Genomic DNA, 115,343 nt, shown 5'->3' on the forward strand with positions numbered 1-115,343 from the left:
CTGAGGCTTTTTTGTGTTTAAATCTACCAGAGAAAGGAAAAAGGGATCAGAATGGCTCCCAAGGGCCAGTCTGATAGATTGAAAGCTTCAGTAGAAATACTCCTTAAGTGGGGAATATGAATGGAATTGCTTGAAGCTTGTCGTTTAAGATTTATCGCTTTACCAAAACAGAAGACAAGATCTTTGTCCCATTCTCCTTTGTGCCTTACCAAATCAATGAGACTTTACATAACGCTTTATCTCTTCCAGTGCGTTTTTATAGCCTTTGGTAAAGCTTTTGGGATCAGAAGGGTATTTACGTATGCTTTTTACACCGGCTGATAGCATTTTAACGGCTTTGTCAGCGTCATTGGTGTCAAAAAAGATTCTGTCATACCGATCAGAAGGGTAGGGGTTAATGCCGATGCCATTGTTGTAAAAACTGAAAGGGGAGTTAAGATGGCTTAGGGTAAAGGAAGAATATTTCTTTTCATCAATGAGCGAAAAATAGCCTATCATATAATCAAGCTGGCCAATAACCCTTTTTTTGATCTGCTCCTGATTTTCTCTGTTCTTTGGTCTTAGCCTCCATTTGTTTTCTTCCAGGCTTAAAAGGTCTCTTTTTCCGGATTTGTAATAGTCATCTATCACCAGGAACAACTTCATTTCGTGTTTCTTATCAGGAAATCCTGTCAGGGTTAATTGTTCAAATTCTCCGCGGTCATTTTGTTTTCTTGTGATGTCCAGAAACAGGTCTCCAAGCCCGTTGAGGTTGAGAATTAAAAGATCTTTCGTTTTAAACTGATATTTTCCATAAGAGAATATCCCGTTGGGAGATAACACCGTTACGGTATCATTATCATTAAATTTGATATGGGATTCACTCAGCAATGACTTATTCGAATGATCGAAATCCGTCGACAAAGCAGAATTGATATCACTCGTGATATCAACCCCGTTGACTTCTATTCTGACGATCTTAAAAGTGGTTACTGTTTTAGGTATTCCATTGCAACTGGCGAGACTAAGATAAACTAAAGCTAAGACGAACAGATTCCTCATTTATAATTGTTAATGATTTTCAGGCTAAAAAAATATCAGTATAGTACCAATTACAAATTTATAGTATTTTATGACAAAGGTTTAGCACTTGTCAGAATAATGAAGTTTCTTTTAACAGCTTCGCCCGTATTACTTTTTATGTCTTCAGTTTTTGTTTTTACATCTGCGATCAAAAATCCCGCATCTGAAAGCAGTCTTTCTGCATCGTTAATATCATATAAACGGAATCCGTATACCGTAAATGGGAGGGCCTTCATAAAATCTTTTTCGGCAAAGGTCAGATAAAATTTCCCCCCGGGTTTCAGGACACGTAAAATCTCATTGGCATAATCCGGGGGCTCTTCCCAGAAATAGAGAGTATTGACTGTGAAAATTTTATCATAGGTGCCGGATTCAAAGTCTAATATTTTGCCATTGCTGAGTTTAAAGTCTGCAAAGCCCGTATCGATAAAGTCTTTATTGATACGCCTGGCTTCAAGAATCATGGTTTCAGAGATGTCAATTCCTGTGTAATGTAAATCCGGGGTTTGTTTGACAATGGATTCGAGGTGGCTGCCGTTTCCCGGGCCTATTTCGAGTATTTGTTGGCCAGCACCGATGTTCATGGCATCTATAGTTGAATGAATCATGTTTGAATTGGTGAGATTCATGTTTTCACCTGTTTTGATACCATTCTCTCCTTCGGGGCAGCTAAGCTGTTGGGCCAGGCTTTTAAAATCTTCTTCTGTCATTGATATTTCCGGTTGCTGTGTTAAAATTACGACGGCTTTCAGGAAGAAATCCGGGGTTACTCCGGCACGGTTCAGGGCTTAGTGTTTTACACTTCTATATTTTCCCCGAATTGCAGGATATAGCCATTGTTGTCGTAGATCGCGAACTCTCTCATGCCGTAATCAAAATTCTCAAGTTCATACACCACTTTTACATCATCCCTGAGCTTGTTCCAGAGTTCGTCCACATTATCGGTACGAAAATAAAAAGAACCTGTAAAAACAGGTTCTTTAAAAGGTAAATGAGCATTGGGCAGAGAAAACATGATTTCAACCTCATCTTTAAAAAGAGAAGCCCATCCGTCTTCGACACTTTGTCCACCGGCTGTAAACCCTAGTTTTGAGGTATAAAATGCTACGGATTCTTCCAAATTGACTGTATAAAGCATCGGGCTGAGATTCAGTAATTTCATAGCATTTTTTGTTTGAATGTTATTTGAGTTTCTTTTTTTCGACCCCTTCAGTCGTGATTACAACAGGCTTTATCAAACCGTTTTCATCAAAATACATACGGTCTATACAGGTTTCTCTTGAATTACCGTCGGTTTCGTTCAATGGTCTTCTGTGGTAAACGATGTACCAAAGGTCGCCGTCAGGGTTATGAATCACAGAGTGATGTCCGGCACCGGTTGCTATCTTAGGGTTTTGCTGAAGAATCTTACCTTCTCTTTTAAACGGACCAAAAGGAGTATCGGCGATGGCATAGGCTACGCTGTAATTGGGGCCTGTCCAGCCGCCTTCTGACCACATAAAATAGTATTTACCGTTTCTTTTAAACATAAATGGTCCTTCTACATAGTTTTCGGGGGTGATTTCCTTGAATATTGTACCGTCTTCATAAGGGATGAAACCCGTGAAATCATTATTCAGCCTGGCAATGTTACAATGTTTCCATCCACCATAGATCAGATAATACTGGTCGCCGTCTTTATAAACAAACTGGTCGATGGGCTGAGCTCCGTTGTGGAATTTATCGACGAGCGGTTTTTTAAGGTGATCTTTAAACGGGCCGGCAGGGTTATCAGCCACAGCCACTCCGATTCCTCCGTATTCTTTATCACTCTGGATGTCGTTAGCTCCGAAAAACAGGAAGTACTTTTTATCTTTTTTTATGATAGAGGGAGCCCAGATGGCACGTTTGGCCCATTTGACAGCACTGGTGTCCAGAATTTTTTCATGTTTTGTCCAGTTGACAAGGTCCGGAGAAGAAAAAGCATCAAAGAAGACCTGTTTGCCGTAAGGGGCTGAAAAAGTAGGGTAAATCCAGTATTTTTTATCGAAAACTATGCCTTCCGGATCAGCGTACCACCCTGGAAAAACAGGATTGCCTGCCAGTTGTTTTTTGCTTTGTTTTTGTGCAGAAAGGTGAAGACTTAATAGGAATATGAGCAGAAATCCGGTTATTTTTTTCATTTAAAAGGCAAATGTTTTGATTGAATTTGAATAATAAGTCCAAAAATAACCTATAAAAGCGTTTCTCCATATTTTTATTCATAAAAAGCAATAAGCGGGTACTGTATTCCAAAGCACATCTGTAATTTTGGATAATGAGAAATGAAGAGAGCATACTGATTCCGACACCACCCCAGTTCAGTTTTGAGGAGTGTCTGTGGTTTCTTAACCGTAATTTTGATGATTGCATGCTGACAATCAGAGATCATTGTATTTATAAGGCATTGCAGCTGAACGGGGAGAGGGTGCTGATCAGGGTAAGTGAGGCAGAAGGAGCAATAAACGTTGATATTCTGCTGGGATCAATCGATAAAGGGGTACTGACAAGCTATATTTCAGAGTGGTTTGACCTGGAAAGAGATATTCAGCCGTTTTATACCTTACTGGCCGCAGAGCCGTCAATGGCCTATATGGCTGAAAAATATCAGGGTTTGAGGTTGGTAAGCATCACTGATATGTTTGAAGCGATCTGCTGGAGCATTATCGGGCAACAGATCAATTTAACTTTTGCATATAAACTAAAAAGAAGGCTGGTTGAGCTTTTCGGAAGCAAGATGGTGTATGAAGGAGAATCACATTATATTTTTCCGGAAGCAGAGGTCCTTGCTCAGATAGAGCCGGAAGAGCTTAAATCATTACAATTTTCACAAAGGAAAGCCGAGTATATCATCATTGTGGCCAGGGCATTTGCAGAAGGCATTGTCAGTAAACAAAAAGTAATGGAATTACCGGCTTTGCCGGAAAAACAAAAGCTGCTGACAGACCTGAAAGGAGTAGGCATCTGGACGGCCAATTATGTATTGATGAAATCCCTGAGGGAGCCTGCCAGCATTCCGCACGGAGATGTTGGCTTATTACAGGCCCTTCAGAACCACCGGGTCATAGAGAGAAGGGATGAAACGGAGCTTATTGCCCGGTTTTTTGAAAAATATCAGGGTTGGGAAAGTTACCTGGTGTTCTATTTATGGAGAAGCTTATCCGTCAAAGACACCTGAGTTATCTGATTATTCTGAACGTAAGGTTGATCCTGGGACCAGAGACTTTACTTGTTTTAGGGATGTGGTGTTCCCAGAAATGTTGGGTTGGCCCTTTCATCAGTAAAAAACTGCCGTGGGTTAGTTCTACAGAAACGACTTCTTTTTTGTCCCGGTAATTTCTCAGTTTGAAAATCCGGGTTGCCCCCAAACTGATCGAGCCGATCACAGGATTGCCTCCTAGTTCTTTCTCGTTGTCACGATGCCAGCCCATACTGTCTTGTCCGTTCCGGTACAGGTTAAGCAAAACACTGTTGAATGCAACTTGTGCCACACCTTCAATTTTCGTCTTTATGTTTTTCAGTTCGTCTGTCCATTGATGCGGATGCATGGTAATGCCCGAATAAGTGTACGGTTTGTCGCCATGCCATGAAGTGAGGCGGGGCTGCATTACCTCTTTGCCGAATATCTTTATAGGTTCCTGTTTCCATGGAATCGTTTCTGTGAGGGTATCGAGATAGAAATCACTTTCCTGCTTTTCAAAGAAAGCCGGGAAAAACAAGACCTCCCCGTCATGGGAAAGTATGTTGTGGTTATCAAACAGGTTTTGTTGCATCTTGCTTCCATAATTGGTATTCCTTTGGCATACAGTGGCCGCAGGGACGATATTGTAAAGATTCTGCTTCGTGGACAGAACTGAAAAATACACGGTTGGTTCTTTTCATGCGTTTGCCTGACTTACATTTTAAACGGCCATATATCTTTAATTGTTTGTTGCCGCCCAGTACTATCGTTTTGTTTCTGAGGCGATGTCTCAGTTCGCTGTCGCTGATGTGTTCATGATACCACATCAGCTTAATGCGTCATGGAAAATGATGCCCAACGTATGTCTTTCTCCTTCGTGGACTTCGCTCACACCATGCTTTATATTGACCCTGTAGTAGCCTTTTGTGCCTTTTACCGGTCTGAAACTGGTAGTGAACATAAGCATATCTCCCTTTTGAGGATGCAACACGATGGCTTTAGACTGGGCTCTCGGGGTTTGCTGTAAGAGAACAAATTCGCCTCCGGTATAATCTTCACCGGGCTCGTTCAGGAACAAAACCAGCTGGATGGGGAAGAATACATCACCATACAGATCCTGGTGTAAAGTATTATGACCACCTTTCCCGTATTTCAGGATCAGCACAGTCGGTTTATTCTGACCGTTGCTCTGACATAGAAGCTGAAGTTCAGGAAAAGTTTCCGGAAAACCGGTATTAATGCCCAGGACTTTCATCCATTGATTGGCTACAGGGGCAAGTTTCGGGTAGATAGAGGCCCTGATGCCCTGAATCAGATCAGGTAACGGATACCGGAAATATTTATATTCGCCCAGACCGAACCGGTACCGCTCCATGGTGATGGTTTTACGGTAATTTCCGGGGTCATGATAAGCTTTAATAAGGCTTTGGCATGATTCCTCCTGTAAAAACCGCGGCACAAGAGCAAATCCGTTTTGATGAAGCTGGCTGGTTGTCTGATCCCAATCAATGCTGTTGATTTTTTCTTTGATATCCATGGGATTTATGCGTTGAGCGTTTTTGCTGCTTCCCATCCTATCATAGCAGTTTTACGGGTACTTCCCCAATGGTATTGCCCGAAATTTCCGGTCGACTGAATGACCCTGTGGCACGGGATAATAAAGGCCACCGGATTATCGCCGATGGCTGATCCGACGGCCCTTGAGGCTTTAGGATTGCTGATAACCCGGGCAATTTCTCCGTAGGTAGATAGTTGTCCCATCGGTATTTTTAAAAGCGTTTGCCATACTTTTAACTGGAACTCTGTTCCTTTCAGATGCAGTTTTACCTGGCTGAGCTTATCCCAGTCATGGGTAAAAACATACAATGCATTCTGCTGGATAAAGTCTACTACCTGGGTGTAGCGGGCATTAGGGAAAGCCGCTTTTAATTCGCTGAATGCCTGTTCCCGGTTCTCTGCAAAAGCCATGTAGCAGATTCCCTTGGGTGTTGAGGCCACCAGGATGTCTCCGAAAGGGCTTTCGGCAAAGCTGTAGTTGATACCCAGGTTTTCTCCCCCGTTTTTAAATTCCCCCGGCGTCATACCTTCTATTTTGATAAAGAGGTCATGCAGCCGTCCTGTGCCGGATAGACCGGTTTCATAAGCTGCGTCCATTAAGGTGCTTTGCTTGTCTTTCAATATGTTTTTGGCGTGTTCAACGCTCAGATACTGCAAAAACTTTTTCGGGCTTACCCCGGCCCATTCTGTAAATAAACGCTGAAAATGAAAAGGGCTCAGGTTGATTTTTTCGGCTACTTCGTCGAGGTTAGGTTGGTCTTTAAAATGTGTTTTCAGGTAGTCAATTGCCCCGGCAATCCTGTTATAATTAAGCATGTCTTGTGTCATTGTCTTTTTGTTTAAATGATGATACAAAATTATAGCCGGAACGTGGGCCGGGAAACCCGGAAATTGCTGAGTTAATGTACCCTGTAATTCTAATAACGGACCATTGCAAAGCAACGGTTTTATCTGAATATATCCAATTCTGAATTGTTTCTGTTCCCAATATTTGACAGGTTTAAGCCGGTGTGTCCGGCTTTTTAAGATTGATATACAGCGGGTTATCTAACATTTTTAGCATTTAGAAATTTGCTAAAATAATAAGCATATTTATGCTAAAAAATTAACCATATTTGAAGTGTGAAAGAAAAAAGGAGAAATTTTTAGTTAAATCACCTGGCTTATGTATCTCAATTGTCATTCTTTTTATAGCCTTAAATACGGCACCCTTTCGTTGGACGACCTGGTAAAACAGGCTGTTAAGCGGGGTATCGAGTGCCTGGCATTGACAGATATCAATCTCACTTCCGGGGTTTTTGATTTTGTAAAGGCATGTAAGGAGGCGGAAATCAAACCCGTTATAGGCGTAGAGTTTCGGAATGGTGATGAATTTAAATATATATGCCTGGCCCGTAATACCTCGGGTTTTGCAGAGATCAATGCTTTCCTGTCCCGGCATCTGCTTGATGAAAAACCTTTTCCGTTACAACCGCCGCAATTTGAAGATGTTTTTGTGATTTATTCGCCTGAAATTCTGGATACTGCCGTTGAGTTGAAGGCGTACGAATACATTGGTATCAAGCACTGGGAGCAAAGTAATGTATTTTATCAATATAGAAACCGGCTGGATCTGAATAAATGCGTAGCATGGCAGCCTGTCACTTTTTTGCAAAAAAATCCGGGATATCATCTTCACCGTTTACTGAGGGCTATTGATCATAATGTGCTGATCACCAAGCTGCCTGCTGAGGCTCATGCGACGGCTTATGAAGAGTTTCCGGAGCCGGATTTGATAGATGAAAACTTTAAGACGTATCCTGACATTGTGAAGAATGCCGTTAAGTTACTGGATGCCTGCACATTCGAATTTGATACGGAATCTCCGAAGAATAAGAAAGTTTTTTCTTCGTCAGTGGAAGAAGACAGAAAGATGCTTCAGGAACTGGCTATTAAAGGAATGAAAAAACGCTATGGGGAGAATAATGAGGCGGCACGTGAGAGAATTGAAAGGGAACTTTATGTGATACAGGAAACCAACTTTGAGCCTTATTTCCTGATTGCCTGGGATATTATTGAATTTGCCAAATCCAGGGGATTCCATCATGTAGGCAGGGGCTCGGGAGCTAATTCGGTCGTGGCTTATTGTATTGGTATCACAGACGTGGATCCCATCAAGCTGGACTTATATTTTGAGCGGTTTATTAATCTTAGCCGTAAATCACCGCCTGATTTTGATATTGATTTTTCCTGGGACGAGCGGGATGTTATTTACAATTATATTTTTGATAAATACGGGGCAGATCATGTATGCCTGATGGCCACCTGCTCTGCTTTCAGAGGACGTTCGATTTATCGCGAACTGGGCAAGGTCTTTGGTTTGCCCAAATCCGAAATAGATGAGCTGGTCAATAATCCCGGAGGGGTTCATCGCAACGAGCATGTAAAGTATATTTTCAGGTTTGCAGAGTTGATGACTGATTTTCCTGAAAAACTCTCTATTCATGCCGGGGGAGTGCTGATCTCAGATCGACCGCTTTATCATTATACGGGTCTGCAACCTATGGCTAAGGGTTTTCCTATCTGCCAGTTTGATATGTATATGGCAGAAGAAATAGGTTTTGCCAAGTTTGATATTTTGTCACAAAGAGGCCTGGGTCACATCAAAAGTGCCGTGGACATTATCAGAGAAAACAGGGGTGTTGAAATTGATATCCATACGGTAGACCGGTTTATGGAAGACAAGGAAGTGATACGACATCTCAAAGAACATGAAACCATGGGGGCTTTTTATGTGGAGTCTCCGGCTATGCGTCAGTTGATGTGGAAGCTCGATTGCGATAATTACCTTACGTTAGTCGCAGCAAGTTCTATCATCCGGCCGGGTGTTTCGGCAAGCGGGATGATGCAGCAATACATAAAATGCCATCACGATAAGTCGGCCGTCAGGTATGCAGATGATGTCATGAAAGAATTGCTGCATGAAACTTACGGAATCATGATTTACCAGGAAGATGTTATTAAAGTGGCTCATCATTTCGCAGGTTTTGATCTTGAAGAAGCCGATATGCTGCGTCGTGCGATGTCGGGCAAATACCGGACGAGGATAAATTTTAGTACACTGATAGAAAAATGGTATACAAAGAGCAAAGCACTGGGCCGGGAAGATGCGGTCATCAGCGAAGTCTGGCGTCAGATTGAGAGTTTTTCCGGGTTTTCATTCAGTAAAGCCCACTCGGCTTCTTATGCTGTGGAGAGTTACCAGAGTTTGTTTTTGAAGGCTCATTATCCGCTGGAATTTATGGTAGCTGTGATCAATAATTTCGGGGGATTTTATTATGCTGAAATGTATATTCATGAAGCCCGGCGTTACGGAGCGGTGATTGAGGCTCCTGAAGTCAATCAAAGCCGTCATTTAACCCGTATCGAGGGAATAACCATCTGGTTGGGCTGGACACACGTGGAAGGGCTTGAAAGGAGGGTAATCAGTAAAATAGAACATTGCAGGGATGAGCGACCGTTTTATGATTTTGAGGATTTCGCAGACCGTGTCGACCCGGGACTGGAACAATTGATCATCCTGGTAAGAATAGGGGCTTTCAGGGGTATTAATGAATGTAAAAAAGAATTGTTGTGGCGGGCCAATATGCATTATCATCGTCAGTCTAAAGCTTACAAAGGAGTACCCTCTCTTTTTGGAAGTAACAGCGGGAAAAGACAGGCCCTTGCTTTGCCTGCATTTACGACGGATGATCTTGAAGAAGAATACGATCAGATGGAATACCTGGGTTTCCCGCTTTCTTCGGCGTTCAGGATGATTGCAGAACGGCCTCTCAGTAAAACTTCAGTGGCTGATCTGGCCGGTTTGCATGGCAAAATAGTAGAGATTTACGGTTATATGGTTATCACGAAGTCGATCAGGACCAAGTCAAATAAACACATGGCTTTTGGGTACTTTATAGATCATAAGGGAGAATACTTTGATACCACACATTTTCCGCAGACTATTGAAAAATATCCTTTCAAGGGTAAAGGCGTTTATTTTATGCGGGGAAAAGTTATCGTGGAATATGGATTTCCTTCTGTTGAGGTGTCTGAAATGAGGAAAGTAGAGCTTAAGCCGGATCCCAGAACGGTAACCGGATAACAGGGCATTGGATTATTTTCTCAATGTCCTGTTACGGATTTCGGCAACATCAGATTGTATGTTCAGCAGGGCATCATAAATGAGGTCTGTGATTTGTTTGTCTGAAGCATTAATACTGCATACAAAACTCCAGATCTCAAAAATTTCCTCCGGTTTGATCTGATAAGGTAAATAAGCTTTATTGTCGGAATGCAGGTGGATGTGGTTGTCAATGTCCAGTTTGTTATACAGTCTTTTATAGACCAGCCCGTCGTTCTGTGTCAGGATGATATACGTCTTACCGTCTTTGATGTCCCTGATGTTTTCTACAAACTGCCCGATGACATAGGCTCCGCTTTCGAGAGGAGGCATAGAGTCTCCGACAATAGGGAAGCCGCGGTATTTTCCGTTGAGGGTATAGGGCAGGGATATTCTCGGCAGGTTTTCGATGTAATTTTCATCACTGTAACCCTGAAGATACCCTGCAGAGGCTTTTACCGGGACGAGTTCAACCAGGTCGTTACCATCCTTGTCAACCATCACAGGAAACAGGATACGGTTGCCTCCTATTTGCAAAAGGTCACGGAGGTCATTGACTTTGGTGAGGTCGATTTTGATGAGAGAGTCTACCGAAACATTAAAATATTCGGATAGTTTTATGAGCATTTCAATGGGCGGATCAGCCCTGTGTTCTTCCCATGAGCTCAATCTTGAGCGTGTAATGTCCAGATCACTGGCCATGTGCTCCTGCGAAACACCCTTTATTTTGCGTAAATGGGCGATATTTTTGCTTATTTTCTTCATTGCTAAATATTATAGCGTAAATATGCTAAAAATTAGTGAATTGTCAAAATATTTAGATTAAAAAAAGAAGAGCATAAATGAGGACTTTGCGGTTGGTGACAGGTTCTGTTTTTTCTACAAAAATTAGCAATATTGTTTTGCTAAAAAAATGAGCGTGTTTGTGTTAAATAAATGTGCAATTTTGAATCGACTACTTATTTCGTGAATTATTTATAAAAGACATGGCAGAAAGGACTATTGCACATTTTGACCTGGATTCTTTTTTTGTGTCGGTGGAGAGGCTCAAGAACAGTAAACTGGTAGGTAAGCCTGTCATCGTAGGCGGGCAGTCAGACAGGGGAGTAGTGGCGGGCTGCAGTTATGAAGCCCGTAAGTTTGGTGTGAGCTCAGCTATGCCAACCAAGCTGGCCCGGAGGCTATGTCCGGACGCTCTTTTTATTAAAGGTGATTTTGAAAGCTATATGCAATATTCTGCCCTGGTAAGTGAAATTATGGAGGACAGGTTGCCCGTACTGGAAAAAGCTTCTATTGATGAGTTTTATGCGGATTTTACGGGAATGGATCGCTTTTTCGGCAACTTTAACTATGCTTTGGATCTGAAAAAAAGGGTGTTGAAGGAGACTGGATTGACGATTTCTTTCGGAATGTCTACCAGCAAGACGGTATCTAAAGTGGCTACCAATGAGTCAAAGCCTGACGCAAAAAGGAAAATAGATTCAGGCGATGAAAAGAAATTTTTAAGCCCTTTGCCTATTATAAGTATGCCCATGATTGGTAAAGTGAACGGGCAGCATCTCAGAAACATGGGAATCAAAACGATAGGGATGCTGAGTCAGATGCCTGTGGAGATGCTGGAGGCAGTAATGGGGAAGAACGGGGTCATGCTATGGGAGCGGGCCAACGGAATAGATGATGCTCCGGTGACGCCCTATCACGAGCGGAAATCTCATTCTAAAGAAATGACTTTTGACAAGGACACCATCGATGTGGATTTGCTGAAGTCTATTCTGGCTAAAATGATTGAAGAAATAACATTTGATTTAAGATCCAAAACCCAATGTGCGGGGCTGATTGCGGTGAAAGTGCGTTACTCGAATTTTGATACGCATACCCGGCAGGTCAATATACCGTACACTGCCAGTGATGAAACACTCCGCGAAAAAGCTCTGGAGATTTTTGATAAACTTTATGACCGCCGTTTGCTGATCCGGCTGGTAGGGGTGAGGTTCAGTAAGCTGGTGCCTGGTTATTCTCAAATTAATCTTTTTGACCGGTCGTCAGATATGGCGGGCTTATACCAGGCGATGGATAAAATAAGACTCCGGTATGGGGTAAAAGCTGTACAAACTGCTTTTGCAACGCGGCTTTATGAAAAGAAAAAAGAAGACAGGGAAGAAAGAAGAGCGGCTGAAACAGCTAGGGGATTGCCGCCGGAAAGATTACGGAATCATTATATGTCATTTTAATAAATTACCCTGTTAATCTGAAAAATGAAACAATAAATGCATCTATTGTGGGATAGATTAGTAATTTTGTCTGAGATACAGGCTTCCGTCTGTCATCGTAACTCTATAAAATCTATAATTCCAGCTTATCTTAATGCTTATATTTACAGATAAAACAGGCCAGTTAGGAAATCAGTTATTCGAATTTGGTACTTTCATTTCTAATTGCCGTTCTTCCGATACCAGGCTTATTAACCTGCATTTCAATTCATATAAACATTATTTTGAAGGACCTTCTGAAAATTACAATTCAGAGTTAAAACTCAGGGTTTCTTTTGGGCATAGACAGGCGGACAGAATAGCGAGGTTTCTGACGGTTTTTATATCGAAAAACCGGTGGATAAGATTAGGAGACTGGTTTAGAGTGTTGTATTCTGAAGGAGGGTCGGTTAATATTAATCTCGAAAGTTTTAAGAACAGGATAGTGTTTAAAAATGGGTCATGGTTTACGGACTATCCTCATTTTTATGAACATCAGGCTGCCATAAAACACTATTTCAGACCTTTGAAAGAACATCGCAACAACATCGCCGCGTTGATCTCTGATTGTCGTAAAGAAGTGGATATCCTGGTGGGGATACATATCAGAAGAGGGGACTATAAAGAATTTCTGAATGGTGTATATTATTTTGAAGACAGTGTATTTTATGAGAAGATGATTCAGATCCGGGATTTGAACAAAGATAAAAAAATAGGTTTTCTGATATGTTCCAATGAAAAAGTGGAGACTGACTTATTCAAAGATGTCAGGTTTTTCAGGGGTACGAATCACCTGGTTGAAGATATGTACTCATTTGCTGAATGCGATTACATTTTAGGTCCGCCGAGCACTTATACCATGTGGGCGTCATTTTACGGGAACAAGCCCCTGCTTAAACTACGGGATCGTCAGCAAATCATAAAAATGGAAGATTTTGAAATGGATTACGGGTATTGATTGATCAGGAGGAGGAATAAATAAGACTTTCTGAAATAGAATTCTGAGCCGGGTCATGAAGCAGATCCGGCTTTTATTTTTTTACGGACATTGTGTACAAATTCAGGAGAAGCATCCACAAGGCCGGCGATTTTTTCGTCAGTAAAGTCGGTTTGCATGATTAAGGACCTGGTAATTTCCAATCATCCTTCTATTAGCCCCTCTTTTTTTGCTCTTTCTAATACAAATTCATTGATACCCATCGTTTGTCTGTGTTCGTTTATTTGTTCAATAACCTCTTCAAAATTTATTATTATATTCCGGATTTTCAAAACGTAAATATAACCTTAGAAAAGTCATCAGGCCGTCGATTTTTTTCGGAGGAATTTTACCCCGGATCAGATTTCTTAAGAGGGAGTGTTTCAGTTCAAAGAGTTTCTCATCTCCTGATTTCTTACTTTTTAAGGTAATAAGTACTGTAAGAACGGCCATTGCAAAAGGGTTATTGCTGTTTTTAAGGTTGTTCTCATCCTGGTTTAATACTTTGTAAGTGTTAAACTCAAATAAAATGCTTGTCCCCGGGAAACTGTTTTCATAACCGGCAGGGTGGAAAGTTTCTGAAGCATCGGTAAAGATCGCAAAAGCCGTAACAGGCATCCGGTATTTGTCAGGAATGCGGTAATAGTAAGTAAACATGCGTAGCCCGGAGTGACGATCTTTCTGGCCCTGTACTTCAATATGAACGAGTATCCATTTGGGTTGGCCTGCTTTGGTATAAACCTTCACAAGTTTGTCAACATACTTTGGAGCCTTCCCCTCATGGTCCGGGAAAAGATCGGCCAGTTCTTTGTCGAGATAAGTAAAGCCTTTTTTCAAATCGAAAATTTCGTCGGCATTTTTGAAAAAGAACCCTAGGAAATCATCAAAAATGCTTTCAAGCAGCCCTTTCCATAGGGAGTCGTCGGTGTGGTACGTCAGGTTGTATTGATTTATGGGTGCCAAACTAGGAAAAATATAGAACAGAATAAAACTTATTGTTTTCTATTTTGAATGAATTAGTTTTGATGAATCATCAATTGACAAGGCATGTCGCAGTTTAAAATTTACAGTTCGTCAGCAGGCTCAGGGAAAACTTTTACCCTCACAAAGGAGTATCTGAAGCTGATTCTTCAGAAGAATGATCCGAAATCATTCCGGAATATCCTGGCGATCACTTTTACCAACGATGCCGCCAATGAAATGAAGCACCGGATTTTGTCTGCTTTGAAAGGTTTATCCGGAGATGACGCCGGGGCAGGGAAATACGCGGCAATGTTTGAAAAAATAAGCGAAGAGCTGCCGGATATTGAAATAACAGAACTGCAAAACAGAGCAAAGGCTGCTTTCCATGCTATTTTACACGATTATGCCGATTTTGGGGTAAAAACAATTGACAGCTTCATTAATCAGTTGGTCAGCTCGTTTACACTGGACCTTGAACTGCCATATAACTATGAAATTCAGTTGGATAAAGATATGGTCTTATTTGAGGCAGCAGAACGTTTGTTGTCTAAAGTAGGATTCAGTGAATTTGCTGATCTTTCGGACACACTCACGGAATTTGCACTTTCGAAAGTAGATGACGGAAAAAGCTGGAATAACCTGGTAGAAGACCTGGTAAAATTCAGTAATCCACTGCTTAATGATCAGAGCTTTTATCTGATCACCAAAAACGACGCACTGACTCCGAAAGATTATGCCCGGATAAAAAAGAGCATCAGAAATTATAAAAAAGACATTCTTGATCAGATAAAAGCAAAAGGACTGGATGGGGTAGACCTGATTTCTGTGAATGGCCTCACTGCAAAAGATTTTACACAGGGTGACAAGGGTATCTATGGATTTTATACAAAACTGTATCAAAACCCTGAGGTTTTATTTGAAGCGAAATTTCCCAATAAATACCACCTGGATGCCATAGGAGAGGATAAGTGGTATCCAAAGGCGGCTTCTGCCGGAGCAAAAGTGGCGATTGACAGTATTAAAAATGGATTGACTAAGATCGCTCAGGATGTTCTGGACCTGAAGTCTGGGCATTTATCCAAATACCTGCTTTTGAACGAAATTGAGAAGGTACTTTTTCAGCTTTCGCTTTTGCGGTTTATCAAGGAAGAATTTGACCTGGTGCTGGCTGAGAAAAACCAGGTTTTCTTATCGGAGTTCAACCGGAAGATATTAAAAATAGTCGTTTCGGAGCCTGTGCCCTTTATTTATGAGCGGCTGGGCGAGAAGTACGACCATATTCTGATTGACGAATTTCAGGATACTTCCGATCTTCAGTTTTTTAACTTATTGCCACTTATCGAAAACTCTCTTGCTAAAAACAATTTTAATATGATTGTGGGCGATCCCAAGCAATCAATTTACCGTTGGAGAGGAGGAAAGGTGGAGCTGATGATTCATCTGATCAAGAGCCAGACGGACAAGCTGAAAGAAAATGATATGATTTCAGAGATTCAGCATTTACAACTGGACAACCTGAATACTTTTATCAGTAAAGAGGCCCTGGTGATTAATTACCGGAGCAGAAAAGAAATCATATCATTCAATAATGCCATTTTTGAGGTTATTAAAGAAGAGAAAAAGGCTGATTATCCATTTATTGAAGATGTATTTGAAGATTATAAGCAGGAATTCCGACCTGATGCACCATCCGGAGGGCATGTGGAAATTGAGTTTCTGCCTTATGATCCTGCGGAAGACCGTGCCCTTGATCGCATTTTAACCATCATAGAAAAAGCGGTAAGCGAAGGATACGGATTAGGCGATATTGCCGTATTGTCACGGACAAACCGGCAGTCGGCAGAAGTGGCTAAATTTCTGGATGGTAAAGGCTACAAGATCGTATCGAAAGATTCATTGCTTCTGAGAAACTGCTTATCTGTTAACCTTTTAATTGCTTTCCTCGAACTGATCAATGAGCCGGGAAATGAACTGCACCGGTATGAGGCTGTTTTTCTGTTCTTTCTTCTTAAATTCGGTACCACGCCAACCACCGGGCAATACCAGGAAATGCAAACCTACATTCATGAGAAAGAAACAGACCAGTTTTTGAAACTATTCGAGCGTTTTGGTGTGGTTTTCAAAAGTGCCGACTTTGATTTTTTGAACCCTTATACTCTTACAGAAAGCCTTATCGAGGCTCTGTCGCTTTCAGAAAATAAAAAAGATATTCCTTACTTGTTTACATTTCTGGACCTGATCCTGACTTTCTATCAGCAGCAAAGCAGTCAGCTGCAGGATTTTATCAACCACTGGAAAGACATCAGGGATAAGTCCTCCATCCAGACCCAAAGTGGAGAGGATGCTGTTACCGTCACGACGATTCATAAATCGAAAGGGCTGGAGTATCCTGTCGTAATTATGCCTTATGCGGCCTGGGAATACAAACCTAAGGCGGGAACCTCGGTTTGGGTTGATCTGTCTGACAATTCTTATGAAGAACTTGCTGTAGATGGCAAACGACTTATGGCCGCTCCGTTTATTTTGAAGGATATTCTGAAAGAGACAGAAGTGAGCGGCATTTACAAAACCGAGCTTGAGATGACTTTTATCGAAAGTCTCAACATGCTTTACGTGGGTTTGACGCGTCCTACAGACAAGTTATACATTTTGTCGGATCTTAGCCATCACAATAATTTTAAAGGAGTGGGTGAGTTTCTGATGTCTTATCTTATGAAAACCGGAGTCTTTGAAGAAGGGAAATATCAGTATACCATATCTGAAGGCTCTTTTGTCCCTCAAAAAACGGAGACCCCTCAGTTATCAGGCGGTTTTCTGATCAGCAACCTGAGGACATCCACCCAGTTTAAAAAGCTGAAGATCAAATCGAATGCTTCGCAGTTGTTTGATATTGAGACTTTCGAAAAGCAAAAGGACCGGGGTAATAAAATACATGCCGGCTTTGCCCTTATTAAGTCCAAAAGTGATATCGACGATGCCATCCGGAGGCTGGTTATAGACGGGATGATTATCGAAACCGAGAAAGAAGAAATCAGGGCTTACCTTAAAGAAGTGATCAGCCATCCGAAAATCAGTTTCTTATTTGAAGAGGGCCTGGAAATTGAGAATGAAAGGGAAATATTGCTCCGGGATCATGAAATCCAAAGACCCGACAGGGTGGTTTTTATAGGTGATTCCATATTCATTGTGGATTACAAAACGGGCGATAAAAAAGAAACACATAAAAAACAGCTCCGGAATTATGGAAACCTGTTTGCCAAAATGGGTTACCGGAATCTGAATTTACTGCTGATATACCTCGATCCATTACATATTGAAGACGTTAGTTTGTAATTGACGGTTTGTTTTAACTGGTTTTCAGCCAGCCTGTTATGCTTTTTCTTTCACGGCTGGCCGGAAGCACTTCATGTTCCAGTTTGTCGCTCTCAAATACTACGATCCTGCCTCCGGCCGGTGTGATATCTGTCTGACCTTCAGTGGTATAGATGCGGAGCTGGCCACCGAGATCGTCCGTCCAGTTTTCATTTAAATAGAATACCACAGACAGTTTTCTGCGGGAGTCATTACTGAACCTGTCGAGGTGTCTTTTATAAAATGTACCTACCGGGTATTTTGCGAAATGAAACTCATAAGAAGACAGGCCCAGGTAACAGGTGAAATTCAGATAACGGATCAGGTACTCAATTTTTTCGAGGTATTTCATCTCTGCAGGAAATGCCTCGGTATTATCCAGCCAGAAAATTTCATCCCCTCTTATTTCTGCGGCTATTTCATTATTCTTGCTGATGCCTGCTTTTTTGAAAGCATTGGTTTCTGTTCTGATATTGAAGCTTTTATTTAAGTCGTCGACTTCAGAAGAGTCCAGGAAGTCATCCAGAATACCATAACTTTTTTCTAAAATCTGTTCAATCAGCCCTTCAAACTTTAAATCGGGTTCCATTTTATATTTTTTATTTACTCCATGCAAATATATGCTTAACTTTGCGGCTTATTATCAAAAGAATAAACCGGTTTAGCTAAATTTCAGGCTTTTCGTATTTCTGAAATCCGGTGTTTATCTGACAAAATCGTTTTACAGACCATAAGTATTAATGGAATTTCAAAAAGAATTAGAGAAAAGAAGAACATTTGCGATTATATCTCACCCGGATGCCGGTAAAACCACACTTACCGAGAAATTATTGCTCTTTGGTGGAGCTATCCAGATAGCCGGAGCTGTAAAATCCAATAAAATTAAAAAGACGGCTACTTCAGATTTCATGGAGATAGAGAAACAGAGAGGAATTTCTGTGGCTACCTCTGTTATGACTTTTGAGTATTCCGGAAAGAAAATAAATATCCTGGATACACCGGGTCACAAGGATTTTGCCGAAGATACTTACCGTACTCTGACGGCTGTTGACAGTGTTATTCTCGTGATTGACTGTGTGAAAGGGGTGGAGGAGCAAACTGAAAGACTGATGGAAGTTTGCCGAATGAGAGACACGCCTGTTATTGTTTTTATTAATAAACTGGACAGGGAAGGACAGGATCCTTTCGATCTGCTTGACGAACTGGAACAGAAGTTGTCTATCAGGGTAAGGCCGGTCACCTGGCCGGTCAACATGGGTTCTGACTTTAAGGGGGTATACCACTTGCTTGAACACCAGATGAATTTCTTTAAGGTGAATAAAACCAGGATAGAAGATGATGTGGTAAAGTTGTCGCTGGATTCGCCGGAGTTGGATAAGAGTGTGGGAGCGAAGGATGCAAAGCAACTCAGGGACGATATTGAACTGATCAACGGGGTTTACGATGAATTCAACGAGGAGAATTATCTTAAAGGAGAAGTAGCCCCTGTTTTCTTCGGGAGTGCTGTGAATAACTTTGGGATCAAAGAACTTCTGGATTCTTTCTGTGAAATCAGCCCGCTGCCTATTTCAAGAGAAACGAATGTAAGACGTGTGTTTCCTGACGAGAAGAAATTCAGTGGTTTTGTTTTTAAAATTCACGCCAATATTGACCCCAGGCACCGCGACAGGATCGCCTTTTTGAGGATTTGCTCAGGCAAATTTGAAAGAGGCAAGTTCTATAAACACGTGAGATCAGGCAAAGATGTAAGGTTTTCAAACCCATACATGTTTATGGCCGATTCCAAAAACGTGGTGGATGAAGGTTTTCCCGGAGATGTAGTTGGTTTGTATGATACCGGGAACTTTAAAATCGGAGATACGCTGACAGAAGGGGAGATTATGCAGTTCACAGGTATTCCGAGCTTCTCTCCGGAGTTGTTCCGTGAGGTCATCAATACGGATCCGTTGAAAACCAAGCAGCTTGAAAAAGGAGTTGAACAACTGTCTGAGGAGGGCGTGGCTCAATTATTTACCATGCAGCCGGGTAACAGGAAAATCATCGGGACAGTGGGAGAGCTTCAGTTTGAGGTAATCCAGCACAGGCTTCTGAACGAGTACGGGGCGAGTTGCCGTTTCGAAGGCAGGCCTTTTTCGAAAGCTTGCTGGCTGACCAGTAAAGACCAGGCTAAGCTGGACGAGTTTATCCGTCTCAAAGGACATTTTATCGCTTATGATAAAGATAAGAATCCTGTATTCTTAGCCGAAACCGACTGGATTCTGAGAATGAATAAGGAAAATAATCCGGATATAGAGTTCCATACCACTTCTGAGTTTAAAGTGGCAGGATCTTAAATTAAAACGGCACGTTTTCAGGTTAAATGAACAATTTAAGGCTAAGGTTTGTTAATAAATCTATTGGGAGTACATCAGAGAAAAATTATAATTAATGTTTCGTAGGTTCGTTTATTCAACGATTAAGATTAATATTATTCAATTTTAGTATAAAACCTGCATTTGTTGACATCGGTCATAGTTCTTCCGAAATTCCGACAGTAGTTTTGTATAAGAATTTCAACTATTTTTAATTTCTATTTAATGATCATCCTTCTGTTTTTTGTTACGCACTGGTATTTGTCGCTTTTTGCACAAACATTCTTCCTACACAGGTATGCTGCCCACAAAATGTTTACCATGAGCCCTTTTATGGAGAAATTTTTCTACTGGCTTACTTTTATATTCCAGGGTTCGTCATTTCTAAGCCCTTATGCTTATGGAGTTATGCACCGCTTGCACCATGCTCACGCTGATACCGAAGAAGATCCGCACTCTCCGAGTTTTTCGAAGAATTTGCTTGATATGATGTGGAAGACCAAAAATTATTATACCAATATCCTTAAAAAGCACGATAACATCGCCGCTAAGTTTAAGAAGAATGTGCCTCACTGGGCGTTTATGGAACGTCTGGGTGATTCATGGGTTTCTAGAATAGGATGGGGTGTGCTTTATACTTTGTTTTACATTCAGTTTGCAACGCACTGGTGGATGTTCCTGTTGCTGCCTATTCATTTCCTGATGGGGCCGGTTCACGGGGTTATTATCAACTGGTATGCTCATAAATACGGATACCGTAATTTTGAGGTGGACGATACGGCAAGAAACCTGTTGCCTGTGGATATATTGATGATGGGTGAATCTTATCATAATAACCACCATAAATTTGGCGGCAGGGCTAATTTCGGTATCAAATGGCACGAATTTGATCCTACCTACTCGATTATCAAGCTTTTGAATGCGGTGAAGCTGATCAAGCTCAAGCCTAACAATGATCTGAATTATATGTGATCTTTCACATAAGGATATAAACAAAAAACACGATCTGATTCAGATCGTGTTTTTTGTTTATAGTGTAATTCTGTATTGATCAGACTTTGTTTTTGGCAAAATGAGCATCAATAATCCACAATATGGTATTTGCATCTGTATCACCTTCGATCACGATATCTGCCATTTTGAAGAACCGCTCACGCTCGTTGTAGGTGTTGTTCAGTTTGTCAAGAAGATTTTCGCTCTCAAGGTTGTGCAGAGGTCTGTAATTCCTTTTTGAAGCCCTCATCCTCTCTTCAAGTTTTTCGGGGCTCACATCCAGAAATACGCTTATGCCGTTTTCTTTGATATACTTCATATTGTCATGAAAACAGGGCGTTCCACCACCTGTAGCAATGACAGCTTTCGTATTTTTATCAATCTTTTTTAACTGTTCAGACTCTACTTTTCTAAAATATTCCTCTCCTTCGAGGCTGAAAATTTCGCTGATTTTTTTTCCTTCCGAAACTTCAATTTTTTTATCCAGATCAATGAATTCGTAGTTGAGCTCTTTTGCCAATTGTCTTCCGAGTGTACTTTTACCTGATGAGGGCATTCCCAACATAAAAATATTAGTCGTCATCCTTTACTGTAAGTGCTGTTTTGGTTTGTAATTATTTTTTGGTCAATAAGTCTAAAACTTTTTCGCTGCTTGGAATATTATTAATACTCCATTTTTTGATCACTACGCCATTTTCTAACAAAATGAGGCATGGATTTGTTCGGGCCATAGTCTTGAGTACCTTTTCATCTGTCGCAAAATAAGGGAACGACAGTTTATGTTTTTTGTGGAATTTTTCAAAATCCTGAAACACGACCGAGGTAAGAATCATAGGCTCAATACCTTTTTTCGACACTTTTTTTGATGTCGTGATCATCCTCGATAATTCGTTTTCGTCGATACCATCGATATATTTGAATATAAGGAGCAGTTTTTTGCCTTCAAAAGCGGTTGTAGTCAGGTCATTACCTGCAGTGTCTGTAATGGCAAAGTCCGTAATTTTAGAACGCAGCAGTTCTTCATTCAGGATTTCTGAGCTCAGGTACTTATATTTTAAAGTATCCATGAGATACTCGGCACTTTCAATTTCTTCATTTTTAGACTTATCCAGGAATTTGTAATTCAGTTCAGGCTTGACTCCCGTCGGCTTCATCTGGTCAGGAATGCTTTTCCCGGCCGCATAAGGTAAGAAATCCAGGATAGGGAGATAGGTCAGACCATAAATACCGATACCAAAAGCAAGGATGGTGGCGATGAGGGTCATCGGCGTTCCTAAACTCGAGTCTTTGAAGTTCTTCCGGTAGGCAAAAATGATCAGGATCACAAAAAGGCTGATGATGTCTTTGGTAAATGAATCCCACGGTTTCAGTTTGAGGAAATCACCAAAACATCCGCAATCAGTCACTTTATTAAAGAATGCCGAATAGAAAGTAAGGAAAGTAAAGAAGACCATGAGGCCCAGTACAATCCAGATAACTTTGGAAACCTTGAAATTAAACAGTAAAGCTACTCCCAGGATCAGTTCAGAAGCACAAAAAACCAGTGAGAGCGTTTGTGACTGTGAAGCGAGGAATTCAAAAAGCTGAGAAAGAGCCGGAACGTCACCTGCAAAGACCTCAAAGTATTCCTGAAGTTTCAGTCCGGTTCCGTATGGATCAACAACTTTGACAAAACCCGAAAAGATAAATTCTATACCAACTAATATTCTCGCAATGTTTGCTATTATTTTCATGTCTTTTGTAAAACGGTTTGTGAATGAGTCATTTTATTAACGCTCATAAACTATTTTAATCTGGTGAGATTTATTGTTGCTGATTTTGAACCTGCTGAAGTTTTATAAGGCAAAAAACGGCATAATTCACAATATCCTGATATCCTGACTTTACGCCTTCCGATATAATAGTGACACCCTCGTTGTCTTCTATCTGTTTAATCCTGAATAATTTCATGAGAATGATGTCGGTCATTGAACTCACCCGCATATCTCTCCAGGCTTCACCGTAATCATGATTTTTGTTAAAAAGCAGTTCTTTTATTTCTTTTATCTGCTGCTGATAAGCCGACGAAATATCGGCATTCGAACTGTTGTCTTTTTTTGCTTCGTTCTGACTGATCTGAATCAGGGCCATTACGCAGTAATTAATGATACCGATAAATTCCGGTATTTGCCCCTCATCCACTCTTGAAAATCCATTGTCCTGAATGGTCCTTATTCTCTGGGCTTTGATAAAAATCTGGTCAGTGATAGAAGGTAAACGCAAAATTTTCCAGGAAGTACCATAATCCTGGTTCTTTTTGGTGAAAATGTCAAAGCAAAGTGAAATAATATGAGAATACTCCTGTTCAGTACTATTCATTAGTCGAAAAATAGAAACTTTTTTGTTTTTTTGCAAATCTATGAAAAAAAGCTTGAACATACAGGGAAGAATTCTCGATTTATCACATCCTGTGGTTATGGGCATTCTCAACATTACCCCGGATTCTTTCTTTGAGGGGAGCCGGTTTATGGATAATGAGAGTCTGTTTCTTGAAAAAGCTGCTGAGATGGTGAGGGCAGGGGCTGGCATTCTGGACATAGGAGGTTACTCTACCCGTCCGGGAGCTAAGGAGGTCAGTGCTACTGAAGAAAAAGCCAGGGTTGTTCCTGCGGTACGTCTTTTAAAAGCCCGGTTTCCGGATTTGCTGGTTTCCGTTGATACATTCAGGGCCGATGTGGCAGAGGCCTGTATTAAGGAAGGGGCTGATATTATTAATGATGTTTCCGGCGGAGATCTGGATGAGCGGATGTTCGATGTAATTTCAGAAAATAAAGTTCCGTATATATTAATGCATATGAGAGGAAAACCTTCAGAAATGCAGAACCACATTCAGTACAACAATTTCTTAACAGAGGTATGCCGGGAGTTGCAGTATAAAGTCAGCCGTCTCTATAAAATGGGGGTAAGCGATCTGATTATCGATCCGGGATTTGGTTTCTCGAAGACCCTGGATCAGAACTACAGTTTATTGAAACATTTAAGGTTATTTGAGATTTTCGACCTTCCGGTCCTGGCTGGTTTGTCCAGAAAATCAATGATTTACAGATTTTTTAATTCAGCCCCTGAGGAATCCCTGAACGCAACGACAGCCCTAAATATGTTCGCATTGACACAAGGGGCAAGTATTTTGCGGGTTCATGATGTGGCAGAAGCCAGGCAAACCGCAGACCTGTTTGTCAAACTGAGCAATTCGTAAGTTTACTGACCGTAAAATAATATTATGTCTTAAATTTCTGATAAAAATTTTTTGGGAGAAAGAAAATGCTCTATATTTACGATTACATAAACTGTTACCCATATTAAATCTTAAATATACTATTATGAAAAGAAATTTTTTACTTACGAGTTTTCTTGCTCTCTTAACGCTGGTCAGTTTTGCTGGCAATAAGAAAAACTCTGGGTTATTTGTTCCGCTCACAGCTCCTGTAATAACAAAAGCTGAACAGCCTATTGTGTCTAATGCACTTCAAAACGAAATTAAAATTGACTGGACCTTTACAGGCTCAGCAACAGGGTTTGAAATTGAAGTAACCCAGGATGCTGTTGCCAGCCCGACAGTTATTTCTGTAGTAGGTCCTGCTGTCAGAACTTACACTTTAGTAGCCACAGATCCGACACACCCACTCACAGTAGGTAAAGTTTATTCATTTAAAGTTAAGGCTATTGCTGCTGCTCCGGTAGACAATTCTGTGTATTCCACAGCATCTGCTAATGTTACTTACCTTGCTCAGCTTACCAATTCTGTAGATTTGAGTATTGTTGACAATCAAGTTACATCTTCTGCTGTCGGATTGACATGGCATGATGGTAACGTTGATGAGTCAGGTTATATTATTACAGTAATGGGAGCAGGACTGACTCCTTATGAAGTAAAGGTTCTTAAGTCTGAATCTGTAAGCGGAGCTGGAAATCAGTATTTCAAGACTATCATTAGTCTGAATGCTAAAACTTTTTACCAGTTTCAGGTGAAACCTTTCAGAGATGCGGGTGCCGGTGAGTTTTATGGTCCTTCATCAAATATTGCAAGTAAAATTACCAAAGTTCTTCCAGCTGCCGCTCCGGTTGTTTCCTTTACCAACAACTGTCCTGCTTTCGTAGGTGTTGCCTGGACTGTTGACAGGCAGGAAGATATCACGTCGTTTGTAGTTCAGAGATCGTATGACAACGCTGGTTTCCAGAATGTATACACTGCGAGAGCTAATGAAAACCTTACTCACGATAATGATGTACAAGCAGGTAAAACAATGTGGTACAGGGTTATAGCTTTTAATGAGTCTTCTCCTAATGGCGTAATTTCTGCTCCTGCGAAGATCGAAGTTATCCCTTACACTGCCCCTCCTGTTCCTGAAAACGTGAGATCTGACAAGGCTTTAAAAACCACTACGTCACTTACCATTAAATGGAATAATCCTGATACTGATGCCGGTTGTAAATCAAATACAAGACAATCAAACTATGTACTGTATAAGTTAAGTACTGAAACTGAGTATAAAGTATTCGGAATTCTTAATCCAACTGCGAACTCGGTAGTACTTACGGGTTTGAAACCTAAAGATATTGTTGATTTCAGAGTGTTTTCGCTGAGTGACAGAGGTTTGAATTCAAATCAGGCAGGTGGTCGTGATACAACGCTTGGACCTCCGTATGCTCCATCTGGACTTTTGGCAACTTCTGGTCTTGATGCTCTTAAAAACACGGTGACTAACCTTACGTGGGAAGATAATGCAAGAGATGAGTATTTGTTTGCAGTAGAATCAAGCAGTGACAACGTTACTTTCAAAGAAATCGGAAGAAGAGCGTTCAATATTGACTTTGCGTTGGTTAAATATATTCATACTCCGGTTGAGGAGGGTGTAAGATACTACTACAGAGTGAGATCGATAAATGATTTTGGAATCTCTGATCCGTCTCCTGTATTGTCTCATATTCCTGATTATACCATTGCTCCTGCAGCTCCATACGGTCTTAAAGCAAGACTTGTAAGCGGTAAAGTAGTTTTGACATGGTATGATGACTCATACAGAGAAGAAAACATTGTGGTGGAGAAATCTTCTGATAATGGAACTACTTATGTTTCTATTGCCACACTTGGCAGAAACATACTGACTTTCACAGATGAAAACGTTGCAGCTAATGCGTCTTACAAATATCGTGTGAAAGCTGTTAACCCTAAAGGTTCTTCTCCTTATTCGAAAATTGCTGACCTTAAAGCCGGAGCAACGGTGTCTACAAGCAGTGTTTTAAGTAACGAATCTGTGAGCTTGTATCCAAATCCTACGGCTGATTTTGTGAACATCAAAATTCCTTCTGACCTGGTAGGTAAAACAGGTAAGGTGCTGATCCTTGACAAGAGCAACAGAGTTGTTTTGGACAAGAATTTTAACTTTGATTCAGCAGAATTGAATATCGATATCAAGAACTACACTGAAGGAGTTTATAATGTAATTATTTCAAGTGGTAATTCTAAAGTGTCTAAAAAAGTTTATAAGTATTAATCATAGTATTTAGCACTGATTCAGAGAGGCCCGGTATATATCGGGCCTTTTTTTGTGAATAATTGTCAGAGAGAGAAATGGAATCTTATTTTGGATTATTCAAATAGTTGTACCCGTATCAGCACATTATTCTATTAAAATCCGAAATGGATATATTTAATTTTAATTAGACCTTAAGATTCAATCAATTAGCCCACTCAATATTATTTTTGTTTTTTTAGCTCATACATTGTGCAAAGGTTTTTTTTTGTTATTTTCGCATGAATTTAATATTAACTTAAACTTAATCATTGCATGAGAAAGAGTCTATTTCTAACCATGCTGTTGGTTTCTTTGACAATCCTATCCTACGGTCAAAACAAAATCAGCGGTAAGGTATCATCAGCAGACGACGGTACAGCCATTCCGGGTGTATCTGTACAAATTAAAGGTACTTCAAAAGGAACTCAGGCCAACGCAGACGGAAATTATTCCATCGAGGCGTCTTCAGGCCAGGTCCTTGTCTTCAGTTTTGTGGGGATGGAAACGAAGGAGGTTACAGTAGGTAACAGTTCTATCATTAATGTTTCTCTGACATCTGACCTTAAATCTTTGTCGGAGGTTGTAGTAACAGGTTACGCAACCCAAAAGAGAACAGAATTTACAGGTGCGGCGTCGACCATCAAAGCGACTTCTATCGCTGAAAGACCTGTGCAAAGTTTCTCGCAGGGTTTAACAGGTCAGGCGGCCGGTGTAGCGATTACACAGCCTAACGGTTTGTTGAATAACCCTCCGGTTATTCGTGTGCGTGGTTTGAGTTCATTGTCTTTGAGTTCATTCCCATTAGTAGTTATTGATGGTATTCCTGTTGCAACTGATAACATTTCAGGTAACGCGTCTACCAACAACCCTCTTGGTGACATTAACCCATCTGATATCGAATCAATCGACGTTTTGAAAGATGCGGCATCTTCTGCGATCTACGGTTCGCGTGCTGCTGCCGGTGTTTTGTTGATTACCACCAAGCGTGGAAAGCAAGGCAAGGCGAAAGTGTCTATCGATAGCTGGGCAGGTGTAAGCAACGCCGTTCGTTTGCCGGACGTGTTGAATGCACAACAATACATGGATCACAAAAATGCGGCTATTGCCAATGCTTTATTGTTGAATCCAAATGCTGTAACTGCAGCTCAGCGTAATGACAAAAATCAATCGTTCCTTCCAAGCTACAATGCTGACGGATCATTGGTGGATACTGACTGGTACAAAGAAGTTTATCAGACTGCGTTCTCTCAAAACCATAACCTTACAGTAACAGGTGGTACAGACAAAACCAGCTACTATTTCTCTGCCGGTTTCTCTGATCAGGATGGTTTCCTGAGAAACAACAGTTTCCAACGTAGATCAGGTAGATTTAACATGGATCATGAAGCTACAAAATGGTTGAAGTTTACTGCCAACGTAAACTACACTAATTCGACAAACAAAGCCCCTAACAGTGGTTCTAACCCGGGTGGTGCATTTTCAACTTCAGGTCTTGGACGTATCGCGGTAGCTCAGGTTCCTAACGTTCCTGCTTATAACGAAGACGGAAGTTATAATTTGGAGAACAACACAGTAGGCCGTAAAAACAACTTGTTGCCTGCTCAGTTCCCTAACCCTGCAACTGTAAGGGATCTTGATAAAAACATTTCTGAAACCAATCGTATCATCTCTAATTTAGGTGCTGAACTTAAGTTATATGAAGGATTGACTTTCAAAACTACTTATTCTTGGGACAGAAGAAACACTGAAGATATCCGTTTCTGGAACCCTTACAGTGGTGACGGATGGTCAACTTCAGGAGATGCCTATAACAGAACAACCCGTTCTGATAACTGGAACTGGATCAATACTTTACAATACTCAAAAACATTTGCTGAAAAACACAATGTTTCATTGGTTGTAGGTTCAGATGCTCAAAAGAGAAGAACTACAAACTGGGGAGCGGAACGTCAGACTTTAGCTGACTTCTTCTTTACAGATTTCCAGGGTAACTTCGGTACCAACCTTGCAGCTGGTAACGGTATCTCTCAAGTGGCTTATGAAGCTTATCTGGGTAGTGTAAGTTATAACTATGGCGGGAAATATTTCATCAGCGGTAACTACAGAAGAGACGGAAACTCTGCTCTTTCTACTGACAACCGTTGGGGTAACTTCGGTGGTGTTTCTGCCGGATGGACCATCTCTGAGGAAGAATTCTTCAAAAACCTTGCTTTGGGTAATAAAATATCTTCTCTTCGTTTGAAAGCGAGCTGGGGTAAAGTAGGTAATGGTAACCTATCCAATGCATACGGTTCTTATTCTACATTTGCATCAAGCCTTTACGGTGCTGCTCCTACATTGGCTTTTAACCAGGCTGGTAACAAGGATCTTAAATGGGAAACTAGTTCACAAACCAACATTGGTTTGGATGTAAGCTTCCTGAACGATCGTATTACGCTTGAAGCTAATTACTACAATAAGGACATCGATAACATGGTTCTTAACGTTCCTCAGGCTCCTTCTAAAGGTATTCCGGGTAATACAATCCTTGCCAACGTTGGTTCAATGTATAACAGAGGATGGGAATTTGCGATAACTGCGGTGCCTATCAACAAAGGTGGGTTTACCTGGTCAACGAACATCAACTTCTCTACCAACAAGAACATGGTAACATCTCTTGTAGATGACAACACACCTATTTTGCAAACAACATCAGGACTTGAAACTACCAGTATCACTAAAGTGGGATACTCTGCTTCTCAGGTTTACGGTGTGAAAACAAACGGTGTTAACCCTCAGAACGGTAGACGTATTTTTGTAAGAAAAGATGGTAAAGAAGTACAGTACCTTCACTTAGGTGGTGCTAATGCATGGACTTTCCTTGACGGAACTCCTACTACTTCACCTTCAGGCGAAGCTGTGATTCTTGGAAACACTCTTCCTACATGGTATGGTGGATTTAACAACAATTTCAAATACAAAGGCTTTGACCTTGCTCTTAACTTTACTTACTCAGGTGGTAACTACATCTACAACGGTAGTAAAGCAGGTTTGAGAGATCAGCGTGTTTGGAACAACTCTGTAGACGTGTTGAATTCTTGGAAAAAAGTTGGAGATATCACAGATATTCCTAGAGCTGTCTATGGTGACAACGTTTCAAACGGTTCTTCATTCCTTATTGATGCCAACCTTGAAAAAGGTGACTTCTTAAGATTGCAGACCGCTACATTAGGATACCGTATCCCGGCTTCTGTTTTTGGTAAATCAGGCATCACTTCAATCAGGGTTTATACGTCAATTAACAACGCATTCCTTCTTACCAAATATACCGGTTCGGATCCTGAGATCTCAACTAACGGTGATTCTAACCTTGCTTCTGGTATTGAGCGTAACTCAATCCCTCAGGGAAGACAGTTTACTTTTGGTTTAAACCTAGGACTATAATTTTAAATGTTTAAGATTCTTATGAAAATATTAAATAAAATAAGCAAACTAAAGATAAGTGCGTTGTCACTGGCTTTTGTGATGAGCATTTCCTCTTGTGATAAAGATTTCCTAGAGGCAGTTCCTGAGCTTGATTTGTCTGATGCAACTGTATTTGCTACACCTGCCAGGGTACTTTCTCAGGTAAACGGTTTATACTCATCAGCAAAAAATGGTAGCCTTTTCGGCGGTCGTTATCAGATTTATAACGACATCCGTGCTGAAGAATGGGTTAACCGTACTACCAACAGTGTTACAGGGTATTCTACTTACCAGGGTAACCAGGATCCGTCTGATACTTACATCGCTGCGTTCTGGAACCAGGGTTACCTGACTATCAACAGAATCAACTTGTTCCTCGAAGGAGTTGATGCGAATGCGAGTAAAATTGATGCAACGCTTGCTGCTAACTATAAAGGTGAGGCTAAGTTTTTAAGAGCCCTTACTTACTTCTCATTGGTTCAGATCTTTGCAAAGCCTTACGTGCTTGATAACGGAGCTTCAAAAGGTTTACCTTTGAGATTGAAAGGTGAAGTGACGAATGCTGGTAACGAATTGGCAAGAAGCACTGTAGCTGAGGTTTATGCTCAGATTCTTAAAGATCTTGATGAAGCTGAAGCTGGTTTACCTGATACGTATTCTACGCCGCTTCTTCGTACTACAAGAGCTCACAAGAATACAGCTATCGCTTTGAAAACGAGAGTTTTGTTGGCTAAGAAGGATTACGCTAAAGTGATCGCTGAAGCTGATAAAATTGTTTCTAAAACTGCTCCTTTCACTTCTGCAAGTGTGGCTGCTGCAAGAGCACCTCATTCTTTGTCAACTGATGTGGTTTCGGTATTCAGATCGCCATACACTGCCAATGAGTCGATTTTCTCTTTCCCAATGGCTGAAACCAATGCCCCTGGTACTCAAAACCAGTTAGGTTATTATTTCAACGCAGGTAATGTAGAGTATACTATCAATACCGGTGCAACGGGTATCTATGCTAACCCACAGTGGAGACTTGGCGATGACCGTAAAGCTAAAATGACTGTTGCTACTACTTCTGTGGCGGCTAACCCTTCGTCAACTAAGTTCAGTGGTGTTTCTCCTTATATCGATTTTGTGCCTATGATCCGTTACGCTGAAGTGTTGTTGAACCTTGCTGAAGCTGAAGCTGAAGCTGGTAGTGCCGACCGTGCACTTGCTTTGTTGAAAGCGGTTCACCTTCGTTCGGATGCTACTTATGACTTCGGTACATTGGACAAAGCGGCTTTGATCAAGGCTATTCTTACTGAAAGACGTATTGAGCTTTTTGCGGAAGGTTTCAGATCTAATGATATCCTGAGAAGAGGCGAATCTATTGTTTCTTTTGGTGCAGGTGCCACTATCAATAGCTCTGATGCAAGGTATATCTACGGTATTCCTATTACTGAGCAACAAACCAATCCGGGTATTAATAAATAAGAAAATTAATATCTGTTAAAAAAATGGCTGCTTTAACTTGGTTAGGGCAGCCATTTTTATTATCTTTCTATTGAATTGAAAGAGCTGGATTGTTACTTATATTATCATGAAATACAACAGAACCCAAACCGGCTGGCTTGTTATTGCCATTTTTGGATTTATTCTGATCCGGATGATTACTTCTTATGTATTGCTGATGCAGGAAGGCAAAGGCCCTTCAGACCCACTCCTGTTTTTTATACCCTTTTTTGGATTCTGTTTTCTTAATTTTTATCAGCTCACGATTGCCGTAGATGAAAAGAAGATTTATGTTATTTATGGAATTGGACTGATCAGGATCAAAATATCTCCGGACAGGGTAAATTATGTTAAATCAACAGAGACGCCGTGGTATGCGGGGTTTGGCATAAGATTTTTGTACAGGGGAATGTTATACAATATACAGGGCCGGAAAGCAGTAGAAGTCGGTTATCAGAAAGGGGGTAAAAATAAAGTGGTGTTCCTGGGTACAGCAGATCAGGAAGCATTGAAACGTTGTATTGAAACTACTTTTACCGGTCCGGCCGTTTATGAATAATGGACGACGGAGATAATTTTTAATGAGAATTTGCAATTTCTGATCAGTCTGTAAATTTTTTTTCTTTATTTTTGGATTTCCTGATTAACAGATTGTTATCTTTATGTATAAGAAAAAGCTATGAACCTATTTTTTAAATCCCTGGTGGCGTTATTTTTTATCTGTCATGTTTCCTCCGGACAGATAGCCCTTTCTAATGACGGTATTGGTGGTATTCCCCTCAGCGGCCAGGCCTATATAGATGTTAAGGGATCTCCTTATCTGGAAGACGATTTCCGTAAAGGAGACGTGATTATGGCATCCGGAAGGAAATTTGAAAATATGGATATTAAATATGACATACTTGCAAAAAAAGTCGTATTTATTGACACCAAAGACGGGGAAAGTAAATTTTTTAATGCTCCGGTTGTATCTTTTTCTTTCAAGTTGGGTGAATTCTCCCGTTATTTCTTCAGAAGTGTGGATGGGAATTTTTACGAGTTGCTGACTAATGGGAAAGTCCCTCTATGGAAGGGCACTGCCAAATCAATCATTGAGGACAGGCCTTACGGAACTACCAAAGCTCAGAAGATAATTAATACCAATACCTATTATTATACCGGCGATGTTGCTTCACCGAAGAAAATGAAAGCAGACAAGAAGAGTATTGTCGAATTGCTTAAAGACAAGTCGGCAGAAGTGGAAGGCTTCATAAAAAAGGAAGGACTTAATCCTAAAAATGAAGAAGAGCTGGTGAAGATCTTTGCTTATTACAATAATCTGTAGTTTGGGTTATTTTGTCAGACCTTGTATTTTAAATAAGCATGCTTCTGGTGAATAATAGTTATTGTGATTATATTTATGTGAAGTTTTTAATTGGCTTTGACTTTCAGGATTTGTGAATTTTAAGGAATGGAGTTTGCTTTTTAAAGATAAATGTTGTGATTTTTATCAAAAGATGAATTTTATCCTTTAATTTTTGGAACTCCATTGGTTTTTTTGTCAATTACGTTAAATTTACGCTTTATCAATTTTTATTAACCTAAATATTTTGTGCATGAAAGGAAAATTACTTCTGTCAACAGTGTTAGTATTTTCGATGATTGTGTCTTTCGCACAGACCACAATCAAAGGCAAAGTAACATCTGCAGATGATGGATCGGGACTACCTGGCGTAACTGTTCAGGTAAAGGGGACGAATACGGGAACGCAGACTAATGCGGATGGAAATTACACCATTGTTGCTTCAGGTACTTCTACATTGGAGTTTACATTTATCGGATTTAAAACTTTTGAAACTGTGGTAGGTAACAGAACCCAGATTGACATTGCATTGGAATCTGATGTGAAAACTTTAAGTGAAGTTGTTGTAACAGGTTTCGGTTCTCAGATCAAAAGAGAATTAACCGGTAATATCGCTCAGGTGAAAGGCAAGGACATTGAAAATATGCCTACTCCGAGTGTGGATGCTGCTCTTCAGGGTAAAGCTGCCGGTGTGTATGTAAACAGTGGCTCAGGTAAACTGGGACAGGCTGTTACAGTACGTGTGCGTGGTAACTCTTCGATCAGTGCAAGCAGTGAGCCTTTGTATGTGGTAGATGGTATGCCTGTTACTACAGGTGATTTAGGTAACTACGGTGGTAACACCAACCCTTTGGTAGACTTAAACCCTAATGATATTGAATCAATAGAAATATTGAAAGATGCTTCTGCCGGTGCAATTTACGGCTCAAGAGCTGCCAATGGTGTGGTACTTATTACCACTAAAAGAGGTGGATCGGGTAAAACCAATATTTCATTTAACTACCAGACCGGTGTTTCTGAAGCTACAAAAAGAGTGGCGTTTTTGAATGCACAGCAATTCATTGATTTCTACAAACAAGCTACTGCCAACAGAGACAGAATTTCAGGTTATGACACCAGTGATCCTGATTCATATACTCAGTATATGTTCGGCCCGGGCGGATTCCTTGAATATTACAGTATGGGTACTTATGGTACTCCTGATCAGGGAGATTATGACTGGCAGGACCAGGCTTTTCAGCAAGGTGGATTACAGCAGGCTGATTTCCAGATGAATGGTGGAAATGAGAAAACTAAATTTTTCATTTCAGGACAATACTATGATCAGACAGGTACTATCATCGGTAACAGCCTTAACCGTATGTCCGGTCGTTTGAATCTTGATCACAAAGCTACCAACTGGCTGAATGTGGGTCTTTCAATGAACCTGACAAGATCATTCAACCGTCGTCTTCCTGGTGATAATGCTTTCTCAAACCCGCTACAGATGTCGGCTTTGACGCCATTGACGCCTTTTACGGATAAAGAAACAGGCTTGCCTACAGGTACTCCTCCGGGAGATGCAAGTTTGCCGTTGTACTTTAACCCGATCATTGCTATCAATTACGCAAAATATACTTCTACAGGTTACAGAAACCTTAGTAATGCATATGCTCAGGTAAAATTATTGCCGGGTTTACTTTTCAGATCTGAATTAGGTATTGACTTACTTAACCAGAACGAAGAAGGTTACTGGCAAAGTCAGAACGTCAGAAATAACTCTGATGCCACAAGTGGTAATGGTGTTAACTACGGTACTTTTGTGACTAACTATAACACTAACAACTTCTTCTCTTATGATAAGACGCTTGGAGTGCATGGAATCAGTGCCGTTTTAGGTATGTCATACCAGGAATCTCAGACCAAAAGAAATTATGTGTCTGGTATCCAGTTCCCTTCTGATTCATATCAGAAAATTGCGAGTGCAGCTACCAAGAATGACGGATCTTCATCTGAAACCAATTTCAGATTCTTATCTTACTTCCTGCGTGCCAACTACAAATTTGCTGACAAATACCTGTTCTCTGCCAGTGGCCGTATCGACGGATCGTCACGTTTTGGTTCTAACGCCAGATATGGTTTCTTCCCTGCTGCTTCAGTGGGTTGGGTAATTTCTGAAGAAGGGTTCCTTAAGGATAACAGCACTTTCAGCTTCCTGAAACTGAGAGGTAGCTATGGTCTGGTTGGAAATGCTGAAATCGGTGATTTCCCTCAGTTGGGATTGTTCCAGGGTGATGCCGGATATGCAGGAACTGCAGGCCAGAGACCCGCACAAATCGGTAACCCTGATTTGAAATGGGAAACTACAGCCCAGGCGGATATCGGAATTGACTTTGGATTCTTTAAGAACAGGATCAATGGTGAAATTGACTATTATGAGAAAAAAACCAGCGGTTTGTTGCTGAACGTGAATATTCCGGCTACTTCGGGATTCAGTACCCAGGTTAAAAACGTCGGAAAACTGGAGAACAAAGGTTTTGAATTTGTATTGAATACTCAAAACCTTGTCGGAGATTTCAAGTGGAATACTACGCTGAACTTCTCAACCAACAAAAACAAAGTAACTGATATCGACGGACAGATCATCGAAGGTGGAGTAAGAAGCATGAACCGTGTAATGGAAGGTGAAGCTATCGGTGTGTTCTATACCCGTGAGTATGCTGGTGTTAACCCGGCTAACGGCGATGCTCTTTTCTACAAAAATACCAAGAGCCCGGATGGAACTATCGACAGATCTACTGTGACTAACGCAGGTTATAACAGTACTGAAAGAGTGGTGGTAGGTAATCCGAACCCTAAATTTATCGGTGGTATTACCAACAATTTCTCTTACAAAGGCATTGACCTGAGTGTGTTCTTTAACGGTGTGGCAGGTAATGATATCAATATCTACGGTATTGGTCAGTATTCATCGGCGAATGGTATTTATGAAGATAACCAGACTGCAGATCAGATGAACGCCTGGACTCCTGAAAATCCTAATACCAATGTACCTGAAGCAAGGTTCTACAGAGGTAACGGAAACCAGGCTTCAAGCCGTTATATTGTGGATGGTTCATTCGTGAGATTGAGAACAGCCACTTTAGGTTATACGCTTCCTAAGGCTTTGACCAGCAAAATGAAAATTGAGAAATTGAGAATATATGTTTCAGGAATGAACCTGGCTACATTCACTTCTTATCCTTTATGGGATCCGGAGGTTAACTCTGATGACTTTACGTCGAACTTTGCAATTGGAAATGATTTTTATACACCACCTCAGCCACGTTCATTTATCGTTGGTTTAAACCTTGGATTCTAAGTATAACAATTGTTTCAAATTAAAAGAGATTATCATGAAAAAAAATAGATATTTATACTCTGCGTTGGTAGCAACAGGTCTTTTTCTGGCTACGGGATGTGCCAGTAAGCTAGACGTATCTCCAACTCAAACTATTGATGAGAAAACGGCACTTGCTACTTCAAGAGACGTTGAAGTTACCCTGATCGGTTGTTATGACGGATTACAGGATGTGGACGTTTACGGCGGAGCTTTTCAGTATGTAGGTGACTTGTACGGAAACGACAATGATGTTCGTTTTGGTGGTACTTTCCAGAATTTACTTGAAATTGCTGACAAGCAATTGACTACGGGAAACGCTACTGCTACTGCAACCTGGAGAGATACCTATGTGGCTATTAACAGAGCCAATAACGTACTCTCTGCCCTGGATAAGGTGGACGAAAACAAGAGAAGCCGTTTTGAAGGTGAAGCCAAGTTTATCAGAGGAGCTTTGTATTTTGAACTGGTACGTATGTATGCTAAAACCTGGGGTGATGGCGATAATGCAACCAATGCCGGTGTACCTTTGATCCTGACACCTACAAGGGGTATCACAGATGCTGACTACAAGGCCAGAAACAGTGTAGCTGAAGTTTATACCCAGGTAATCGCTGACCTTACTTCGGCTGCCAGCTTGTTGCCTGCTTCGAATACCATTTATGCTACAAAAGGAGCAGCCAATGCTATTTTGTCGAGAGTATACCTGCAACAAGGTAACTACGCAGCTGCCAGAGATGCTGCCAATGCGGTGATCACTTCCAATGCCAACACATTGGCTCCGGATTTCGGATCATTGTTTTATACTTATCTTGACAATGGCGGATCAAGCCCTGCTGAGTACATCTTCTCTATGGTGGTAACACCTCAGGATGGTACAAACGACATGAATACTTACTATGGAGTTACTGTCGGATCAATTCCTGGTACGTCAGGTCGTGGTGACATCAGAATTCTTCAGTCGCACATTGATTCGTATGAGCCGGGTGATGCCAGGGGAGCGTTCTTCCTGAGAGCAAACAACAACAACTACACTCAGAAACATCTTGATACCTTCGGAAACGTTCCGGTAGTAAGATTGGCTGAGATGTATCTGACCCGTGCGGAAGCTAATTTCAGACTTGGAACCACCACGGGAGCAACTCCTCTGGCTGATGTTAACAGGATCCGTAACAGATCCGGTCTGGCAAGTCTTGCGACAGTTTCTTTAGCTCAGATATTGAAAGAAAGGAAGTTAGAGCTGGCTTTCGAAGGTGTTCAGGTACATGATCTTAAGAGATTGAAAGCGACCATCGGTGGTGTGGCTTACAATTCTCCGAGATTGGTATTCCCGATTCCTCAGCGTGAAGTTGATACCAATAAGAAATTGGTTCAGAACACAGGATACTGATTTATTGGATTTTATAATACTTAAGTATTAATATTAAAGGGTTATCATCGTAAGATGGTAGCCCTTTTTGTTTCAATAAGTGAAATATTTACTAATTTTGCAGTGTTTTATTTTTCAATCTGAAGCCATAGGTTTACTATCAGGAATTCGGGACCCAAGCTGCCTGAATCTTTTTTGACCCTGAACTTCGTACTTATTATTTTATAGATGTTAACAATCAATAATTTATCTTTTTATTTTGGTGGAAGGGCTATTTTTGAAGATGCCAGCTTACAGATTAAACCAAAGGATAAAATCGGACTTATCGGCTTAAACGGGAAGGGGAAATCAACCCTTTTGAGATTAATCGTCGGGGAGTATCAGCCGGACGCAGGTTCAATTACCAAAGCGGGCGGGTGTACCATCGGTTTTCTTAACCAGGACTTGCTTTCTTACCAGACTGACGACTCTATTCTTCTGGTGGCTATGCAGGCTTTTGAAAGAGAACTGGAGCTTCAGCAACAGATAGATGAGGTTTTGCATGAAATGGAAACCGATTATAAAGATGAACTGGTAGATACGCTGGGCAGATTGCAGGAAGAATTTGATCATTTGGGAGGATATACCATTCAGTCGAAGGCAGAGGAGATTCTGGAAGGTCTGGGTTTTAAAACCTGGGAACTGGAGAAACCACTCAGGGAGTTTTCGGGAGGCTGGAGAATGCGTGTAATGCTGGCGAAGCTTTTATTACAAAAACCTGCCATTTTGCTTCTGGATGAGCCTACCAACCACCTTGACTTACCGTCAATCCAGTGGGTTGAAAAATATATCAGTTCGTACGAGAATGCTGTGGTGGTAGTTTCTCACGACCGTGAATTCCTGGATAATGTTTGTTCGTCGATTGTGGAAGTTGCCAACAACAAGCTTACTCAGTATTCAGGCAACTATTCTTTCTATGTGGAAGAAAAGGCCATGAGAAGTGAGATTCAAAAAGGAGCTTACGAGAATCAGCAGGCTCAGATCAGACAAACCGAACGTTTTATAGAAAGATTTAAGGCCAAAGCCTCGAAATCAAGACAGGTACAATCAAGGGTAAAGGCTTTGAATAAGCTGGAGCTTATTGATGATGTCATTGATGAGTCGGCCAAAGTACACTTTAAGTTTAAATTCGGTACCCAGCCGGGCAGAAATGTCATGGAACTGGATAATATATCTAAAGCTTACGGTGAAAAGGTTATTCTTGAAAATACCACGGCCACTATTGAAAGAGGCGATAAGATCGTTCTGATCGGTGCCAATGGTAAAGGAAAGTCGACTTTGCTCAGGATCATTTCAGGAGACGAAAAAATGAAGGGGGAGAGGAAATTGGGACATAATGTCAAATTCTCTTTCTATGCTCAGCACCAGCTGGAGTCGCTTCACATGGAAGAACCTATCCTGGAGGAGTTGAAATACGCAGATTCAACCAAATCTGAGACCGAATTAAGGTCTGTACTGGGTTGTTTCCTGTTTGGCGGTGAAGATGTGTTCAAAAAGATAAAAGTCCTCTCAGGAGGCGAAAAATCAAGGGTAGCTCTGGCCAAAATCCTGATATCAGAAGCCAACTTCCTGTTGCTCGATGAGCCTACCAACCACCTTGACATGCAGTCGGTGAATATCCTTGTTCAGGCCCTTGATCAATATGAAGGTACTTATGTGATTGTATCTCACGACAGACACTTTATCAGCCAGGTATCTAACAAAGTGTGGTACATTGAAGACTCGGAGATTAAGCAATTCCCGGGAGGATATGATGAGTTTTTGATCTGGCTTGAAGAAACCGGTCGCACACTTGATATGGGATCCTCCCCTAAGAAAGAGGATAAGCCCTCGAAACCGGCTGCTGAAACACGTCCTGTTGAGAAAAGCCCCGCTTCCGGCGTGAACGTAAAAAAACTGGAAAAAGAAATAGAAGAACTGGAACAGAATATCTCTGAACTGGAAAAGAAAAAAGCGGACATTGAAGCAGAACTGGCTGAAGAAAAGGTTTTTAATAACCCGGAGGCCCTGAAGAAATCTAATGCTGCCTATGCCCGTATCAAGGAAGAAATTCAGACGGCCAACCAGGTTTGGGAAGAGAAGATGATGTGTCTCGAAGAAATGTAACAATTATAATGATGGCGATCCGTTGAATTAAAATGACCTTTAATGATATCCGATATATGATTTTTAAAGCAGTTTTAATTCAACCGTTCATCAGAAAGAAAATAATCCTCCTGTCTGCACTGCTGGTATTCTTTACCATTTATTTATCTGACGCCGCGGCCCAGGACGAACTCACCGACCGGGTGAATGAAGATGAGTTGAAAACCGTCATGCTTTATCCTTACTCCGGAAACCTGGATTATCAGAGAAAAGTCCTTAATCCTGCGATCATCAGCCTGGAAGGCAACACCCCGCTTGTGCTGGAGTTTGACGATCTGAGGGCCTCTTACCAATCATTTACGGTAAAGATTGTTCATTGTGGTCTGGACTGGAAACAGTCAGGTCTCAGAGACCTCGAATATCTCAGTGATTACAACGAGTTTTTTATCAACAATTACGAAGTATCCCAAAGTACGAAAGTTCCGTATTATCATTATACATTCAGGTTACCCAGGACCAGGATTTCGGGTAACTTTATAGTCCAGGTAATGGAAGGCGGGCTGAATGGCCGTATGGTGATTCAAAAACGTTTCAGGGTGTTTGAATCACGGGTGGGCATTTCTCCCAGTGTAGCCCCTGCCCAGGACCCTGTATTATGGAGAACCCATCAGCAGGTAGGGTTGAAGCTCAATTTTAAAGATTATCCGCTTCGTGACCCTAAAAGTGAATTCAGGATTGTGGTGAGGCAAAACTACCGGGACGATAAAGTGGTGATGCTCGACGCTAAAAATGCGATGAATGCCGGAGCCTTTGAATTAAACTACAGGTTCTTTTCTAATGAGAATACTTTTCCGGGTGGTTCTGAATTCCGTTTTTTTGATATCCGAAGCACTTACTCAAGAGGTAATTATGTACAAAGAGTCAATAACGGCAAGGTAGATGAAATCATCTTGTCCCCTCAGTCAGATAACAGCAGGAGGGCTTACCTGGAAACCCAGGACCTGGACGGCCGTTTTATGATCACCAACATTGACGCCAATTCACCGGATATTTCTTCAGATTATGTCAAAGTATTGTTCAGATTAAAGCATGAGAACCTGGGGCAAAGCAAGAAAGTCTTTATCAATGGCCAGCTGAGTAACTGGCAGCTGAGTGATAATTATCTGATGCATTATGCAGAGCAAGCCGGAGAATACCAGGCCATGTTGTTTCTGAAGCAAGGCGTATATGACTACAAGTACGTACTGCTGGATGAAATAAAAGAAGTAGCTGATGAAAGCTTTTTCGAAGGCAATCACTCTGATACCGAAAATGCCTACGAGTTTTTCATCTATCACCAACCACCCACAGCCCGCACGGAGCGGCTGATCGGCTACTCCATCATTAGCGACAGCCGGAAGAGGGAGTAGGCTCATTCCTTATACACTTCCAACACCCTTTTTCTAAACTGGAATTCATACTGGACCTGGATGAGATTTGATTTTGCTTTTTCGAGGTTGGTTCTGAAAGTATTGAGTTCGGTGCTGTTTAAGAGCCCTTCATTAAATCTTTCGCTGGCGGATTCAAAAGCCAGCTGCTGTGCTTTTAAGTTGAGACCGGCACCGGAAAGTTTTTCATAAGCCATCCTGGTGGAAAGAAAAGCTTGTTCCACTTCCGTGCTGAGCTGCTGAAGCTGTTGACCATATTGATTTTCCAGGACTTTGTGAGTTATTTCAGCTGCTTTGATCCTGCCCCGGGTTTGCCCGTTGGTGTAGACCGGGAAGTTGATTCCCAGCCTCAGATATTGATTGAAGTTATAATTCAACTGGTTAAAATAATTGAATTCAGAAGCTGCCGCACTGGAATAGGCAGAACCCAGGCCTCCGTTAATGGAAACAGTAGGGTATCTGGCAGCGGTAGCTATTTTTATGCCTGCCACGGCACTTTTTACCTTTAGTTCGGCTGCTTTTAAAGCGGGTTGGTGGTCAAGACCCGTCAGGATATCATTTCGGAGATTTTCGTTAAATCCGGTATTATTAAACGTCATATTCTCTACCTCAAAGTTTAAGGAGTTGGAAAGGCCAAGTATCTGTACCAGGGCAAGTTTAGAGAGGGTAATGTTGTTTCTGGCAGTCAAGGCATCAAAGGCACTGGCAGCCAGCTGAGCTTCAAAATCAATGATGTTGGTTTTGGCCTTCAAACCCTCTTTTACAGTTTCTTTAATGACTTCTAACTGCCTTGCCAATGCATTTTCCTGCTCAAGGGCGATGCTATAAAGCTCTTGGTTCATCAGAACCTGCATATAAGCCAGTGTGATTTTGATTTTCAGTTCCCTTTTGTTTTTTTGACTCGCATAGTATTCAGATTGGAGATTGGTTTTATTTTGCTCAATCTGATTGCGGGTCGAAAAGCCGTTAAAGAGGGTCCAGTTGGAACTAAGTCCGAACGAATTGGATGAAATAGACCGCTGAACAAAGCTGTTGGTAAAAGGGTCAATACTTCTCCCGAAGTTGAGCCCATGTGAAAAACTGCCGCTGGCCGAAGGATAAACAGCATTTTTTGATTGCCTGAGGGTATTTTCAGCTTGTTGAATGTTTAATTCCTGCCCTTTTAACTCCAGGTTGTTTTTGAAGGCCAGTTCGATGCAATCCTGCAAAGAATAGCTCTGCTGGGCTTTGACGGAGCTCAAAACAAGGCAGCAGAAAATCAATAATGGCCATTTCATTACCTTTTCATGGATTTACGGATGTCATAAAAGAACTTTTCCATCAGCCGAAGGTTTTCAGTAATGATCTCTCCTGAGGCCGTCATCCCGTTTCTGAATGGGAGCTGCTTTTTAGAAGAAGTAACCAAACCCTCAGGAAAAGAAACTTTAACCAGGTAGGTAGAATCTTTCGGAAGATCTGAGATAAAAGCAATCTGCCCTTTGACAGTACCAATCTCCTGGAAAGGATAGCTTTGGAATTTAACGATCACTTCCTGCCCTGTTCTTACTTTTCCGAAGTTATACTGCCCTACATGCATTTCTCCGTAGTAGCCCGAGCCCTCAGGCAGGATATACATCAGCTCCTGTCCTGATTTGATCATCTGATTCTCCTGCAGACTGGTCAGGAAGTTGATCTTCCCCGTAGCAGGAGCTGTGGCTACATAACGTTGTTTCCAGGCCTCAATGTCACTTTTTAAGGTGTTCAGAGACTGTAACAAGCCACTTTTCTGATCAGTGATATTCTTTTCCAGTTCAATGACTTCCTGTTGTTTCTGGATCTGGCTGATGTGGTTATTGTCCACCGCACTTTTGGCTTGCTCAAAAGCCTGTTTTTTATTGAGATACCTGCTCATGGCATTTTTAGCCTCCTGGTTGGATACAAATCCTTTTTCGCTTAACCGCTGCTGGCTCTGGGCTTCTTCCAGGGCCATGGCCAGGTCTTTTTCTTGCAGAGAGAGCTGGTCAAGTGTATTCTGATTAAGCCGCTTCAGCGTGCTGATTTCATTGCCTATGGTACCTTTTTTACGGGAGTAGATGCCTCCTGCGACAGCAGCCTGAGATCTTGTAAAGGCTTCCTGGAAAGCCTGATAGGGTTTCTGAAGTTCACCCAGTTTAAAGAATTGAGGGATAGAAAAACCATAGATTTCGTCGATCTGACCCGCTGCTGAATAATTGATGAGGAGATTGATGTGTTTTTCAAGGCCCATTACCTCTTCGTGGCTGGCAGTACTCTCCAGATAGGCCAGGATATCACCCTGGCTGACTTGCTTTCCTTCTTTGACAAAGAGACGGATAAGCTGACCCTCTGTTTTGCTATTGACCGTTTTAGGCAGGTTGTTGGCTACCACTTTGACAGGGCCATTCACAAGATCCGGATACTGAACAAACCAGGTGATACCTATCAGGATCAGGAAAGCCAGGAAAAAGACCGTCGTTCCCCAGCGGATGAGCCAGGAGGGAGGGCGGTTGAGTACTTCATCCACCTGACTGTTGATCAGCTCCGGCAGCTTTCCGCCTGAGTTGCCTCCGTCACCCCCTCCGGTCTTTTGGGGTGGGACGGGCGGAATAACAATCTCATTACCAGAAATACCTTTACCACCTTTCAATTCCGTTATGGAAAGATTGTTTTCCGTTATATTTTTATTTTTTTCAGACATATAAACCCTGTCGTAAATGTAATCCTGATTTTGTAATTCCAATAACTTGTCAGTTCGAGCGTAGCCAAGAACTATGCCCCTAGTTCTAATTGGTTTTTCACCAGTTCATAATACCTGCCATTGGTTTTGCTCAGCTGTTGATGAGTACCTGTCTCTACCACCCGGCCTTTTTCCAGCACAATGATCTGATCAGCATTTTTGACGGTACTTAACCTGTGAGCTACCACCACCACCGTTTTTCCTTTGAAGAATTCTTCCAGGTTATCCATGATGATCCTTTCATTTTCGGCATCCAAAGCATTGGTAGCTTCATCAAAAAATAGGTATTCCGGGTTTTTATAAACTGCCCTTGCTATCAGAAGCCTTTGTTTTTGGCCTTGAGAAACCCCATTGCCCTCAGTTCCGATTTTGGTATTGTAGCTCAAAGGCAATTCTTCAATAAAGCCCTGGATGTTGGCTACTTTGACGGCGTACAGCAGTTTATGAATATCTGCCCGCTCTTCACTGATGCTGATGTTATTGGCAATCGTATCTGAAAAGATGTAACCATCCTGCATCACCGTACCGCACAGACCTCTCCAATAATCGTGGCTGATGTTTTTAAGCTGGGTATTGCTGATTTTGATATTTCCTTTTTGAGGAACGACAAACTTCAAAAGAAGTTTCAGTAAAGTAGTTTTACCGCTTCCGCTGCTACCGACAATGGCCGTTACTTTCCCCTCAGGAATAGAAAGGGAAACATCTGTGAGCACAGGGTCGTTGCCTGCCCCGGGGTAGGTATAGCTAAGGTTTTCAATATGGATACTCTTGTCTTCCGGAAGTGTTTTGATGAAATGTTGCCCGGCCGGCTCTTCATCATCCATACTATGCACCTCATTTAACCTTTCCAGACTGAGTTTGGCGTCCTGCAGATGCTGGACGAAACCCACGAGTTGCTCTACAGGACTGTTGAGCTGTCCGATGATGTACTGCATAGCCATCATGGCCCCCAGGGTCATCTGACCGTTGACGACGGCAGTGGCAGCAAGAAAAGTGATAAAAATGTTTTTTCCTTCGTTGATAAATAACGCCCCTACCTGTTGGTATTGCTGCAAAGCCAGACCTTTCATACTCAGTTTAAATTCCTGCACCTGCAGATTTTCCCAGTCCCACCGTTTGCGAAGTGTGGCATTATTCAGTTTGAGTTCGGGGACAGATTGTACCATCTGGATTAACGAGCTCTGATTTTTAGAATTGAGGGCAAAGCGTTTGTGATCCAGGGTACGACGGTATTTAAGAAACAGGACAATCCAGATGCTATACAAGACCGAAGCCACCACAAAAACACCAAATATGCTCAGGTTATAATAAACCAGAACTACAGAAAAGATCACCAGGTTAAACATGGAAAACAGAACATTCAGCGAGGTACCTGTCAAAAATGATTCAATCCTGCGATGATCCCCGATACGTTGCAGGATATCCCCTGTTTGTTTGCTTTCAAAATAAGAGACAGGAAGCTTGAGTAATTTACTTAAAAAATCAGAAAGGATGGAAAGGTTGATGCGGGTGCTGATATGAAGTAAAATCCAGGATCTTAAGAAATCCACCGACATGCGGCCGACAAAAAGCATGAGTTGGGCAGCCAGCACAAGATAGATAAAGTTCAGGTTACGTGTCTGGATGCCGGTGTCTACTACACTTTGGGTCAGGAATGGCAGTACTAACTGGATCATGGAGGCTACCAAGAGGCCTAAGCCCAGCTGTACGATCAGGGATTTAAACCTGAAAAAATAGTTAAAAAGTGAACAGAAGGTTTTGCCTTTGTTTTTTTCGGAGAACCCGTCTTCTTCATAAAACCTTTCGGTAGGTTCAAGTAAAAGGGCCACTCCCGTTTTTTTCCCTTCGACGATGGTTGTTGCCCATTGGGACTCAAACTCAGCCGTACTATATTTAAGCAACCCCCTGGCCGGGTCTGCCACATAAACCGTATCCTTTTTGATTTTATAAACAACAATAAAGTGGTTCTGAGACCAATGAACGATGCAGGGAAGAGGAGAATCTTGTTTCAGTTTTTCAAAACTGACTTTCACGCCTAAAGTTTTAAAGCCTACTTTTTCAGCGGCCTGTGCTATCCCTAATAAATTGACACCATCTTTGCCTATTTCTGAAGCTTCCCTCAACTCCTGGGCAGACAAAGTCCTTCCATGGTGCTTAGCTACCATCCTCAAACAGGTGGGGCCGCAGTCCATGGCGTCGAGTTGGTTAAAAAATTGAAACATTATTCTCGGGCAGTAATTATTTTACACTAAACTTTATTTTTAAATAATAGTAACGCTCCAATTAAAATTATTGCCCCGCCAGAACAATAGAAAATCATCATAATCATAGAAGAAGAAAGAGATCTTGACAATATGTTATTATGGTCATTAAGATAATAAACATAATTTCCTTTCAACCCCTGTACCTGACCATTTGAGAAATGGCTTATCTTATCATAAATTGCTGGAATAATTAATCTCCCAGAGGAGTTAATATATCCATACTTGTTTTTTTTAATCACTACTGTTCTACTTTCTACGAATTGAGGCTCTATATAATCAAATTCGGTATTTCTTAAGATTTTTCCTTTATTGTTGACAAGTCCCCATTTGTCATTTACTGAAAAGATTAACAAGTTTTCATCAATGGTTTTGATATCCTTTGCAGTGATCTTTGCATTGACTTGATGATGTACGTCAATTTTATACCATTCTTTATTGGCCTTCATCCAAATGAATTTATCACTTCTGGCGGTTCTGACATCATCGTAATTAACCGGAATTAATAATTTTCCAGATTTGCAGTCAATAAAGCCAAATTTGTTACTTTGCTTAACCAATATCTTTCCTGGCCAAATTTCGTAACTAAAATCATCATATTGAGGAGAAATAAGGTTCTCATTTTTATCATCCCAGAAGCCAATTTTATTTTGAAGGGTTTTATAAGCTCTAATTACTCCTTTTTCATAAGGGCGAATAAATGATAAAACCTTTGGAATTAACAGATTGCCTTTTGCATCTATATAGTTTTCATTTCCATCTAGTGTTATAACATCTGCTAAACCGCTAATAAATGGTCCGGCGTCTTTGAATTTTTTATTGAAAAGGGGATCGCCTTGTTTATTTACGAAGAAAATACTGTTTGGCCAATACCCTACAGCGGCTTTCCCTTCATAGAATTTTGTTGCGATTCTTCTATATTGCAATTTTACCACTTCTCTTCCTGTTTCATCAATAAAACCATGTGAAGCTTGATTAATATCAACAAAATCATATCTGTCAGGAAAACAACTTTGACATTTGTCAGAATAGCTTACTTCCGCTAATCCTTCTTGAAAATCTCCTATGTCCGTATATGTTTCAGAGATTTTAATGCCATTGCGGTCAGTAAGCCAGGAAAATAACTCATACTTTTTATCAGAGGTTTTTTTTAATATTTTTACTACGTAAAGATTCTCTTTTTGTTTCCATACCATATCAAACCCTTTGAAAATTCCATCTTCTCTGTCTTTGTGAAAGCCTTCTTGCGTTGGATTCATTCCTATTTTCCAGCCAGCTTTATCCATTTGTAGATAAGCTTTTAACTTTCCCTGGCCTAGTGCTGTACTTTTAAATAAAAATGGTAAAGTACTAAATACTATTACAAAAAAGGTCATTTTGTTAAATTTCATATGGGAAAAGCCATTTTTTAAAATAACGTATAATGAAGTTAATTTAACAAGTGAGGACTTTATCCTCACTTGTTGAGTATTCAATTAAGCTGCATGAGCTGTGCAACCACTGCCATATCCAGCATTAATGCCCGCCTGCTCGCAAGCAGCATTTGCTGTAGTCTGATTTGTAGATGAAAAATTGTTGGACACTATATTGTCACATTGACAGTAAAACATTTTTCCTCCAACTACGTTTTTTAGTTCGGTGTTTGAAAGACTAAAATCGATAAATTCCAAAAGATTCTTTTTCATTTTGATAATAATTAAAGTTAAAAAATATATACATGATTTGCAAATCCTAAGTAACAGGGGTGTTTTCATTTAGATGACTTAAATAAGAACCTAAGTCGTCTATTGAAATAACCCTTGGCAGTATCTTTTTGTCGATAAAAAGACTGGGCGTTGATTTTATTCCATTGTTAATAATCCATTGATTATGAGTATTTTGTAGTGTGAAGCTGTTGTTGTTTAAAATATGTTCAGAATAATTAACATTCCATGCTTCGTAATTTTTATCCTTTCTGGCAAACCATTCTTCTACAGCTTTATGTTGTAAGTGGGTGGGTAAACTAAAAAGTTTTCTTAGAAATTTCCCGCCTTCATTATTATCATCTGTGTTAGATAAAAATATGACCTGACAGTTTATATGATTATTTTCTTGTACAAGGTTTTCAATTTTCTGATGCATTTTGGCACATGGTGTACATAATGGATTACTGACTATTGTCAAAGTGTGTTTTGCTTGAGGATTACCTATCATAATGGTAGTCATTTCAGCAGGTATTGCTGGTAAATCTTTTTGATTGACCATTAAAGCCTTAAAAATATTAGGGTTTGATTTGATTTTTGCAAGTTCTTTTTTGTTTTGTGAATTTTCTATAGAATCCAGTAAAGGCTTTTTGAATAATAGTAAAAAAATGATAGGAATATTAAATCCCACACATAGAGTTCTAATAAATTCAAAATTTAATTTAAATTGAAATGGAAAGAATAATAGAATTAAGAATTCTATTATAAAAATTGCTGCTACTCCAAGGCATAACGTACACCATGAATTGGCTATTATTGATTGATAATAAATCGAATAAATACAGAAAACTAAACTCAGGACACTGATTATTGATTGAAAAACAAAATAATTGTTCAATCCATTTCCGGAACTTAATAACATTGACAGGCTAAAAAATGAGCCAAAAAAATATATAAAACCCATATCGGACCATGAAAGCCAATGCGTGATTTTAGCTGCGGGACTGTCGAGTATGCTTTGGCAGTTTAAATTGGAGTTCGAAGAACATAATTTATTTAAGAGAATACTGTTCCCGTTAATGCTTTTTACAAACAGCATTGATGATAAAAACATCCCTGCAGTCTTTATTAAAATCAATATTGAGATCTCAATATAATGATGACCAATTAAATCTGGAGTAATAAAAAGTAATAGTGAGATTATCAATATCGAAAGGGCTGCGGGAATTCTCAGGTTTTGTAAATCCTGTAACCTCTTTTTTTCTAAATAATTTTTTTCGCCAGACTTTTCATCGACCTCAGCTAATAGAACAATACCGGACCAATCTCTTATAAAATCTGAGTATTGGCTTTTAATCCAGCCTTTTTGTGTATCTAACCATTCAACAGTTCCATTTCCAGTAGATTTAACAGTTAGAAATGTGCCACCATTTTTTTCAAAATAGGTGATAAAAGGTGTTGGCAATGTTTCAATGTTTTCGATACTGGCTTTAATTCCAATATTTTCAATCTTGAATTGAGACAAAGCTTGGGAGTAGGCCCACATGGATTCTTGGTCAGGATGCGACTCCAGATAAGAAATGGCACTGGTAGTAGTTACTCTCGCCTTAATTAATCTTAAAAAAGAAGTAAAGGTATATTGGAAGTTGTCTTTCAAGGTTCAGGTGATTTAGATGTTTCAAATTTGCGAATTCTAATATTGTCTTCCAATTACTAAAGTTATAATAACTATACATTTAGTTATAATTTCTTTAAGGATGCGAGGCGTTTAAAAGAGACTTGATTATTTTTCGTTAAATATTTGTTTTATAATATGTTGATAATTATATATTTAAGCTGTTTTTATATTTTATGTTATGTATAATATTTGTAATAATTGACTTGGCTATTTATATTTGAATAGATATAAAGAGCACGACCCTAGCGTTTTAATCCAACAGTATAACTTTTAAAACTATGAGCATTGAAAAAATTCTATCCGAGTATCTTAGAGTAAACAGGTGTAGTCAACAGGAAGCTGCTGAGCAGATTGGTGTAAGCCAGACAGCCTTTCATAATTGGTTGAGTGGGAAGAGCTATCCATCAGGGATTCACCTGAAAAAGATATATGAAATTTGTAATATACCTTTTGAAAGCAAACAAATTGATACTGATAATGCGGAAATTAACCTGTTGAGAAAACTTGTTGAGTCTCAATATGAGCAGATAGCCTACCTGAAAGAGAAGGTAGAGGATTTTAAAAGAAAAAGCCCGGGTTCTTAATAACGTCTGAATAAGTCCATTTTGTTGAAAGAATGTGCTACATCGTTAACGATAATCAAATGTCTTTTTATCGTTTTTTATGTATGATTTCCTGGTACCCATAATTATTTAAAAAATCGGGAAACGAAAAAGAACGGCTGATCGGCTACTCCATCATCAGCGACAGCCGGAAGAGGGAGTAGTTTGTGGCCTGCATATCTTTCTGAATTTACTTTTTTTAGACCTGCCCGAAGGATCACCTGCCTTTGCTTAGCTTCTCTGAGAAACTTTTAAATAACTTACTGTTTTTTATTTCCTGAGAAAAGAGGGCTAAATTATCCCCGTAAGCAGGATGTCCGTGGTGTAGATCGTACTCGTTGATGATCTGCCATAAAGCGGCCTGGGAATCTGGGTTCTTTCTGATATAGGCCGAAAGGATTTTATTTTCCTCTTCAAAATTGATCAGTTTTTCAACACCATCATATTCGTCTGATTTCACATAAAGGTGTGCCAGCTGCTTCTTCAGTGCCTTGTATTCATTGTTAAGCGGCGAATCAATATTGATTTCCAGTTTGCCGGATTCCTTTGTTAAGGAAACGGTATAAATCCCTTTTTCGATAAAAAACAGGTCTGAGATGTGTGGCTGGTTTTCGGCTTTTACGTCCAGATAAACGAATATAGCAGGTTGAGAATATTCAAGTGTACCCTGGAGTGAATTTTCGTTTTGTATATTTATGTAATAGGTAGCGTACGGGATGGACATGGTTTGTCTTATTGCTTTGTTGGTTTCTAACCGGAAGTTATGGAATTCTTCAAATCCTTCACTGGCCGGGGGAGGAGAGAGGACCAAACTGTCATGGATAAGAAAAGGGGCGTTTAATTTTATCTCAAATTTATCCTGGGATCTGGCAGAATTGGAGATCAGAGCAATAAAAAGGAACGGTAAAAAGGATTTCATCATTGTAAGGGTTTATGTATTTTCTTAAACAGTTAAAGGGTGTTTTGTAGGATACATGCTGCTTTTAAACGGCTGAGAACAGTTCCGGGACTATTCTGATCAGGCATAGGCGTTGTATTGGTTTGTATGGTTGAAATAAAGGTAAATCGCTGATAGTTGAAATAAAACACTTTCTTACTTCTGATAAATAACCCAATCGGTCAGGTGAGCATACATCCAGAAATACTGCTCATCAGAAGTCTATTCAACTAACTTAGTCTAAGGTACGGGGTGTTTTTTATATTGTCAACTAAAAACTTAGTTATTTTTTTTAATCTTGTCGTTTACAGGCAAAGTCCGGTCAGTGTAGGGTTGAGAGGTCTTTTATGGTCAGCGTTAACTCTATTCCCGATGGTCCGAAATTCAATGATTGTCATAAAATGATTGTGCCTGAGTCTCAGTGATTTAGGATATCTTCGTTTTTTTTCTGGAAAAAACCGGCTATATTGGTAATGATGAAAAAAATTATTCTTGTAGAAGACGAAGCTCATGTTGTTTCATTTATAAAAAAAGGGCTATCTGAAGAGGGCTTTGAAGTGACCGTGGCCTTTGATGGCAAAACGGGAATTCAGCTGATCAGGGAAAATGATTTTGACCTGATCATTCTCGATATCATGCTGCCGGAAAAAAACGGACTGGAAGTCTGCAGTGAAATACGTGAGACCAATAAAATGGTTCCTATTCTGTTTCTGACGGCTTTGGGTACGCCCGAAAATATAGTGCTGGGACTCGAAACGGGAGCCGATGATTACCTGGTGAAACCATTCAAGTTCATTGAACTGGTAGCCCGCATCAGGACGCTTTTACGCCGGGCCGAATATTCTGTGTCAGCTGAGCCGGATTCGATGGAGGAGCATATGTACAGGATTTCTGACCTGACACTGAATGATTATACCAAGACCGTGACGAGGGAAAATGAAACGATATCACTGACCACCACAGAGTACCGTTTGCTGCTTTATTTTCTTAAAAACAAGAACAGGGTATTGTCCAGGGTGGATATACTGGATGAGGTCTGGGGTGTGAATTTCGACCTGGGAACCAACGTTGTGGACGTTTACGTTAATTATCTTCGCAAAAAAATTGACAGTTTTTCAGACCATAAATTGATCCATACCGTGATCGGCATGGGTTATGTACTCAAAGAAAGCTGAAAATCAGTTTTAAAGACATCCTTATGAAAACACAAACTAAAACCAAGCTTCTCCTGCTTTCGTCATTTCTGACTATCATATTCATTTTTAGCGGATTTGTCTATTTTTCCATTTCCAATTATTCTAATGATGATTTTTATAAATTGCTGGAAATAAGGGCGGTAACGGCTGCAAAGGCGGAACTGAATGAGGATTCAAAAAACAGTGTGAAGGACATCAGAGACCTGCGGAACAAGTTTTTCGAAAAACTGCCGAATGAGCGTGATTACTTCTTTGAGATATTGCCGGGTAAATCTTTTGAAAAAGAAGCCAAAAGTCTTGACCTCCCCAAATCATTTTTCGGAGAAATCATTGTGAATCAGAAAGCGGAGTACAATCACAAAAACATGTACTACAAAGGCATAAGATATAAAGCAAAAGGAGGCGACTATATCGTTATCGCTTCTGCCGAAAACTACATCGAACTTCACCATTCCGAATACCTGCGTAGGACGCTGATCATCGCCATTATTTTGTCTGTTTTGTTTTCACTGATCATCTCCATTTACTTTTCGAAATATATCTTTAAGCCACTGGTCAGGATTACTGAAAAGGTAAAGCAAATCAGTTCTGAAAATCTGCACCTCAGGCTCGATGTTAAAAACAGGAGCGATGAGTTGGGTGAGCTGTCGCAGACTTTTAACGACATGCTGAACCGGATCGAGACATCTTTTGAGACCCAGAATAATTTTATCAGCAATGCTTCGCATGAGCTGAGAACTCCGCTTACGGCCATCATAGGGGAGGCTGATGTGGCCCTTTCCAAAGTCAGGAAGCCGGAAGAATATATTGAAACGATAGGCATTATCCTGCATGAAGCAGAAAAACTGGACAAAAAAACCAAGGCTTTGCTGTTCCTGGCACAGACCGGTTTTGACGGTAAGGTGCAGAAGTTTGACAAAGTCCGCATTGATCAGCTTTTGTGGGACGTAAAGGAAACCCTCGAGAAAATAGATGGTAAAAACATCATTCAGATGGACACGAGCCTGATGCCCGAGAATCCATCGAAAATGAAAGTGAGAGGAAATGAGCAGTTATTGCATCTTGCCCTGACCAACATTATCTCTAATGCCTGCAAATACTCTGACCATAAGATGGTGAACGTATCTATGGGGGCGTCTGACAAAAGCGTTTTTGTCGCCGTAAAAGATTCCGGAATCGGGATTCCGGAAAATGAACTGAAGTACATCTACCATCCTTTTTTCCGGGCCTCAAACACCAAGTATTATGAAGGTTTTGGTATCGGTTTGCCGCTTACCCGGAATATCATCAGGATGCATGAAGGTGAAATTATTGTTTCATCTCTTTTGAATGGAGGGACTACCGTTCAGATCAATTTACCTGCAGGGAATTATTGAATTCCTGAAAAAACAGGTATTTAACGGCTTTCTAATCTGATTTTAATCTGAGTGTGAAATTCTAATTGGATTCTAATTCCGGTCTTAAATGGCTCTAATGTGGAGATGATAGCTTTGTATCATCAAACTAAACACATTATAGCAATGATCAAAAATATTTTAATACCTACTGATTTTACGGTTGAATCGCTTAATCTGGTTAAGTCATTTTTAAGACAGAAAAAAGATGACTTTACCTGTAATATCATTCTTCTGCACGGCACCAGTATGAGTGATTCTATTACTGATCTGTTGTTTTTCTCCAAATCCAGGTTCATCGACTCACTTTCAAACAAGGCTTTTGATGAAGCGTGCGACATCATCCGCAATAAATATGATTCTCAGGTCAATATCATCAAGAAAGATATATTTACGGGTAAAACCCAGGCTGCCTTTGATCATTTTATTGTCGCGAACAAAATTGTTGAAGCTTATATCCCGGCAGAGTATGTTTCCAGCAAGGTCAATCAGAACGGCATTGACATTATTCCCTTTATTAAAAAAAGCAGTCTGAATGTCAGAGAGGTGAAGTGGAGAAGTGCAGAGGCTGTTCCGGAAAAAGGAAAGCTGGCAGAAGTCTTTTTTAATCACGCCGTTTTAGAATAATAATTATGAAAATCACATTGGTTTATCTGACCGTTTTCCTGACAGGAATCCTGGTCTTTGTATCCCTGATTTCATCTGCCCCGAGCCCGGAAACGGTAATTCTCGGAGAATGGAAAGAAATGAAGTGGGAATATGAAAAGGTAAATAAATCGGAAAATAAGGACTATTCCTCACATGAAACACAGGAGCAGGCCGGTCAGCACCTGATCATTCATCAGGCAGAAAACTGGACTTTTCTTCCGGGCGGAAAACTAAAGCTATCGGGTAAGAAAAACGATAAGATTGTCTCCTGGAGGATTAAAGGCCGGGGACATATTTTAGAATTGAAATATGATAACAATTCAAAAGAGCACTATAATCTGACCCGGCTGGACGGGGACAAAATGGTTTTGAATTTTGAATCCGATATGCAGGTCAGGGGAATTGCAAAATTAACTTTTGAGAAACTTTTATAATATATGCTTAGGAAATTCAGCAACAGCAGAACACTTGATGATAACCTGAAATTAGGGACTCTGACGGCCTTTTCGGCGGGTATGGTCAATATAGCCTCCCTGATGATCTTTTTCTCTTTCAGCTCCAATGTGACGGGCCATTATGCCATTCTTGCAGAGGAAATACTGAAAGGGAACTGGTATCAGGCAGGGGTGGTCTTTTCATGGATCTTCCTGTTTTTCTTCGGAAGTTTCGTGTCTAATATGATGGTCATTTATCTGAACGGCCGCAATGCCTATTTTGCCCACGCTTTACCGATCATACTCGAAATCATGTGTCTGGTGAGTGTAGGTATTTACGGGCAGTTTTTTTACCGGGAAACACTTACAGAAACTGAAGCTTTGCTTTGCCTGATGCTTTTTGCAATGGGGCTGCAGAATGGCTTGACAGCCAGTATTTCTAATTTTGCTGTGAAAACCACCCACCTGACGGGTATTACCACTGACCTCGGTATTTTGTTTTCGATGTTTACCATGAAGAAATTCAGAGAGAATGAAATGCTGGTAGGCAAGGCCAAGTTACTGCTGAGTATAGTACTGGCTTATGTGTTAGGGGCTGTATTTTCCGGCCTGAGCTATTTTGAGATCAAATTTAAGGTGTTTTACGTCGTAAGCTTTTTCCTGGTACTCGTGATTGCTTATGACTTCTCAAAAATCAGACTGCTGAGGTATCTGGCAGTAAACAGGACCAAAGAACCGGTAAGCAGAGATCCGAAATCCGAAACCCGGAAAGTAAGACAAGAAGAAGGCATTTCAGTAGTGTGATAGAATGAAATCTTCCACAACTTTTAAATATTAAGTGGTATAGGGTTATAATTGTTTCAAGTTAAAAAGGCTGCTTCTCATAGAAACAGCCTTTTTTGTTTGTCTTATATTTTTCAGCCGTTCTTCAGCTTTTTATCTGTCTGTCTTTTATCCAATGTCATGATAAATGAGGGTAACACCACCAGGTTGGAGATCATCCCCACCAGGAGGGTCATCGAAATAAGGAGACCTAAAAATACGGTCCCTTTGAAGCCTGAGGCCACAAAAATCCCGAAGCCAAAGAAGAGAATGATGGCTGTATAGAACATGCTGATGCCGGTTAGTTTGATGGTTTGGGTCACTGCCTCACCGATACTGAGGCCCTTACTCAGCTCTTCTTTATATTTCGTCAGGAAGTAAATCGTACCATCGGAGGCTATCCCGAAGGCAATACTGAAGATCAGGGTGGTTGACGGTTTCAATGGGATCCCGAAATAGCCCATCACACCACCGGTAATGATCAAAGGGATGATACTCGGAATCGTTGAGATCAGGATCGTACGGTAATTAAGGAACTGGGTGGCCATTACGATGGAGATCAGTACGATAGCCAGTAAAGTACTTTCCTTGAGGTTGCCCAGCAGGTAATTGTTTCCTTTGGTGAATACCACACCGTTGCCGGTCAGCTTAGCGTCTATCTGGGCCTCCTTAGGCTTCCACTGGTTCGCTTCCCTGTCAAAGTTGAAGATAGTGTCTGTTTTAGCCTGCAGCGTGTCGTAGAGTCGATTCATACGCACCGTTCCGACGTCACCACTCTGGAAACTCACCCGGGTATATTGTTTGGTGCTGTCGATAAAGGCAGCAAACATATTTTCTTTTCCTTTGATGCTGCCGGTATATTCTGCCAGTTTCTGAAGCTCCAGGGCTCCGGGCAGCTGGTAGTATTTGGAGTCACCCCCACGATAGCCCTGGTAGATGAACTTAAGTCCTTCCACCACAGAAATAGGCTTGGTAAACTCAGGATGTTTGGCAAATTCATTTTGAAGAACCTTTATTTTGGTCAGAATAGCGGGATCAAAAACGCCGTTCGGATATTTGGTATCAATACTGACCTCAAAAGGGATGACACCATGAAAATTCTTCTCAATCATTTTCAGGTCTTCATAAATCGGGTCATCCTCAGGTAAATCGTCTACCACAAACCCCACGGCTTTTATCTGCATAATTCCATAGACAGAAGCCGCAACTACGGCGATGGTAAACCAGTAAAGCCTGGTCCTCCTGTTGTGAACAATGAAATTGATGTATTCCAGGATCCTGGTGGTGTTCTTGTTTTCAAGGTGCCTGATCTGCTTATCTTTAGGCGTGGCGGCATAGCTGAAAATGATCGGAATCAGGATGAGTGAAATGATCCAGGTAGCCAGAACCCCAAGCGAAGCGACCAGCCCGAATTCAACCAGGAACGGGCTGCCTGTGAAGTAAAAAACAAAGAAACCGATGAAAGTCGTCAGGTTGGCCAGAAAAGTGGTCTTCCCGATTTTTTCAATGGAAGTTCCTAGTGAAAGCATCTGGTTTTTTGTCCGCAGGTATTCTTCCTGGTATTTGTTGATCAGGAAGATAGAGTTCGGAATTCCGATGACGATGATCAGCGGCGGGATCATCCCGGTCAATATCGTGATCTTGAAGCCGAAAAGATAGATAAATCCTACAGACCAGATCACGGAGATCAACACGACGAGCACCGCGAAAATAACCACGAGCTTTGATCTGAAAAAGAGGTAGAGAATCAGCGAAGTAATGGAAAATGCCAGCACGGTAAACATGATCAGTTCATCACGCACTTTTGACATGAAATTGGTACGTATGAACGGCATTCCCGAAAAGTGCACTTTGATTTTATGGGCTTCCCCGAATGCTTCCGCTTCTTTCTGGATTTCTTTGGTGATGGCAATCCGCCCTTTTGAGTTCATCTTAGACTGGTCAAAAGTAACAGCCATCAGGTGGGCCTTTTCGTCATTGCTGAACACAAAGCCTTTATAAAAAGGATAATTAAGGACTTTAGCATGAATAGAATCTACCTGCCACTGCTGGGTAGGACGCGTAGCGACAATCGGTTTGAAGTCGAATTTCTTCAGGCTGTCATTTCTCATGATTTCAAAAAGATTGGCATTGGAGGCCACATTTTTGATACCATCCAGCCCTTTTATTTTTTTTGAAAGATCATACCAGCCGTTAAAAACAGGCAAATCGTAAATTTTGTCGGTTTCGATGGCGATCACCATCACATTGCCATCTTCGCCATACCTGGCCTTGAAATCTTCGTAAAGCTTAAAATTGGGATCGTTTTGCGGTAAAATTTTAGCGAGTTCGTAAGACAATTCAAGCCTCGAAGCCATCCACCCCATAAAAATGGTGACCACTCCGATCAGGCATAGCCATTTTAATCTGTGCTCAAGAATCAGATTTGAAATACGCTGCCAAAAAGTATTAAGGAAAGAGGAATTTTTTATGAATGACATTAAAACGGTTTATTATTGTTTAGGGCTATTCAAAAGTATCATTTTTAGCCGGATTGCAAAAATAATAAATCTTAACCTTAAAACGGAACAGAGAATGTTATTAGAGTAATAATTAATAAGAGATACGCATTTTAATCGACAAATGAAGGTTTATCGCCCGATGAGCCGGAATAAATAATCGGCAGCTTCGTTGGGGTTCAGCTCGTTCTTTCTTACTTTTTCTTCTGTAGCCCTCAGCTCTTTTTTGAATCCCGGATCAGAAAAAACAGATTGCAGCAGTAAATTTTCCAGGTTTCTGGTCATCCAGTTGAGTTTCTGGGCTTGCCTTTTTGAATCCCAGTACCCGTTGATTTGCGTCGAGGTTTTGTAGGCATTGAGCATCTCCCGGATTTCGGCTATCCCGGTTTTTTCAAGAGAAGAGCAGGTCATTACGGGCACAGCCCACTCGCTTTCTGGTGGCGGGAAGAGGTGCAGTGTGCTTTCAAATTGTTTCCTGGTCAGCCCGGCTTTGGCAATATTGTCCCCGTCGGCCTTATTGATGACTATGCCGTCGGCCATTTCCATGATGCCCCGTTTGATGCCCTGAAGCTCATCTCCGGCACCTGTCAAGACCAGCAACATAAAGAAATCAACCATGTTTTTGACCATGGTTTCTGATTGGCCCACACCGACAGTTTCAATGACGATGACTTCAAACCCTGCGGCTTCGCAGAGGATGATGCTTTCTAGGGTTTTATTGGCTACGCCGCCCACTTCTTTTCCGGCCGGGCTGGGCCTGATAAAAGCCAGAGGGTTTCTTGATAAAGCATCCATCCGGGTTTTGTCACCCAGGATACTCCCGCCGCTGATTTTGCTGCTGGGGTCAATGGCGAGCACGGCTATTTTCTTATTTCCGGCAGTGATGTACTCTCCGAAGGCTTCGATAAAAGTACTTTTTCCCGCACCGGGAACACCCGTTATGCCGATCCTGATCGATTGGCCTGAGTAGGGCAGGAGTGCATTGATCAGTTGATTGGCCAGGGGCCGGTCCTGTTCCAGTTTACTTTCAATGAGCGTAATGGCTTTGCTCAGTATCAGTTTGTTGCCGGATCTGATACCCTGGAAATATGCTTCGAAAGATAACCTGCTTCTGGCCATAGTCATTTTTTAATCAACGCAAATTACACTTTATTGAGGATAAAGATCAGGCTTTTTAAAAGGAATCAGGGCTAAAATGACCGCGGGAACATAAAACCGGGTCCTGTTCATCACGTTGTCGGTCAGCAGACCGGTCGAGCCCATATTTTGTTTGGTGTTGTGCATGCCAAATATTATTTCATCCGCATGGCCCATTTCATAGCCCTGGTTAATGAGGTCTATGGTCTTCTGAGGAAGGAAAAAGCCTGCGGTACGGGCTTTGCCCATTTTGTCCTTTGAAAGGACAATGATCCAGGCCATGCCTTCCATTTCTTCTTTATGCCAGATGTTTCCGCCTTCAATACCCACCCAGAAATCGGCCCCGGGATGATGCTCACGGGCTGCCAGCACCCTGTTGTAGGCTCCCTGGAAAGTTTCTTCGTCTCCGATGGGTTGATCGCTTACGCCTGACGCAGTTTTGACTCCTTCTGCTTCAAACTCTGTGTCAGGGAACATTTCCTGAAAACCCAGCAAGGCTGCATTGACTTTGACAGGATTTGTGGAGGCGACTATGATTTTCATTTTTAATGATGAATGATTGAATGAATGATTGTTTGAATGAATGATTGTTTGAATGCTTGCCCGACCTGGGCTTCGCCCGGGCGGGATTGAATGCTCACCCGACGTTGGCTTCGCCCTGGCTGGATTGAACTTTTTTCAGGTCAGGAAGGCCTCGGCTATTTTGAGGTCTTCAGGGGTGGTGATTTTTATGTTCTGATAATCTCCTTCAATGAGTTTGACCGGGAATCCGTAGTGTTCGACCACCGAGGCGTCGTCCGTAAAAAAGCTTTGTTCTTCTGTCACAAATGCGGCTTTGATCAGCTCAAGGTCAAAGGTCTGAGGTGTTTGCATCAGCCTGATCCTGCTTCTGTCAATGGCTTTGTTACCTCCATTGTCATCTACAACCCTCGCTGAGTCTTTGAGTAATACGCTCACTACCACAGCCTTGTGATTCAGGGCTTCTTCAAATGATTTTCTGATGATTTCCAGGCTGATAATAGGCCTCACACCATCATGAATGGCCACCAGTCCTTTTTCAGCCGGAATGGCTCCAAGGCCGTTTCTGACAGATTGAAAGCGGCTTGCTCCCCCTTCTACCACTTTTATTCTGTGGAGGTCTTTGAGAAGCGATTCTCCTGCTTTTTGGGTGATGATTTCCCGGTTCCAGTATTCGATTTCTGCAGCAGGTAAAACCAATATGATCTGATTATCAGTAAGTTCGAGGAAACGTTCAATGGTGTGAACCAGGATAGGCTTGTCTTTGAGTAATAAAAATTGTTTGGGAACAGCACTGCCCATTCTTGAGCCCGATCCTCCGGCTACCAGAATACTGTATTTTTGAATGTCAGACATGGGAAAAATAAAAAGTGCCGGTTACTGGCCGGCACTTCAAATATAGGAAAATTATCTGAGGTCAGATAATCAACATCACGTCTCCGTAAGTAAAGAATTTGTATTTTTCTTTAATGGCTACCTGGTAGGCTTCAATAATGGCATCATAACCACCAAAAGCACAGGTTGTCATCAGAAGAATAGATTCCGGTAAATGGAAGTTCGTAAGCAATGAATTGGCAATTTTGAAATCGTACGGAGGGAAGATAAACTTATCCGTCCATGCGTTATCAATCGGCTTGATCCTGTTGTTTGCTGTTACCGACGATTCCATGGCCCTGAGGCTGGTGGTACCGATGGCACATACTTTTTTGTTGGCATCCAGGGCTTTATTAACCGAAAGGCAGGTTTCTTCTTTGATGAAGAAATTTTCCGAATCTGTTTTATGCTTGGTAAGGTCTTCCACGTCTACTTGTCTGAAAGTTCCGATACCGATGTGCAAAGTCACCGGGCTGAATTCCACCCCTTTGATTTCCATTCTGCGGACCACGTTTTTAGTAAAGTGGATACCGGCAGTCGGAGCTGCAACCGCTCCTTCGATTTCTGCAAAAATAGTCTGGAAACGCTCACGGTCAAGCTCAGTGGCTTCACGCTGAATAATGTCCTTAGGAATTGGTGTTTCTCCCAATTCGTGAATAGCCTGCATCATTTCGTCATGATTCCCGTCAAACAGGAAACGAATGGTACGGCCTCTTGAAGTAGTATTGTCAATGACTTCTGCTACGAGGTCACTGTCTCCGAAATACAGTTTGTTGCCCACACGGATTTTCCTTGCCGGGTCAACCAATACGTCCCAAAGCCTCATTTCGCGGTTAAGTTCACGCAATAGGAAGACTTCTATTTTAGCACCGGTTTTTTCTTTAGAACCATACAACCGGGCAGGAAATACTTTTGTGTTATTGGATACCAAAACGTCACCATCATCGAAATAATCGATAATATCTTTAAACATTTTGTGCTCTATTTTCCCTGTTTTTTTGTGAAGAACCATCATTCTGGCACCATCTCTTTCCTCAATAGGGTGCATAGCAATCAGGCTATGAGGAAGATCAAATTTAAAAGCAGATAATTTCATTGTAGAGAGATTCCCTTGCCATTCTTTTAAATAATAAACGGTAGGTTTACAAGGGGAAACGGACCATTTAGCAAATACAAGTATCCTGTTTTCAGGATATTAGGTTGCAAAGGTACAAAATCGCGAGGGGGGGTGTCAAGGTTTTTGCGATTTATATTTTTTCAAGATAAATGGAACCTTCCATAAACAGCTTCCCGTGGCCGCCCATGAGTACCCTGCCGCCTTTGTTTTCACAGGTCAGTAGCCCTGAGCGTTTGGATATCTGACGAGCCGTCAAATGCGGTTTACCAAGCCTGGCAGCCCAGTAAGGCACTAATTTGGTATGTGCAGAGCCTGTAACTGGGTCTTCGTCAATGCCGGAACCGGGAGCAAAAAACCTCGAAACAAAATCAGTTCCGGGCTGGGAACCGGGTGCAGAAACGATGATTCCCCTGGCTGGTACTTTTTTAAGTTCTCCGAAATCCGGCTCAAGATCCCTGATTTCTTCTTCTTTTTCAAAAATCAGCATGTAATCGTCGTTGGCTTTCCAGGTTTCGACGGGGCTGAATTTAAATGCCCGGGCTATTTCTGCCGGTAATGTTGCGGGTACCGTTTCCTGTTTCGGGAAGTCCAGGAAAATCATCCCGTCTTTTCTGAACACGGTTAATATCCCGCTTTTTGATTCAAAAAAGATTGTATCGGAAGTATAATTGAGCCGTTCAAAGATCACCAGCGAAGTGGCCAGTGTGGCATGTCCGCAAAGGGCGACTTCCACAGCCGGCGTAAACCAGCGGATGTGAAATCCGTTTTCTGAAGGTACAAAAAAAGCAGTTTCAGAAAGATTGTTTTCTGCCGCAATTTCCTGCATCAGTTCATCAGGAAGCCAGGTCTGCAAAGGGATAACGGCCGCAGGATTACCTCCGAACAAACGGTCTGTAAAAGCATCTACCTGGAAAATATCTAATCTGATCATGGCCTTAGTTTTTCTTCTTGTCTAATACCAGGATAGTGCCCATGATAAAGAGGACGACAAAACTCAGCAGGAAAATTAGATTCCGGGAATCAATCACCCCGCGACCTAATGAAGAGTAATGAAAACTCAGGCTGAAATAGTCGGTATAATATTGAGCAGATCCCCTGAACAACTGAGCCAGCTGATGCAATCCATCATAGAAAAAGTAAGACAGGGTAGCAGCCACGATAAACGCCACTACCTGGTTGGAAGTAAGCGAAGAGGTGAATAGTCCGATGGCCGAATAAGCTGAAGCTAACAGGACCAGTCCGAAATAAGAACCCGCCACTGAGGCCGAGTCGATATTACCCACCGGGTTGCCCAGCTGATAAATAGAGAAATAATAAATTAAAGTAGGTATAAGAGCCAGCAAAAGGATGGACAGCGAAGCCAGGAATTTACCGGTGACGATGTCTGAAGTAGACAAAGGTTTTGTAAAAAGAAGCTCGATGGTACCGGTCCGGAACTCTTCCGAAAGCATCCTCATGGTGATGGCCGGAGAGATCAGGATCAGGATGTAAGGGCACAATTCAAAAAAAGAGGCCATATCGGCATAGCCGTAATCCAGGACGTTGGAATCGGGATATATCCATACTACGAGACCGGTTAACAGCAAAAAAACGCCGATTACGATATACGCTATCAGGGAATTGAGAAAAGCGGAAAATTCTTTTTTGAGAATAATTAACATGTTATGAGAATACCGGTTTGTCCTTTTTTAATACGGCAGAAACGATCAGAGCTATGATAAAACCAATCAGAACAGCCATTATGATACCAACGAGAAACGAAAGCCCTGAATTGCTCCAGTTCTCCACTCTTTGAACGGCTTCTGCGATCTGTTCTTCCGGCATGCCTATTTTTTCGTATTGTTCTTCAGTCATTTCCAGGGTTCTTTTCATGATACCCGGATCAATAAACTTTTTGTAAACAGAATCATAAATCAGTGAAACCACCGAACTGGTAGCTACGGCCAGTGTGCCCAGTCCAAGGCCTTCACCGTAGGTCATAAACCCTCCGTTGAGTTTTTTGTACTCAGACATGGACAGGTATTGCATTAAAACAGTGACTACGATGCTGAAAATAAAGATAAGCCAGTAATTGGTCCACAAATCAGTGGTATAAAAAATGGTAGTAGAAGCAATAGAAATGATGGCGAAAATAAGTCCAAATTTCAAAGCAATACGGGCTGATGAAGGTTTTTCCATTGGTTTTCAGGTTTGGGTTTATGATATAGCGTCTCCTTGTTTTCTCATGATCATGCTCAGCAAGCTGATGAAAATGATGGCCAGCTGTTTGAACATCAGTTCATCTAAAAAGAGCTGATAAGGCTTGGCATTGTCGAATGACAATAATTGTCTTCTGAAAGACTCGTCGTTCAGAATTTTGCCAAAAGTATCTTTTTGTCTGATCAGAAGCATTTTGCCTTCGACGATCCAGGTGGTAAAAGGCTTGATGTCAATGAATTCGACAAACAAATATATTAAAATTCCAGAAATAAATGCTCCGATAATGTTGGTAAGAAAACCGATGGAAAAGCCTTCATAAAAGTGAAGGAATCCCCCCATTTGTTTTTTGTAATACCAGATGGCAAAAAAGATGAAGATCACATTGATACCCAGGTCAGGCCTTCTGAGGCTGAGCGGGTTGTCAAACGCAAAATACATAGCCAGGAAGAACAGGAAACAGGAAACTCCGGCCAGGGTTCCAAAAATAATTGAATTTTTCAGTATCAGTTTTCTCATGATTCGGATAACCGGCCCTGGTTATACACAGCCAGCACTTTGCCTTTCAGTGGTTTGTCAATAAAAGGACTATTTTTACTTAAAGATACGATATTTTCTGCCGTCAGAACAAACTCTGCAGCGGGATCAAAAACGGTAAGGTTGGCAACACTGCCTTTTTCAATGACAGGGTTACTTAATCTTAGCAGTTTCCTGGGCTGAGCAGTGATTTTTCCGATGGTGGCGGTAATGTCCTGACCTCCGTAAGTGTTGAGGGTGGCAAAGGCCGTTTGAAGTCCTGTGATTCCGAATTCGGCAAGATCAAATTCCAGGTTTTTCACCTCTTCGTCCAAAGGATTGTGGTCAGAAACCACCGCATCTATGGTGCCGTCTGCCAGTCCTTTTTTCAAGGCAGCAATGTCTTCCTTAGACCTGAACGGAGGGTTGACTTTAAGGTGAGTATCGAAGTTTTTCAGGTCGTCGTCAATGAATGCCAGCTGATGGGCTGCGATGTCACAGCTTACCGGTAGTCCTTTTTTCTTGGCTTCACGGATCAGTCTGACCGACTGGGCCGTTGAAATCGTCGCGAAGTGCAGCACGGGCTTGTCAGACTGTATGCCTGAATATTCAAGTAACTTAAGGTCCCTCATGATCATGATCTCTTCAGCTGCTGAAGGAATGCCCTTTGTGCCCATCAGCGTGCTGGCAAGACCCTCGTGCATCTGCCCGAAAATACTCAGGGTGGGCTCTTCGGGCTTGTTGATCAGCAAAGCTCCGAGAGGATATAAATACTGAAGTGATTTAAGTAAAATGTCGGCATTCCAGATGGGTTTAACCCCGTCCGAAAAAGCGGCTGCCCCTGAATGGAACAGGTCGATCATTTCCGTAAAATCTTTACCTTCGCAGTTTTTGGTCACTGCCGCGATATTATAAATGCGGACAAGTCCGGATTGCGAAAAATTCCTGAAATATGACAGTGATTCTTTGGTCTGAACAGTAGGGTGGGTGTTAGGCAAACCCACAATTTCGGTAAATCCTCCTTTCATGGCCGCCTGGCTCATCGACTCCAGGTTTTCCATGAGTTCGTGGCCCGGATCTTTTAAATGTACCCTCATGTCAAGCCATCCGGCTGAGACGTGGAGGTTGTCGCCGCTGATAACTTTATCGGCTTTTGATTTGATCTGGCCTGTTTCTATGATTTTTCCATCCTCAATCAACAAATCTGTAATGGTGTCATGTAAGGATGATTCCGGGGATATTATTCTGGCTTGTTGTATTAAAACTTTCATGTATTTTTCAAAAAAAAAGCCCTCTTTTGGGCTTTTCTATAATTGAATTAATGTCCGATAACAGATTTATAAGCATCTACATCTAATAACTTCTCAATGTCTCCGGGGTTCTGGACCTCTATTTTGACCAGCCATCCGTCTCCGTAAGGATCGGTGTTGACCGTTTCAGGAGCGTCGGCAAGCAAAGGATTTACTTCAATGATTTTGCCGGTTACAGGGATAAACAAGTCAGAAACGGTTTTAACTGCCTCTATAGTTCCGAAGATATCGTTTTCAGCCAGTTCCTGTCCCAAGGTTTCGATTTCAACAAATACGATGTCTCCAAGCTCGCCTTGTGCAAAATCAGTAATACCAATGGTGGCTATATTGCCTTCTTCCAGTTTAATCCACTCATGTTCTTGCGTGTACCTCAATGCTGCCGGGAAATTCATCGTGTTGCTATTTTAAAGTTTGTTAATTAAATCGGACGCAATTTAATGCAAATCCTTTAAATCTCAAAAGGCTCCTTTCCTTAATCCGATAAATTAAATCTGGCATTGATACCTCCGATGGTCGAGCTCGTTTGATTTGAAATGGTGGTAAACGGCGTGTTGTTCAACCATTCTATGTAAAAACTCATGCTCAGCCTCCTGTTGACCTGGTACTGAACCTGCGGCCTCAGCTGGAAATAGTAGTTACCACGGATCGGGGTAGCGTCTCCATCCAGTTTTCTTTGTATTTCTTTCAGGTCTTTTACCGTAAAATCAAGACGGAAATTCAGGTCGTTTTTCAGAATGATAAAATTGCCGTCGCGTCCACGCATCGGTAGTTTTACATTGTTCTTCCTGAAACCTACGCCAAAGACGATGTCATAACTCATGAGCTCAGCCACCTGTGCGTTCGAAAGGTTCAGAATCGCTTTTCTTTCCCTGTTATAATCTATCCTTCCTGTGAAGTTCCTCTTGGTCGTAAACTGGACACCGATGACGGGCAAAAATTTCTCTTCCATAGAGATCGTACTCATGATAAACACCGGCACCAGGCCGCCGCCCATGCTTTCATCGATCTTATTCCCCAGGCTATACCCTCTCCTGGAAAGGTTAATGGTTTCCGCATCATACAGAAGTGAGGAGGTAAAGTTACCTACACTATAACTCGATGAATAACTGTGACTCAAGGTAATCGAGTTGAAGAACCTGTTAAAGAGGGGATATTTTTCAAGCCCCGCATAATCGATTCTCCAGTTTGGAAGCGGGAAGCCCAGGAACGGGTTGAAAGTCTTGGAATCCTTGTTTTTCTTTTGTGCCTTGGCATACAGTTTATCTACTGTAGTACCACTGTAGGCTGCAAAAAACGCCGGAATCAACACATCCTGAGAGTTTTTATCATATCCTTTTTCTATGCCTTCAATCGCATTGAGTTTTTCAATGACCTTGTCTCGGTTAGCCACCATGTTGTCAAATATCTCATACTTATAAGAAGACAGGGAGTCATTCTGTATTTTTTTGAATGCAGTCTTGAACGACCAGAAAGACATACTAAAGCTGCCGTTCCTCAGTGGATTCATAGAAGTAAAGCTGCCTCCTGTTTTGTCAGGTCTGTACAATTCCTGGTAACTGTCTGCCCTCATCAGGTTACCCCTGATCTGCATCCTGAATCCTTTGAACGGCTCCAGTGAGGTGCTGTAATCGAATTTCGTTCCCCGGGTTTGGGTAAAAGGATTGTTCTGGATTATACTTTCTGACAACCATCCGTTGGCCGCTGCTGTTTTATGAATGTCCCTGTTCTGGTTTCCGAGTACAAAAGGCAAGCCCGGAGCCACCTGCGTACTTCTGAAATCCAGACCGAAATACTGAGGAGAGAGCAAAAAGCCCGGTAGCAAAGTGGTTTCTACCCTGCTCCAGTTGAAGTTAATGCCCCTGACAGTCATCAGCACCCTGGTAAATGACTTGGCAATATTGTTCTGACTCACCACCACCTCTTCGTCGTCGCCCGGAGCCCTGGTAAACCTGGCTTTCGGAGCATTCGGTGAGTTGGCAAATTTCAGGTATTTGACTTTGTTGTACAGTTTAACCAGGTCAATCCTGCCCTGTACACCAAGTTCGCGTCCGTTTTCAAGGAGATTACCGAACAGGACCCCGTTTTCATCCTGGAGATTGAAAGATCCAGCCGTAAATCCGTAATTGTTATTGTACCTGGCATCAGCCTGCATCCAGTCCAGGATAAATATTTTATCCAGAGGCAAACGGTAAGTAGCCTGCATTTTCTGAACGTAATTTTTGGCCCTGCCGAGTGTTTTGAACCCTTCTCCGAACGATACCGGATCTTGTCCGAAATCATCAATGATAGAGTTCATTTGAGCGTTGTAAGAGAATATTACAGACTTGGTCAGGTTCCACTGAAGGTCATAATACCTGTTGGTCAGGTAATATTTGATGATATTCGGACTGATGCCCTGGGTATTGAGGTCTGAATTTCTGAACTGCGTTTTGGTGAAACTCCTGTTATAATCCGTTCTGAACTGTATCATGTTCGGAACCGGGGAAAGATTGAAGTCTTTAAGCCAGTAGAAAAGGGGCCTGTCAAGTGATTTACTTTTCTTAAACGGCTCCCACATAAAACCCTTAGGCTGGAACAGGTAGCTCATAGCCGCCCGGTTCTGTGTGCTGATGTATTGGTCAATCAGGATATTACTTCTCTCAATACGGTTCTGGGCATAAGTAAACGACAGGTTTTCCAGGTCGTAAAAATGACTTTTACCGCCCGTGTTGGTTTTGACTTTTCTTACATTGGAGAAGTTAAAGCCCCTGGTGATGGACTGATCAACGACCATTTTGCGGTATCTGTCTCTTTCTGCGTCACTTGAGAGGTTATTTAAAGCCGCTTCCAGCACGATGTCAGGATTCAGCGGGTCAAAATGCGGCTTGATAATCTGCTTGTCGAAATTACCGAAGAAAGGTATGCTCAGCCCCCAGTTCTGAGGAAGAAGCTTATCCACTTCCACGTTGGTGGCAAATCCGTAACCGAACGATTCGTCTCTTGATCTCAGTGAAATCCTGTCCTGTACCGCACCGAAACCATAAGTCTTGAAGTTTCCGTTCAGCATGATCGTGGCAAAATCTGCCAGTTTGATGTCTGCCGACAAAATACCCGCTTCACCACTCTGGTCATCAAAATCATTGGCTCTCAGTTCGTTCATCCAGACGGTAAAAGACTTTCCTATGTTTTTATTGGTTGTATCCGCATTTTTGACACCGAGCATGATCGTTTGTACGGAGCTCAGATCAGGATTACCGACTACTGTAATTTTATAAGTTCTCGTGATCTCTCTTTGCTGATCCGTTCCGCTGACAAAACCTCTGACAGCCACCGTTTTTGAATAAGGAACACTGATTTGTGTCGAATTGCGGTTTCTTTCCAGTTTTACATTTCTGAGTTCATCCAGCGGAATATCTATTTCATTTTCTTCAGGCCAGATTTCACTCTGATCCCTGGAGCCGTTCTGAGTCACTTTCAGCTTGGGAATCTCAATCTGGTAGTAGTTGTTCTGGGTATCTGTTCCTAATCTTATAAATGCTCCGGCAATGTCATTTTCGTTGTTTTCGTTTTGAGTGTGGATAAACATTTGCAGCCTTTTGTACATGTTCATATCGAGACGTGTATTTTTAAACACAGCCCTTGAATCACCACCACGCAGGTCGCCTACGCCCAGGCTCAGTGATTGCTCATTGAATTGAATGATGGCCTGCTGTGTATAATCCCTGTCTCTGATAAATCCGGGAGGTACGACATAACCGGTAGTTCCGGCTTTCAGTTTACAGTCAGCGTCATCACCGCAGCCGTTTTCTTCAATATTAACAGTAGCCAGTTTGAATTTGGCATCATAAGCTTCAGGCTTAAGCGAGTCTCCGGGAGTGGTTGAGCTCAGGTCATTTTTATAAACCCTGTATTGATTGGATACGAGTTGCATTGTGGCAAATCTCAGCACGACGGGCTGTTTCCACTCACTCATCACAAGACGAACAAACCTCACCGATTTAAAGCTGATGGTATCTCCTTTGTTTTTAAGCGGAATACGGTGGAGGTACCAGGTGGCATTGCCGTTGGTTACTTTATCTACCACATAGCCGCGACCTACTTCAAACAAACCGCCCGTACCCGACGGATCGGCTTTAAGGTCCACATCATACTGGTGAAACTGCTCAATATCATTGATGGTATTGTCCTGATTGATGTCTTCTTTATCCGCCGTGGCCGTAGAACCCTGGCTTCCAAGGTCATTTTCAGAAATAGGAGGGGAGTTGTTTTCCATCCCCAGGTAGTTCTTAAACCTTACCGTAAGACTGTTACTGGCATCAAATTTGGGGTCAAGGAAGAAATTGAAATCATCGTCCGAAGGGTCATTCTCGATTCTTGAATAGGCTTCGGCACTCACTTTTGTCCTGATCTGAGTCAGGAAATCCTTGATATGATTAAATCCTTTTTCCTCAAAATTAGAGAGTCCGTCCAGACCTACGTCCTGTTGCTTTCTGATGTCAAGGCTGGCATCAAAGGCATCTGTCATAAACTGTATCTTGGGAGCATATCCCCAGGCGGTACTGTCCGGTTTGGAGTTGAGCGTAGAGGTCTTTTTGACTCCGTTCTCAAAGTTAAAGCGGTTGTCCGGAATCACGTCCTCTGATACATCGCCCAGCTGAATACTCAGTTTTCCCCCGGTTATATTTCTTTTGTTTCCATCCGGTGTGCCGTCACGAACGACGTCTGCAAACGGATCGAGCAGCCAGAATTCCAGGTATTCTATATTTGAATTGTCAAAGTCAGCATCAAAAGTAAGCCCACGCATCACCGCCCCGAAGTTCTCTTCCGGTTTCTTTAAATTACCGCTGGCATCCAGGTCCGGGTTATAGTTATACATCCCGCGTTCTGACGGAAAATAAGAAATATCAAGAATAGAGGTCGGCAACTGCTGCCCGAAGGTCTGAAGAGACCTGCCCGGGAAGATGTCCTGGATCTGAAACGATCGTTCATATAGGTTGCTATTGGCGTTAGCTGTCAGTTCAGGCGGCACAATACCACTGGCTCCCAGGGCTCCGTCGCCCAGGTAAACGGTCGGGTCAACCGTGTAGGCAGAAATCTTGGCTCTTTTATAATTGTAAGCCCATGGTTTACCTGCCACCGGGGTATTGAACTTAGGAGGTGTAGAACCCAGTCTCCACCTGGTAGGCTGGCGGGTAAGATCATTGATGTTTCTGGCTCCTTCAAAATCATCGATCATCGCGTTCTTACTGACCTTTTTGTTATTGACACCAGGCAAAAGCTGGGCAAATTCCGCATTCAGGATAATGCTGGAAGGCTCTTTGGTCTGGATCAGAGGCAACTTGTCCAGTAGTCTGGTCAGTGTCTGTGATTCGTTTTTATAATTCAGGTCCAGTCCCCAGAGGGTGTTCTGAACCGGTTCATTGCCGATGGCCACACGGGTAAGGAAGCCCGGGGTATTTTCGCGGAGATTCATGAATGTACCCCCGATTCTCAGGTGTTCGCTGAAGGTATAGTCCATTCTCAAACCAAAAAGCCTTCTGATCTGTGACTGGAACATATCCGGTTTTTCATAGTCAATCCTGATCTGGCGACCCGAGTTCAGGATACTCTGATTGGTTATTTTTACCCTTCCCAGCTGGCTGTCAACGATATAGTCTGTTCCCGGCTGAAGCTGAACACCACCTGCATAAACCCGTACTGACTGTCCGGATGCTCCCAGAGGCAAGGGGATTTCCGAACTGCCGGATAACACACTACCCGAAAGGAAAAACTTGTTTTTGGTATTCACCTGCTGTGCATCAGTCATGGTAGACGAGTACAATTCATCAAAGACGTACTTTCTTGCAAGGGCGGTTTCAGAAGGGGTAAACAGGCTTTTCAGGGTTGAACCAAATGGCTCCAGGTAAGGGAAAATGATCTTTCCGGCCTTCTCGTTGATGGTTACCCCCTGAACATAGTCAAAGTTGCCGTCTTTCTGGGCATCGTTATTATAGTTCAGACGGTCCAGCCCGAATGCTTCGATCAGCGGCTTGTTGACAAAATTCACACCTTCCTGAAGGTATGGGTTGTCAATACCGGTATTATCATCTTTATACAAAATTCTCAGTTGAAAACCTTCTCTGCTGATCTGTCCCTGGGCCAGTGAGTAGATGTTTTTCATCATCAGGTCCCACATCGGGTGGGTCAGACGGTTGCGGATGGTTGATGATTTCAAAAGCTTCAGCATGATGACCTCATTTTCAGGTCTTGCTGCATAGTCCTCTGTCATCTCACCGACTTTATATGAACGGCCGTTGAAGGTATATTCATAGGAAACGGCCAACACCTCATCATTACGGAGAGGTGTCAATAAGGAAATGTATCCTAATTCCTGGTGAAACTCAAACTCTCTGTCAGACAGCCTTTTAGCTCCTCTCAGGATCTCATAGTCCTGCTGTTCAATGTTTTCGGCAGTCAATACGTTTTTGGTATTATCAATAGAACGGAAACCTACGTTATCGGCCAGTTTCTTGTATAGTGCATTGACGGTATTGTAGGCGGGGTCATCGGCTTTGCCACCCAGGCTCGTATTCCTGGGTTTGGGTTCACCAAGGTCTGATAAACCGGCCAGGTTCCTCATTGAGGTCACGTTGTTGGTCCGGTTGGTTACATAAACTTCCAGACGGGTGATCCTCACCTGAGAGGTAACCATCGGAAGGGTTTTCAGGGCTTTTTCATATTTATCCCTGAAGAAATGGGACAGGAAAAAGTGCCTGTTTTCATCATAATTATCAACCCTGATCTCAAACGGACGGCTTTGGTTGCCCCCGTTGATGACGATGGATTCGGTTCTGGACCTTTGCTGGGCAAAAACCGTCGTAACATCAAGTTTACCGAATCTCAACCCGGTTTTTAAGCCGAAAAGGTTCTGAACACCAGGGATCAGCTGGCTTCTTACAGGCATACTGATGTTTCCGAGTTCTACTTTCTGAAGAATATCTTCAGGCTCGTTTTTGAAATTGAGCTTAAACTGATTTTCAAAATTAAAGGCAGATTTGGTGTCAAAATTACCCAAAATCCCCATTTTTTCTTTGAGCTGGCTTACTTTATCCAGCAGTCCGCGGTTTTCACGCGTGGGGTCTTCCACGCTGTTTCCGTCAGCATTCTGATCACTGGCGGCCCCGTTAAACATGTTATTGAAATTGATCGCAATCTGCTGGTCGAAATCAAACACCGGCTGCCTTCGCAGGGCCAGGGCCGTGGTGGGGTTATTGTTAAACATAGTCCCTGCTTTCAGGTCTATGCTGACAAATCCGTTGGGTTTGAATTCAGGGATTTTACCTCCGAAAAGCCGGTCAATGATCGGGTTTTTCTCCAGGAGAGGACTGAGCCCCCGCCCCGAAACCTTGCTGTTTCCGTCCTGCAACCTCTCGTAATCACGGATAATACTCTGGCGGATAGCCGCATTCTGAATACTGGAATAATCATTGAAACTTAGCGACTGCGGAGTCTTGAAATCATATTCAGAATTCAGTTTTTCGTTAACAGAGATGTTCTCGGTTTTCGGATTGTAAATGACCCAGGTCTTTAAGCTGTCGGGATATAAGTTAAAAAAAGGCGTTTTAGGATAAGTAACATTAAATCTGCTTAGATAATTGTCTTTCCAGTTGAGCTTAGGTAAATGCGTGTTTTTTGTACTTATAGAGTCCTTCGGAACAGTTGTCTGGGCAATTGACATCTCTGAATCCAGCAAGCCGGCCCAGATGAAGACAATTTTTGAAATGTAAAATGTTTTTTGAGTAATAAGTTTTTGCATAAAAAGTACCAATCGGATTCTGGAATTGGATCGCATTGGATAAAACGTCTAAAATCCCGCCAATATTCTAAATGATTTCATAATTTTATCTGTCCTTTATTATCTGAGCGACAGCTTGATTAATTCTTCGAGGGTGACATCCCCGCCGGTGCGTTTAAGAATCGTATCGACACTTTTCTCTGCAGTTGCCTTCTGGATTCCCAGCGTAACAAGAGCCGCCAGGGCTTCGGATCTCAGGGTCAGATTTTTCGATCCGAAAACCGTAGGATTGACCCCGTCGAGAATGATCTCTTTCTTTAATTTATCTTTCAGCTCAATGATTGCCCGCTGAGCGGTTTTGGCCCCGATCCCCTTGATGTTCTGTATCGTCCTGAGGTCTTCTGAAACGATCGCCTGCTTGATTTCCAGCGAACTGAGTGAAGAGAGCATGACAATAGCGATGCTCGGCCCGATACCTGAAACGCTGATGAGGTGCTCAAACAGGTCTTTTTCATCCATGGTCGAAAACCCGAACAAGGTATGTGAATCTTCCCGGACGATCAGTATCGTAAAGAGTTTACAGGCTTCATCTGTATTCTTGAGAGAAGCATAGGTCTGCAGGGAGATTTTTACAAAATATCCTACTCCGGAAACGTCAATTATTACGTGTGTGGGTTCTTTATGTGACAATCTGCCATTTAAAAAAGCAATCATACCTGACTTTTTTGGTTTGTGTTTAATTCAAAATTAGAACTGATAAAGATATAATCTTATTTTTCTATGATTGTTTTCAGGTCTTTCTCAGAAATTGCCCCCGTGGTTCTCCAGACCTGTCTTCCATATTTATAGATGATCAGGGTGGGATTCTCCTCAATTTCAAATTTCTGCACCATCAGTTCATTATGATCGGTGTCAATTCTGAGCAGTTTTACATTCTTGTTTTCCGCCTTGATCTTTTCATAAAGAGGAGTGATCTTTTTACACGGCACACAGGATTCTGTATAAAAATCAATCAGGACGATGTTGTTGGTCTGGACCACCATGTTGAAATTCTCCTCCGTAAAAACCGCAAAAGGCTTCACCTGCGGAGAGCCGGATACATATGGTTTGGAAGAATAGGTCCATTTGGCAAAACCGCCTCCTAACTCATAAATCTGCCTGTAACCCAGGTCTCTCAAAAACTGCGAGGCGTTTTTGCTGCGGATACCGGTGAAACAATAAAGGTATACGGGCTGATTTTTGTTGATATTCTTAAGAGCGGTTTTTTCAAAGTTATCGTCCAGGAAATCATAATTGACAGCTCTTTTGATATGTCCGGCTTCAAATTCTGAAGAAGGGCGGAGGTCTATCAACTGGATATTGGCAGATGATTTCAGGGCCTCTGCAAATGCATTGGGATCCAGAACAACAGAATTTTGAGCGTTCACCCCGGACAAATTCAGTGTCAGCAAACAAAAAAGCAGAATTCTAAAAGTCATATTTTTTCGGGTTACCAGGGATTTTCTACTTCCCGCAGTAAAATTACCAATAAAATTTGAAATTATGTTCCAATTACGGTCGGAGTATACTGATAATATATAAGATAGAACAGGCAACCTGCATGATACGCCGTTTCGGATAATTATCCTTCTGTGATCCGTGCCGTGATTTAATTGATCAAAATTTAATAAAATCACAAATAGTTTCTGAGAGTAAGTTTAAAATTATTACTTAACTTTGCAGGCGATTTGCAGAATATTCTATGTATTCTGTTTTATTTTGGCAAATTTTTTAACTAAGCCTATAAAAAAATTATTATCAAATTTAACTTTTAAGTGATGAGTCAAATTGTTAAAGTACATGCCCGTCAGATTCTGGATTCAAGAGGCAACCCGACTGTAGAAGTAGATGTTCTAACCGAAAATGGTTTTTTAGGTCGTGCGGCCGTACCTTCAGGAGCTTCAACCGGCGTTCATGAAGCCGTTGAATTGCGTGATGATGATGACAAAGTATACGTAGGTAAAGGCGTTTTGAAAGCCGTTAAAAATGTAAACGAGTTAATCGCTGAAGAACTTCTTGGAACCAATGTTTTCGAACAAAATCTGATTGATCAGGTAATGATCGATCTTGACGGTACATCCAATAAAGGTAAATTGGGAGCTAACGCCATCTTAGGTGTTTCTCTTGCCGTAGCTAAAGCTGCTGCTCAGGAAGCCGGTCTTCCGTTGTTCCGTTACCTGGGCGGTGTTAACGCCAATACCCTTCCTGTTCCGATGATGAACATCCTTAACGGTGGTTCTCACGCAGATAACTCGATCGACTTCCAGGAGTTCATGGTTATGCCTGTTAAGGCTGATACTTTCTCTGAAGCTTTGAGAATGGGTACTGAGGTTTTCCATAACCTTAAAAAAGTATTGAAATCTAAAGGATACTCAACCAACGTAGGTGACGAAGGTGGTTTTGCCCCGAACATCGGTTCAAACGAAGAAGCCATTGAAATCGTACTTACAGCGATCGAAAAAGCAGGTTACAAACCAGGTGAAGACATCTTCATCGCTATGGATGCTGCTTCTTCTGAATTCTATGATGCTAAAACAGGTCTTTATACTTTCAAGAAGTCAAGCGGAAAACAAATGACTTCTCACGAGCTTGCTGCTTACTGGGATAGCTGGGTAGATAAATACCCTATCATCTCTATTGAAGACGGTATGGCTGAAGATGACTGGGCAGGATGGGCTGAATCGACAAGATTGTCAGGTTCTAAAATCCAGCTGGTAGGTGACGATTTGTTCGTAACCAACGTTAAGCGTCTTCAGGAAGGTATCGACAAAGGAATTGCCAACTCAATCCTGGTGAAAGTAAACCAGATCGGTTCTTTGACTGAGACGATTGATGCCGTAAACCTTGCTCACAGAAACAAATACAAGAGTGTGATGTCTCACCGTTCAGGTGAAACCGAAGATTCAACTATTGCTGACCTTGCAGTAGCTTTGAACACAGGTCAGATCAAAACCGGATCTGCTTCACGTTCTGACAGGATGGCTAAATACAATCAATTGATCAGAATTGAAGAGGAATTAGGAGCTTCGGCTTACTTCCCTGGCCCGAAATTCTGATTTTTCTGAATTGAAATACACGGAAAGCGTTGGTAAATTTAATTTTGCCAACGCTTTTTTGTTCAAACCCCTTTTTTTACTTTTACTCATCAATTTCCTGGTAATCATGAAAAAAGTGCTCCCTTCTTATTTCAAGCGTAATCAATTCTATTTTTATACGGCCCTTGGTTTTTTGGTGTGGCTGACTTTTTTTGACAGAAGTAACCTCATTTCGCAGTTTAACCTGTGGATGGATCTCAATAAACTCGAAGAGCAAAAAGGATATTACGAAGAGCAGCTGAGGCTGGTGAAGATAGAAGAGAAGGAGATCATGGGCAACGCCAAGTCACTGGAGAAGTTTGCCAGGGAAAAATACCTCATGAAAAAAGAAGGGGAGACCGTCTTTGTATTGGTGGATAAAGACGGTAACCTGATCGAAGAAAAAGAATAATTGATCTGCATTAATAAAACTACAGTGTATGGTAAAGGTATTGTTCGTTTGTCTCGGCAACATTTGCCGTTCTCCGGCAGGAGAAGCTACTTTTAATGAAATCGTCAAAGAAAGAGGGCTTCAGGAATATCTTCAGGCCGATTCTGCCGGCATAATGGGCTGGCACGTAGGTAAAAAGCCTGATCCCAGGACCATCAAAAATGCTGAAAAACACGGCATTACCATTACGCACCTCGGTAAGAAACTCGCTAAAGCCGACCTTGATGATTTCGATCATATCGTGGTGATGGACGAGAAGAATTTCGAGGATGTCCACAAATTTTACTACGACACCAAAGGCGTGCCGCCTCCGGCCGACAAGCTGTTTCTTATCCGTGACTTCGACCCGACCGTAAGGGGCGTGCATGAGGTCATTGATCCTTATTATGAGGGCGAAGAAGTGTTTGAGGAAGTATTCCAGATTCTCTGGAGAAGCAACGAGGCCCTTATCAACTTCCTGGTTGAAAAACACCATATCGTTTTGCCTGAAGAGGAATGAGTCTGCTGCAGCATTTCAGAGGTGATCTTTCAAAGGTAGCTGTCAATCGGATTTCGGCGTTAATCGGAGATGATGAAGACCTGGTGAAAGAGCTCATGGACATCATCAACGGACGGGAAATTCTTATGGTAAAGTACGCTTTATGGGTGATGCGGACCATCTGTGATAAAAAGCCGTACCTTTTCCAATCCTATTTTAAAGACCTTTTTGATCTTATTCATAAGTTTCCCAGCGAAGATGGTGTTTTAAGGAATGTCATTGGTGCCTGGCAGGTGCTGGACATCCCGGAAGAACTCGAAGGCGAAGTGTATGAATTATGCCTGAATTTCCTGACGGACCAGTCGCCGATAGCCGCCAAGGCTTTTTCGATGGAAGTATGTTTTAAGGTAGCTGCCAGGTATCCCGAACTGAAAAATGAGCTGAAAACAACCATTGAAGGGCTGAATCTGAAATATGGTGAAAGCTCACCCGGCATTGCTTCAAGGGCAAAGAAAACATTGAGGAAAATAAAGGAATTAAGGTAAAATATTCTTGTTCCGTCTTTAGTATAAGTGTTGATAATCAGTTTCGTATGAAGAAATGGATTTTTTCATATCTGCCAGGATCTGTATGCTATCCTTCTACATTCGCATAAATCGCGTCCATGATCCTGACCAGGTCTTCGTAGTCTTTGTCGCTTAAATCGCCCCAGGATTTTTTCCTGATTTCGGCAATGACTCCGAAGGCTTTGGTGTGGAGGATTTCACCTTCCGGGGTCAGGAATAACCTGAATTTCCTTCTGTCGTTTTCGCCCATCTGGCGTTTGACAAAACCTTTGGTGACCAACAGGTCCAGAATCCTGGTGATAGTTGGGGCGTCTTTGGCGATGGCATTGGCCAGGTCATTCTGACTGATGCCAGCATTAGGTTTGATATGGTCAATCACCACCCATTGGTCTACTGTAAGGTCAAGACCAGCTTCAATGAGGCCTTTTTGCATAAAACTGCGGATGCGTTTTATGGTGGTGTCTATCTTGAAAAAATACGCCCGTTGATCGGAGTGAGTCATTAATTAATTGTAAGGTTTTTACAAATATAGTTAATAAATGTTTATCAACACACTTCCGGATTATGCCGTTGGTTTCAGGGGAGGGGCATGATAAACGGGATTTGAGAATAGAGGAAACAAAAAAGGGAAGCCTGTAAAGGCCTCCCCGGTCATTTTAGTAATTACGTCTGTGGTCATCACGATCGTAGTCGCGGTCAGAGTCATTATATCTTCTGTTGTCATGGCGTCTGTCATCATATCTTCTGTAATGACGGCCGCGGTTATGTCTGTAATAATCCCTTCTGTAGTTGTCCCTGTATCTGTAGTTATAATAACGGTCCCTGATCACAGGACGGTGTCTGTACACAAAAGGTGAATGAAGTCCAAGTATCAAAGGCGGCGAAAATACCCTTACATGTGGTCTCACGACATAAGCATGGCGTCGGTTGCGACGATAGCGGTGACGCTGAGCATCAGCATCATAACCCGAAAACAATAATACTGCAAAAAACAGGATTAAGGCAGAACTGAATTTGATTTGATTCTTCTTCATGATTAGTGTCATTTTTTCTTATTAGATGAGAAAAAAAAGAAAAGGTTGCATCCGAAGAAAATGAAATTGCGGGCTGTAACATTTTATTAACAATTTGGAAAGCCGGATAATAGCGGAATTTATCTGTATTCAAATTTCTATCAAACCTTCAAATTCATTACCGTTAGGATCTCCGGCTAAGTAAAATACGCCTAAAATGTATTCAATTCCATTGTAAAAAGATGTTTTTTCGCGATGAATAAAGGAATCTTTATTTTTACTTTTTTCATAACTGAATTTAAAAGCTTTAGACCTTTGCCGTTGTCTCATATCTCTATGTTCAATCACATAATAAACGGCACAATTGTTTTCCTGAATAAATTTTTCAAGAATGCTGCAGACAGTCTTCATCACTCTGGAATCAAAGGCGGGTTGCCCTGGTCGTGATTCTAAAAACACCATAAATGTATTCTCTCCATCTTTGGTGAAAGTAACGATGTACTCAACACCGGAGTCAGATTTAAATTGAAGTTCAAGTTGGCGATCAGTATCAGAAGTTACAAAAACGTGGTACTCTTTAGATATATCGTTTGACATCCCCGGCATTAAAAGTTATTTCTCCAGACTTATATTTTCTGGAAAATTCCTTTTTGTCATCCAACACTTTTTTTAATTTCTCCGGCAGGAGAGAATTTTTATCAGTTGTCTTTTCTTTTAAATTCTGCATTTTTTTATTATTAATTGTTATGGTTATTGAATTGAAACGTATTAAACGTTAGTAATCAGGATAAAAGTCAGTAATTAAACAGGTAAATTTAACGAAAAGTGTCAATTACTTTCAAAAAAAGATAAACAAAATGAAAAGATATTGAAATGGTTTCATTCCTAAATGAGAAAAAACAAGGAGACATGAAAAAGCCCTCCGGTTGGGAGGGCTTCTTAAAATGTTTTTTGATCAGGCTTCTTTCGGCTTGGTCAGGTAATAAACCGGGATACCGGCCAGCATAATGACCACCCCCCATCCGCAGGTACTGGTTCTGTCGATCAGCAGGGCTACGCAAATGGAAGTTGCCACGATGATGTACAGAGCCGGGATGACCGGGTATCCGAACGCTTTGTAAGGACGCTCAGCATCGGGCATTTTTTTACGCAGGATAAAGATGCCGTAGATCGTCAGGATATAGAAAATGATCACGATGATCATCACAAAATCAAGGAGGTCGCCGTATTTTCCGGTCAGACACAGGGCGGAGGCCCAGATGCACTGAAACCACAATCCCCAACCCGGCACAGAGGCCTTGTTAAGTGTAGCGGCTTTTTTAAGGAACAGGCCGTCCTGGGCCATGGTGTAATAAACCCTGGCTCCGGCCATGATCAGGCCGTTGTTACAGCCGAAAGTAGACACCATGATCATCAATGCGATGATGATAGTACCTGTATCTCCGAAAATGTATTTGGAGGCTTCCACAGCCACACGGTCAGATTTGGCAAAGGCGATTTCATTCAGAGGCATCACCGCGATGTACATAAGGTTGGCCGTGATGTAGATGATCGTCACAATCAGTGTTCCGAAGAACAAACTCAGGCCCACATTCTTTTTAGGGTTTTTCATTTCTCCGGCGATGAACGTCACACCATTCCACGAATCGCTTGAAAACAAGGAACCTACCATGGAAGCTGCAAGGGCCGAGAACAGCACAGTGCCGCTGATAGGCACCCAGGTGTTGGTTGTTTTGTCAAAACTGAGGGCATCCCAGGCGTTTGACCAGTTGGCGTTCCATATTTCAGCTTTGGCGGTGAATATAAGCCCGAAAACAATCAGACCGAACAGGGAAAGGATTTTGGCAATGGTAAAGGTGGTTTGAATGTACTTGCCGTTTTTGACGCCCCTGCTGTTGATAAAAGTCAGGAAAATAATGGTGACAATAGAGACAAGCTGGGCTGCGTTGAGTTTGAAAGAGCCTATTTCGTATAAAATGTTCTGATCACTGAGAGGTTCATAAAGATAAGCGGCAAATTTGGAAAAGGCCACACCGACCGCGGCGATGGTCCCGGTCTGTATGACGGCAAAAAAGCTCCACCCGTATAAAAAAGCGATGAGTTTGTTGTACGCCTCTTTAAGATAAACGTACTGTCCGCCGGCTTTGGGAAACATCGCACTGAGTTCACCATAACTGACAGCGGCAACGAGCGTGATAAGGCCTCCGAGTACCCAGGTGAAGACTAACCAGCCTGCAGAGCCGACATTACGGGTGATATCGGCACTGACGATAAAAATACCAGAACCTATCATTGAACCGACGACGAGCATGGTGCCATCAAGAAGGCCCAGCTCCCGTTTCAATTCAGGTTCGCTCTCTGTTTGTTTCATTTTAGTTTAATTAATGTAGGGTTAAATATAAAATCTCTTACAATATAAGGGCAAATTTTTCAAAAATGATTTTTCTTTGAAATTATGGTTCAGATTCTGCTCAGAAAGTACGGAAAAATTATACTAAATCTTCAATAAGGTTTCCAGATGATGCTCTTTGATACCGAAATTGTTTTTCAGGATTTGTACTTCTTTCAGCTTTTCTTCGTCGGTTTTTTTATGATCCGCTTTTCTGACGGCTGAGATCATCAGGTTTTTGGGCGTGTGTTCTGTGGATATAAACTCAAAAATCTTGGTTTTGTATCCGTAAGCTTCCAGGATCAGGGCCCGGATGGTATCGGTGATGATCTCCGATTGTCTTTCTTCAATGATCCCGAATTTACCCAGGGTTTTCAGTTCTGCGGAGGGTTTATACTGTTTCCTGATTTGTTTGTGACAGCAAGGTGACACAAGGATGATCTCCGCGTGGTTGGTGATTCCCCTGAAAATAGCTTCGTCGGTGGCGGTGTCACAGGCATGCAGGGCAATCAGGATATTGAAATCAGGAAGTACCGCAGTTTCAATGGTACCTTTTTCGAAAGTCAGGTTGTTGAATCCGACGGATTGAGCCATTTTGTTGCAGAGCATGACCATGTCTTCCCGGAATTCTACCCCGAGTACTTTCGACTCGTCTTCAAAAGTTTTGGTCAGGTAATCATACATCGCAAAGGTCAGGTAACCTTTTCCTGAACCCATGTCAACCACGCTGGCTTGTGAAGTAACAGCTGATTCTTTGAGGGCCTGGCTGAAAAATTCGATGTATTTATTGATCTGCCTGAATTTATCCTGTTTATCATTCCTGATTTTACCTTCTTCGGTCATGATTCCCAGGATCTTCAGATAGGCATTGTTCGTGTCGCCGATGAGCCTGGTTTTGGCTTTGTTATGGTCCAGGTTAAGGATCCGCTCCTCTGAAATCTCCTTTTTGGTGAGTTTGGAGTGCCCTTTTTTATTGGACAGGAAATGATAGGAAGCGTCCAGGGTGAACAGATCAGCCTGTAAAAATACTTTTCCGATCAGGTCATTTAGTATAACGACGGATTCTTCCAACGTATGATTTTTGGTGATGTCTTTGGTAGGGTAGCGGTACAGGAAAGAAAGCCTCAGCCCGTCTTTCAGCTGGATGGGTTTGATAAAAACTGTTTTAAATTCATTATTTTTAGAAATAACAGAACTTAAAGTAAGTTTAGAAAATTTAGTATTTTCAAAATATTCTGAAAATATAGTAATTATATTTTGTTTATTATCCGGCATGTCTTTGCTCATTTCGGCTGTAAAATTAGGCATTAAGTCAGGTGATCGCAAAAGCATGTTGTTTTATGTGGTCATGCTTCAGTCGTTTGTGGGGGATGAGATATGAAAAATGCCCCCGGGGAGGCATTTTTCTGTTGTTTATGACGCTTTTCAGTTGATATAAAAATTCCTGTCGGCTTTCAGGGTTTTGCCGGAAACCGTCTTCCATTTCTCAGTCGGATAAACAAACGTTGCAGGTTTATCATCCACACTGACTTTTACAGGCATGGCAAAACCGTCGACCACGTTGGTCCACCGGTAGGAAATTTTGTTGCCTTTGACTTCGGTTTCCAGTTTCGGAATACGGGTATCCCTCAGGTACTGGTCAAAAACTTTGGAGAAATCTATACCTGATTTTTTAGAAATGTAAGTTTCGATCTGTCCGGTCGTCACCGTCTGGTGGTAGAAGTCTTTATTAAGCCCTCTCAGTATCTGTCTGAATTTCTCATCATCGTTGATCACCTGCCGGATGGTGTGGATCATGTTGCCTCCTTTATAATACATATCGCCCGAGCCGCTTTTATTGACGTTGTAAGTACCGATAATTTTGGATTTATTGGTAATAAGGGGTCTGGTGCCGATTACGTAATCTTCGCCGGCGGTTTTGCCGTAGTAGTATTCCGTAAACAGGGTTTCAGAATAGTTGGTAAAACTCTCATGGATCCACATGTCTGCCTGGTCTTTGTAAGTAATGTTGTTGGCAAACCACTCATGTCCGGACTCATGCACAATGATAAAGTCCCATTTCAGGCCCCAGCCGGTATTAGACAAGTCACGGCCCAGGTAGCCGTTTTTGTAGCCGTTACCATAAGTGACCGAGCTCTGGTGTTCCATGCCCAGGTAAGGCACTTCTACCAGCTTAAAACCGTCTTCATAAAACGGATACGGCCCGAACCAGTGTTCAAAAGCCTTCATCATCCTTGTGGCGTCCTTAAACTGGACTTTGGCTTTTTCGAGGTTGTAAGGCAGCACAAAATAATCCATGCTTAATTTGCCTTTTTCTCCCTCATATTCTTCAGAAAAATGGACATAATTGCCCACATTCATATTCACACCGTAATTGTTGATGGGGTTGCTCACAAACCATTCCGTGGTCCGGCTGCCGTCGGCATTGAGGGTCATTTTCTTTAATCTGCCGTTAGAAATATCCCAGAGACTGTCAGGTACGGTGACTTTGATCCTCATGCTGTCCGGTTCGTCATACATGTGGTCTTTGCATGGCCACCAGACGCTTGAGCCCAGTCCCTGGCAGGATGTGGCTACAAAAGCTTTGCCGTCTTTGTCTTTTGACCAGGATAGCCCACCGTCCCAGGGGGCTCTTTTGGCCACTTTGGGCTGCCCTTCGTAAGTAATTTTTACAGATTCGGTGTTCCCTGACGCTTGTTTTTTGGTCAGTGAGATGAAATAGGCATTGTTACCCACTTTCTTAAAATCCAGTTTCTGTCCATCCTGGGTAACGGACGTGATTTTAAGGGGAGGCTGAAGGTCGATCTGCAGCGTTTGTGCCGGTTGCAGTACTTTATAGACCACTGAAGTTTGTCCGCCTATGAATTTTTCTGCAGGATTGACCCTGATATCCAGCTCATAAAATTTAAGGTCCCACCAGGCTCTTTCGGGCGTGATACTGCCTCTGAGGGTATCGTCAAGGGTAAAATGCTGGTGTGGAGGTTGAACCTGAGCGAAAGAAATACCTGAAATCAGGCAAAAAAACAGGGCGATTCTCTTCATTGTTGATTACTTAAGTGTTTAAGTTGTCAAATTACGAAAATCGCCCTGAAATTTTCTATCACTCCTGATCTTTTTTGATCTTGCTGGCTCCTGTCAGCCTTGATTTGATAGACGGATCGCCTTTATAGGTCACAGTGCTGGCTCCGCTGGCTTCCACGTCCAGTAACTTGGCTACAGAGACCTTGGCTTTGCTGGCACCGGAAAGGTCAAGAAAGGCTTGCTGTGTATTGGCGTCAAAGGCATGGAGGGTGGAGGCTCCGGATATCTCAGCATCAATTTCCGGAACGCTTTGCAGTAAAGTCAGTTCTGAAGCTCCTGAAATATCAGCATCCAGTTTGCCGACTTTACCATTGATTTTAAGATGTGAGGCCCCTGACAGGTCGACATCCAGGCGGCTTAAATCAAAGAGTTCGGAGATGCTGGTGTGAGAGGCTCCTGACAGGTCCAGTTCTTTCAGCTTGTCGGTTTTGATGACCACTTCCATTTTATACCTTCTGATTTTTTTGAGCTGCAGCCCGATCTTTTTGTATTGAATGGAGAGTTCGCCGTTCCTGTTCTGTACCAGCAGGTCGTCAATGTCTCTTCTGTATCCTTTTACAGTTACACTTGATTCGGTAGAAGGAATGACGGTGATGACGAAGGTGCTGCCTGCTTCAATGTTGTCGAATGCATTCAGGTCAAAAGTTTTGGTTTCATAGCCACCCGGCGGCACATCTTCAGAATAAAGGAAGCCGTTGCAGGAGTTGAGAAAAATAAGGCCCGAAAGAAGGAGTAGACTTAAAAAGTGCTTTTTCATAATCATGATGTAAATTGTTAAATGAATACGTAAACCATATAAACCGATTAACAGATAAGCTCAGATCTGTTTGCCGCTTATGTGGAGATGACAACTGAGATGGGATTTACCCTGAATTTTTCCAGAAAAAAATCTGTGTTTTTTATTTTAAAATGGTAAAAGTGCTGATTTACAGTCTTAACGGACAAAGACCCGTCAAAAATATAAATCACCTGAGAGATTCATTTTAAGGAGTTGAGGTTGCATCTTTGTGATTATTTTTCATTGCTGCTTTTTATGACAAAAGATCCTTACGCCGCCTTACGATACCCTGAATTCAGGTATTTTATTTCCGCCCAATTTCTGTTCACCATCGCGATTCTGATCCAGGAAGTGGTTATTTCTTTTTACCTGTACGAAATCACCCACGATCCGTTTGCTCTTGGGCTGGTCGGACTTTTTGAAGCCATCCCTTTTATTTCGCTGGCTCTTTTCGGAGGCCATCTGGCGGATAAATATGACCGCAAACTGATCTATCAGATTTGTTTTGTAGTGGTTATTTTTGTGACCGTCCTGTTGATCATCAGTGTCAATCCGGGCTTTGGACTGCATCTTAAAACGAGTCAGCAGCCGCCTTTTATTTATTTGTGTGTTTTTATTTTTGGAGTGGCCAGGGGCTTTTATCATCCGGCCTGGAGTTCACTCAAGCCGTTCCTGGTAAAACCGGAACATTTCAGTAATTCAGCCACCTGGAGCAGCCAGTTCTGGCAGGCCGGCCTGATCATCGGGCCGACAACGGCCGGTTTTTTCTATGCTTACCTGGGCCTGGTCAATACTTTATATGCGGTGCTGATCATGCTGGTGCTGACCCTCATTATTGCTTCCCTGATTGCCAGAAAGCCGGTAGAAAACCAACTTAAGGCCAAACTTTCTGAAAGTTTAAAAGAAGGGATAGGCTTTGTGATGAATAATAAAATCATGCTTTATGCGATTGTGTTGGATATGTTTTCGGTACTTTTTGGTGGGGTGATTGCCATCCTGCCGGTTTTTGCCAAAGATATCCTGTATGTTGGCCCTGAGGGACTGGGTATGCTGCGGGCCGCTCCCGGTGCAGGAGCCGTGCTTACCATGTTTGCGGCAGCCTATTTCCCGCCGACAGACAAGGCCTGGAGAAACATGCTGCTGGCTGTGGCGGGGTTCGGAGTAGCTACCCTGGTATTTGCCTTGTCTTCTCATTTTATCATTTCTGTGGTGGCTTTGTTTTTTACCGGGGCTTTTGACAGCATCAGTGTCGTGATCCGGCAGACGATCCTGCAGGTTTTGCCTCCTGACAACATGCGTGGAAGGGTAAGCTCAGTAAACAGTATTTTCGTAAGTACCTCCAACGAACTCGGGGCTTTTGAATCGGGTGTGGCTGCCAAACTATTGGGCACGGTCAATTCCGTCGTTTTCGGCGGGGCTATGACGCTTCTGGTGGTTGGTTACATTTATTCCCAGTCTAAAGGCCTGTTTTCGATTAAGCTGGTGAGGAAAGCCTCCTGAATATTTTATGGAATAATCCGGCTTTACCTTTTAAGGCAGAGCCGGATTTTTTTATGACAGGAATTCCGAACTGATTTTCGTCAGCACATCAATCTTATGCTTCCACTGACGGTACGAAAAGAATATCATGATGATAAAAGTCAGGATGATACCCCCCAGGATCATGTATTTCTGATCTGTAAAAACAATGGTGGAAGTGAAGAAAACGAGCAGCGAACTGCCATAAAACACCATCGAGAGCATTGAAAATACAGAAATTCCTTTTAAAAGACCCAGTTGCTTGAGTACTGATTCTTTCAGGTTTTGTTCTCTGACCGGGTTTTGGATGATGAGAAACGCAATCACGTCATTGAGTATAAATAAAAAGATGCTTGAAGCGATCAGGACGTTGACATACACCGGTTTGAGGTGGCCGTCGAAGCCATCATAATACATAAACAGGACAAAAGTCAGAAGAACGGACTCGATGATGAGCTGCAGCCTCAGTTTTCTGAGAACAGGATGGTGATTGATTTTTGTCATGACGGCCAGGTCGTTTTGTGAGTAACCGGCTTCGCCTGAATTTTTCCAATTTGATTTTAACTGATTGATATCCATGGTTTTATTTGATTAAAATGGTTTTTAGTTTTTCTTTTATCCTGCTGATTTTGACTCCTACATAATTTTCCGTGATGCCTGTGATCGCCGCGATTTCCTGGTAAGAATAATCCTCGAGAAAAAGAGCGATCAGGGCCCTTTCTGATTCGGAGAGTTTTTTGAGGGCCACAAACATGGCTTCTTCCTGGTCCTTGCTGACTTCGTTTTCGGAGTAATCCGGCAGACTTTCGGTATAGTTGATCAAAGGCCCGGGTTTTCTGAAAACGGAAATAGCCGTGTTCAGGGCTATCCTGTAAATCCACGAACTGACTTTTGATTCGCCTTTGAATCCCGGATAAGACCTCCAGAGCTGAAAGACGATTTCCTGGAAAAGGTCTTTGCGGTCTTCGTCAGTATTGCGGTACATCCGGCAGACTTTGTGGATGATTTTCTGATGATCACTGATTGTTTTCAAAAAGGCTGTTTGTTCCATACGGGTTTTGTTCTTTTGAAAATCAGGGGCTTGGTTAATTTGAAAGATAAGTTAAGCACCGACTTACATTATTTTATCTATAAGTTGTACAATCGTCTAAAATCTTACAGTTTTTATGGAATTTATTTAAAAGGGCGTTAATTTGAAGCTTGTTCAAAAAAATCCGTGAACCGCCCCCGCCTTAAACACTTAAGTTCTGATGATGAAAAGAAGCATTATACTTGGCACAATTTTATTGTTTACCGGCGTTTTGAATGCCCAGGTAACGATCAGTATTGATGTCTTATCTGAGAAGACCAAAGTTTCACCTTATATCTACGGAAGAAACAATTCGCTTTCGTCGACGAATCCCACAGAGACGATTTCGCAGCAGGATATCCTCAGGATTAAGGATGCCGGGGTTACTTTTTTCAGGGAAAGCGGAGGGAATAACAGCACCAAATATAACTGGAGAAGGAAGTTATCCAGTCATCCGGATTGGTATAACAATGTGTACACCAACGATTGGGACAAGGCTGCAAAAGCAGTTCAGGACAATTTTCCCAATGCACAGGGCATGTGGTCTTTCCAGCTCATCGGGAAAGCGGCCAAAACGAATCAGTATAATTTTAATGACTGGGGATACAATCAGTCGCAGTGGTGGGATGGTGTGAATCAGAATCTTGCCGGAAACGGTGTTTTGAATACCACAGGAACGAAAGCCAAAACAGAAGGTAACCCCGACTTGTACCTCGAAAACTGGCCTGCTGATTCGACCGTGGGTATTCTTAATCATTGGTTCGGGTCCGGTGGGCTTGGTCTGGATAAATCAAAAATCAGGTATTGGAGCATGGATAATGAGGCAGAGATCTGGGGAGGGACCCACGATGATGTGATGCCTGTTATGATAGAAGCGGAGGCTTTTATGCAGAAATACTTTGAGGTGGCTAAAAAGGCCCGTAAAATCTATCCGGATATCAAATTACTCGGGCCTGTCACCGCCAATGAATGGCAATGGTACCACTGGAATAACAAACTGGTGGAATCAGAAGGAAAAAAGTATACCTGGCTTGAGTATTTCATTAAACGCATTGCTGAAGAGCAAAAGGCCACCGGAATAAGGTTACTGGATGTTTTGGATGTGCATTTTTATCCGGGAGAAAAAGCACCGGAAGATATTGTGCAGTTGCACCGGGTTTTCTTTGATAAGAATTATGTTTATCCAGGAGCCAACGGTGTTAAGAATATCAGCGGCAACTGGGACAACACCCAGAATAAGGAATACATTTTCGGCAGGGTAAATGAATGGCTGCTCAAATACCTGGGGGAAGGGCACGGCGTTACCCTGGCCCTGACAGAAAGCGGCATAGAAACCGAAGAGTCCAATGTGGCGGCGGTCTGGTATGCATCAGTCCTGGGCGAATTTATGAGAAATAAAGTAGAGATTTTTACGCCCTGGAGCTGGAAAAAAGGCATGTGGGAAGTCATGCATCTTTTTACAAAGTACAACCACGATCAGTTACTGAAAGCAACGTCAACCGACGAAACGCTGGTCTCCGCTTATCCCACCATCAATAAAACCGGAGACTCCGTTTCTGTCGTTCTGATCAACAGATCGCCCACATTGGCGAAGACCGTAAGTATAAAGCACAATGATTTTGTTTTGAGCGGAACAAGTGTCCGGGTTTTTACGATCAACGCTTTGCCGGCTTCGGAATCTTTTGTTTCAGACAAGAGCAATGCTCTGAAAAGCACAACGGCAACGATTAACAACAATTCAGTAAGTCTCAGTCTGCCTGCTATGTCTGTTTCTACGGTTTTGTTGACAGGTAAGACAGGAAAACCTGAAGTGGTTACCGCATTGGAAGAGTCGTCGGCTGATAAAATAGAAGTATTTCCCAATCCTTCGGATGATTATTTTACCATCCGGTTTCATGATAAAGGATTTGAATCATTGAAGATTTTTGATCTGAACGGGAAGGAGGTTTACGCAGACAAAATCAATCAGGCCCGTGATGAAGTACAAATCAGAACCCGGAGCCTTAGAGGGAAATATATACTTTTGCTTGAAGGGAAGGGTAAATTGTCTAAAAAACAGATCCTGATCAATCCGTAATCTGTCCGGCCAGAATAGCAATCCCCTCATCAAAACTCACCGGGTCATAACCCAGCACTGAAACAGCTTTGTCAAGTATAAAACCTGTTCTGGCAGGTCTTTTGGCGGTTTGTGTAAAAGTGGAGGCGTCGACAGGTTCCATCAGCGACTGGTCTAATCCGAAGTAAGCCGCCGCTTTCTGTGCCATTTCAAAAGGCGTAAGGAAGTCTTTGCCCGAAATATTGAATATCCCTTCCGCTTCTTTTTCTGCGATAAGAATGCAGCCTTTGGCCAGGTCTTCCGCCAGGGTAGGGGTTCGCCACTGATCAGTGACCACCTTTATATTTTTACCGTTTTCAAGCGAGCTTTTGACCCACAGAATAACGTTGGAGCGGCTCATGTCATGGGCGATTCCGTAAACCAGTACAGTGCGGGCAATGGCCCATCTTACCTTGGAATGCAACAATATTTTCTCTGCGGCATATTTGCTCCATCCGTAAAAGCTGACCGGATTGGGCTCTGCAGTTTCATCATAAGGGCCATCAGCTCCATCAAAAATAAAATCTGTAGATAGATGAAGCAGAAAAACATCATGTTTCTGACAGGCCTCTGCCAGGTATTCCACTGATTTCACGTTCTGAGCCCAGCAATCTTCTTTTTCCACTTCACACTGGTCGACGTTGGTCATGGCCGCCGTATGAATAATAATATGTGGTTTTATGGTCTCAATGGCTTCCCTGATTTCCTGTTCTGAGGTAATATCCAGTGAGTGATAAGTGTAACCCATCGAAAAAGGCAGGCGGTTAAACCCTCTTGAAGAAGCAATGATCTCAAATTCAGGCCGGTTAGCCAGCATTTCAACGAGTTTCTGGCCCAAAAGACCATTGGATCCGGTGATGAGTATCTTTTTCAAGTCTCAGTTAAATTTATATCCGTAAAGCTTCGTGATCTTCTTTTTCTTCATTTTTTTAACGGTCATCGCCATCCTGATGTCTTTTAACGGACGGTCGGCTTCGTCTTTTGCCTGGGCAGCAATGTCGTCTATCAGTTTGAAGTTGTCAATTACCTCTCCGAAAACCGTATAGTTGTTGTCCAGGCGGGGAGTGCCGCCAACGGTCATGTAATCAGCCCGTTGAGCAGGGGTGTACTCCATAAAGTTCCTTTTTGCCACAGCTGTGATTTCTTCATCGCTCATCTTTTTGCCCTGAACGATATAGAACTGGCAGGCACTTGATTTCTTCTCGGGATTGCTGTCTCTTGCCGCAGCCAGGGCTCCTTTCCGGTGAACATGACTGGATTTGAATTCATAAGGGATTTTTTCCATATCACCACCGCCCATGCCCAGTCTTTCTCCTGACGGGGCTTTTTTAGAGTTGGGATCGCCGCCTTGTATCATGAATCCCTGGATGATGCGGTGAAACATCAGGCTGTCATAAAATTTCTTCTGAACCAGGTTGATGAAATTCTTTTTATGAAGAGGTGTTTCGTCAAACAGGACCATGTGGGTTTCTCCAAAACGGGTTTTTAGCGTTACCACATAGTCTTTTTTTGATTTTTTCTGGGCAAAACCCTGAAGGGTTGCAATGAGAAGAAACGTAAGAAGAATTACTTTTTTCATAAATGGCCTTGTTTGTTACGATGAAATGAAACGAGGTTTGCTTTGGTTTGTTTTGAAAAAAACAGGTTTTAAAATTTACAACTGACTTTTGATTTTCTCCAGGATTTTGTCTCCTCCTTTGGACAGTACCAGCTCGGCAGTACTGATGCCCAGTGCTTCCGGGCTTTCCGCCGGACCGCTGAGGGTTTCCCTGATGATTTCAGTACCATCAAGGCTGATGATTCCGGCAGAGAAAACGATGGTGTTTTCTTCTGTCCTGGCATTTCCGAAAACAGGGATCGAACAGCCGCCCTGGAGTTTTTTAAGAAACGCCCTTTCCGTCAGCAGGCAGGTTTCTGTCAAAGGGTGATTACAGGCATTCCTGATAATTTCAGCCTTTTCCGGATCAATATTAACGGAAGATTCAACCGCCACAGTACCCTGGCCAACAGCCGGAGTAAACTGGTTTTCGTCGAAATAGTGTACAATAAGGCTTTCCTGCTCCATTCTGTGTATTCCGGCATAAGCCAGCAGTAAAGCATCGCAGACCCCATCTTCCATTTTTTTGATCCTCGTCTGAAGGTTGCCCCGCATGTCCACAATGTTGACATTGGGATAATAAGCCCTGAGCATTGCCACACGGCGGGTAGAGGAGGTGCCTACCGTAAATTTATCCTTCGTATTGACTTTCAGATTGCTGATCAGACTGACCAGCACATCGTTTACTTTTTCACGCTCGGTAAAAGCGAGTATTTTAAAATTTTCGCCCAGGTCTGACTGGAGATCTTTGGCACTGTGCACGGCAATGTCGATTTTACCGGAGAGCAACTGCTCCTCCAGTTCTTCGGTAAATACGCCCTTGCTCCCGATTTTTGAAAGCGAGCGGTCAAGTATTTTGTCGCCTTTGGTTTCGATTATCACGATCTCGGTACCCAGTCCGGCAGATCTTAGTTTTTGTTCAATGAAATAAGCCTGCCATAAAGCCAGTTTACTTCCCCGCGTTCCTATTTTTACAGTCATCAGCTGATAGATTTAAATGAAATTCCAGATACCCGCACAACTCACCACCAGTCCCAGTAAAAAACCCGCACTGACCTGTGAAAGGGTGTGGGCGTTTTGCCGGAGTCTGGCCGAACCCAGAAGCCCGCTTGTGATCAGCAACAGGAGTATCGGGATGAAAAGATTATATGCTCCGTACTTAATAAAAAACACAATAAATGTCCCTAAAACGCCCCCGATTCCGGCCATATGGGCACTTATCTGCCATTTGAGACTGATCAGGCCGATCATCGAAATAATAATGGCCATGCCCAGCAGCAGAATAGAAACGGGAATCAGGATACCCCCCTGGGAATACATAAAATAAAACAGGGTGGCATAGAGAATGACGCTGAACAGGAAAGGTATTTTTCTGTCATGAAGCCTGGAAAGTTCCATGTCATACACGTAATTCTTCTTGAAAAGATAATAAACCAGCAAAGACGGAAAAACCGCCGTATAAATAAAAATAAATCCCAGGATGAATAAAAAGCCCTTGAAAGACAGCTGAACCAGCAATAAAGGTTCAGGCGACAAAACATAAAGTGCTCCTATCAACAGCGTTGGCATCAGCAAAGGATGCAGCAAATAGGAAAGTAATTTTGCAAATTTTAAATTCACCAGGAATAATCTGTATTTGAAATGTAGCCGGCACTAAATAAAACACAAATATAGTTCTTATCCTTTGAATTTTATACAGCGTTTCGTGGTCTGAGAATGATTTACAAAAGTAAGTGTATCTGCATAAAATAAATTAAAGTTGTTTTCTCAGCCTGGCCACCGGGATGTTCAGTTGTTCGCGGTATTTTGCCACGGTTCTCCTTGCAATATTATAACCTCTTTTGTTAAGGAGTTTTTCAAGCTTATCGTCAGAAAGAGGCGAATTTTTAGGCTCATGGTCAATCAGTTCTTTCAGGATATTCTTGACTTCACGGCTCGAGGCATCTTCGCCTGAGTCGGTGGCAATGCCTTCAGAGAAGAAATATTTCAGGGGATAAATTCCGAAGTCGGTTTGTACAGATTTGCTGTTGGCTACCCTCGAAACCGTCGAAATATCCATCTCTATTTTTTCAGCTATGTCTTTCAGGATCATCGGCTTAAGTTTATTCTCATCGCCTTCCCAGAAAAACTCCTGCTGATATAAAACAATGGCTTCCATGGTGCGTAGCAAAGTCTGCTGTCTTTGTTTGATGGCATCAATAAACCACTTGGCAGCATCCAGTTTCTGTTTTACAAAAGTGACGGTTTCTTTGATGTGCTTGTTTTGTTTATCGCCTTTATCATAAGTGTCGAGCATCTCCGAAAAAGACTTGCTCACTTTCAGGTCCGGGGCATTTTTGGAATTGAGGATAATCTCCAGCTTGCTGTTTTGGGTAGTCACGATAAAGTCGGCCATCAGGTAGGCTGCAGACCCGTCGCCATGGCCCATATTACCTGGTTTGGGGTTCAGTCTGGTGATCAGGCTGAGTGATTTCTTCAGGACGTCATCTTCTATGTTCAGCCTTTTTTTGATCTTGTCAAAATGCTTCTTGATAAACTCATCAAAGTGGTCTTCTATGATCAGCGTGGCGATGTCGTTTTCCATGGAGTAGCTGTTCCTCTCCAGTTGGAGCAACAGGCATTCTCTCAGATCACGGGCTGCAATTCCTGCAGGTTCAAATTTTTGTATTTTTTTGAGAACTGACACTACCTCGTCTTCGGTAGCATATATGTTTTGTCCAAAAGCCAGGTCGTTGCATATAGATCTTACAGGACGTCTGATGTAGCCGTCGTCTTCAATAGAACCGATGAGTTGTTCTCCGATCTGGGTTTGTCTTTCATTCAGCTTGATGTAGCCCAATTGCTGGTTAAGTGATTCGGATAACGTGGAAGTGGAAACAACGGGCATGGCTTCCTTTTCTTCTTCGCCCCAGCCGTCGCTGTACATTTTATATCCGGAGTAGTCGTCCTGGTTCAGGTAGTCCTTGATGTCAATTCTTTCGTTGCTCTCAAATGAGTCAGAGCCTTCATAATCCCCGAATTCGTCGTACTCATTGTCATAGCTGTCTCCGAAATCCTCATCTTTTTGTTTTTCTGCAAGATCCGTCCCTTCTTCCAGAGCAGGATTGATTTCCAGCTCTTCTTCGATTCTCTGGCTGAGTTCTGCCGTAGGAATCTGTAACAGTTTAATGAATTGTATCTGTTGTGGCGATAGTCGCTGTTGTTGTGATTGACTTAAACTAAGCTTCTGCATTCTAATGAAGTTTTCACAATTTATAATTAGGCTATTCTACTTTTTGCGAATTTTACACCATGAAGTATGGTATAACAACCCGAAACTATAAAAAAAATGATTTAAACAAAAATATATTTAATAAAAAAAACAGATGTTCTGTGTAGTGTATTGATATTCAGACAGTTCTGTGTGGATCAAAATTCATGCCTATTTTGATTTTGGGAAAGAAAAAGAAGAAAAAGCCTTAGGAGGGTCAATCAAATGACTTCAGAATGGTTTGGAGTTTGAGTTCAGTTTCTTTCCATTCCTTCTCAGGGTCTGAGTGGGTGGTGATGCCGCCGCCCGCATAGCAATAGACTTCTCCGGCTTCTATTTTCATGGTTCTGAGGTTGACAAAAAGGTGTGAGCTGCCTTCAATGTTGATGGGTCCCAGAAAACCGCTGTAAAATTCCCGGTCGTAATTTTCATGACTTTCAATAAAGTCTAGTGAAGCTTCTTTAGGCATGCCGCACACGGCAGAAGTAGGGTGTAAAAGTTCGAGCATAACAGAGCTTAGTTGCGGAAAACTGATCTCTTTGGTATCGATGCTGTAGAGTGTGCTCAGGTGTAAAAGATTGCCTGCTTTTAAAGTACGCGGACCTTCTTCTTTAAACTCCCGGACCCTTATTTTCTTCAGGCAATTGATGATATACCGGCTTACAAGGGCTTGTTCTTCAATCTCTTTTTGAGTCCACAGGGCATCAATCGGCTTGATTTCCTGTCCGTCTTTATCAAAAGCGTATTGTGTTCCGGCCAGGGCCATGGTTTTAAAAAAGCCATCGGGGGTTTGCTCCACAAGGGTCTCAGGCGTGGCTCCGAGCCAAAGCTGATTGAGCCAGGGCAGCCAGGTCATCGAAATAAAAGCGGAGGGATAAGCTTTGTCCAATTTTTCGAAAGCTTCGAAAAATCCATTTCCGGAAATTTTGCCCACATGCTTTTTTCTGGACAAAACCACTTTTTCAACACCGGCATTCTGAATGGCACTGATGGCCGCCGATACTTTTTCCTGGTAAACTTTCTTCTCGTTCTCGAGGGTTTCGAGGCTGAGTTCAAGCAAAAGATGCGTTTCTGAAGAGTGACCGGCCTGCTGCAGGTGATCTTTGAGGTCATCCGGGACAGTGTCCCAGTTTTCAACAATGTCTGAGCCGTCCAGTCTGGAAATAAAGTCGCCTTCGATAAACAAAGGGCCTGCACCTGATTTTGAAAACGGTGCCATGACAAACCCGGAGTCAAGCTCCTGGAAGTCAATCTGTTTGTATACCGGTGTCCTGGTTTTGGAAAACAGGAAGAAAGTTTCTGATTGATTGGGCTTACGCCAAAGGGCAAAAGGGTAAGATTTTTCGATACATCCTGAAATAATATCGGAAATGTCAGTCAAGCGTTTATTCACAGAAACTTCAATACTCATTTTATTTGTTCATACTCACAGCTCCTTCCACCTGAAGCTCTCCGTTATTGTATTTCGAAGGACATTTCAACAGGATCTGATCGGCTGTAAACTGGTTGTTGGCTACGTCCATTTTTCCTACCACCACTACTTTCTCTGACTTATCGATGTCCTGTGGCTTAGGCTGGTTGTAAATGACCAGTGAGACGTTGTCTAGGGAATCCCTCATCATGAATTCAAAGCGGTTGGGATCAACAGAAGGTTCATATTTCATGCCCATAGGTTTGCCTTCTCCGTCTTTCATCAGTTCACCCACTACGTGGATCGATTTACTCTCTCCGCTCTCAGCCAGTTCTTTAGCCTCCTTAAAAGTAACATAGACGCTGGCGTCACCTATCGTGGAAATGATCATGGCCACTGCCACAGCGATTACCACCAAAACTATTATACTGGTCCTTTTCATTGTTGTTGTACTGTTATTGATTCTTAATTTCCTTTTCCAGTTTGCTGATTTTGCGATCCAGCGTCCACAGGTAGATAAACAAGCCTGCCAATACTATAGAGATAACGATCACTACTACATAAATCTTACCGTCAGATCTGAAAGTATCTGCCATTTCAACGTCCTGAAGGAAAAGAAGGTTTAGAAATAAGTTGAATATTGTCATTTTGATGTTAATTTTTTTCGTTTAGTTGATTTTGAACAAGTCTGATGCGGATGACCAGGGAACTGACCCATACACCCATCAGTATCCATCCGATATTGGCAGCGTAAAATACAATTTTCATGGCATTGTCCATGTCGTATTTACCAAAAGCCGGGTTGCCGCCGTTTCCAGGATGCAGCGAGTCTGTCAGACGCGGAAGAATCCACACCAGAGGCATGAAAGTGGCAAAGGCAAATATATTGTAAACTGCAGCCAGTCTGGCTTTCTTTTGTTCGTCTTCAAAAGATCCACGTAAGACAAAATAAGCCGAATAAATCAGCATACCCACTTCCACAGCGATCAGTTTCGGGTCTCTCGGCAGCGGATCTCCCCAGGTGAAATTACCCCAGGCCGACCCGGTTACAAAACCGATGATACCGAGAACAATAGCCACGCTGGCAAAGCCGAGGGCGTAAGTATCGTCATTAATGCGGCCTTTTCTCAGGTATTTTATAGAGTAAACAAGGGACGTAACCATGAGTGTCATCATTGAAAACCACATCGGCACATGGAAGTACACATTTCTGATGGTTTCATTCAGGATGGGCTGACGGGGCACCGGGCCCAGAAGTCCCCAGATGACTACATAAAATAACAGTATAACAGTAAGGATTTTCCACCAGGTTTTTTTCATAAAAATCAACTTTTCCAAAGATAAGGGAACAATACATAACTTAACGCAATCACAATTAAATCAATTCCCATCAACGTGATAATTTCGTCGTAGGAACTGCTGAATGCGAGGCCGTCCATTGCGTTTTTGGAGAGCCTGATCAGCATCGTCAGAATGGGTAGAATGACCGGGAAACTAAGGACGGCCATCAACCCGCTGGAGTTATCAGCCTTAGAGGCTATTCCTGCAATGAGGGTCAGAGAACTTGAAAATCCGAGAGCCCCCAGTACAATAGAGAGGAGGAACATGGGGACGTTTTCAGCCTGGTTGCCCATCAGGGCAAAGTAAACCACAAATCCCAGGAATCCCAGGAAGAGCATCAGTCCTATATTATAAATGATCTTGGAAATGATGACCGACTGAGGGTTGGCCAGCGTAAAATAATAAATCTGCCGGCCGGCCTTTTCCTGGATAAAACTTTTGGTGATGGAATTAACCGCAGAAAACAGTAGGATGATCCAGAAAAGTGTATTCCAGGTGATTTTTTCGATAGAACTGACTTTCAGTTTAAAACTGATATAGCATACAAAAACAGTGCTTATAACGTACAGAATCATCCCGTTGAGGGCATATTTCTGCCGCCATTCGAGGATAAAGTCTTTTTTTATAAGATGAATTATTTCTTTCATTTCCGGCGACAAATGTAGTGAAAAAAGTAATTGTTAGGTATGATCATGGTCATTATTTGCCCGGTTCGTATTTGAACAGTCCGGCACTTTGAAGGAAGAAGTGGCAAATCAATAAATACGTATATTTGTATAGGTTATTTTAATTTTCGAAATCAAAACCAGTCAAAATATTATCCATTAATCTGAGTCTCCAGATTAATGGATAATGAGTTCTGTTTTGATAATAACTTCCTGATATTCAGTGTATTCTCTTGTATCGTTGATGCAATTAAGGAGAAGCTTGGCTGACTGACTGCCAATCAGCACCGGAAATTGCTCCACTGAGGCCAGGGGAGGGTTTTCCATCAGGCCGGTGATGGGCAGGTTGGCAAAACTGACAAACTGAATGTCCTTATTGGGAATAACTCCCTGCTCTTTACAGGCCCTCATGGCGTATAAAGCCACATAGTCATTGAAAGTAATGATGGCCTCCGGAATATCGTCCTGGGCCAGGAATTCCTTCATTTTAAGAGCCGTGTCTTCCTTTGAAAGATTGGTGGTCTTTATATATTGAGGCGAGGTTTTGAGGTCATATTTCTTGATGCCTTCCAGGTATCCGTTCAACCGCTCATCGGAGGCTTCAAGGTTTGAAGGGCCGTTCAGTAAGCCTATTCTCGTTTTTTTGTTTTCAGAAAGAAAACGTATAGCTTCAAGGGCACCATCAATGATCCTCGATTTTACTTTATTAGCCTGGAAATTACGCGGAACCCTGTCAAAAAACACCACAGGGATGCCATATTTCTCAAGTTCCTTGAAATGTTGGTAGGTGTTGGTTTCAGCTGAAACAGATACGAGAACGCCATCTACCCTCATTTTAAGGAATGATTCCACGGCTTTCTTTTCCCGCTCCATATTGTCTCTGGACTGGCTGATAATAGGATGGAAGCCTTCTTCGAAGATGACGTCTTCAATCCCGGTGACCACCTGTGAAAAGAACTCCTCCTGTAAGAAAGGAACAATGATGCCGATAGTGTAGGTTTTGTTGTTTTGCAAAAACAATGCAGCAGGGTTCGGGATATAGTTTAACCGCTTGGCAACCTCCCAAACCTTCTCACGGGTTTTAAGACCAATTCTTGTATTATTTTTCAATGCCCTCGAAACTGTTGAAATAGATACTCCAAGTTCAGAGGCGATCTTTTTAATGGTAATTTGATTCTTTATCATACTATTTTGTCATTCACGGCATTGCTTGCCAACAAAAATACATCTAATTTGTTGATTTGTGCAAATGTTTGCAAAAACGGTTTAGCGGTGTTTTCTTCTATAGACAAACGTTTGCACAGTTTTATTTCACTATTTCTATAAAAAACAGAACTATATAAAGGGTATATTTTCTTTAATTTTGTAAGAATAAATATAATAATTTTCAGAAATGTATAATTGTTATCCTTTATTAATTTAAACTATTTTTTCATTTACTAATCATTTAAACCTTATCATTTATTCAACTAATTTTTTAACAAATCATTTATGAGCAAAAGAATTACATTTAAAATCCTGTTTGCGTTTTTGCTTTGTGCTGTTTGGGCTGTATCTGGTACAGATGCCTGGGCGGGCAACAAAATAGCTGAACAGAAGGTTACTGGTAGAGTAACCGAAGGTGACAAAAATGAGGGATTGCCGGGTGTGAGCATCTTGATCAAGGGTACTTCTCAGGGTACTACTACAGATGTGGACGGTAATTACAGCATCACTGTGCAAAACTCTAATGCGGTACTTGTATTCAGTATCGTTGGTTACGAGGCTCAGGAAATCACTGTAGGTAACAAAAGCCAGATTAATGTTGCTTTGAAAACCGACGTGAAGTCTCTGGGCGAGGTAGTTGTGGTTGGTTATGGTGTTCAGAAAAAAGAAACCATTACAGGTTCGGTTGTATCTGTGAAAGGTACAGATCTTGTTAAATCACCGGCTGTGAACTTAAGTAACTCCCTGGCAGGTAGACTTCCGGGTGTTGTAGCGGTAAACAGAAGTGGTGAGCCGGGTTTTGATGGTTCATCAATCAGAATCAGGGGTGCCAACTCTTTAGGTAATAATGATGCCTTGATCGTAATTGACGGTATACCTGACAGAGCGGGTGGACTTCAGCGTCTGAACCCTGCTGATATTGAGAGTATCTCGGTATTGAAAGATGCTTCTGCGGCTATCTACGGTTCACGTGCTGCCAACGGTGTAATCCTTATCACTACCAAGAAAGGTAAAACAGGTAAGCCTGAACTTTCTTACTCTTTCAACCAGGGTTATGCTCAGCCGACTGTTGTGCCTAAATTGGCTGATGCGGCTCAGTATGTAGAAATGTTGAACGACCTTGATATTTATCAGTTGCCGACTGCTCAGTGGAAAGCTGCCAATGATGCCTACAAAGCAACAGGTATTTACACAGGTCCTAACGGTCAGCAAAGAAAAGCCCCTTATTCTCCTGCAGAAATTCAGAAATACAAGGATGGATCTGATCCATGGTTGTACCCGAATACTGACTGGTATGATGCTACTTTGAAAAACTGGTCTCCTCAGGTACGTCACAATGTACAGATCAACGGTGGTACTGATGCTATCAGATATCTTGCTTCTTTGGGATACCAGGATCAGGATGGTTACTACAAAAATTCGGCTACAGGTTATCAGCAATATGACCTTAGATTGAACCTTGATGCTAAAATCAATAAATATGTGAATGTAAATATTGGTTTGGTAGGTAGAGAAGAAGCTCGTCGTTACCCAACAAGAGGTGCAGGTGCGATCTTCCGTATGCAAATGCGTGGAAAACCAAACCAACCGGCTTTCTGGCCAAACGGTTTGCCTGGTCCTGATATCGAAAACGGTGAAAACCCTGTGGTAATCACTACGAACCAGACAGGTTATGACCGTCAGAAAACAGATTTCGTTCAGACCAACGGTCAGCTTGATATCAAAATACCAGGTGTGGAAGGTTTGAAGTTCACAGGAACAGCTGCTATTGATAAAAGAATGTATAACAGGAAATTATGGCAGACTCCTTGGACTCTTTATGAAAAAGGTGTTGGATTTGAAGCAGATGGAACTACGCCTAAGCTGACCGCCAGTAAGCGTGGACCGGCTGAGCCTAACCTTAACCTTTACAATGAAACACAGTTGAACATCCTTTTGGGTGGTGTGCTTTCATATGAGAAGAAGTTTGGTGTTCACGGTTTGACAGCTCTTGCAGGTACTAACAAAGAGACGATTTCAGGTGATAACTTCAACGCTTATCGTCGTTACTTCATATCTCCTGCTATTGACCAGATGTTTGCCGGTGGTGACGCTGAGAAAAACAATGGTGGCGGAGCTTATGAAATTGCCCGTATCAACTACTTTGGTCGTGTGGCTTATAACTACAAAGAAAAATATCTTGCTGAATTCCTTTGGAGATATGACGGTTCGGATATCTTCCCTGCGGCTAAGAGATATGGTTTCTTCCCTGGTGTGATGTTGGGATGGTTAATGTCTGAAGAGAAATTCATGAAAGAGATTCCGGTAATCAATTACCTGAAGCTTCGTGGATCATGGGGACAATTGGGTAGTGACCAGGTATATCTTCCGGGAACTAGTACTGTGGCCAGATATCAGTATTTGTCTACTTACGGTTTCAGATCTTATATCATCAACAATACAGAGACCAAAACTTTGTATGAAACCCGTATCCCTAACAATAATATTACCTGGGAGATTGCCAATAACTCTAACTTAGGTTTGGAAGGTCAGTTGCTGAATGGTAAGATATCGTTCGAATTTGATGTGTTCTCTAACATCCGTTCAAACATCCTTTACTTCAGAAATGCATCGGTTCCGCAATCTACAGGTTTGACGCTTCCGGCTGAAAACATCGGTAAAGTTGGTAACAAAGGTTGGGAATTCAACATCGGATACCGTAACCAGGCAGGAGATTTCAAATACAGCTTCGGTATAAACGGTGGATACTCGAAAAACAGAATCATTTTCTGGGATGAGGCACCTGGTGCTCCTGAGTGGCAAAGAACTACAGGTAAACCAATGAACACTTACCAGGCTTATCTGTATGACGGTGTGTTTAAAGATCAGGCTGAGATTGATGCCAACCCTATCAACTACTCTGCTATCGTAGGTACACTACGTCCTGGTGATATGAAATATGTGGATTATAACAAAGATGGTAAAATTACTCCTGACGACCAGGTAAGAACAGACAATACTACATTGCCTTTGTTCCAGGGTGGTGCCAACATCTCTGCTTCATACAAAAACTTTGATCTTTCTGTCCTTTTCCAGGGAGCAGCAGGTGCTAAAGTTTATGTAAGTGCAGGTGAATCAGGTAACATCGGTAACTTCCTTCTTGATATCTACAAAAACAGATGGACAATCGATAACCCGAGCAGCGAGCATCCGAGAATTGCTAACCGTAGTGACCAGTATTTCTCAAATGGTAACACTTACTGGTTAAGAAGTTCTGATTATATCCGTTTGAAAAACGTTGAGATTGGCTACAATGTACCTTCTACTATCATCAAAAAAGTAGGTCTGAATGGTTTCAGAGTATATGCCAACGGTCTTAACCTTTTAACATGGGATAAATTGAAAGTGTATGATCCTGAATCGGATAACACAACTGGTCAGTATTATCCTCAGTCTAGAGTAATCAACTTCGGATTAACTGCAACATTTTAAAAATTCAAATTGAAGAACAATGAATAAATTTAGAAATATTTTACTTTCGGCCGTTGCAGCTTCATTTGTTGTCACGGGTTGTAATGACGACTTTGTTGATACCAAACCTTTGGATCAGGTTTCTGAATCTGCGGTATGGACTGATGCAGCCCTCGCTGAAGCTTTTGTAACAGAAATCTATGCCGGTTTAGGTATGGGAGGATTTAACGAGCAGATGTTGGCGTCATTGACCGATGAAACTGCCTTCACTCACCCTGGTCGTGATATTACCACGATCACTGAGTCAAGATCAAATCCGGCGTCTCCGGGTTGGATCAACGGAACGCTTTCATGGGTAAACATGTATCAGCGTATCAGAGCCGCTAACATCGCGATCAAAAACCTTTCTGCCCCGCAGTTTGTGAATACAAACGGTACTGTGGAAAGACTGATGGGTGAGGCTAAGCTGATGAGAGCTTACTATTATCATCAATTGGTGCGTTACTTTGGTGGTGTGCCTATTATTGATCGTCCTTACGATCTTGGTGAAGCAGATTATCTTGCTCCGAGAAATACAATGGAACAATGTATCACTTTCATCGTGAAGGATTGTGATGATGCAGCTACTTTGCTTAACGGCAAAACGCTCGCTTCAGGCCGCGGTTCTAAAGCTGCTGCCCTGGCTCTTAAGGCCAGAGTACTTCTTTATGCTGCCAGTGATATGTACGATGCTACTACAGCTAAAGCGAAATCAACTGAAATGGCTGCTTTCTCTAAGCCTGAACTTTTAACTTATGTATCCGGAAGCAGGGCTGAAAGATGGCAGAAAGCTAAAGACGCGGCTAAAGCTGTTCTTGATCTGCCTGGTTATGGTTATGAATTAGGTCTTTCTGCTCCGGTATCGGCTGCTCAGGGATCTACCAACTATAACAACCTTGCGATGTCAAGAAATGGTGGTGAAAAGGATTTGATCCTTGCCCGTTATTTCATCAATGCAAAACAGGAAGATGGTGGTCGTCAGGGTTTGTTTAACGGACCGAACGGATACCACAACTGGGCTGGGAATACCCCGATCCAGAACTTTGTAGATGACTATGAAATGATGGATGGTACCAAGTTTGACTGGAGTAAGCCGGCTCATGCCAGCAGTCCTTATACCAACAGAGACCCTCGTTTCTATGCTTCTGTTCTCTACGATGGTGCTCCCTGGAAGCCACGTACTGCTGACGTAGCGGCTAAAGATCCTGCTAACCAGATCCAGACAGGTCAGTATGAACTGACTTCCGGTTCAGGAAAAGTAAACTACTTCGGTTTGGATACCCGTAAGAGTACTGTAGAAGACTGGAACGGTAGCTACACCGGATATTATATGCGTAAATTTATCGATCCAAATCCTGGAATCGTTGATCAGAATACATGGCAGCAAGTGCCTTGGCCTACTCTGAGATACACTGAAGCGATCCTTAACTATGTTGAAGCTTGTATTGAGTTAGGTCAGGATGCTGAAGCACGTACATGGTTGAACAAAATCCGTTTCCGTTCGGGTATGCCTGCCATCACAGAATCAGGCGATGCTTTACGTCAGAGATACAGAAACGAAAGAAGAATTGAGCTTGCCTTTGAAGAGCATCGTTATCATGATGCCCGCAGATGGATGATCGCTAAAACGACTTTGGGTCGTAAGGCTAACATCATCAGCATCGTGGGTACTCTTAAACCTGGTAAAACAGTAACACTTTACAAATATGATACGGATTCTTATGACTACAACTACAAAGTAGTGGACATGGATCCGGGTAAAGAAAACCGTACCTGGTTGGATAAGCAGTATTACCTGCCGATTCACAGAGACGAAATGAACCGTAACAAGAATTTAGTTCAAAATCCTGGTTACTAATGAATTGAGTTTTTAATATTGGGTAGATGAGTAGGTGTTATCACTCGTCTACCCAATTTTTTTTGACCCCATTACCATTACTTATGAAATTACCTTTATACCTGTTTTCAGGATTGTTTGTTTTCTTAATACTCACTATGTCAGGTTGTAAAACGGCTGACAAAGGGACTGAAAGTTCAGATGCTTCAGATGAACCTGCTGTGTTTACACTTTTGGGAGCAGATAAAACCAAGATTGATTTTCAGAACATCATCAATGAGGGCCTCAATACCAACGTTCTGATGTATGAGTATTTCTACAATGGGGGTGGAGTGGCAGTAGGGGACGTCAACAATGACGGCCTGGAGGATATATATTTTACAAGTAACATGCAATCAAACCGCCTGTATCTCAATAAGGGCAATATGACTTTTGAGGATGTTACCGCAGCAGCAGGAGTTAGCGGGAGAGAAGGCCCCTGGAAAACAGGTGTGACCATGGCCGATGTCAACGGCGACGGCTTACTGGATATTTATGTTTGTTATTCAGGTAACCTGAGCCCTGAAAAAAGGAAGAATCAACTTTTTATAAACAAAGGAAACGGTCAGGCAGGGGTACCCGTTTTTGAAGAGAAAGCAGAAGCTTACGGACTCGACAGCCCTGCTACCAGCACACAAGCCTCGTTTTTTGACTATGATAAAGACGGTGACCTGGATATGTTCTTACTGAATCATAATCCTAAATCACTGCCTGTACTTGATGAAGCTACTACCGCAGAAATGTTAAAGACTGAAGACCCGTCCAATGGCATGAGGTTTTACAGACATGATAAAAATACTAACGGAGAACCTGTTTTTAAAGACATCACCCGCCAGGCCGGATTTCAAAGCTCAGCTTTATCTTACGGACTGGGCATTGGTGTAGCTGATCTCAACGGAGACGGCTGGCAGGATCTTTATGTTTCGAATGATTACACCATTCCGGATTTCTTGTATCTCAACGACAAAAAAGGCGGGTTCATTAACCAGATCACTAAAAGCGTAGGGCACACCTCTCACTTTTCTATGGGGAGTGATGTTTCCGATATTAATAATGATGGTTTTTCTGATGTGTTTACCCTGGACATGCTTCCGGAAGACAATCGCCGTCAGAAACTGCTGATGTCGCCGGACAACTATGAAAAATTTGATTTTAACCTCAAAGTAGGTTTTGGCCACCAGTATATGAGGAATATGCTCCAGATTAACCAGGGCGTTGATAAAGACGATGCTTCCAATACCCAGCTGAGATTTTCGGAAGTAGGGCAGCTGGCAGGAATCTCCAATACAGACTGGAGCTGGAGTGCTTTATTTGCTGACTATGACAACGATGGATGGAAGGATCTTTTTGTAACCAACGGTTACCTGAGAGATTACACCAACCTGGATTTTCTTAAATACATGAGCGATTTTATGGCGAATAACCAGGCCAATATCCAGCGTCAGAATGTGCTGGACCTGGTTTTGAAAATCCCGTCATCCAACCTGACTAATTATGTATTCAAAAATAACGGTAATCTGACCTTTAAAAATGTAACCACTAACTGGGGGATCAGCCAGCCGGCCAACAGCAATGGTGCGGCCTATGCCGACCTTGACAATGACGGGGATCTTGACATGGTGGTTAACAATATCAATCTTCCGGCTTTCATTTATCAGAATGATACCGAAAAGCAATCAAAGAACACTTATCTGAAGGTTAAATTAAGTGGCGAAAAACAGAATAAGCTGGGTATCGGTGCAAAAGTGACTTTATATAGCGGAGGTAAGTTACAATACCTCGAGCAGATGCCGACACGCGGATACCAATCAAGCGTTTCCCCGGTTTTACATTTTGGATTGGGTAAAGTCATCACTATAGACTCTCTGAAGGTAGTCTGGCTGAGTGGTAAATCCGAGACGATCAAAGGCATCAAGGCCAATCAGCAGCTTACCTTTGAAGAAAAAAATGCTAAAGAAACGGCAGTTAAGCCTGGGGCAGTTAAGCCTTTTTATGCCAAAATAGCCTCACCGCTGGCCTATCAGCAAACTAAAAATACACTGAATGATTTCAAAAGGCAACCATTGCTGGTTAATCCTATTTCGTTTTCGGGGCCGTGTATGGTCAAGGGGGACGTGAATGGAGATGGCCTGGAAGATGTTTTTGTAGGTGGTGGTTTCGGACAGACCGGGGCTGTTTACCTGCAAAGTAAAAGCGGTTCATTCAGCCTGAAAGCCCAGCCTTCGTTTGAAGCTGATAAAGAAAGTGTGGACACCGATGCCTTGTTTTTTGACGCCAATCATGACGGATTTACTGATTTGTATGTAGCGAGCGGGGGATATCATAATTTCACGCCTGACGACGCCAGACTTCAGGACAGACTTTATCTGAACGACGGAAAAGGTACTTTTACCAAAAGCCCGAAAGCATTGCCGGCCATGCTGGTGAGTAAAAGTTGCGTCAGAGCAACAGACATCAACGGCGACGGTCATCAGGATTTATTTGTGGGGGGCAGGGTGATTCCGGGAAGGTATCCGGAAAGCCCTCAAAGCTATATCCTGATTAACAACGGCAAAGGCGAGTTTAAGGACGAAACAGCCAGAATTGCCCCGCAGCTTAAGAATGCGGGTATGATCACTGACGCGGCCTGGCATGATCTGAACAATGATAAAAAGACTGAATTGATCCTGGTCGGTGAGTGGATGCCGGTGACGGTACTTACCCTGAATGCCGGTAAGCTGAGTGATGTAACCAAAGATTACTTCGACAAAAGTTATAAAGGTTTATATAACAAATTGCTGCTGGAAGACCTGAACGGCGACGGCAAAGCAGATCTTGTGTTGGGTAATCTCGGATTGAATGCCCAGATAAAAGCCAGCGAGAAGGAGCCAGCTGAAATGATTTTTAAGGATTTTGATGACAACGGGGCCATTGACCCTATCCTGACTTTCTATATCCAGGGTAAAAGTTATCCTTACGTAACCCGTGATGAAATGCTGGATCAGATGAGTATCATGCGGACCCGTTTCCCTGACTACAAGTCTTATGCAGATGCGACAATCAACGACATTTTTACGAAAGAAGAGCTGGACGGTTCTACAAGGCTTGAAGCAAACTTTATGAAAACGGCCTTGTTTATTTCCGGTACAAACGGGAAATTTGCAGAAGTAAACCTTCCGGCAGAGGCACAGTTCTCGCCTGTTTTTACAATCACTTCCCTGGATTATAACAAGGACGGTAAAAAAGACCTTTTACTTTGCGGCAATATCGACCGTGCCAGGCTTAAGTTCGGAAAATACGACGCCAATTTCGGGTTGTTGCTGAAAGGTGACGGCAAGGGAACGTTTACCGCCATTCCGAAACTGGAGAGTGGTTTCAGCATAGAAGGAGATGTCAGAAGCGTTATTCCGCTGGGTGATTTATTGTTGTTGGGTATAAATCAGAAACCGTTGCAGGCTTATAAGCTGCAGTAATCAAATTGGTAAATTGAAATGAGGTCATTATTCTTATATATTTTATTGGGTGTGGCTGGCTTCGGTTGTCAGAAAAGCCAGGAAAAGATGCCCGAACTGGGTAGCCACGAAATCAGCAAGGTGGTTTCCCAGATGACAGATGTTATGCTGCATGATGTGTCGAATCCTCCTTTGGCTACCCGTTTTTTCTCCTATGCCAGTCTGGCAGGTTATGAGGTGATCGTACAGAACGATCCCAGATTTTCCTCATTCAAAGGGAAAGTAAATGCTTATCCGGACATCACGAAACCTAAAGTTGAGGGGCCGTATTCTTACCAGATGAGTGCTGTACTGGCCATGATCGAAACGGCCAAGAAAATGCAGCCTTCAGGTAAGTTACTGGACGGTTATGAAAAAAAATGGCTGGATTCGTGTCAGAAAGCCGGGTTTTCAGAAGAAGTTATCAGGAATTCTCTGGAGTATGCCGTTCAGATCAGCAAGCAGATCCTGCCTTACGGAAAAGGGGATAAATACAATAAGATCAGTAATTTTCCGCGTTATACACCCAAAATGAAGGAAGGGTACTGGTATCCGACACCTCCGGGGTATTTTGCGGCGGTTGAGCCGTATTTCTTTACTGTACGATCGTTTAACCTCGATTCATCATCACAGTTTAAACCGGTTCCGCCTGTACCGTTCTCGAATCAGAAGGGCTCAGCTTTTTATAAGCTGGTAGAAGAAGTTTATCATCAGAAATTGCCACAGGAACACCGCGAAATCGCGGCTTTCTGGGATTGCAATCCTTTTGCCCTGCAGGACAACGGCCACCTGATGGTCGGTATGAAGAAGATTTCTCCGGGTGCCCACTGGATGGGTATTGCGGGCATTGCCTGTGACCAGGCCAAATTCAGTCTGGAGCAATCCATGCAGGTTTATGCCACTCTGTCTATGAGCCTGATGGATGCTTTTATCATTTGCTGGGATGAAAAATACCGCAGCGACAGGGTCAGACCCGAAACGGCTATCAGAAAATTCATTGACCCGAAATGGCGTCCTATGCTTCAGACACCCCCTTTCCCGGAATACCTGAGTGGACATTCGACCATTTCATCGACTGCTTCCGTTATTCTGACTCATTTTTTTGGTGAAAATTTTAAATATACAGATATTGTGGAGGTTCGTTTCGGATTGAAAGCACGCAGCTTTTCATCATTCAGACATGCAGCTGAAGAGGCGGCGATATCAAGACTTTACGGAGGGATACATTTTACAGATGCGATAGATAACGGGATGAAACAAGGGTTTATTTTGGGAGACCATATTGTCGGCCGCTTGTTTAAAGATAACAGTAAGAACACGGTGGCCATGAAGACACCGAATTAAACTTTACCTCTATAATTTAATATAATTAGTAATTAATTCAAAATATACCCGATTTTGAATTTAAATGGAATGTGAAATGTGGAACGCAGAATTGATTAGCTCGAAGTTTGAGTCAATTTACAATCAAAATCCAACAACCGTCATCAAGTCGCCGGGAAGAATCAATTTAATCGGAGAACACACTGATTATAACGATGGCTTTGTATTGCCAGCGGCCATTGATAAAGCTATTTATTTTGCTTTGAGAGAACGGGAAGACAGATTATGTAGGTTTTATTCAGTAGATCTGGATGACTACCATGAGATAAATTTAGACGATTACGCCAAATCTCCGAAACAATGGGCTAACTATCTTATCGGAGTCATTAATGAAATTCAGGAAGAGGGACACCAGATACCCACAGGTTTTGAACTGGCTTTTGGCGGTGATATCCCATTGGGAGCCGGACTGTCTTCTTCTGCCGCTGTCGAAACAGGCATGGGCTATGGTTTGAGCCAGCTCTTCGGATTGTCGGTTGACAGGCTCACGCTGGCCAAGGTGGCACAAAGGGCAGAACGGAAGTTTGCGGGACTGAATTGCGGCATCATGGATATGTATGCTTCCCTGTTCGGAAAAAGGGACGCTGTGATCAAACTCGACTGCAGGGCCCTGACACACCAGTATTTTGACCTTCCGACCAAAAATCATTCGATTGTTTTGTGCAACACCGGCGTCAAACACAATTTGTCGGAAACCGCTTATAACAAACGCCGTGAAGAATGTGAAGAGGGTGTGGCCATCATTCAGACGCAATTTCCTGCTGTGGTTTCACTCAGGGATATTTCGCTGTCTCAGCTGACCTCCATTGAGAGCCTTTTCCCGCCCGTAGTTTATCGCAGATGCCACTTTGTTGTGGCAGAGATAGAAAGGGTAGGCAGGGCCTGCAGTGCCCTTACAGGTGGCCGTTTTAAGGAATTCGGCGATTTTATGTATGAAACCCACGAAGGTCTGAGAGATGACTATGAAGTGAGCTGTCCAGAACTTGATTTTCTGGTAGAGCAAGCCAAGCTGAATCAAGATGTACTAGGCTCAAGAATGATGGGCGGCGGTTTTGGAGGCTGTACCATCAACCTGATCAAAAATGATGGGATTGAAGACTTTATCGCTTCTGCCACCAAGGCCTATGAAGCAGCGTTTAACATCGAATTGAAAAGTTATACGGTGGTTTTGAACAACGGCGTAGAAGAGGTGTCTCTTGTGCCGGGCGAATAAACCTGATATGAGCCATCAATGTTTTAACCCATTGATGGCGGAATTTCAATGCCTGTACCTCGTTCTGAAATAAAAATATAAATCCGTTGGCTTTGGGCTGATAGGGATATTCATTAACTTGTCGGCATATTAACCAGAAGCTCACTTAGCCTAATGAACAGGGGAAAAAATCTGCAAAAACTCAGGGAAGAAACTTTTGATATTTGTGTTATCGGGGCCGGGGCTACCGGGGCCGGAGTGGCTCTTGATGCTGCTTTGAGAGGCTTCAGGGTAGCCTTGATCGAAAAAGAAGACTTTGCCTCTGAGACCTCTTCCAAATCTACGAAATTGATTCACGGCGGGGTCAGATACCTGGAGCAGGCCTTCAAAAACCTTGATTTCGGGCAATTGAAACAAGTCAGGCACGGTCTGGCTGAAAGGCACTTCGTACTGTCGAATGCTCCGCACCTGGCACGCCCTCTCGGCATTATTACCCCTGTTTTTTCCTGGTTTGAAGGACTTTATTTTTCGATAGGTCTCGTGATGTACGGCTGGTTTGCCAAAAATGACACCCTTCCGAAAGCCAGGTGGCTCAGTAAAAAAGAGACCCTGGACAGGATAAAAAATATGTCTTCCCGCATACACAGCGGTGTTTTATATTATGACGGCCAGCTGGATGATGCCCGGTATTGTCTTGCTTTGGTTCAAAGTGCAGATAAAGCCGGTGCTGCAGTAGCCAACTATACCGAAGTTCTCGGATTTGAAAAAGAAGCCTCCGGTCAGCTTACTGCGGTTAAGGTCAGAGAGAGAAATTCCGGCGATGTTTTTTCAATCAAAAGCAGGTTATTTATCAATTGTACCGGCGTATTTTCCGATAAAATACGCCTGATGGCTAATCCGCAGGAGGTACCGCGTATCAGACCAAGCAAGGGCGTCCACATTATTCTCAAAAAAGAATATCTTAACGGCAGCGAGGCTATCCTGATTCCGAAAACAAAAGACGGTCGTGTGGTGTTTGTGATTCCTTTTGAGGGTATCGTAATGGTCGGTACCACCGATACGCCCGACAACCGCACAGATGCTGAACCTGTGCTGGAAAGTGCGGAAGTTGATTATTTGCTGGAAACCATCAGTCCGTTTCTGAATAAGGTTCCTGCCAAAAGTGAAGTACAGGCAGGTTTCGGTGGGCTAAGGCCTTTGCTGGCAGCTAACCGGAAGGATACCAAGAGCTTGCTCCGTGACCATGAAATTGAACATGACCATGCCAGCAACCTGCTGAGTGTTTTGGGCGGGAAATGGACCACTTTCCGTCTCATGGCCCAGGACGCGGTAGATGAGGCCTGCAGGATTCTGGAAACAGAGCGAACCTGTAAAACCCCGGATCATAAGCTTCACGGGGCTGATAAAGCCGGTGACGGGCAGTCTGAACTGGAAGAACTGACCACAAAATCCGGCATCAGCGAGGAATCTGTTATCCATCTGAAATCCAAATACGGAGATCAGGCAGGTGCGGTTTTAGCTTTGTGTGAAGACAATACCGGACTGGCAGCTCTGATCCATAAAGACTATCCTTATATAAAAGCAGAGGCTTTGTATGCAGCCAGATATGAGATGGCTGTTACCCTCCGTGATTTTTTCGCCAGGCGAATCAGGTTTGAACTGACGGACTGGCAAGCTACCATTGATTCTGTAGAGACTGTAGCTCTGATCATGGCCGGCGAACTCCTTTGGGACGAATCTTTTACAAAGAATCAGATAGAAGATTACAGAAAACAACTCGGAAATTTCATCTCTGAGGCATCCTGATTTATGATTTTTGTCAGTAAGTCGTTGAGGTAAGAACAAAATTGCTTATGTTTGTGTTCTTATTTATAATGAATCTAATTATGTTATGCAGATGACGGTAGCTGATTTAAAGCTGGGGGAGATTGGGGTTATCAATTCGTTTTCAGATAGTAAATTATCTTTGAAATTGCTGGAAATGGGTTGTTTGCCGGGTACTGAAGTAAAGCTAGACTTTATCGCACCTCTGGGCTGTCCGTTTTGTATTTCTGTGGGTGAAAACTACCAGTTGTCTCTCAGGAAATCAGAAGCTGCCACGATCAATATCTCTTTTCCCTTAAACTGAATTTGCCCGTCCCGTCCTTATGAAAGTAGCATTAATTGGCAATCCAAATTCTGGAAAATCATCTCTATTTAACCAGCTCACCGGACTCAGACAAAAGATCGGAAATTTTCCGGGAGTGACGGTTGATAAGAAAATTGGCTTCTGCCGGTTAAACAATCAGACTGAAATTGAAATCATTGATCTTCCGGGTACATACAGTATATATCCCAATTCCCTCGATGAGCAGGTAGTGCTTGAAATTCTGGCCAATCCTGCCAACAAAGACTATCCTGACCTGATTGTAGTGGTGGCTGATGCTTCCAACCTGAAGCGTAATATGCTGCTTTTTGAACAGGTTAATGACCTGGGAATACCTACCATACTGGCCTTGAATATGCTTGATGCCGCCAATGAAGTGGGAGTTTCGGTAGATTCTGTTAAACTTGAGAAACTGCTTGGGGTCTCGGTAGTAGAGATCAATGCCCGCGAAGGCATCGGAATGCAGGGATTGAAAATGGTGATCGCCAGAAACCTTGAATCACCGAAAGTACATCTGAATCCCGCTGTGATTGATGAAAAAGACAAGGCCATTGTCAGTCAGGTAACAGAGAAATTTGGAATAAAGAATGAATACCTCGCTGCTCAATACCTGGCACAAACTCCCAAGCTATCTTTCCTGAGCTTTGATCAGCAGAAGGATTTGCAGGCACTGGTTGAAAAATCGGGTTTTGATGCAGACCGTTTTCAATCTGACGAAGTCATTAACAGGTATGCTGACATTGCTCACAACCTGGATCAGGTCATCAGCATTCAGAAGGAAGAAAAAATAAAAGAGACATTCTCGACACGACTGGATAAGATATTGCTCCACAAGTTCTGGGGTTACTTCATTTTTCTTACGATTTTGTTTGTGATATTCCAGTCGGTATTTACACTGGCCAGCTATCCGATGGACTGGATTGACGAGAATATGGGAGCCTTAACGGATTGGCTCAAGGCCATACTGCCTGAAAGCAAGCTGACGGATTTATTAACCGACGGTCTGATTGCCGGCATTGGTGGTGTGGTGATTTTCATTCCCCAGATCGCCTTTTTATTTGCCTTTATTTCGCTGCTCGAAGAATCGGGTTATATGGCCCGTGTGGTGGTTTTGATGGATAAACTGATCCGGAAATTCGGTCTGAGCGGCAAGAGTGTGGTACCATTGATTTCAAGCATGGCCTGTGCTGTTCCTGCGATTATGTCTGCCCGGACGATAGGCAACTGGAAAGACCGTCTGATTACGATCATGGTGACACCTCTGATGAGTTGTTCGGCCAGGTTACCGATTTATACGATTTTAATTGCCCTTGTGATTCCTCAGAATACGGTTTTCGGTATTTTTGGTTTACAAGGACTGGCTCTGATGTCACTGTACCTGCTCGGTTTCTTTTCAGCTCTTATCGCAGGCTGGCTGATGAAACGTTTTATGAAGTCCAAAGAGAGGAGTTATTTTGTGATGGAGCTGCCTACCTATAAAATGCCCCGCTGGAGCCAGGTCGGTTTTACTATTTTTGAAAAGGCCAAGACTTTCGTTTTTGAAGCCGGGAAGGTGATCATTGCCATTTCCATTGTACTTTGGGTGCTTTCTACTTATGGTCCGGGTGATAGCCTTGACAAGGCCGAAGCACGTGTGATCGCCGAAAATCCGGAAGCTGAGCAAACAGACCTTGATAATAAAATAGCAGGAGCAAGGCTGCAGTCTTCTTATGCCGGGATGTTCGGCAAGGTGATAGAGCCTGTCATCAAACCTCTGGGCTATGACTGGAAAATCGGTATTGCCCTGATTGCGTCATTTGCTGCCCGTGAGGTTTTTGTAGGTACCATGTCGACGATCTACAGTATCGGAGGAGACAACGCCGACGAAAACACCATTAAGGCCCGCCTGAGGAATGAAAAGAATCCGGTGACGGGTGAGCAGGTATTTTCGGTAGCGACTTCTTATTCCCTGCTGATTTTCTACGTATTTGCCATGATGTGTATGAGTACGATCGCCGTAGTTTACAGGGAAACGAAGAGCTGGAAATGGCCGATGATTCAGCTGGTTTATATGAGTGTGTTGGCTTATGTATCTGCGTTGGTGGTTTATCAGTTGCTGAAATAAGCTTTTTAGCTGTAAGCTATAGGGTTTAAGCTTTATTCTTCACCTGTCAAATAATAAACGCCCTCAGACGTAAACCCCCCATTATCTGCCCGGTGTCTTCAGGCCCGGGCACGATGTGAAATTTTAATATTGAAGAGATGAACCCGAGGGATTCACATAGGTGTAAAAAGTTAGTAGCAATTCTAAAAAGTTATTCAGATACTCTTTTCTATATTCGAAACTTTTGATAGATTTAGGGATAATTCCGGAATCGTTTAAATATTCGGAGATGACCATTAATTATCCCTTAACCCATGCTTTTCCGGATGCCGGAAAGTATTAATCTTTCGCGTATGTTTGAAGCTAAAACTCTCAAAATCCTTTCTATTGTTGCTATTGTTATTTGTGTCCTAGGTTCAATTCTGAG

The 115,343-nt window shown here is 42.3% G+C and carries 94 protein-coding genes (1 of these 94 running past the window's edge); 38 read left to right on the plus strand and 56 right to left on the minus strand.

Annotated features, from left to right (window positions below):
• Positions 1–213: 213 nt before the first annotated feature.
• The 4 genes from GVN16_RS23130 to GVN16_RS23145 form a co-directional block, all read right to left on the minus strand.
• Positions 214–1,041 (minus strand): hypothetical protein, encoded by an 828-nt coding sequence (locus tag GVN16_RS23130; protein ID WP_166566340.1) that lies wholly within the window; start codon positions 1,039–1,041, stop codon positions 214–216.
• A 68-nt stretch (positions 1,042–1,109) separates the two neighbouring features.
• Positions 1,110–1,772 (minus strand): class I SAM-dependent methyltransferase, encoded by a 663-nt coding sequence (locus GVN16_RS23135; RefSeq protein WP_166566341.1) that lies wholly within the window; start codon positions 1,770–1,772, stop codon positions 1,110–1,112.
• An 86-nt stretch (positions 1,773–1,858) separates the two neighbouring features.
• Positions 1,859–2,224: a VOC family protein gene (locus GVN16_RS23140; RefSeq protein WP_205748964.1), complete on the minus strand. Its 366-nt coding sequence runs from the start codon at positions 2,222–2,224 to the stop codon at positions 1,859–1,861.
• Between the two features lie 19 nt (positions 2,225–2,243).
• Complete coding sequence (locus tag GVN16_RS23145; RefSeq protein ID WP_166566342.1) at positions 2,244–3,224, minus strand: glycoside hydrolase family 43 protein; 981 nt, start codon at positions 3,222–3,224, stop codon at positions 2,244–2,246.
• Positions 3,225–3,358: 134 nt separating this feature from the next.
• Here GVN16_RS23145 and GVN16_RS23150 point away from each other — a divergent pair, with 134 nt between their 5' ends.
• Entirely contained in the window at positions 3,359–4,258 is a 900-nt protein-coding gene (locus GVN16_RS23150) for a DNA-3-methyladenine glycosylase (RefSeq protein ID WP_166566343.1), read from the plus strand.
• A gap of 1 nt (position 4,259) precedes the next feature.
• Here GVN16_RS23150 and GVN16_RS23155 read toward each other — a convergent pair whose 3' ends face one another.
• Genes GVN16_RS23155 through GVN16_RS23170 form a run of 4 tightly spaced genes read right to left on the minus strand, consistent with a single transcriptional unit; the run spans position 4,260 to position 6,646 of the window.
• A complete protein-coding gene (locus tag GVN16_RS23155; RefSeq protein WP_310587466.1) occupies positions 4,260–4,946 on the minus strand; it encodes an alpha-ketoglutarate-dependent dioxygenase AlkB in 687 nt (228 codons plus the stop codon).
• Positions 4,834–5,088 (minus strand): Ada metal-binding domain-containing protein, encoded by a 255-nt coding sequence (locus GVN16_RS26310; RefSeq protein WP_166566345.1) that lies wholly within the window; start codon positions 5,086–5,088, stop codon positions 4,834–4,836. Before GVN16_RS26310 ends, GVN16_RS23155 begins: the two co-directional genes overlap by 113 nt.
• On the minus strand, positions 5,088–5,834 hold the full coding sequence (locus tag GVN16_RS23165) for a 2OG-Fe(II) oxygenase (RefSeq protein WP_229244327.1): 747 nt from the start codon (positions 5,832–5,834) through the stop codon (positions 5,088–5,090). The genes GVN16_RS26310 and GVN16_RS23165 overlap by 1 nt, the downstream gene beginning before the upstream one ends.
• Entirely contained in the window at positions 5,804–6,646 is an 843-nt protein-coding gene (locus tag GVN16_RS23170; RefSeq protein ID WP_166566346.1) for a methylated-DNA--[protein]-cysteine S-methyltransferase, read from the minus strand. The genes GVN16_RS23165 and GVN16_RS23170 overlap by 31 nt, the downstream gene beginning before the upstream one ends.
• Positions 6,647–6,983: 337 nt before the next feature.
• Between GVN16_RS23170 and GVN16_RS23175 the strand changes: the two genes are divergently transcribed.
• Positions 6,984–9,944, plus strand: coding sequence for a DNA polymerase III subunit alpha (locus tag GVN16_RS23175; RefSeq protein ID WP_166566347.1), 2,961 nt, complete (start codon positions 6,984–6,986; stop codon positions 9,942–9,944).
• Positions 9,945–9,956: 12 nt separating this feature from the next.
• Here GVN16_RS23175 and GVN16_RS23180 read toward each other — a convergent pair whose 3' ends face one another.
• The gene (locus GVN16_RS23180; RefSeq protein WP_166566348.1) at positions 9,957–10,727 is read right to left on the minus strand and encodes a LexA family transcriptional regulator; all 771 of its coding nucleotides are present in this window, start codon (positions 10,725–10,727) and stop codon (positions 9,957–9,959) included.
• Between the two features lie 221 nt (positions 10,728–10,948).
• Here GVN16_RS23180 and dinB point away from each other — a divergent pair, with 221 nt between their 5' ends.
• Together dinB and GVN16_RS23190 are read left to right on the plus strand one after the other, a co-directional pair.
• On the plus strand, positions 10,949–12,193 hold the full coding sequence (gene dinB, locus GVN16_RS23185) for a DNA polymerase IV (protein ID WP_166566349.1): 1,245 nt from the start codon (positions 10,949–10,951) through the stop codon (positions 12,191–12,193).
• Between the two features lie 133 nt (positions 12,194–12,326).
• Positions 12,327–13,169 carry an alpha-1,2-fucosyltransferase gene (locus GVN16_RS23190; RefSeq protein WP_166566350.1) on the plus strand — a complete coding sequence of 281 codons (843 nt, stop codon included), beginning with the start codon at positions 12,327–12,329 and terminating at the stop codon, positions 13,167–13,169.
• 279 nt (positions 13,170–13,448) lie between these two features.
• Here GVN16_RS23190 and GVN16_RS23195 read toward each other — a convergent pair whose 3' ends face one another.
• Positions 13,449–14,150 carry a hypothetical protein gene (locus tag GVN16_RS23195; protein WP_166566351.1) on the minus strand — a complete coding sequence of 234 codons (702 nt, stop codon included), beginning with the start codon at positions 14,148–14,150 and terminating at the stop codon, positions 13,449–13,451.
• 84 nt (positions 14,151–14,234) lie between these two features.
• Between GVN16_RS23195 and GVN16_RS23200 the strand changes: the two genes are divergently transcribed.
• A complete protein-coding gene (locus GVN16_RS23200) occupies positions 14,235–17,483 on the plus strand; it encodes an exodeoxyribonuclease V subunit beta (RefSeq protein WP_166566352.1) in 3,249 nt (1,082 codons plus the stop codon).
• Between the two features lie 13 nt (positions 17,484–17,496).
• On the opposite strand, the gene GVN16_RS23205 is transcribed toward GVN16_RS23200, so the two are convergent.
• Positions 17,497–18,090 (minus strand): 2OG-Fe(II) oxygenase, encoded by a 594-nt coding sequence (locus tag GVN16_RS23205; RefSeq protein WP_166566353.1) that lies wholly within the window; start codon positions 18,088–18,090, stop codon positions 17,497–17,499.
• 151 nt (positions 18,091–18,241) lie between these two features.
• Between GVN16_RS23205 and GVN16_RS23210 the strand changes: the two genes are divergently transcribed.
• Both GVN16_RS23210 and GVN16_RS23215 read left to right on the plus strand, forming a co-directional pair.
• Complete coding sequence (locus GVN16_RS23210) at positions 18,242–19,834, plus strand: peptide chain release factor 3 (protein ID WP_166566354.1); 1,593 nt, start codon at positions 18,242–18,244, stop codon at positions 19,832–19,834.
• A 243-nt stretch (positions 19,835–20,077) separates the two neighbouring features.
• Positions 20,078–20,824 carry an acyl-CoA desaturase gene (locus tag GVN16_RS23215; RefSeq protein WP_166566355.1) on the plus strand — a complete coding sequence of 249 codons (747 nt, stop codon included), beginning with the start codon at positions 20,078–20,080 and terminating at the stop codon, positions 20,822–20,824.
• Between the two features lie 79 nt (positions 20,825–20,903).
• On the opposite strand, the gene GVN16_RS23220 is transcribed toward GVN16_RS23215, so the two are convergent.
• The 3 genes from GVN16_RS23220 to GVN16_RS23230 form a co-directional block, all read right to left on the minus strand.
• A complete protein-coding gene (locus GVN16_RS23220; RefSeq protein ID WP_166566356.1) occupies positions 20,904–21,428 on the minus strand; it encodes a shikimate kinase in 525 nt (174 codons plus the stop codon).
• A 31-nt stretch (positions 21,429–21,459) separates the two neighbouring features.
• Positions 21,460–22,578: a BT_3928 family protein gene (locus tag GVN16_RS23225; RefSeq protein WP_166566357.1), complete on the minus strand. Its 1,119-nt coding sequence runs from the start codon at positions 22,576–22,578 to the stop codon at positions 21,460–21,462.
• A gap of 70 nt (positions 22,579–22,648) precedes the next feature.
• The gene (locus tag GVN16_RS23230; RefSeq protein WP_166566358.1) at positions 22,649–23,203 is read right to left on the minus strand and encodes a DUF1599 domain-containing protein; all 555 of its coding nucleotides are present in this window, start codon (positions 23,201–23,203) and stop codon (positions 22,649–22,651) included.
• Between the two features lie 40 nt (positions 23,204–23,243).
• On the opposite strand from GVN16_RS23230, the gene folP reads away from it, so the two are divergent.
• The 10 genes from folP to GVN16_RS23280 all read left to right on the plus strand — a co-directional run bounded on the left by folP (position 23,244) and on the right by GVN16_RS23280 (position 40,931).
• Positions 23,244–24,080 (plus strand): dihydropteroate synthase, encoded by an 837-nt coding sequence (gene folP, locus GVN16_RS23235; protein ID WP_166566359.1) that lies wholly within the window; start codon positions 23,244–23,246, stop codon positions 24,078–24,080.
• 124 nt (positions 24,081–24,204) lie between these two features.
• Positions 24,205–26,379 (plus strand): T9SS type A sorting domain-containing protein, encoded by a 2,175-nt coding sequence (locus GVN16_RS23240; protein ID WP_166566360.1) that lies wholly within the window; start codon positions 24,205–24,207, stop codon positions 26,377–26,379.
• Positions 26,380–26,673: 294 nt separating this feature from the next.
• Complete coding sequence (locus GVN16_RS23245) at positions 26,674–29,823, plus strand: TonB-dependent receptor (protein WP_166566361.1); 3,150 nt, start codon at positions 26,674–26,676, stop codon at positions 29,821–29,823.
• A gap of 21 nt (positions 29,824–29,844) precedes the next feature.
• Positions 29,845–31,311: a RagB/SusD family nutrient uptake outer membrane protein gene (locus GVN16_RS23250; RefSeq protein WP_166566362.1), complete on the plus strand. Its 1,467-nt coding sequence runs from the start codon at positions 29,845–29,847 to the stop codon at positions 31,309–31,311.
• A 106-nt stretch (positions 31,312–31,417) separates the two neighbouring features.
• Positions 31,418–31,888, plus strand: coding sequence for a hypothetical protein (locus GVN16_RS23255; RefSeq protein ID WP_166566363.1), 471 nt, complete (start codon positions 31,418–31,420; stop codon positions 31,886–31,888).
• 120 nt (positions 31,889–32,008) lie between these two features.
• On the plus strand, positions 32,009–32,653 hold the full coding sequence (locus GVN16_RS23260) for a hypothetical protein (protein WP_166566364.1): 645 nt from the start codon (positions 32,009–32,011) through the stop codon (positions 32,651–32,653).
• 271 nt (positions 32,654–32,924) lie between these two features.
• The gene (locus GVN16_RS23265; RefSeq protein WP_166566365.1) at positions 32,925–36,011 is read left to right on the plus strand and encodes a TonB-dependent receptor; all 3,087 of its coding nucleotides are present in this window, start codon (positions 32,925–32,927) and stop codon (positions 36,009–36,011) included.
• Between the two features lie 34 nt (positions 36,012–36,045).
• Positions 36,046–37,419 carry a RagB/SusD family nutrient uptake outer membrane protein gene (locus GVN16_RS23270; protein WP_166566366.1) on the plus strand — a complete coding sequence of 458 codons (1,374 nt, stop codon included), beginning with the start codon at positions 36,046–36,048 and terminating at the stop codon, positions 37,417–37,419.
• Positions 37,420–37,626: 207 nt separating this feature from the next.
• Entirely contained in the window at positions 37,627–39,543 is a 1,917-nt protein-coding gene (locus GVN16_RS23275; protein WP_166566367.1) for an ABC-F family ATP-binding cassette domain-containing protein, read from the plus strand.
• A 56-nt stretch (positions 39,544–39,599) separates the two neighbouring features.
• Positions 39,600–40,931 (plus strand): DUF5103 domain-containing protein, encoded by a 1,332-nt coding sequence (locus GVN16_RS23280; RefSeq protein ID WP_166566368.1) that lies wholly within the window; start codon positions 39,600–39,602, stop codon positions 40,929–40,931.
• A gap of 2 nt (positions 40,932–40,933) precedes the next feature.
• On the opposite strand, the gene GVN16_RS23285 is transcribed toward GVN16_RS23280, so the two are convergent.
• From GVN16_RS23285 to GVN16_RS23310, 6 genes are all read right to left on the minus strand, one after another.
• Positions 40,934–42,226 (minus strand): TolC family protein, encoded by a 1,293-nt coding sequence (locus GVN16_RS23285; RefSeq protein WP_166566369.1) that lies wholly within the window; start codon positions 42,224–42,226, stop codon positions 40,934–40,936.
• Positions 42,226–43,686, minus strand: a complete 1,461-nt coding sequence (locus GVN16_RS23290; RefSeq protein WP_229244329.1) for an HlyD family efflux transporter periplasmic adaptor subunit — start codon at positions 43,684–43,686, stop codon at positions 42,226–42,228. Before GVN16_RS23290 ends, GVN16_RS23285 begins: the two co-directional genes overlap by 1 nt.
• A 29-nt stretch (positions 43,687–43,715) precedes the next feature.
• Positions 43,716–45,905, minus strand: coding sequence for a peptidase domain-containing ABC transporter (locus tag GVN16_RS23295; protein WP_166566370.1), 2,190 nt, complete (start codon positions 45,903–45,905; stop codon positions 43,716–43,718).
• A gap of 26 nt (positions 45,906–45,931) precedes the next feature.
• Positions 45,932–47,335, minus strand: a complete 1,404-nt coding sequence (locus GVN16_RS23300) for a WG repeat-containing protein (RefSeq protein WP_166566371.1) — start codon at positions 47,333–47,335, stop codon at positions 45,932–45,934.
• A gap of 84 nt (positions 47,336–47,419) precedes the next feature.
• Positions 47,420–47,629, minus strand: a complete 210-nt coding sequence (locus GVN16_RS23305) for a hypothetical protein (RefSeq protein WP_166566372.1) — start codon at positions 47,627–47,629, stop codon at positions 47,420–47,422.
• A 46-nt stretch (positions 47,630–47,675) separates the two neighbouring features.
• Positions 47,676–49,283, minus strand: a complete 1,608-nt coding sequence (locus tag GVN16_RS23310; protein ID WP_166566373.1) for a vitamin K epoxide reductase family protein — start codon at positions 49,281–49,283, stop codon at positions 47,676–47,678.
• A gap of 299 nt (positions 49,284–49,582) precedes the next feature.
• On the opposite strand from GVN16_RS23310, the gene GVN16_RS23315 reads away from it, so the two are divergent.
• On the plus strand, positions 49,583–49,888 hold the full coding sequence (locus GVN16_RS23315) for a DNA-binding transcriptional regulator (protein WP_166566374.1): 306 nt from the start codon (positions 49,583–49,585) through the stop codon (positions 49,886–49,888).
• Positions 49,889–50,123: 235 nt separating this feature from the next.
• Here GVN16_RS23315 and GVN16_RS23320 read toward each other — a convergent pair whose 3' ends face one another.
• A complete protein-coding gene (locus GVN16_RS23320; protein WP_166566375.1) occupies positions 50,124–50,828 on the minus strand; it encodes a hypothetical protein in 705 nt (234 codons plus the stop codon).
• Positions 50,829–51,316: 488 nt separating this feature from the next.
• On the opposite strand from GVN16_RS23320, the gene GVN16_RS23325 reads away from it, so the two are divergent.
• From GVN16_RS23325 to GVN16_RS23345, 5 genes are all read left to right on the plus strand, one after another.
• Entirely contained in the window at positions 51,317–52,018 is a 702-nt protein-coding gene (locus GVN16_RS23325; protein WP_310587467.1) for a response regulator transcription factor, read from the plus strand.
• 23 nt (positions 52,019–52,041) lie between these two features.
• Positions 52,042–53,415, plus strand: a complete 1,374-nt coding sequence (locus GVN16_RS23330; RefSeq protein ID WP_166566376.1) for a cell wall metabolism sensor histidine kinase WalK — start codon at positions 52,042–52,044, stop codon at positions 53,413–53,415.
• 144 nt (positions 53,416–53,559) lie between these two features.
• The gene (locus tag GVN16_RS23335) at positions 53,560–54,060 is read left to right on the plus strand and encodes a hypothetical protein (protein WP_166566377.1); all 501 of its coding nucleotides are present in this window, start codon (positions 53,560–53,562) and stop codon (positions 54,058–54,060) included.
• 5 nt (positions 54,061–54,065) lie between these two features.
• Positions 54,066–54,515, plus strand: a complete 450-nt coding sequence (locus GVN16_RS23340) for a hypothetical protein (protein ID WP_166566378.1) — start codon at positions 54,066–54,068, stop codon at positions 54,513–54,515.
• Between the two features lie 3 nt (positions 54,516–54,518).
• Positions 54,519–55,319: a YoaK family protein gene (locus GVN16_RS23345; RefSeq protein WP_166566379.1), complete on the plus strand. Its 801-nt coding sequence runs from the start codon at positions 54,519–54,521 to the stop codon at positions 55,317–55,319.
• Between the two features lie 113 nt (positions 55,320–55,432).
• Here the strand turns inward: GVN16_RS23345 and GVN16_RS23350 are convergent, their stop codons facing one another.
• From GVN16_RS23350 to GVN16_RS23415, 14 genes are all read right to left on the minus strand, one after another.
• The gene (locus tag GVN16_RS23350) at positions 55,433–57,817 is read right to left on the minus strand and encodes an RND family transporter (protein WP_166566380.1); all 2,385 of its coding nucleotides are present in this window, start codon (positions 57,815–57,817) and stop codon (positions 55,433–55,435) included.
• Between the two features lie 150 nt (positions 57,818–57,967).
• On the minus strand, positions 57,968–58,954 hold the full coding sequence (gene meaB, locus GVN16_RS23355; RefSeq protein ID WP_166566381.1) for a methylmalonyl Co-A mutase-associated GTPase MeaB: 987 nt from the start codon (positions 58,952–58,954) through the stop codon (positions 57,968–57,970).
• 30 nt (positions 58,955–58,984) lie between these two features.
• Complete coding sequence (gene yjjX, locus GVN16_RS23360) at positions 58,985–59,515, minus strand: inosine/xanthosine triphosphatase (RefSeq protein ID WP_166566382.1); 531 nt, start codon at positions 59,513–59,515, stop codon at positions 58,985–58,987.
• 135 nt (positions 59,516–59,650) lie between these two features.
• Entirely contained in the window at positions 59,651–60,346 is a 696-nt protein-coding gene (locus GVN16_RS23365) for a 2-C-methyl-D-erythritol 4-phosphate cytidylyltransferase (protein WP_166566383.1), read from the minus strand.
• Between the two features lie 61 nt (positions 60,347–60,407).
• On the minus strand, positions 60,408–61,460 hold the full coding sequence (gene queA / locus GVN16_RS23370; RefSeq protein WP_166566384.1) for a tRNA preQ1(34) S-adenosylmethionine ribosyltransferase-isomerase QueA: 1,053 nt from the start codon (positions 61,458–61,460) through the stop codon (positions 60,408–60,410).
• Positions 61,461–61,611: 151 nt separating this feature from the next.
• Positions 61,612–62,412: a PhzF family phenazine biosynthesis protein gene (locus GVN16_RS23375; RefSeq protein ID WP_205748966.1), complete on the minus strand. Its 801-nt coding sequence runs from the start codon at positions 62,410–62,412 to the stop codon at positions 61,612–61,614.
• Between the two features lie 4 nt (positions 62,413–62,416).
• Positions 62,417–63,142 (minus strand): gliding motility-associated ABC transporter permease subunit GldF, encoded by a 726-nt coding sequence (gldF, locus tag GVN16_RS23380; protein WP_166566385.1) that lies wholly within the window; start codon positions 63,140–63,142, stop codon positions 62,417–62,419.
• Between the two features lies 1 nt (position 63,143).
• Complete coding sequence (locus tag GVN16_RS23385) at positions 63,144–63,659, minus strand: DUF4199 domain-containing protein (RefSeq protein WP_166566386.1); 516 nt, start codon at positions 63,657–63,659, stop codon at positions 63,144–63,146.
• 18 nt (positions 63,660–63,677) lie between these two features.
• A complete protein-coding gene (locus tag GVN16_RS23390) occupies positions 63,678–64,196 on the minus strand; it encodes a DUF4199 domain-containing protein (RefSeq protein ID WP_166566387.1) in 519 nt (172 codons plus the stop codon).
• Entirely contained in the window at positions 64,193–65,464 is a 1,272-nt protein-coding gene (locus GVN16_RS23395; RefSeq protein ID WP_166566388.1) for a dihydroorotase family protein, read from the minus strand. Before GVN16_RS23395 ends, GVN16_RS23390 begins: the two co-directional genes overlap by 4 nt.
• Positions 65,465–65,511: 47 nt before the next feature.
• On the minus strand, positions 65,512–65,895 hold the full coding sequence (gcvH, locus tag GVN16_RS23400; RefSeq protein WP_166566389.1) for a glycine cleavage system protein GcvH: 384 nt from the start codon (positions 65,893–65,895) through the stop codon (positions 65,512–65,514).
• An 80-nt stretch (positions 65,896–65,975) separates the two neighbouring features.
• Entirely contained in the window at positions 65,976–73,277 is a 7,302-nt protein-coding gene (sprA, locus tag GVN16_RS23405) for a cell surface protein SprA (RefSeq protein WP_166566390.1), read from the minus strand.
• 99 nt (positions 73,278–73,376) lie between these two features.
• The gene (gene ruvA, locus GVN16_RS23410) at positions 73,377–73,970 is read right to left on the minus strand and encodes a Holliday junction branch migration protein RuvA (protein WP_166566391.1); all 594 of its coding nucleotides are present in this window, start codon (positions 73,968–73,970) and stop codon (positions 73,377–73,379) included.
• Positions 73,971–74,026: 56 nt separating this feature from the next.
• The gene (locus GVN16_RS23415) at positions 74,027–74,734 is read right to left on the minus strand and encodes a thioredoxin domain-containing protein (protein WP_166566392.1); all 708 of its coding nucleotides are present in this window, start codon (positions 74,732–74,734) and stop codon (positions 74,027–74,029) included.
• Between the two features lie 339 nt (positions 74,735–75,073).
• On the opposite strand from GVN16_RS23415, the gene eno reads away from it, so the two are divergent.
• From eno to GVN16_RS23435, 4 genes are all read left to right on the plus strand, one after another.
• On the plus strand, positions 75,074–76,351 hold the full coding sequence (eno, locus tag GVN16_RS23420; protein ID WP_166566393.1) for a phosphopyruvate hydratase: 1,278 nt from the start codon (positions 75,074–75,076) through the stop codon (positions 76,349–76,351).
• Between the two features lie 106 nt (positions 76,352–76,457).
• Positions 76,458–76,781 carry a septum formation initiator family protein gene (locus tag GVN16_RS23425; protein ID WP_166566394.1) on the plus strand — a complete coding sequence of 108 codons (324 nt, stop codon included), beginning with the start codon at positions 76,458–76,460 and terminating at the stop codon, positions 76,779–76,781.
• Between the two features lie 28 nt (positions 76,782–76,809).
• Positions 76,810–77,319: a low molecular weight protein-tyrosine-phosphatase gene (locus tag GVN16_RS23430; RefSeq protein WP_166566395.1), complete on the plus strand. Its 510-nt coding sequence runs from the start codon at positions 76,810–76,812 to the stop codon at positions 77,317–77,319.
• On the plus strand, positions 77,316–77,843 hold the full coding sequence (locus GVN16_RS23435; RefSeq protein ID WP_166566396.1) for a hypothetical protein: 528 nt from the start codon (positions 77,316–77,318) through the stop codon (positions 77,841–77,843). The genes GVN16_RS23430 and GVN16_RS23435 overlap by 4 nt, the downstream gene beginning before the upstream one ends.
• An 88-nt stretch (positions 77,844–77,931) precedes the next feature.
• Here GVN16_RS23435 and GVN16_RS23440 read toward each other — a convergent pair whose 3' ends face one another.
• The 8 genes from GVN16_RS23440 to GVN16_RS23475 all read right to left on the minus strand — a co-directional run bounded on the left by GVN16_RS23440 (position 77,932) and on the right by GVN16_RS23475 (position 85,104).
• Positions 77,932–78,366, minus strand: a complete 435-nt coding sequence (locus tag GVN16_RS23440) for a MarR family winged helix-turn-helix transcriptional regulator (RefSeq protein WP_166566397.1) — start codon at positions 78,364–78,366, stop codon at positions 77,932–77,934.
• 154 nt (positions 78,367–78,520) lie between these two features.
• Positions 78,521–78,898 (minus strand): hypothetical protein, encoded by a 378-nt coding sequence (locus tag GVN16_RS23445; RefSeq protein ID WP_166566398.1) that lies wholly within the window; start codon positions 78,896–78,898, stop codon positions 78,521–78,523.
• Positions 78,899–79,027: 129 nt separating this feature from the next.
• On the minus strand, positions 79,028–79,474 hold the full coding sequence (locus GVN16_RS23450) for a DUF6169 family protein (protein ID WP_166566399.1): 447 nt from the start codon (positions 79,472–79,474) through the stop codon (positions 79,028–79,030).
• On the minus strand, positions 79,455–79,604 hold the full coding sequence (locus GVN16_RS23455) for a hypothetical protein (RefSeq protein ID WP_166566400.1): 150 nt from the start codon (positions 79,602–79,604) through the stop codon (positions 79,455–79,457). Before GVN16_RS23455 ends, GVN16_RS23450 begins: the two co-directional genes overlap by 20 nt.
• A gap of 228 nt (positions 79,605–79,832) precedes the next feature.
• Complete coding sequence (locus tag GVN16_RS23460; RefSeq protein WP_166566401.1) at positions 79,833–81,248, minus strand: APC family permease; 1,416 nt, start codon at positions 81,246–81,248, stop codon at positions 79,833–79,835.
• A 123-nt stretch (positions 81,249–81,371) separates the two neighbouring features.
• The gene (locus tag GVN16_RS23465) at positions 81,372–82,574 is read right to left on the minus strand and encodes an SAM-dependent methyltransferase (RefSeq protein WP_166566402.1); all 1,203 of its coding nucleotides are present in this window, start codon (positions 82,572–82,574) and stop codon (positions 81,372–81,374) included.
• 117 nt (positions 82,575–82,691) lie between these two features.
• Positions 82,692–84,308 carry a M1 family metallopeptidase gene (locus GVN16_RS23470; RefSeq protein ID WP_166566403.1) on the minus strand — a complete coding sequence of 539 codons (1,617 nt, stop codon included), beginning with the start codon at positions 84,306–84,308 and terminating at the stop codon, positions 82,692–82,694.
• Between the two features lie 58 nt (positions 84,309–84,366).
• A complete protein-coding gene (locus GVN16_RS23475; protein ID WP_166566404.1) occupies positions 84,367–85,104 on the minus strand; it encodes a GIN domain-containing protein in 738 nt (245 codons plus the stop codon).
• A 276-nt stretch (positions 85,105–85,380) separates the two neighbouring features.
• On the opposite strand from GVN16_RS23475, the gene GVN16_RS23480 reads away from it, so the two are divergent.
• Positions 85,381–86,625 (plus strand): MFS transporter, encoded by a 1,245-nt coding sequence (locus tag GVN16_RS23480; protein WP_166566405.1) that lies wholly within the window; start codon positions 85,381–85,383, stop codon positions 86,623–86,625.
• A 51-nt stretch (positions 86,626–86,676) separates the two neighbouring features.
• Here GVN16_RS23480 and GVN16_RS23485 read toward each other — a convergent pair whose 3' ends face one another.
• Together GVN16_RS23485 and GVN16_RS23490 are read right to left on the minus strand one after the other, a co-directional pair.
• Complete coding sequence (locus tag GVN16_RS23485) at positions 86,677–87,222, minus strand: hypothetical protein (protein ID WP_166566406.1); 546 nt, start codon at positions 87,220–87,222, stop codon at positions 86,677–86,679.
• A gap of 4 nt (positions 87,223–87,226) precedes the next feature.
• Positions 87,227–87,694, minus strand: coding sequence for an RNA polymerase sigma factor (locus tag GVN16_RS23490; protein WP_166566407.1), 468 nt, complete (start codon positions 87,692–87,694; stop codon positions 87,227–87,229).
• A gap of 199 nt (positions 87,695–87,893) precedes the next feature.
• Between GVN16_RS23490 and GVN16_RS23495 the strand changes: the two genes are divergently transcribed.
• Positions 87,894–89,789, plus strand: a complete 1,896-nt coding sequence (locus GVN16_RS23495; RefSeq protein WP_229244331.1) for a glycoside hydrolase family 44 protein — start codon at positions 87,894–87,896, stop codon at positions 89,787–89,789.
• Here GVN16_RS23495 and GVN16_RS23500 read toward each other — a convergent pair.
• The 11 genes from GVN16_RS23500 to GVN16_RS23550 form a co-directional block, all read right to left on the minus strand.
• On the minus strand, positions 89,779–90,681 hold the full coding sequence (locus GVN16_RS23500) for an NAD(P)-dependent oxidoreductase (protein ID WP_166566408.1): 903 nt from the start codon (positions 90,679–90,681) through the stop codon (positions 89,779–89,781). The two genes, GVN16_RS23495 and GVN16_RS23500, sit on opposite strands and share 11 nt — an antisense overlap.
• A gap of 3 nt (positions 90,682–90,684) precedes the next feature.
• Complete coding sequence (locus GVN16_RS23505) at positions 90,685–91,386, minus strand: peptidylprolyl isomerase (protein ID WP_166566409.1); 702 nt, start codon at positions 91,384–91,386, stop codon at positions 90,685–90,687.
• A gap of 75 nt (positions 91,387–91,461) precedes the next feature.
• Positions 91,462–92,385 carry a hydroxymethylbilane synthase gene (gene hemC, locus GVN16_RS23510; protein WP_166566410.1) on the minus strand — a complete coding sequence of 308 codons (924 nt, stop codon included), beginning with the start codon at positions 92,383–92,385 and terminating at the stop codon, positions 91,462–91,464.
• A 12-nt stretch (positions 92,386–92,397) separates the two neighbouring features.
• Positions 92,398–93,024, minus strand: a complete 627-nt coding sequence (locus tag GVN16_RS23515) for a hypothetical protein (protein ID WP_166566411.1) — start codon at positions 93,022–93,024, stop codon at positions 92,398–92,400.
• 133 nt (positions 93,025–93,157) lie between these two features.
• Positions 93,158–94,636, minus strand: coding sequence for an RNA polymerase factor sigma-54 (gene rpoN / locus GVN16_RS23520; RefSeq protein WP_166566412.1), 1,479 nt, complete (start codon positions 94,634–94,636; stop codon positions 93,158–93,160).
• Between the two features lie 235 nt (positions 94,637–94,871).
• The gene (locus GVN16_RS23525) at positions 94,872–96,065 is read right to left on the minus strand and encodes a chorismate-binding protein (RefSeq protein ID WP_166566413.1); all 1,194 of its coding nucleotides are present in this window, start codon (positions 96,063–96,065) and stop codon (positions 94,872–94,874) included.
• A gap of 1 nt (position 96,066) precedes the next feature.
• Positions 96,067–96,507: a cytochrome c maturation protein CcmE gene (locus GVN16_RS23530; RefSeq protein WP_166566414.1), complete on the minus strand. Its 441-nt coding sequence runs from the start codon at positions 96,505–96,507 to the stop codon at positions 96,067–96,069.
• Positions 96,508–96,520: 13 nt separating this feature from the next.
• On the minus strand, positions 96,521–96,712 hold the full coding sequence (locus GVN16_RS23535; RefSeq protein ID WP_166566415.1) for a CcmD family protein: 192 nt from the start codon (positions 96,710–96,712) through the stop codon (positions 96,521–96,523).
• A 7-nt stretch (positions 96,713–96,719) separates the two neighbouring features.
• Complete coding sequence (gene ccsA / locus GVN16_RS23540) at positions 96,720–97,385, minus strand: cytochrome c biogenesis protein CcsA (protein WP_166566416.1); 666 nt, start codon at positions 97,383–97,385, stop codon at positions 96,720–96,722.
• A 5-nt stretch (positions 97,386–97,390) separates the two neighbouring features.
• Positions 97,391–98,053, minus strand: a complete 663-nt coding sequence (locus tag GVN16_RS23545) for a heme exporter protein CcmB (protein WP_166566417.1) — start codon at positions 98,051–98,053, stop codon at positions 97,391–97,393.
• A gap of 195 nt (positions 98,054–98,248) precedes the next feature.
• On the minus strand, positions 98,249–99,256 hold the full coding sequence (locus tag GVN16_RS23550) for a LacI family DNA-binding transcriptional regulator (protein WP_166566418.1): 1,008 nt from the start codon (positions 99,254–99,256) through the stop codon (positions 98,249–98,251).
• Between the two features lie 306 nt (positions 99,257–99,562).
• On the opposite strand from GVN16_RS23550, the gene GVN16_RS23555 reads away from it, so the two are divergent.
• The 9 genes from GVN16_RS23555 to GVN16_RS23595 form a co-directional block, all read left to right on the plus strand.
• Positions 99,563–102,748 (plus strand): TonB-dependent receptor, encoded by a 3,186-nt coding sequence (locus tag GVN16_RS23555; protein WP_166566419.1) that lies wholly within the window; start codon positions 99,563–99,565, stop codon positions 102,746–102,748.
• Between the two features lie 19 nt (positions 102,749–102,767).
• Entirely contained in the window at positions 102,768–104,624 is a 1,857-nt protein-coding gene (locus tag GVN16_RS23560) for a RagB/SusD family nutrient uptake outer membrane protein (RefSeq protein WP_166566420.1), read from the plus strand.
• Positions 104,625–104,707: 83 nt separating this feature from the next.
• A complete protein-coding gene (locus GVN16_RS23565) occupies positions 104,708–108,094 on the plus strand; it encodes a VCBS repeat-containing protein (protein WP_166566421.1) in 3,387 nt (1,128 codons plus the stop codon).
• Positions 108,095–108,112: 18 nt separating this feature from the next.
• Positions 108,113–109,456, plus strand: coding sequence for a vanadium-dependent haloperoxidase (locus GVN16_RS23570; RefSeq protein WP_166566422.1), 1,344 nt, complete (start codon positions 108,113–108,115; stop codon positions 109,454–109,456).
• Between the two features lie 76 nt (positions 109,457–109,532).
• Positions 109,533–110,708, plus strand: coding sequence for a galactokinase (gene galK / locus GVN16_RS23575; protein ID WP_166566423.1), 1,176 nt, complete (start codon positions 109,533–109,535; stop codon positions 110,706–110,708).
• A gap of 153 nt (positions 110,709–110,861) precedes the next feature.
• Positions 110,862–112,493 carry a glycerol-3-phosphate dehydrogenase/oxidase gene (locus tag GVN16_RS23580; protein ID WP_166566424.1) on the plus strand — a complete coding sequence of 544 codons (1,632 nt, stop codon included), beginning with the start codon at positions 110,862–110,864 and terminating at the stop codon, positions 112,491–112,493.
• A gap of 85 nt (positions 112,494–112,578) precedes the next feature.
• A complete protein-coding gene (locus tag GVN16_RS23585; RefSeq protein WP_205748967.1) occupies positions 112,579–112,815 on the plus strand; it encodes a FeoA family protein in 237 nt (78 codons plus the stop codon).
• 19 nt (positions 112,816–112,834) lie between these two features.
• Positions 112,835–114,937 carry a ferrous iron transport protein B gene (gene feoB, locus GVN16_RS23590; RefSeq protein ID WP_166566425.1) on the plus strand — a complete coding sequence of 701 codons (2,103 nt, stop codon included), beginning with the start codon at positions 112,835–112,837 and terminating at the stop codon, positions 114,935–114,937.
• A gap of 332 nt (positions 114,938–115,269) precedes the next feature.
• A protein-coding gene (locus GVN16_RS23595) for a hypothetical protein (protein WP_166566426.1) crosses the window boundary here: on the plus strand, positions 115,270–115,343 show its 5' end (the start). 283 nt of this gene lie beyond the right edge of the window; the window shows 74 of its 357 coding nt (coding positions 1–74); the start codon lies at positions 115,270–115,272; the stop codon falls past the right edge of the window.

Origin of the sequence: Emticicia sp. CRIBPO (assembly GCF_009905725.1) — a bacterium.
Classification (GTDB): domain Bacteria; phylum Bacteroidota; class Bacteroidia; order Cytophagales; family Spirosomataceae; genus Leadbetterella.

Excerpts from the sequence above, each read along its gene's own strand:
- GVN16_RS23130 (WP_166566340.1), bottom strand. The coding sequence starts at position 1,041 with ATGAGGAATCTGTTCGTCTTAGCTTTAGTTTATCTTAGTCTCGCCAGT.
- GVN16_RS23135 (WP_166566341.1), bottom strand. The coding sequence starts at position 1,772 with ATGACAGAAGAAGATTTTAAAAGCCTGGCCCAACAGCTTAGCTGCCCC.
- GVN16_RS23140 (WP_205748964.1), bottom strand. The coding sequence starts at position 2,224 with ATGAAATTACTGAATCTCAGCCCGATGCTTTATACAGTCAATTTGGAA.
- GVN16_RS23145 (WP_166566342.1), bottom strand. The coding sequence starts at position 3,224 with ATGAAAAAAATAACCGGATTTCTGCTCATATTCCTATTAAGTCTTCAC.
- GVN16_RS23150 (WP_166566343.1), top strand. The coding sequence starts at position 3,359 with ATGAGAAATGAAGAGAGCATACTGATTCCGACACCACCCCAGTTCAGT.
- GVN16_RS26310 (WP_166566345.1), bottom strand. The coding sequence starts at position 5,088 with ATGTGGTATCATGAACACATCAGCGACAGCGAACTGAGACATCGCCTC.
- GVN16_RS23165 (WP_229244327.1), bottom strand. The coding sequence starts at position 5,834 with ATGGGAAGCAGCAAAAACGCTCAACGCATAAATCCCATGGATATCAAA.
- GVN16_RS23170 (WP_166566346.1), bottom strand. The coding sequence starts at position 6,646 with ATGACACAAGACATGCTTAATTATAACAGGATTGCCGGGGCAATTGAC.
- GVN16_RS23175 (WP_166566347.1), top strand. The coding sequence starts at position 6,984 with ATGTATCTCAATTGTCATTCTTTTTATAGCCTTAAATACGGCACCCTT.
- GVN16_RS23180 (WP_166566348.1), bottom strand. The coding sequence starts at position 10,727 with ATGAAGAAAATAAGCAAAAATATCGCCCATTTACGCAAAATAAAGGGT.
- dinB (WP_166566349.1), top strand. The coding sequence starts at position 10,949 with ATGGCAGAAAGGACTATTGCACATTTTGACCTGGATTCTTTTTTTGTG.
- GVN16_RS23190 (WP_166566350.1), top strand. The coding sequence starts at position 12,327 with ATGCTTATATTTACAGATAAAACAGGCCAGTTAGGAAATCAGTTATTC.
- GVN16_RS23200 (WP_166566352.1), top strand. The coding sequence starts at position 14,235 with ATGTCGCAGTTTAAAATTTACAGTTCGTCAGCAGGCTCAGGGAAAACT.
- GVN16_RS23205 (WP_166566353.1), bottom strand. The coding sequence starts at position 18,090 with ATGGAACCCGATTTAAAGTTTGAAGGGCTGATTGAACAGATTTTAGAA.
- GVN16_RS23210 (WP_166566354.1), top strand. The coding sequence starts at position 18,242 with ATGGAATTTCAAAAAGAATTAGAGAAAAGAAGAACATTTGCGATTATA.
- GVN16_RS23215 (WP_166566355.1), top strand. The coding sequence starts at position 20,078 with ATGATCATCCTTCTGTTTTTTGTTACGCACTGGTATTTGTCGCTTTTT.
- GVN16_RS23220 (WP_166566356.1), bottom strand. The coding sequence starts at position 21,428 with ATGACGACTAATATTTTTATGTTGGGAATGCCCTCATCAGGTAAAAGT.
- GVN16_RS23225 (WP_166566357.1), bottom strand. The coding sequence starts at position 22,578 with ATGAAAATAATAGCAAACATTGCGAGAATATTAGTTGGTATAGAATTT.
- GVN16_RS23230 (WP_166566358.1), bottom strand. The coding sequence starts at position 23,203 with ATGAATAGTACTGAACAGGAGTATTCTCATATTATTTCACTTTGCTTT.
- folP (WP_166566359.1), top strand. The coding sequence starts at position 23,244 with ATGAAAAAAAGCTTGAACATACAGGGAAGAATTCTCGATTTATCACAT.
- GVN16_RS23240 (WP_166566360.1), top strand. The coding sequence starts at position 24,205 with ATGAAAAGAAATTTTTTACTTACGAGTTTTCTTGCTCTCTTAACGCTG.
- GVN16_RS23245 (WP_166566361.1), top strand. The coding sequence starts at position 26,674 with ATGAGAAAGAGTCTATTTCTAACCATGCTGTTGGTTTCTTTGACAATC.
- GVN16_RS23250 (WP_166566362.1), top strand. The coding sequence starts at position 29,845 with ATGAAAATATTAAATAAAATAAGCAAACTAAAGATAAGTGCGTTGTCA.
- GVN16_RS23255 (WP_166566363.1), top strand. The coding sequence starts at position 31,418 with ATGAAATACAACAGAACCCAAACCGGCTGGCTTGTTATTGCCATTTTT.
- GVN16_RS23260 (WP_166566364.1), top strand. The coding sequence starts at position 32,009 with ATGAACCTATTTTTTAAATCCCTGGTGGCGTTATTTTTTATCTGTCAT.
- GVN16_RS23265 (WP_166566365.1), top strand. The coding sequence starts at position 32,925 with ATGAAAGGAAAATTACTTCTGTCAACAGTGTTAGTATTTTCGATGATT.
- GVN16_RS23270 (WP_166566366.1), top strand. The coding sequence starts at position 36,046 with ATGAAAAAAAATAGATATTTATACTCTGCGTTGGTAGCAACAGGTCTT.
- GVN16_RS23275 (WP_166566367.1), top strand. The coding sequence starts at position 37,627 with ATGTTAACAATCAATAATTTATCTTTTTATTTTGGTGGAAGGGCTATT.
- GVN16_RS23280 (WP_166566368.1), top strand. The coding sequence starts at position 39,600 with ATGATTTTTAAAGCAGTTTTAATTCAACCGTTCATCAGAAAGAAAATA.
- GVN16_RS23285 (WP_166566369.1), bottom strand. The coding sequence starts at position 42,226 with ATGAAATGGCCATTATTGATTTTCTGCTGCCTTGTTTTGAGCTCCGTC.
- GVN16_RS23295 (WP_166566370.1), bottom strand. The coding sequence starts at position 45,905 with ATGTTTCAATTTTTTAACCAACTCGACGCCATGGACTGCGGCCCCACC.
- GVN16_RS23300 (WP_166566371.1), bottom strand. The coding sequence starts at position 47,335 with ATGAAATTTAACAAAATGACCTTTTTTGTAATAGTATTTAGTACTTTA.
- GVN16_RS23305 (WP_166566372.1), bottom strand. The coding sequence starts at position 47,629 with ATGAAAAAGAATCTTTTGGAATTTATCGATTTTAGTCTTTCAAACACC.
- GVN16_RS23315 (WP_166566374.1), top strand. The coding sequence starts at position 49,583 with ATGAGCATTGAAAAAATTCTATCCGAGTATCTTAGAGTAAACAGGTGT.
- GVN16_RS23320 (WP_166566375.1), bottom strand. The coding sequence starts at position 50,828 with ATGATGAAATCCTTTTTACCGTTCCTTTTTATTGCTCTGATCTCCAAT.
- GVN16_RS23325 (WP_310587467.1), top strand. The coding sequence starts at position 51,317 with ATGATGAAAAAAATTATTCTTGTAGAAGACGAAGCTCATGTTGTTTCA.
- GVN16_RS23330 (WP_166566376.1), top strand. The coding sequence starts at position 52,042 with ATGAAAACACAAACTAAAACCAAGCTTCTCCTGCTTTCGTCATTTCTG.
- GVN16_RS23335 (WP_166566377.1), top strand. The coding sequence starts at position 53,560 with ATGATCAAAAATATTTTAATACCTACTGATTTTACGGTTGAATCGCTT.
- GVN16_RS23340 (WP_166566378.1), top strand. The coding sequence starts at position 54,066 with ATGAAAATCACATTGGTTTATCTGACCGTTTTCCTGACAGGAATCCTG.
- GVN16_RS23345 (WP_166566379.1), top strand. The coding sequence starts at position 54,519 with ATGCTTAGGAAATTCAGCAACAGCAGAACACTTGATGATAACCTGAAA.
- GVN16_RS23350 (WP_166566380.1), bottom strand. The coding sequence starts at position 57,817 with ATGTCATTCATAAAAAATTCCTCTTTCCTTAATACTTTTTGGCAGCGT.
- meaB (WP_166566381.1), bottom strand. The coding sequence starts at position 58,954 with ATGGCCAGAAGCAGGTTATCTTTCGAAGCATATTTCCAGGGTATCAGA.
- yjjX (WP_166566382.1), bottom strand. The coding sequence starts at position 59,515 with ATGAAAATCATAGTCGCCTCCACAAATCCTGTCAAAGTCAATGCAGCC.
- GVN16_RS23365 (WP_166566383.1), bottom strand. The coding sequence starts at position 60,346 with ATGTCTGACATTCAAAAATACAGTATTCTGGTAGCCGGAGGATCGGGC.
- queA (WP_166566384.1), bottom strand. The coding sequence starts at position 61,460 with ATGAAATTATCTGCTTTTAAATTTGATCTTCCTCATAGCCTGATTGCT.
- GVN16_RS23375 (WP_205748966.1), bottom strand. The coding sequence starts at position 62,412 with ATGATCAGATTAGATATTTTCCAGGTAGATGCTTTTACAGACCGTTTG.
- gldF (WP_166566385.1), bottom strand. The coding sequence starts at position 63,142 with ATGTTAATTATTCTCAAAAAAGAATTTTCCGCTTTTCTCAATTCCCTG.
- GVN16_RS23385 (WP_166566386.1), bottom strand. The coding sequence starts at position 63,659 with ATGGAAAAACCTTCATCAGCCCGTATTGCTTTGAAATTTGGACTTATT.
- GVN16_RS23390 (WP_166566387.1), bottom strand. The coding sequence starts at position 64,196 with ATGAGAAAACTGATACTGAAAAATTCAATTATTTTTGGAACCCTGGCC.
- GVN16_RS23395 (WP_166566388.1), bottom strand. The coding sequence starts at position 65,464 with ATGAAAGTTTTAATACAACAAGCCAGAATAATATCCCCGGAATCATCC.
- gcvH (WP_166566389.1), bottom strand. The coding sequence starts at position 65,895 with ATGAATTTCCCGGCAGCATTGAGGTACACGCAAGAACATGAGTGGATT.
- sprA (WP_166566390.1), bottom strand. The coding sequence starts at position 73,277 with ATGCAAAAACTTATTACTCAAAAAACATTTTACATTTCAAAAATTGTC.
- ruvA (WP_166566391.1), bottom strand. The coding sequence starts at position 73,970 with ATGATTGCTTTTTTAAATGGCAGATTGTCACATAAAGAACCCACACAC.
- GVN16_RS23415 (WP_166566392.1), bottom strand. The coding sequence starts at position 74,734 with ATGACTTTTAGAATTCTGCTTTTTTGTTTGCTGACACTGAATTTGTCC.
- eno (WP_166566393.1), top strand. The coding sequence starts at position 75,074 with ATGAGTCAAATTGTTAAAGTACATGCCCGTCAGATTCTGGATTCAAGA.
- GVN16_RS23425 (WP_166566394.1), top strand. The coding sequence starts at position 76,458 with ATGAAAAAAGTGCTCCCTTCTTATTTCAAGCGTAATCAATTCTATTTT.
- GVN16_RS23430 (WP_166566395.1), top strand. The coding sequence starts at position 76,810 with ATGGTAAAGGTATTGTTCGTTTGTCTCGGCAACATTTGCCGTTCTCCG.
- GVN16_RS23435 (WP_166566396.1), top strand. The coding sequence starts at position 77,316 with ATGAGTCTGCTGCAGCATTTCAGAGGTGATCTTTCAAAGGTAGCTGTC.
- GVN16_RS23440 (WP_166566397.1), bottom strand. The coding sequence starts at position 78,366 with ATGACTCACTCCGATCAACGGGCGTATTTTTTCAAGATAGACACCACC.
- GVN16_RS23445 (WP_166566398.1), bottom strand. The coding sequence starts at position 78,898 with ATGAAGAAGAATCAAATCAAATTCAGTTCTGCCTTAATCCTGTTTTTT.
- GVN16_RS23450 (WP_166566399.1), bottom strand. The coding sequence starts at position 79,474 with ATGTCAAACGATATATCTAAAGAGTACCACGTTTTTGTAACTTCTGAT.
- GVN16_RS23455 (WP_166566400.1), bottom strand. The coding sequence starts at position 79,604 with ATGCAGAATTTAAAAGAAAAGACAACTGATAAAAATTCTCTCCTGCCG.
- GVN16_RS23460 (WP_166566401.1), bottom strand. The coding sequence starts at position 81,248 with ATGAAACAAACAGAGAGCGAACCTGAATTGAAACGGGAGCTGGGCCTT.
- GVN16_RS23465 (WP_166566402.1), bottom strand. The coding sequence starts at position 82,574 with ATGCCTAATTTTACAGCCGAAATGAGCAAAGACATGCCGGATAATAAA.
- GVN16_RS23470 (WP_166566403.1), bottom strand. The coding sequence starts at position 84,308 with ATGAAGAGAATCGCCCTGTTTTTTTGCCTGATTTCAGGTATTTCTTTC.
- GVN16_RS23475 (WP_166566404.1), bottom strand. The coding sequence starts at position 85,104 with ATGAAAAAGCACTTTTTAAGTCTACTCCTTCTTTCGGGCCTTATTTTT.
- GVN16_RS23480 (WP_166566405.1), top strand. The coding sequence starts at position 85,381 with ATGACAAAAGATCCTTACGCCGCCTTACGATACCCTGAATTCAGGTAT.
- GVN16_RS23485 (WP_166566406.1), bottom strand. The coding sequence starts at position 87,222 with ATGGATATCAATCAGTTAAAATCAAATTGGAAAAATTCAGGCGAAGCC.
- GVN16_RS23490 (WP_166566407.1), bottom strand. The coding sequence starts at position 87,694 with ATGGAACAAACAGCCTTTTTGAAAACAATCAGTGATCATCAGAAAATC.
- GVN16_RS23495 (WP_229244331.1), top strand. The coding sequence starts at position 87,894 with ATGATGAAAAGAAGCATTATACTTGGCACAATTTTATTGTTTACCGGC.
- GVN16_RS23505 (WP_166566409.1), bottom strand. The coding sequence starts at position 91,386 with ATGAAAAAAGTAATTCTTCTTACGTTTCTTCTCATTGCAACCCTTCAG.
- hemC (WP_166566410.1), bottom strand. The coding sequence starts at position 92,385 with ATGACTGTAAAAATAGGAACGCGGGGAAGTAAACTGGCTTTATGGCAG.
- rpoN (WP_166566412.1), bottom strand. The coding sequence starts at position 94,636 with ATGCAGAAGCTTAGTTTAAGTCAATCACAACAACAGCGACTATCGCCA.
- GVN16_RS23525 (WP_166566413.1), bottom strand. The coding sequence starts at position 96,065 with ATGAGTATTGAAGTTTCTGTGAATAAACGCTTGACTGACATTTCCGAT.
- GVN16_RS23530 (WP_166566414.1), bottom strand. The coding sequence starts at position 96,507 with ATGAAAAGGACCAGTATAATAGTTTTGGTGGTAATCGCTGTGGCAGTG.
- GVN16_RS23535 (WP_166566415.1), bottom strand. The coding sequence starts at position 96,712 with ATGACAATATTCAACTTATTTCTAAACCTTCTTTTCCTTCAGGACGTT.
- ccsA (WP_166566416.1), bottom strand. The coding sequence starts at position 97,385 with ATGAAAAAAACCTGGTGGAAAATCCTTACTGTTATACTGTTATTTTAT.
- GVN16_RS23545 (WP_166566417.1), bottom strand. The coding sequence starts at position 98,053 with ATGAAAGAAATAATTCATCTTATAAAAAAAGACTTTATCCTCGAATGG.
- GVN16_RS23550 (WP_166566418.1), bottom strand. The coding sequence starts at position 99,256 with ATGATAAAGAATCAAATTACCATTAAAAAGATCGCCTCTGAACTTGGA.
- GVN16_RS23555 (WP_166566419.1), top strand. The coding sequence starts at position 99,563 with ATGAGCAAAAGAATTACATTTAAAATCCTGTTTGCGTTTTTGCTTTGT.
- GVN16_RS23560 (WP_166566420.1), top strand. The coding sequence starts at position 102,768 with ATGAATAAATTTAGAAATATTTTACTTTCGGCCGTTGCAGCTTCATTT.
- GVN16_RS23565 (WP_166566421.1), top strand. The coding sequence starts at position 104,708 with ATGAAATTACCTTTATACCTGTTTTCAGGATTGTTTGTTTTCTTAATA.
- GVN16_RS23570 (WP_166566422.1), top strand. The coding sequence starts at position 108,113 with ATGAGGTCATTATTCTTATATATTTTATTGGGTGTGGCTGGCTTCGGT.
- galK (WP_166566423.1), top strand. The coding sequence starts at position 109,533 with ATGTGGAACGCAGAATTGATTAGCTCGAAGTTTGAGTCAATTTACAAT.
- GVN16_RS23580 (WP_166566424.1), top strand. The coding sequence starts at position 110,862 with ATGAACAGGGGAAAAAATCTGCAAAAACTCAGGGAAGAAACTTTTGAT.
- GVN16_RS23585 (WP_205748967.1), top strand. The coding sequence starts at position 112,579 with ATGCAGATGACGGTAGCTGATTTAAAGCTGGGGGAGATTGGGGTTATC.
- feoB (WP_166566425.1), top strand. The coding sequence starts at position 112,835 with ATGAAAGTAGCATTAATTGGCAATCCAAATTCTGGAAAATCATCTCTA.